This is a genomic window from Reyranella sp., from assembly GCF_052439685.1.
In the GTDB taxonomy this organism is placed as follows: Bacteria; Pseudomonadota; Alphaproteobacteria; order Reyranellales; family Reyranellaceae; genus Reyranella.
Window position 1 is genome coordinate 281,255 of the sequence record NZ_JBQVQG010000001.1, and the last position, 111,271, is coordinate 392,525.

106 protein-coding genes, 1 tRNA gene and 1 pseudogene (2 of these 108 cut by a window edge) are annotated in these 111,271 nt (G+C 65.8%); 55 read left to right on the forward strand and 53 right to left on the reverse strand.

The window, feature by feature from the left end:
* From ACT6UX_RS01330 to ACT6UX_RS01350, 5 genes are all read right to left on the reverse strand, one after another.
* Positions 1-329 carry the 5' portion of a hypothetical protein gene (locus ACT6UX_RS01330; protein ID WP_444773335.1) on the reverse strand. The gene continues 268 nt to the left of window position 1, outside the view, so only the first 329 of its 597 coding nucleotides appear in the window; it begins with the start codon at positions 327-329; its stop codon lies beyond the left edge, outside the window.
* A 636-nt stretch (positions 330-965) separates the two neighbouring features.
* Complete coding sequence (locus ACT6UX_RS01335; RefSeq protein WP_444773336.1) at positions 966-1,364, reverse strand: hypothetical protein; 399 nt, start codon at positions 1,362-1,364, stop codon at positions 966-968.
* Positions 1,365-1,558: 194 nt separating this feature from the next.
* On the reverse strand, positions 1,559-1,918 hold the full coding sequence (locus tag ACT6UX_RS01340) for a hypothetical protein (RefSeq protein WP_444773337.1): 360 nt from the start codon (positions 1,916-1,918) through the stop codon (positions 1,559-1,561).
* Between the two features lie 563 nt (positions 1,919-2,481).
* Complete coding sequence (locus ACT6UX_RS01345; protein WP_444773338.1) at positions 2,482-3,474, reverse strand: glycosyltransferase family 2 protein; 993 nt, start codon at positions 3,472-3,474, stop codon at positions 2,482-2,484.
* A 1,392-nt stretch (positions 3,475-4,866) separates the two neighbouring features.
* Positions 4,867-5,361 carry a recombinase family protein gene (locus ACT6UX_RS01350; protein ID WP_444773339.1) on the reverse strand — a complete coding sequence of 165 codons (495 nt, stop codon included), beginning with the start codon at positions 5,359-5,361 and terminating at the stop codon, positions 4,867-4,869.
* Positions 5,362-5,610: 249 nt separating this feature from the next.
* Between ACT6UX_RS01350 and ACT6UX_RS01355 the strand changes: the two genes are divergently transcribed.
* A complete protein-coding gene (locus ACT6UX_RS01355) occupies positions 5,611-7,263 on the forward strand; it encodes an alginate export family protein (protein WP_444773340.1) in 1,653 nt (550 codons plus the stop codon).
* 234 nt (positions 7,264-7,497) lie between these two features.
* Here the strand turns inward: ACT6UX_RS01355 and ACT6UX_RS01360 are convergent, their stop codons facing one another.
* The 5 genes from ACT6UX_RS01360 to ACT6UX_RS01380 all read right to left on the reverse strand — a co-directional run bounded on the left by ACT6UX_RS01360 (position 7,498) and on the right by ACT6UX_RS01380 (position 12,609).
* Positions 7,498-7,923, reverse strand: a complete 426-nt coding sequence (locus ACT6UX_RS01360; RefSeq protein WP_444773341.1) for a DoxX family protein — start codon at positions 7,921-7,923, stop codon at positions 7,498-7,500.
* A complete protein-coding gene (locus ACT6UX_RS01365) occupies positions 7,920-8,093 on the reverse strand; it encodes a DUF1427 family protein (RefSeq protein WP_444773342.1) in 174 nt (57 codons plus the stop codon). The genes ACT6UX_RS01360 and ACT6UX_RS01365 overlap by 4 nt, the downstream gene beginning before the upstream one ends.
* Positions 8,090-9,757, reverse strand: a complete 1,668-nt coding sequence (locus ACT6UX_RS01370) for an MFS transporter (protein ID WP_444773343.1) — start codon at positions 9,755-9,757, stop codon at positions 8,090-8,092. Before ACT6UX_RS01370 ends, ACT6UX_RS01365 begins: the two co-directional genes overlap by 4 nt.
* Before the next feature lie 7 nt (positions 9,758-9,764).
* A complete protein-coding gene (locus tag ACT6UX_RS01375) occupies positions 9,765-11,765 on the reverse strand; it encodes an amidohydrolase (protein WP_444773344.1) in 2,001 nt (666 codons plus the stop codon).
* Between the two features lie 142 nt (positions 11,766-11,907).
* A complete protein-coding gene (locus ACT6UX_RS01380; RefSeq protein WP_444773345.1) occupies positions 11,908-12,609 on the reverse strand; it encodes a hydrolase in 702 nt (233 codons plus the stop codon).
* 535 nt (positions 12,610-13,144) lie between these two features.
* Between ACT6UX_RS01380 and ACT6UX_RS01385 the strand changes: the two genes are divergently transcribed.
* The gene (locus ACT6UX_RS01385) at positions 13,145-14,188 is read left to right on the forward strand and encodes a helix-turn-helix domain-containing protein (protein WP_444773346.1); all 1,044 of its coding nucleotides are present in this window, start codon (positions 13,145-13,147) and stop codon (positions 14,186-14,188) included.
* Here the strand turns inward: ACT6UX_RS01385 and ACT6UX_RS01390 are convergent.
* The 3 genes from ACT6UX_RS01390 to ACT6UX_RS01400 all read right to left on the reverse strand — a co-directional run bounded on the left by ACT6UX_RS01390 (position 14,157) and on the right by ACT6UX_RS01400 (position 16,560).
* A complete protein-coding gene (locus ACT6UX_RS01390; RefSeq protein ID WP_444773347.1) occupies positions 14,157-14,552 on the reverse strand; it encodes a RidA family protein in 396 nt (131 codons plus the stop codon). The two genes, ACT6UX_RS01385 and ACT6UX_RS01390, sit on opposite strands and share 32 nt — an antisense overlap.
* Before the next feature lie 207 nt (positions 14,553-14,759).
* Positions 14,760-15,536, reverse strand: a complete 777-nt coding sequence (locus tag ACT6UX_RS01395) for a nuclear transport factor 2 family protein (protein ID WP_444773348.1) — start codon at positions 15,534-15,536, stop codon at positions 14,760-14,762.
* A 370-nt stretch (positions 15,537-15,906) separates the two neighbouring features.
* Positions 15,907-16,560, reverse strand: a complete 654-nt coding sequence (locus ACT6UX_RS01400; protein WP_444773349.1) for a hydrolase — start codon at positions 16,558-16,560, stop codon at positions 15,907-15,909.
* A gap of 366 nt (positions 16,561-16,926) precedes the next feature.
* Here ACT6UX_RS01400 and ACT6UX_RS01405 point away from each other — a divergent pair, with 366 nt between their 5' ends.
* The 4 genes from ACT6UX_RS01405 to ACT6UX_RS01420 all read left to right on the forward strand — a co-directional run bounded on the left by ACT6UX_RS01405 (position 16,927) and on the right by ACT6UX_RS01420 (position 21,317).
* On the forward strand, positions 16,927-17,943 hold the full coding sequence (locus ACT6UX_RS01405; protein ID WP_444773350.1) for a zinc-dependent alcohol dehydrogenase family protein: 1,017 nt from the start codon (positions 16,927-16,929) through the stop codon (positions 17,941-17,943).
* A gap of 347 nt (positions 17,944-18,290) precedes the next feature.
* The gene (locus tag ACT6UX_RS01410; RefSeq protein ID WP_444773678.1) at positions 18,291-19,286 is read left to right on the forward strand and encodes a zinc-dependent alcohol dehydrogenase family protein; all 996 of its coding nucleotides are present in this window, start codon (positions 18,291-18,293) and stop codon (positions 19,284-19,286) included.
* Between the two features lie 163 nt (positions 19,287-19,449).
* Positions 19,450-20,298 (forward strand): alpha/beta fold hydrolase, encoded by an 849-nt coding sequence (locus ACT6UX_RS01415; RefSeq protein ID WP_444773351.1) that lies wholly within the window; start codon positions 19,450-19,452, stop codon positions 20,296-20,298.
* Positions 20,299-20,312: 14 nt separating this feature from the next.
* On the forward strand, positions 20,313-21,317 hold the full coding sequence (locus tag ACT6UX_RS01420; protein ID WP_444773352.1) for a zinc-dependent alcohol dehydrogenase family protein: 1,005 nt from the start codon (positions 20,313-20,315) through the stop codon (positions 21,315-21,317).
* Positions 21,318-21,342: 25 nt separating this feature from the next.
* Here the strand turns inward: ACT6UX_RS01420 and ACT6UX_RS01425 are convergent, their stop codons facing one another.
* Complete coding sequence (locus tag ACT6UX_RS01425) at positions 21,343-22,254, reverse strand: helix-turn-helix domain-containing protein (RefSeq protein ID WP_444773353.1); 912 nt, start codon at positions 22,252-22,254, stop codon at positions 21,343-21,345.
* A 436-nt stretch (positions 22,255-22,690) separates the two neighbouring features.
* On the opposite strand from ACT6UX_RS01425, the gene ACT6UX_RS01430 reads away from it, so the two are divergent.
* Positions 22,691-26,011 (forward strand): AAA family ATPase, encoded by a 3,321-nt coding sequence (locus ACT6UX_RS01430; protein WP_444773354.1) that lies wholly within the window; start codon positions 22,691-22,693, stop codon positions 26,009-26,011.
* A 167-nt stretch (positions 26,012-26,178) separates the two neighbouring features.
* On the opposite strand, the gene ACT6UX_RS01435 is transcribed toward ACT6UX_RS01430, so the two are convergent.
* Positions 26,179-26,255 (reverse strand) — tRNA-Arg (locus ACT6UX_RS01435).
* Positions 26,256-26,701: 446 nt separating this feature from the next.
* Here ACT6UX_RS01435 and ACT6UX_RS01440 point away from each other — a divergent pair.
* The 4 genes from ACT6UX_RS01440 (at position 26,702) to ACT6UX_RS01455 (ending at position 33,407) form a co-directional block, all read left to right on the forward strand.
* Positions 26,702-27,136, forward strand: a complete 435-nt coding sequence (locus ACT6UX_RS01440; protein WP_444773355.1) for a hypothetical protein — start codon at positions 26,702-26,704, stop codon at positions 27,134-27,136.
* A gap of 519 nt (positions 27,137-27,655) precedes the next feature.
* The gene (locus ACT6UX_RS01445) at positions 27,656-28,822 is read left to right on the forward strand and encodes an NHLP bacteriocin system secretion protein (protein ID WP_444773356.1); all 1,167 of its coding nucleotides are present in this window, start codon (positions 27,656-27,658) and stop codon (positions 28,820-28,822) included.
* A complete protein-coding gene (locus tag ACT6UX_RS01450) occupies positions 28,819-30,600 on the forward strand; it encodes an ATP-binding cassette domain-containing protein (RefSeq protein ID WP_444773357.1) in 1,782 nt (593 codons plus the stop codon). The genes ACT6UX_RS01445 and ACT6UX_RS01450 overlap by 4 nt, the downstream gene beginning before the upstream one ends.
* A 2-nt stretch (positions 30,601-30,602) precedes the next feature.
* Positions 30,603-33,407, forward strand: coding sequence for an NHLP bacteriocin export ABC transporter permease/ATPase subunit (locus tag ACT6UX_RS01455; RefSeq protein ID WP_444773358.1), 2,805 nt, complete (start codon positions 30,603-30,605; stop codon positions 33,405-33,407).
* Between the two features lie 13 nt (positions 33,408-33,420).
* Here ACT6UX_RS01455 and ACT6UX_RS01460 read toward each other — a convergent pair whose 3' ends face one another.
* Together ACT6UX_RS01460 and ACT6UX_RS01465 are read right to left on the reverse strand one after the other, a co-directional pair.
* A complete protein-coding gene (locus ACT6UX_RS01460; RefSeq protein ID WP_444773359.1) occupies positions 33,421-35,328 on the reverse strand; it encodes an ABC transporter substrate-binding protein in 1,908 nt (635 codons plus the stop codon).
* An 8-nt stretch (positions 35,329-35,336) separates the two neighbouring features.
* Positions 35,337-36,605 (reverse strand): glycosyltransferase, encoded by a 1,269-nt coding sequence (locus ACT6UX_RS01465; protein ID WP_444773360.1) that lies wholly within the window; start codon positions 36,603-36,605, stop codon positions 35,337-35,339.
* A 78-nt stretch (positions 36,606-36,683) separates the two neighbouring features.
* Between ACT6UX_RS01465 and ACT6UX_RS01470 the strand changes: the two genes are divergently transcribed.
* Genes ACT6UX_RS01470 through ACT6UX_RS01480 form a run of 3 tightly spaced genes read left to right on the forward strand, consistent with a single transcriptional unit; the run spans position 36,684 to position 40,734 of the window.
* Positions 36,684-38,654 (forward strand): SPASM domain-containing protein, encoded by a 1,971-nt coding sequence (locus ACT6UX_RS01470; RefSeq protein ID WP_444773361.1) that lies wholly within the window; start codon positions 36,684-36,686, stop codon positions 38,652-38,654.
* The gene (locus tag ACT6UX_RS01475; protein ID WP_444773362.1) at positions 38,651-39,529 is read left to right on the forward strand and encodes a phytanoyl-CoA dioxygenase family protein; all 879 of its coding nucleotides are present in this window, start codon (positions 38,651-38,653) and stop codon (positions 39,527-39,529) included. Before ACT6UX_RS01470 ends, ACT6UX_RS01475 begins: the two co-directional genes overlap by 4 nt.
* Positions 39,530-39,561: 32 nt before the next feature.
* Positions 39,562-40,734 (forward strand): glycosyltransferase family A protein, encoded by a 1,173-nt coding sequence (locus ACT6UX_RS01480; RefSeq protein WP_444773363.1) that lies wholly within the window; start codon positions 39,562-39,564, stop codon positions 40,732-40,734.
* 10 nt (positions 40,735-40,744) lie between these two features.
* Here the strand turns inward: ACT6UX_RS01480 and ACT6UX_RS01485 are convergent, their stop codons facing one another.
* Positions 40,745-42,715 carry a carbamoyltransferase family protein gene (locus ACT6UX_RS01485; RefSeq protein WP_444773364.1) on the reverse strand — a complete coding sequence of 657 codons (1,971 nt, stop codon included), beginning with the start codon at positions 42,713-42,715 and terminating at the stop codon, positions 40,745-40,747.
* 138 nt (positions 42,716-42,853) lie between these two features.
* On the opposite strand from ACT6UX_RS01485, the gene ACT6UX_RS01490 reads away from it, so the two are divergent.
* Both ACT6UX_RS01490 and ACT6UX_RS01495 read left to right on the forward strand, forming a co-directional pair.
* Complete coding sequence (locus ACT6UX_RS01490; RefSeq protein ID WP_444773365.1) at positions 42,854-44,140, forward strand: hypothetical protein; 1,287 nt, start codon at positions 42,854-42,856, stop codon at positions 44,138-44,140.
* A gap of 40 nt (positions 44,141-44,180) precedes the next feature.
* The gene (locus tag ACT6UX_RS01495; RefSeq protein WP_444773366.1) at positions 44,181-45,143 is read left to right on the forward strand and encodes an aldo/keto reductase; all 963 of its coding nucleotides are present in this window, start codon (positions 44,181-44,183) and stop codon (positions 45,141-45,143) included.
* Here the strand turns inward: ACT6UX_RS01495 and ACT6UX_RS01500 are convergent.
* Genes ACT6UX_RS01500 through ACT6UX_RS01515 form a run of 4 tightly spaced genes read right to left on the reverse strand, consistent with a single transcriptional unit; the run spans position 45,129 to position 51,800 of the window.
* Positions 45,129-45,479 (reverse strand): hypothetical protein, encoded by a 351-nt coding sequence (locus ACT6UX_RS01500; RefSeq protein WP_444773367.1) that lies wholly within the window; start codon positions 45,477-45,479, stop codon positions 45,129-45,131. The two genes, ACT6UX_RS01495 and ACT6UX_RS01500, sit on opposite strands and share 15 nt — an antisense overlap.
* 44 nt (positions 45,480-45,523) lie before the next feature.
* The gene (locus tag ACT6UX_RS01505; protein ID WP_444773368.1) at positions 45,524-48,334 is read right to left on the reverse strand and encodes an NHLP bacteriocin export ABC transporter permease/ATPase subunit; all 2,811 of its coding nucleotides are present in this window, start codon (positions 48,332-48,334) and stop codon (positions 45,524-45,526) included.
* Entirely contained in the window at positions 48,331-50,502 is a 2,172-nt protein-coding gene (locus ACT6UX_RS01510; protein ID WP_444773369.1) for an NHLP family bacteriocin export ABC transporter peptidase/permease/ATPase subunit, read from the reverse strand. Before ACT6UX_RS01510 ends, ACT6UX_RS01505 begins: the two co-directional genes overlap by 4 nt.
* The gene (locus ACT6UX_RS01515) at positions 50,499-51,800 is read right to left on the reverse strand and encodes an NHLP bacteriocin system secretion protein (protein ID WP_444773370.1); all 1,302 of its coding nucleotides are present in this window, start codon (positions 51,798-51,800) and stop codon (positions 50,499-50,501) included. The genes ACT6UX_RS01510 and ACT6UX_RS01515 overlap by 4 nt, the downstream gene beginning before the upstream one ends.
* A 223-nt stretch (positions 51,801-52,023) precedes the next feature.
* Here ACT6UX_RS01515 and ACT6UX_RS01520 point away from each other — a divergent pair, with 223 nt between their 5' ends.
* Together ACT6UX_RS01520 and ACT6UX_RS01525 are read left to right on the forward strand one after the other, a co-directional pair.
* Positions 52,024-52,998: a substrate-binding domain-containing protein gene (locus ACT6UX_RS01520; RefSeq protein WP_444773371.1), complete on the forward strand. Its 975-nt coding sequence runs from the start codon at positions 52,024-52,026 to the stop codon at positions 52,996-52,998.
* 86 nt (positions 52,999-53,084) lie between these two features.
* On the forward strand, positions 53,085-53,936 hold the full coding sequence (locus tag ACT6UX_RS01525; RefSeq protein ID WP_444773372.1) for a class I SAM-dependent methyltransferase: 852 nt from the start codon (positions 53,085-53,087) through the stop codon (positions 53,934-53,936).
* Positions 53,937-54,264: 328 nt separating this feature from the next.
* Here ACT6UX_RS01525 and ACT6UX_RS01530 read toward each other — a convergent pair whose 3' ends face one another.
* Positions 54,265-54,459, reverse strand: coding sequence for a hypothetical protein (locus ACT6UX_RS01530; RefSeq protein ID WP_444773373.1), 195 nt, complete (start codon positions 54,457-54,459; stop codon positions 54,265-54,267).
* A gap of 167 nt (positions 54,460-54,626) precedes the next feature.
* Positions 54,627-54,947: an alkylphosphonate utilization protein gene (locus tag ACT6UX_RS01535; RefSeq protein WP_444773374.1), complete on the reverse strand. Its 321-nt coding sequence runs from the start codon at positions 54,945-54,947 to the stop codon at positions 54,627-54,629.
* 210 nt (positions 54,948-55,157) lie between these two features.
* Between ACT6UX_RS01535 and glgX the strand changes: the two genes are divergently transcribed.
* The 3 genes from glgX (at position 55,158) to ACT6UX_RS01550 (ending at position 58,290) form a co-directional block, all read left to right on the forward strand.
* A complete protein-coding gene (glgX, locus tag ACT6UX_RS01540; RefSeq protein WP_444773375.1) occupies positions 55,158-57,374 on the forward strand; it encodes a glycogen debranching protein GlgX in 2,217 nt (738 codons plus the stop codon).
* Between the two features lie 67 nt (positions 57,375-57,441).
* Positions 57,442-57,651, forward strand: coding sequence for a hypothetical protein (locus ACT6UX_RS01545; RefSeq protein ID WP_444773376.1), 210 nt, complete (start codon positions 57,442-57,444; stop codon positions 57,649-57,651).
* An 87-nt stretch (positions 57,652-57,738) separates the two neighbouring features.
* On the forward strand, positions 57,739-58,290 hold the full coding sequence (locus tag ACT6UX_RS01550; RefSeq protein ID WP_444773377.1) for a DUF4142 domain-containing protein: 552 nt from the start codon (positions 57,739-57,741) through the stop codon (positions 58,288-58,290).
* 47 nt (positions 58,291-58,337) lie between these two features.
* Here ACT6UX_RS01550 and ACT6UX_RS01555 read toward each other — a convergent pair whose 3' ends face one another.
* The 3 genes from ACT6UX_RS01555 to ACT6UX_RS01565 form a co-directional block, all read right to left on the reverse strand.
* Positions 58,338-59,174 (reverse strand): SDR family NAD(P)-dependent oxidoreductase, encoded by an 837-nt coding sequence (locus tag ACT6UX_RS01555; protein ID WP_444773378.1) that lies wholly within the window; start codon positions 59,172-59,174, stop codon positions 58,338-58,340.
* A complete protein-coding gene (locus ACT6UX_RS01560; protein ID WP_444773379.1) occupies positions 59,171-60,340 on the reverse strand; it encodes a zinc-dependent alcohol dehydrogenase in 1,170 nt (389 codons plus the stop codon). The genes ACT6UX_RS01555 and ACT6UX_RS01560 overlap by 4 nt, the downstream gene beginning before the upstream one ends.
* A gap of 77 nt (positions 60,341-60,417) precedes the next feature.
* Positions 60,418-61,443 (reverse strand): patatin-like phospholipase family protein, encoded by a 1,026-nt coding sequence (locus tag ACT6UX_RS01565; RefSeq protein ID WP_444773380.1) that lies wholly within the window; start codon positions 61,441-61,443, stop codon positions 60,418-60,420.
* Between the two features lie 265 nt (positions 61,444-61,708).
* On the opposite strand from ACT6UX_RS01565, the gene ACT6UX_RS01570 reads away from it, so the two are divergent.
* From ACT6UX_RS01570 to ACT6UX_RS01580, 3 genes are read left to right on the forward strand one after another with little or no spacing between them, the layout of a single operon-like run.
* Positions 61,709-62,098: a hypothetical protein gene (locus tag ACT6UX_RS01570; protein WP_444773381.1), complete on the forward strand. Its 390-nt coding sequence runs from the start codon at positions 61,709-61,711 to the stop codon at positions 62,096-62,098.
* A 9-nt stretch (positions 62,099-62,107) separates the two neighbouring features.
* Complete coding sequence (gene mqo, locus ACT6UX_RS01575) at positions 62,108-63,601, forward strand: malate dehydrogenase (quinone) (RefSeq protein ID WP_444773382.1); 1,494 nt, start codon at positions 62,108-62,110, stop codon at positions 63,599-63,601.
* Entirely contained in the window at positions 63,601-64,848 is a 1,248-nt protein-coding gene (locus ACT6UX_RS01580; RefSeq protein ID WP_444773383.1) for a threonine/serine ThrE exporter family protein, read from the forward strand. Before mqo ends, ACT6UX_RS01580 begins: the two co-directional genes overlap by 1 nt.
* A gap of 12 nt (positions 64,849-64,860) precedes the next feature.
* Here ACT6UX_RS01580 and fumC read toward each other — a convergent pair whose 3' ends face one another.
* Genes fumC through rsmI form a run of 7 tightly spaced genes read right to left on the reverse strand, consistent with a single transcriptional unit; the run spans position 64,861 to position 70,412 of the window.
* On the reverse strand, positions 64,861-66,264 hold the full coding sequence (fumC, locus tag ACT6UX_RS01585) for a class II fumarate hydratase (protein ID WP_444773384.1): 1,404 nt from the start codon (positions 66,262-66,264) through the stop codon (positions 64,861-64,863).
* A gap of 54 nt (positions 66,265-66,318) precedes the next feature.
* Entirely contained in the window at positions 66,319-66,762 is a 444-nt protein-coding gene (arfB, locus tag ACT6UX_RS01590) for an alternative ribosome rescue aminoacyl-tRNA hydrolase ArfB (protein WP_444773385.1), read from the reverse strand.
* A complete protein-coding gene (locus ACT6UX_RS01595; RefSeq protein ID WP_444773386.1) occupies positions 66,759-67,322 on the reverse strand; it encodes an ankyrin repeat domain-containing protein in 564 nt (187 codons plus the stop codon). Before ACT6UX_RS01595 ends, arfB begins: the two co-directional genes overlap by 4 nt.
* Positions 67,319-68,281 carry a glutathione synthase gene (gene gshB / locus ACT6UX_RS01600; RefSeq protein ID WP_444773387.1) on the reverse strand — a complete coding sequence of 321 codons (963 nt, stop codon included), beginning with the start codon at positions 68,279-68,281 and terminating at the stop codon, positions 67,319-67,321. The genes ACT6UX_RS01595 and gshB overlap by 4 nt, the downstream gene beginning before the upstream one ends.
* Before the next feature lie 44 nt (positions 68,282-68,325).
* A complete protein-coding gene (locus ACT6UX_RS01605) occupies positions 68,326-69,153 on the reverse strand; it encodes a SirB1 family protein (protein WP_444773388.1) in 828 nt (275 codons plus the stop codon).
* Between the two features lie 3 nt (positions 69,154-69,156).
* Positions 69,157-69,522: a YraN family protein gene (locus ACT6UX_RS01610; protein ID WP_444773389.1), complete on the reverse strand. Its 366-nt coding sequence runs from the start codon at positions 69,520-69,522 to the stop codon at positions 69,157-69,159.
* Positions 69,519-70,412, reverse strand: coding sequence for a 16S rRNA (cytidine(1402)-2'-O)-methyltransferase (gene rsmI / locus ACT6UX_RS01615; RefSeq protein WP_444773390.1), 894 nt, complete (start codon positions 70,410-70,412; stop codon positions 69,519-69,521). Before rsmI ends, ACT6UX_RS01610 begins: the two co-directional genes overlap by 4 nt.
* Positions 70,413-70,441: 29 nt before the next feature.
* Between rsmI and ACT6UX_RS01620 the strand changes: the two genes are divergently transcribed.
* Positions 70,442-71,623 (forward strand): penicillin-binding protein activator, encoded by a 1,182-nt coding sequence (locus ACT6UX_RS01620; protein WP_444773391.1) that lies wholly within the window; start codon positions 70,442-70,444, stop codon positions 71,621-71,623.
* 1 nt (position 71,624) lies between these two features.
* The gene (locus ACT6UX_RS01625) at positions 71,625-72,362 is read left to right on the forward strand and encodes an HAD family hydrolase (protein ID WP_444773392.1); all 738 of its coding nucleotides are present in this window, start codon (positions 71,625-71,627) and stop codon (positions 72,360-72,362) included.
* 16 nt (positions 72,363-72,378) lie between these two features.
* On the opposite strand, the gene ACT6UX_RS01630 is transcribed toward ACT6UX_RS01625, so the two are convergent.
* Positions 72,379-73,158: an aspartyl/asparaginyl beta-hydroxylase domain-containing protein gene (locus ACT6UX_RS01630; protein WP_444773393.1), complete on the reverse strand. Its 780-nt coding sequence runs from the start codon at positions 73,156-73,158 to the stop codon at positions 72,379-72,381.
* A gap of 199 nt (positions 73,159-73,357) precedes the next feature.
* Here ACT6UX_RS01630 and ACT6UX_RS01635 point away from each other — a divergent pair, with 199 nt between their 5' ends.
* Together ACT6UX_RS01635 and ACT6UX_RS01640 are read left to right on the forward strand one after the other, a co-directional pair.
* Positions 73,358-74,248: a class I SAM-dependent methyltransferase gene (locus tag ACT6UX_RS01635; protein ID WP_444773394.1), complete on the forward strand. Its 891-nt coding sequence runs from the start codon at positions 73,358-73,360 to the stop codon at positions 74,246-74,248.
* An 8-nt stretch (positions 74,249-74,256) separates the two neighbouring features.
* Positions 74,257-74,556 carry a hypothetical protein gene (locus tag ACT6UX_RS01640; RefSeq protein ID WP_444773395.1) on the forward strand — a complete coding sequence of 100 codons (300 nt, stop codon included), beginning with the start codon at positions 74,257-74,259 and terminating at the stop codon, positions 74,554-74,556.
* Between the two features lie 348 nt (positions 74,557-74,904).
* Here the strand turns inward: ACT6UX_RS01640 and ACT6UX_RS01645 are convergent, their stop codons facing one another.
* Together ACT6UX_RS01645 and ACT6UX_RS01650 are read right to left on the reverse strand one after the other, a co-directional pair.
* Positions 74,905-75,255, reverse strand: coding sequence for a (2Fe-2S) ferredoxin domain-containing protein (locus tag ACT6UX_RS01645; RefSeq protein ID WP_428677452.1), 351 nt, complete (start codon positions 75,253-75,255; stop codon positions 74,905-74,907).
* Between the two features lie 7 nt (positions 75,256-75,262).
* A complete protein-coding gene (locus ACT6UX_RS01650; protein ID WP_444773396.1) occupies positions 75,263-75,529 on the reverse strand; it encodes a DUF6489 family protein in 267 nt (88 codons plus the stop codon).
* A 43-nt stretch (positions 75,530-75,572) separates the two neighbouring features.
* On the opposite strand from ACT6UX_RS01650, the gene ACT6UX_RS01655 reads away from it, so the two are divergent.
* The 3 genes from ACT6UX_RS01655 to ACT6UX_RS01665 all read left to right on the forward strand — a co-directional run bounded on the left by ACT6UX_RS01655 (position 75,573) and on the right by ACT6UX_RS01665 (position 78,001).
* The gene (locus tag ACT6UX_RS01655) at positions 75,573-76,748 is read left to right on the forward strand and encodes a diaminopropionate ammonia-lyase (RefSeq protein ID WP_444773397.1); all 1,176 of its coding nucleotides are present in this window, start codon (positions 75,573-75,575) and stop codon (positions 76,746-76,748) included.
* 13 nt (positions 76,749-76,761) lie between these two features.
* Positions 76,762-77,184, forward strand: coding sequence for a DUF2267 domain-containing protein (locus tag ACT6UX_RS01660; protein ID WP_444773398.1), 423 nt, complete (start codon positions 76,762-76,764; stop codon positions 77,182-77,184).
* Between the two features lie 73 nt (positions 77,185-77,257).
* Positions 77,258-78,001: a creatininase family protein gene (locus ACT6UX_RS01665; protein WP_444773399.1), complete on the forward strand. Its 744-nt coding sequence runs from the start codon at positions 77,258-77,260 to the stop codon at positions 77,999-78,001.
* A 169-nt stretch (positions 78,002-78,170) separates the two neighbouring features.
* Here the strand turns inward: ACT6UX_RS01665 and ACT6UX_RS01670 are convergent, their stop codons facing one another.
* From ACT6UX_RS01670 to ACT6UX_RS01695, 6 genes are all read right to left on the reverse strand, one after another.
* Entirely contained in the window at positions 78,171-79,031 is an 861-nt protein-coding gene (locus ACT6UX_RS01670; protein WP_444773400.1) for a DMT family transporter, read from the reverse strand.
* 22 nt (positions 79,032-79,053) lie between these two features.
* Positions 79,054-79,458, reverse strand: a complete 405-nt coding sequence (locus ACT6UX_RS01675) for an EVE domain-containing protein (protein ID WP_444773401.1) — start codon at positions 79,456-79,458, stop codon at positions 79,054-79,056.
* Positions 79,459-79,474: 16 nt separating this feature from the next.
* Positions 79,475-80,464 carry an NAD(P)H-dependent glycerol-3-phosphate dehydrogenase gene (locus ACT6UX_RS01680; protein WP_444773402.1) on the reverse strand — a complete coding sequence of 330 codons (990 nt, stop codon included), beginning with the start codon at positions 80,462-80,464 and terminating at the stop codon, positions 79,475-79,477.
* 10 nt (positions 80,465-80,474) lie between these two features.
* Positions 80,475-81,110: a TIGR02466 family protein gene (locus ACT6UX_RS01685; protein ID WP_444773403.1), complete on the reverse strand. Its 636-nt coding sequence runs from the start codon at positions 81,108-81,110 to the stop codon at positions 80,475-80,477.
* Between the two features lie 9 nt (positions 81,111-81,119).
* Positions 81,120-82,157, reverse strand: a complete 1,038-nt coding sequence (gene tsaD / locus ACT6UX_RS01690) for a tRNA (adenosine(37)-N6)-threonylcarbamoyltransferase complex transferase subunit TsaD (protein WP_444773404.1) — start codon at positions 82,155-82,157, stop codon at positions 81,120-81,122.
* Positions 82,158-82,266: 109 nt separating this feature from the next.
* On the reverse strand, positions 82,267-82,914 hold the full coding sequence (locus ACT6UX_RS01695; RefSeq protein ID WP_444773405.1) for a 2OG-Fe(II) oxygenase family protein: 648 nt from the start codon (positions 82,912-82,914) through the stop codon (positions 82,267-82,269).
* A 137-nt stretch (positions 82,915-83,051) separates the two neighbouring features.
* On the opposite strand from ACT6UX_RS01695, the gene hemC reads away from it, so the two are divergent.
* From hemC to ACT6UX_RS01725, 6 genes are read left to right on the forward strand one after another with little or no spacing between them, the layout of a single operon-like run.
* Positions 83,052-83,978: a hydroxymethylbilane synthase gene (gene hemC, locus ACT6UX_RS01700; protein WP_444773406.1), complete on the forward strand. Its 927-nt coding sequence runs from the start codon at positions 83,052-83,054 to the stop codon at positions 83,976-83,978.
* 43 nt (positions 83,979-84,021) lie between these two features.
* Positions 84,022-84,834: a M48 family metallopeptidase gene (locus ACT6UX_RS01705; RefSeq protein ID WP_444773407.1), complete on the forward strand. Its 813-nt coding sequence runs from the start codon at positions 84,022-84,024 to the stop codon at positions 84,832-84,834.
* On the forward strand, positions 84,831-85,058 hold the full coding sequence (locus ACT6UX_RS01710; RefSeq protein ID WP_428677426.1) for a sulfurtransferase TusA family protein: 228 nt from the start codon (positions 84,831-84,833) through the stop codon (positions 85,056-85,058). Before ACT6UX_RS01705 ends, ACT6UX_RS01710 begins: the two co-directional genes overlap by 4 nt.
* A gap of 45 nt (positions 85,059-85,103) precedes the next feature.
* Positions 85,104-86,309: a phosphoglycerate kinase gene (locus ACT6UX_RS01715; RefSeq protein WP_444773408.1), complete on the forward strand. Its 1,206-nt coding sequence runs from the start codon at positions 85,104-85,106 to the stop codon at positions 86,307-86,309.
* 10 nt (positions 86,310-86,319) lie between these two features.
* Complete coding sequence (locus ACT6UX_RS01720) at positions 86,320-86,934, forward strand: NUDIX hydrolase (RefSeq protein ID WP_444773409.1); 615 nt, start codon at positions 86,320-86,322, stop codon at positions 86,932-86,934.
* A 13-nt stretch (positions 86,935-86,947) separates the two neighbouring features.
* Positions 86,948-87,784 (forward strand): hypothetical protein, encoded by an 837-nt coding sequence (locus ACT6UX_RS01725; RefSeq protein ID WP_444773410.1) that lies wholly within the window; start codon positions 86,948-86,950, stop codon positions 87,782-87,784.
* Positions 87,785-87,796: 12 nt separating this feature from the next.
* Here the strand turns inward: ACT6UX_RS01725 and ACT6UX_RS01730 are convergent, their stop codons facing one another.
* Genes ACT6UX_RS01730 through ACT6UX_RS01745 form a run of 4 tightly spaced genes read right to left on the reverse strand, consistent with a single transcriptional unit; the run spans position 87,797 to position 91,392 of the window.
* Positions 87,797-88,393, reverse strand: a complete 597-nt coding sequence (locus ACT6UX_RS01730; protein WP_444773411.1) for a septation protein A — start codon at positions 88,391-88,393, stop codon at positions 87,797-87,799.
* Positions 88,390-89,628, reverse strand: coding sequence for a signal recognition particle-docking protein FtsY (ftsY, locus tag ACT6UX_RS01735; protein ID WP_444773412.1), 1,239 nt, complete (start codon positions 89,626-89,628; stop codon positions 88,390-88,392). The genes ACT6UX_RS01730 and ftsY overlap by 4 nt, the downstream gene beginning before the upstream one ends.
* Positions 89,629-89,637: 9 nt before the next feature.
* On the reverse strand, positions 89,638-90,486 hold the full coding sequence (gene dapF / locus ACT6UX_RS01740; RefSeq protein WP_444773413.1) for a diaminopimelate epimerase: 849 nt from the start codon (positions 90,484-90,486) through the stop codon (positions 89,638-89,640).
* Between the two features lie 6 nt (positions 90,487-90,492).
* The gene (locus ACT6UX_RS01745; RefSeq protein ID WP_444773414.1) at positions 90,493-91,392 is read right to left on the reverse strand and encodes a hypothetical protein; all 900 of its coding nucleotides are present in this window, start codon (positions 91,390-91,392) and stop codon (positions 90,493-90,495) included.
* 71 nt (positions 91,393-91,463) lie between these two features.
* Here ACT6UX_RS01745 and ACT6UX_RS01750 point away from each other — a divergent pair, with 71 nt between their 5' ends.
* Positions 91,464-92,066: a 2-hydroxychromene-2-carboxylate isomerase gene (locus tag ACT6UX_RS01750; RefSeq protein ID WP_444773415.1), complete on the forward strand. Its 603-nt coding sequence runs from the start codon at positions 91,464-91,466 to the stop codon at positions 92,064-92,066.
* Between the two features lie 13 nt (positions 92,067-92,079).
* Here the strand turns inward: ACT6UX_RS01750 and ACT6UX_RS01755 are convergent, their stop codons facing one another.
* Entirely contained in the window at positions 92,080-92,736 is a 657-nt protein-coding gene (locus tag ACT6UX_RS01755; protein WP_444773416.1) for a lysostaphin resistance A-like protein, read from the reverse strand.
* A gap of 146 nt (positions 92,737-92,882) precedes the next feature.
* On the opposite strand from ACT6UX_RS01755, the gene ffh reads away from it, so the two are divergent.
* From ffh to ACT6UX_RS01810, 11 genes and pseudogenes are all read left to right on the forward strand, one after another.
* Complete coding sequence (gene ffh, locus ACT6UX_RS01760) at positions 92,883-94,286, forward strand: signal recognition particle protein (protein ID WP_444773417.1); 1,404 nt, start codon at positions 92,883-92,885, stop codon at positions 94,284-94,286.
* Positions 94,287-94,358: 72 nt separating this feature from the next.
* The gene (gene rpsP, locus ACT6UX_RS01765; RefSeq protein ID WP_428677411.1) at positions 94,359-94,730 is read left to right on the forward strand and encodes a 30S ribosomal protein S16; all 372 of its coding nucleotides are present in this window, start codon (positions 94,359-94,361) and stop codon (positions 94,728-94,730) included.
* A gap of 16 nt (positions 94,731-94,746) precedes the next feature.
* Complete coding sequence (gene rimM / locus ACT6UX_RS01770) at positions 94,747-95,286, forward strand: ribosome maturation factor RimM (RefSeq protein ID WP_444773418.1); 540 nt, start codon at positions 94,747-94,749, stop codon at positions 95,284-95,286.
* A 1-nt stretch (position 95,287) separates the two neighbouring features.
* Positions 95,288-96,007 carry a tRNA (guanosine(37)-N1)-methyltransferase TrmD gene (gene trmD / locus ACT6UX_RS01775; RefSeq protein ID WP_444773419.1) on the forward strand — a complete coding sequence of 240 codons (720 nt, stop codon included), beginning with the start codon at positions 95,288-95,290 and terminating at the stop codon, positions 96,005-96,007.
* A 16-nt stretch (positions 96,008-96,023) separates the two neighbouring features.
* Positions 96,024-96,509, forward strand: a complete 486-nt coding sequence (gene rplS / locus ACT6UX_RS01780) for a 50S ribosomal protein L19 (protein ID WP_444773420.1) — start codon at positions 96,024-96,026, stop codon at positions 96,507-96,509.
* A 7-nt stretch (positions 96,510-96,516) separates the two neighbouring features.
* Positions 96,517-97,962, forward strand: a complete 1,446-nt coding sequence (gene leuC, locus ACT6UX_RS01785; RefSeq protein WP_444773421.1) for a 3-isopropylmalate dehydratase large subunit — start codon at positions 96,517-96,519, stop codon at positions 97,960-97,962.
* Between the two features lie 124 nt (positions 97,963-98,086).
* Positions 98,087-98,578, forward strand: coding sequence for an RDD family protein (locus ACT6UX_RS01790; RefSeq protein WP_444773422.1), 492 nt, complete (start codon positions 98,087-98,089; stop codon positions 98,576-98,578).
* A gap of 61 nt (positions 98,579-98,639) precedes the next feature.
* A complete protein-coding gene (gene leuD, locus ACT6UX_RS01795; protein ID WP_444773423.1) occupies positions 98,640-99,254 on the forward strand; it encodes a 3-isopropylmalate dehydratase small subunit in 615 nt (204 codons plus the stop codon).
* A 103-nt stretch (positions 99,255-99,357) separates the two neighbouring features.
* On the forward strand, positions 99,358-100,476 hold the full coding sequence (gene leuB / locus ACT6UX_RS01800) for a 3-isopropylmalate dehydrogenase (protein WP_444773424.1): 1,119 nt from the start codon (positions 99,358-99,360) through the stop codon (positions 100,474-100,476).
* A 413-nt stretch (positions 100,477-100,889) separates the two neighbouring features.
* Positions 100,890-101,159 (forward strand): annotated as a pseudogene (locus ACT6UX_RS01805) (metallophosphoesterase family protein); the annotation flags it as partial.
* 82 nt (positions 101,160-101,241) lie between these two features.
* Complete coding sequence (locus ACT6UX_RS01810; RefSeq protein WP_444773425.1) at positions 101,242-101,556, forward strand: cupredoxin domain-containing protein; 315 nt, start codon at positions 101,242-101,244, stop codon at positions 101,554-101,556.
* Positions 101,557-101,680: 124 nt separating this feature from the next.
* On the opposite strand, the gene ACT6UX_RS01815 is transcribed toward ACT6UX_RS01810, so the two are convergent.
* Entirely contained in the window at positions 101,681-103,378 is a 1,698-nt protein-coding gene (locus ACT6UX_RS01815; RefSeq protein WP_444773426.1) for a helicase HerA-like domain-containing protein, read from the reverse strand.
* A 63-nt stretch (positions 103,379-103,441) separates the two neighbouring features.
* Between ACT6UX_RS01815 and ACT6UX_RS01820 the strand changes: the two genes are divergently transcribed.
* The gene (locus ACT6UX_RS01820; protein ID WP_444773427.1) at positions 103,442-104,335 is read left to right on the forward strand and encodes a sugar phosphate isomerase/epimerase family protein; all 894 of its coding nucleotides are present in this window, start codon (positions 103,442-103,444) and stop codon (positions 104,333-104,335) included.
* On the opposite strand, the gene ACT6UX_RS01825 is transcribed toward ACT6UX_RS01820, so the two are convergent.
* From ACT6UX_RS01825 to ACT6UX_RS01835, 3 genes are read right to left on the reverse strand one after another with little or no spacing between them, the layout of a single operon-like run.
* Positions 104,332-105,255, reverse strand: coding sequence for a glutathione S-transferase family protein (locus ACT6UX_RS01825; RefSeq protein ID WP_444773428.1), 924 nt, complete (start codon positions 105,253-105,255; stop codon positions 104,332-104,334). The two genes, ACT6UX_RS01820 and ACT6UX_RS01825, sit on opposite strands and share 4 nt — an antisense overlap.
* Positions 105,252-105,914 carry a ribulose-phosphate 3-epimerase gene (rpe, locus tag ACT6UX_RS01830; protein WP_444773429.1) on the reverse strand — a complete coding sequence of 221 codons (663 nt, stop codon included), beginning with the start codon at positions 105,912-105,914 and terminating at the stop codon, positions 105,252-105,254. The genes ACT6UX_RS01825 and rpe overlap by 4 nt, the downstream gene beginning before the upstream one ends.
* 20 nt (positions 105,915-105,934) lie before the next feature.
* Positions 105,935-106,843 (reverse strand): prephenate dehydratase, encoded by a 909-nt coding sequence (locus ACT6UX_RS01835; RefSeq protein WP_444773430.1) that lies wholly within the window; start codon positions 106,841-106,843, stop codon positions 105,935-105,937.
* Between the two features lie 174 nt (positions 106,844-107,017).
* Here ACT6UX_RS01835 and ACT6UX_RS01840 point away from each other — a divergent pair, with 174 nt between their 5' ends.
* Together ACT6UX_RS01840 and hisN are read left to right on the forward strand one after the other, a co-directional pair.
* Positions 107,018-107,548, forward strand: a complete 531-nt coding sequence (locus ACT6UX_RS01840; protein ID WP_444773431.1) for a c-type cytochrome — start codon at positions 107,018-107,020, stop codon at positions 107,546-107,548.
* Positions 107,549-108,319, forward strand: a complete 771-nt coding sequence (hisN, locus tag ACT6UX_RS01845) for a histidinol-phosphatase (protein ID WP_444773432.1) — start codon at positions 107,549-107,551, stop codon at positions 108,317-108,319.
* Here the strand turns inward: hisN and ACT6UX_RS01850 are convergent.
* Positions 108,286-108,834: a GNAT family N-acetyltransferase gene (locus tag ACT6UX_RS01850; protein WP_444773433.1), complete on the reverse strand. Its 549-nt coding sequence runs from the start codon at positions 108,832-108,834 to the stop codon at positions 108,286-108,288. The two genes, hisN and ACT6UX_RS01850, sit on opposite strands and share 34 nt — an antisense overlap.
* 104 nt (positions 108,835-108,938) lie before the next feature.
* Here ACT6UX_RS01850 and ACT6UX_RS01855 point away from each other — a divergent pair, with 104 nt between their 5' ends.
* From ACT6UX_RS01855 to ACT6UX_RS01865, 3 genes are all read left to right on the forward strand, one after another.
* Positions 108,939-109,406, forward strand: coding sequence for a Spy/CpxP family protein refolding chaperone (locus ACT6UX_RS01855; RefSeq protein WP_444773434.1), 468 nt, complete (start codon positions 108,939-108,941; stop codon positions 109,404-109,406).
* 69 nt (positions 109,407-109,475) lie between these two features.
* Positions 109,476-110,168: a response regulator gene (locus tag ACT6UX_RS01860; protein WP_444773435.1), complete on the forward strand. Its 693-nt coding sequence runs from the start codon at positions 109,476-109,478 to the stop codon at positions 110,166-110,168.
* A 3-nt stretch (positions 110,169-110,171) separates the two neighbouring features.
* Positions 110,172-111,271, forward strand: partial view of a sensor histidine kinase gene (locus ACT6UX_RS01865; RefSeq protein ID WP_444773436.1) — the 5' portion only. Its footprint extends 154 nt past the window's final position; the window shows 1,100 of its 1,254 coding nt (coding positions 1-1,100); it begins with the start codon at positions 110,172-110,174; its stop codon lies off the right edge, out of view.

Genomic DNA, 111,271 nt, shown 5'->3' on the forward strand with positions numbered 1-111,271 from the left:
GTGACCGGGATCGGACTTTCTTCTTTGGCTATTCGGAGTTGCTTTGGGTAGACGTGCCGGAGCTTAGCGAGCTCGAATGGGTACCACCGATGCCGATTCCAGATGGCATGCCAAACGTCATAGGGGCACCAACTCGGATGCCGCAATGCCCAGACATCATAGTATTGAGGAATGGCATTGGCGAATACACCCGCCCGCCGATCGTCGGCATCGAGCCAGTCACTCGCCTCGGCAAATGCGAGATCACACACGGGGTCGACTAGAACGTTGTCGAAATCCAACACGACCAGGTGATCGAAGTCGGGATACGCCGAGCGCAAGTGCGACATGCACGCGTTTCGCGCCATGGCAATCCGAACCGTTCGCCGTGGTTCATCCTTCTCAAGGCATGTCATGTCGATGACGTGTCCTGATCGGCCGTCTGCTACCCAGCTGCTAAGAGTTTCAAGAGTGCCGTCATTGCTCTCGCCGACGGCCAGGACATAACGTATCGCTTCATAGGCGTGCTCAAGGCGAAGCAGGTTAGGCAGAACGTCAAATAAGTACGGGGCACAATTCCGGGCGACCCCCGTGAAGACCGCATTTCTTCCACCCCTACTTGCAACGCGACTAAACATTCAGCGGTACTCGGCAAGCTTGAAAATGAGGGAGGGTCACTCTTCCCGAAAGTGAACTGCGGTCCGGCTCGATTTCCTGCATGCTGCGGTAGTTATGATATTCGCCTCACAGCGGCAGGCTCGTTACAGTTCGTTGATCCACCGAACACGACCGGCCAACGTCTAGTCGGCGCCAGCACGCGAGACCAGCCATTGCGAAATGATGTTTGGATATTTGTGCGCATGCGAACCGCAAGACGACGGCACGCCCCGCGAGAGGTGCACGGTCAAGGGAGATTGCGTCGATGTAGAATTGCAGGTTCCGGCTCTGCTCGCGACTCGGCACCCCCTACCGCTGATGAGGCGCCTCTAAAGACGCGCACTATCTCCGAGAGACGTATCAGGGCCAATGTCTCCTTGGTAGTCCGTATTGCCTTCGCTCGGGGCTGAAGCCCCTCTGCCTTCGCGAAGCCACTCCCAGGACGCCTGAGCACCAACCCCAGACCAATCTTCGTCAACTCCCATCACGAATATGAAGGTTTGGTCGCCGATCATGTAGTCATTCGCCAGCGAATAGATGATCTGTGCCGAGACCATTTCCGACCTTACCAGCACACCGACCGTATCGCCTTGCTCAGACGAGAATGCCAAGAGGGGCTCCTCCACGGAAACCCCTGCCGCACTTTCCATCAGGCTGGCTCGTGCCGGAATGATATCCGTCTGACTAAATCGCGCCAGAATCAAATAGCGTCGAGTTTGCTTACTCAATCTCACCCTCCATATCTGCACGACAATCGCGCTCAATGTCCTGTCTGGCATGAACACGCCGCCAGCCTGGGCTCCAACCAGCCCAATGTGCACTGGACAGCACTCTCACGCTCACCACGAAAGTGCGTCGCCGGTTCTCGGTGAACCGCCCCTCACAAGCGTTGAACACTGTTGTCGGCGGCACTAATCATCAGTCAGTCCTCCCTCGGATCGAGGACCTCCTGATCGTCATGCCAGCCGCGGGCCTTCAGAACGTAACCCCTTGCCCTGAAATCGGAATCCTGCCGGATCGCTGTGGTCACGGTCGCATCATTATGTGGATTGCTGCTTGCAATGAGCGCACTTGTTTCCGCCTCGCAATTTGAGCTGACTGCACGCTCAACGCTTCGCACATCCATACCGCTCTCGACATGAAGCGCGGCCTGCTTAGCTAGGCAGGCATCTCGTGCCTCATAGGCCTTCTCCACAGCTCTCACCGTCCATGGCGCCGAGTATTGCGGATTCATTGAGCAGGCCGTCGTCGACAGCATGGTTGCTACAATCAAAGCGCGCATCGACAGCCCTTCCCAGTCCCCGATGCATGACGCGTTCGTCGACACACCGTATCACGTGACGGTCCATTCGGGCTCCGATCGCCCCCTCCTGCCGCACTTGGCCGCTCGCTTATGGCGGCTTTGTCAGGAACGAAATGCCCATGGCGATCGACACCAAGACCATCGTCCACAAACCTCAATTTCCTCGGGCGAGCGATACGGGAAAGCTAAAACTACTTTCGGAATCAGTCTGCCGCTGCCCCAGCGAACTTGGCCAAGCAACAGGGCAGTGCCGTAACATCGGGCTGAGCAGAGCGGCCTGCACGCTTTGGGAGCCTTACCTACAGATGCAGCCGCGTTAACGTGCGCTTGATGTTTGGCGCGAGAAGCCCGCCGGCAGCGCCGCGCCGGTCTTGTTTGGCACACGGACGACATCTGTAATGCTCTGAAACAAATAGCGATCCGCTCTCCCAACCCGAGCCGGCTCCCCGATCTTGTCCTTCCATCTATATAAGGCAGGCAACAGACAGCTTGAAAGCTATGTGCCCCCGAATGGTCTCCTGTCGTAACCTTCCTGAAGGCCCTTAAGCACTCAGCAAAAGCCTCTGAAGTCTGGAGCGCCATCCCGAGGCGTCTGTCCGCAGCGCGAGGCGAACCAGCGTTGTTGCCTGTTCAACTTTGTGGACGCCGAACGATTGCTCCACACGGCCTCGGCCATCCTCAAGCGCACGGAGCACCAAGCGCCACACCGAATTTCGAATTGGCTCCCATTGCCTTCGAGAGGAGTTATATTGCCCGCCCAGTACGGCTTCGCTTGAGTGACTATTGGCGCCGTGCATTCTGTAGGCATATAGCGCGTCAGCCAGAGAAACCGTCCCAGTGAGCAAAGCAGCAAAAGTGGACAAATAATAGTCCACATAAAGCTTCAGCTCTTCATCGGAAGGGGTGAGGACGAGATCAACAAAGGCGCGCCGCAGCATCATACTGGTCATGCTGTTGGACGCTTGATGAGGCGTCCACGTGGTGTTCAGCCGTACGGCTCCCGACCTTGCAAAATTCATCTCGCCGGATTGGCAATCGAGCTGCGGCACCCGCAGCGGATCAATTCGACGACACGAATCTGGTCCTTGCTGCGAATCGAACCACCAGGCCGTACCAGCCAAGAGCCCACCTGCTCCATCCACGATATGAGAGTCGCAGTAGGACAGCGCCACCGGAAAGTCTGTGTTTAGATGGGCTTCAACATGGCGTGCGATGAAGTCCGCATACAGGTAGTCGTCCGAATCGAGGAGGCAAACAAACGGAGCCCCGTCCAGGCGGACAAGGCCTGTGCGCATGGCTCCCGCCTGGCCTCGGTTGCAGTCATTCCTCACATACTTGAATCGCTCATCCCCCAACCGACTGAGCGTTTCCCTTATCAAGACATCCGAGGCATCCGTGGAGCAATTATCTACGACAACAACACTGAGATTCCTGAAGGTCTGGGTCGCCACCGACCGGATCGCCTGCCCGACATAAGATCCATTGTTGTAATTTGCGATGATTACACCAACCTGAGGCACGGCAGCCTTGATCATTCTCACTTCCTGGTCGAGCGCCAGATCCCCTCGCGGTCCGGTAAGTTCTCTCCGTCTAGTTGGCTGGAACATTCAGGGCCAGCCATTGCAAAATCTTGTTTGGGTAATTTTGAAATTCTCATCACGCCTGTTCCGGCGCCCTGCAGAAGCCTTCAGCAAGTCCGGGTGATTTTCAGCATCATCGGCTTCGGCACTTCGCGACGACCCGTGTCTTCGACAGTCCAATCAACGGCAGGAGCCCTCTGGCCCACGGCCGCCAGTTCCTGGTGCCTACCTTCGGACCGGGCGACGTCCTCGTCATGGACGATCTCGGCCACCACAAAAGCGGATCGTCCGCGTCGCCTCCGCCCAGTCGGCGCCAAGCTCTTCTTCCTTCTGCCCCAGCCCCCCGCCCTCAATCCGATCAAGCAGGCTTTAGCCAAGCTGAAGGCTTTCTCGTGCAAAGCCGAGAACGCATTGGCTCGCTCTCAATCGGACGTCATCGTCAAGCCCAGCCACAAGAACCAGACAGCCCAGCCGAACTCGAAAATCGTGGCAAAGCCCGCAGAAACCATTCTCCATCGCGAGGAAGCCTTGGAATGTCCACGCGCCGCTTGAACATGCCGAGCGCCGAAGATTTCTGCGCTGGTTCCCGCCACTGCTTGAGCACAGCCCGCCACTGCTTGAGCACAGATCGTACCATATGGCGCATTGCGGCCATCGGTAGCAGCCGACGCTGCCGTGTCCGGCCCCGATCGGAAGGCCCGCGACATTTCGCCTTCTGCTCCTCGGAATAACCAATATGCAAGGTGAGTGGCTACGCCATTTCGGGCTTGCCCACCGCACCGCAAGCTATATGCACCCCAATGCAAAAATCCTGTTTGCTTAACGCAAGTGAGTGATAGAGCCCGTCGCAATGAAGAATTCGAGAATTTTGATCGACCGACTGCGGACGCGCATGGCCCAAGGCGGGATAAACGAAAAAGAGTTCGCCATTGCCATAGCGGAAATCGTTGCAGCAACTCCAGAGAAGATCGGAGACGGCGACAGCCTGCTTCTATCCCACGAAATCCGCTCCCTCAAGGAGGGGTGGTTGGGGAGCATGCAACACAACCCTTGCTAGACGCATTCCAGGACATAAGCGGCAACTCGATAGCAAAGGACACCAAAGGTCGGTTGGTTTGAAAGAGGGAATGAATTTCTTTGTCGCTGACCGGATCCGGAGTTGATTAAAGGGCGCAGCGTGCGTGCCTTCAGACCTTCTTCGTGAATGCGGCCTGGCTTCGGCGGCGTGCGTTCACGTCTCCGATCTTCGCTCCGCCAGAGATCTTTCCCGCCATCGCCACGACGCGGAGAGGGCCGAGATGGCCTGGGATGGCCTGATTGCCTCTCCAAATGCGGTGTGTGCCGGGACTAGGTCGCGGCTTGCCCACCATGTTTGCAAAATGTGTTGAGCACCCTCGTATTTCCCCCGCTCGCGTCATGAGCCGGCGATCGCGCGTAAGATCTTCTGGTGTCGGATTGCGCTCGCCGATCGCGGGCGAGGCGATGCGCCTCGGTCCGCACGACATCAAACACACCACGTTGCGCATCCTGCAACAACGCCCGAATGCCAGGTCGGAGGATCATGTTGGCGCCCGAGATGGCGGCATCGTGATAGGTGCCCGTGATCTCCCATTGCTCACTTCTGGCGCGCCCGCGGCAGAGGCGAACTGGTCCTCGCTCGAGCTTTCGCTCTGGTTGTCGGACGAGTAGCGAGCGTAGAGCGTGACACACGGATGATTGCCGTTCGGTCTGATCCTTGCCAGCTCCATCCTCCTGAACGGCTTGGGGCCCATTGTCGTTTGAGACGCTGACCGTCGCGAATTGCTCGCGGGCGATCCGCCGTCCGAGTCCTGGCGTCGTCATCGCCCCCCTACCCGCGAGATAGCAGGACACTAGACGCTAATCGGAAACCACGCCTATCCATCTTGACCAACCCATCAGGGTTCGACGGTCAGGAATTGACTCGGAGTTGACAGCAAGATCGGTACCTCCGCGGCAGCTTCTGCGCCGCCGCTGGTTGGGCCGCCTGCTAATGCCACGTGACGCCGCTTGACCGTAAGAGGCGGCGCGCCTTGCGATGGACCCACCCTCAACTCCGCAACGGATATGCCCATGACCTTTCGTCACGGTCACATGCTCAATCGCGGGGGGACTCTGAAAATCGTGCGCTCGATGCGTCGGCGGCAAGTCTCCCGTCCCACCGCGGTCGCCACCGCCGGCCTAGTTACGCATGAGCGGCCTCACCCTGGGGTTTCCGACGACATGCTCAACCACGCGAGGCAGCGGAAGCCGCGGCAGGCCAATCTCGGCGGGTCTTTCAAAGGCGCCTCCGTAGGAGGTCTCCTTCTCGCAGTGTTCGCCGCAACGGCCGCCCTCATTGTCGTCACCATCTCTGCCGACGCGAGCGCCCAACCGCCCGGCGCCTCAGGGAAAGCGGCGTCCCCTCCTCCAAGATTTACGCCCCTCCGTTATGACGAGAATTACTCCTATCTACGCGACGACCTGAACCGGACCGGAGCATGGTGGGAGCGCTTCAAGCACATTCCGCTCGATCCGGCCGGAGACAGTTACCTGTCGTTCGGCATGGAGTTGCGGTTCAGGACGGAAATGTACTGGAACTTCAATTGGGGCGAAGTAGCGTTCGACAGTTACGAATGGTATCGAGCACTGCCGTATGCTGACCTCCATCTGGGGCCCAACGTGCGGCTGTTCGGGCAGTTGATCGGTGCCTGGGCAACAGGCGGGGAAACGCCCGCTTCCGGTGTCGAGAATACCGGCTTCGAACTCCTCCAAGGCTTCGCCGAATTCAGAGTGCCCTTGGACAGCGGCGCCGACATCATGCTGCGCGGAGGTCGACAGATCCTGTCATATGGCAGCGAACGGCTGATCGGTGCCCGGTGGGGCCCGAATGTGCCTCGCTCTTTCGACGCCGGACTGTCCTCACTGCTGGCGCCCCCTTGGAGAGTCGACGCCTTCTACGCTCGACCCGTCCAGAACAGAATTGAAAGCTTCAATGACTCCTTCGACCGGAACAAGGCCCTGTGGTCGCTATATGCTACCCGCAGACTCCCCGAAATCAGTCCCGTTTCAGGAATCGATCTCTACTATATCGGGTACTCGAACGCCGAAGCGGAGTTCGAGCAGGGCATTGGAAACGAGTTGCGACACACGCTGGGCAGCCGCCTGTTCGGCGGAAAGGACGGATGGGATTGGAACTTCGAGGCCGCTTTCCAGTTCGGGCGTTTCAACGCCGAAAACATCAGCGCATGGTCCGTCGCGTCCGACACGGGCTATACGTTCCTGCAGACGCCGTTCACGCCGCGCATCGGACTGAAAGCCAACATCATCAGCGGCGACAGCAGCCCGGACAGCCCCCTTCTAGAGACGTTCAACCCCATGTTTCCAAAGGGAAACTACTTCGGGACGATCGGGCTGATCGGCCCCTACAATCTGATAGACATACACCCAACCCTGTCGCTTCGCCTGAGCGAGCAATGGACACTCCAGGGCGCAGCCGTTCTGTACTGGCGAGAGAGCCTCGGCGACGGCGTGTACAACGCTGCCGGCAATCTCGTCCGACCAGCGGGCGGCAGTTCCGCCCGCTACATCGGTACCCAAGCTGACGTGGCGCTTGGCTGGGAGCCGCTTCGCTGGCTCTCCCTCGGAGCGACCTACTCGCTGTTCCTGCCGGGGCCGTTCATCGCCGAGACGGGCCCCTCTCAGACGGTCCACTTTCTCGCTCTCGAGGCCCTGATACGATTCTGAATGGATTGGCGACGCGGGCACCGTCAGCAGGGAGCCAGTGCTCGCACGATAGGGCTGCGACGAGGCCCCGATCCGTCACACATGGTGACCGATCCGCTAACCGAGACCGTCCATGTTCTGGAGCGCGCCCTCGAGAAGCATGGGAGATGGATCTCCTTGTCGGAATGGCTGGGCACTCCGAAGTCCGCGCCGAGTGCGACGCAATCATCGCTGATGACGCGCAAGTAACCAAGTTCAAGGACGGAATGGACCGGATCCCGTAGCTGCGATGGCGACCAGGCCGCCGACGATGGCGAGATGCTCCAGCGCGGTCGTGAGTTGGCGATGGAAGTCGGCGCCCTGGAAGGTCCAGAAAGGATGGCCGACGAGCGTCGCTGCAACCGTGAAAGCCGCCAGCGCCAGCGCCGCTGGACCACTGCACCAGCCGATCGCCAGCGCTGTACCGGCACCGAGCTGAAGGACGATCGTCGCGGTCAGAGCCAGCACCGGCACAGGCAGGCCGAGTGCAGCAAATTCCTCGAGCCCGCCCGACCAGAAGATGAGCTTCGCCGCGCCGCTGTAGAGGAATACCGCCGCGAGGCAGAGACGCGCAATCAAGAGCCCGAGGGCAGACGCTCTGCTTATCCGCTGGTCGCCGGCGACCGGTGTGAGGCGTGTCATCCGCCGCTCTCCATTTGCGCGAGGGCACGGTCGGCCACGAGGAAGCCGAGCGTCATGAAAACAGCGAGCAGCGCGCCGACGATCAGGGGCAGCGCGGGGAGCGGCAGGTCGAACCAGCGGCATCCGACGCCAATAGCCAGGGCGAGCAACAACCCGACCGCGACATTCATGGGGCGCCTCTCTTTGTCTTCGCGACGATCTGTACGGAATGGAGCGGCGCCAGGAAGTGGCTCACCGCTGGCTGTTCGGCGCCGCGGTGGAACTCACGCGCCCGGGCGTGGATATCCTGATCGTGCTTCGTCGCCCGCTCGTGCTGCCTCAAGTGCTCGGCCCAGCTCGGCAGGAAGAACCATTCGACCCATGCTCCAGGCTCGGCCGCGTCCTGATAGATGCCCCAGTCGTGCGCGCCGTCGCGGTAACGCTCGCCCGAGACCTCATGCATTGCGGCGAGGAAGCCTTCCGTATCGCCTTCGTCGACCCGGTAGCGGATCGTCACCAGCACCGGCCCCCGGTCGGGAGTGGTGTGGAGGCTCTCCGCTATCACCGGCTCGGGCCAGCTCATCGCGGGGGTGAGATCGAGCAACTCCCCCTGGCCAAGCTTTGCACGCCAGGTCAGCGGGATGGCGAGGACGGCGCCCGCGGCGGCGATCAGGAGAGCGGTCGGGATCGACGTCGCCGTCGCCACCTGGCCCCAGGCGGCGGAGCCCACGGACATGCACCCAAAGAACACCATCAAGGTGATGGCGAGACCGCGGGCGCGCACCCAGTTGGGGAGCGCGGTCTGTGCCGAGACGTTGAGGCTGGTGAGTACCGTAATCCAGCCCAACCCGCCGAGCACTGAGGCGGGCAAGGCCATGGTGGCACTGGTTGCCAGGCCGAGGAGCACCATCGCAGCGGCGGTGATGAGCGTGCCGGCGGCAACGAGGCGATTGGCGTCGATCCGGTTGCGAATGGAAGGCAGCGCCAATGCGCCCGCCACCGCCCCGCCGCCGATCGCGGCGAGGAGCACGCCGTAGAGTTCGGCCCCACCGCCCTCGAGCCCACGCGCGACGAGCGGCAACAGGGCCCAATAGGCGCTCCCGAAAGTGAAGAAGCCGAACGAACGAACCAGCGTCCCCTTGAGCGCGCCGTTGCGGCTGGCGTGCCGCAGCCCGGTCGCCATCGCGCCGACCAGCGGCTCGGGCGGCAGGGTCGTCGCCGGGCCGGCCTGCGGCTTCCAAAGCAAGAGCGCGGCGATGATGACGAGATAGCTCGTGGCGTTGACGACGAACGGCGCCGACAGCGCCACCGCGGAGATCAGGAAGCCGGCGAGCGCTGGACCGATGGCGCGCGCTATGTTGATGCCCATCGAGTTCAACGCGATCGCGGGCTGCAGGCTCGCGCGCGGCACGAGGCTCGGCACCACCGCTTGCCAGGCCGGCGCCATCAGCGCGGCTCCGGTGCCGATCGCGAAAGTGAAGGCGAGGAGCAGCGCCGGCGTCATCGCTCCGGCCGCAGTCAGCACCGCCATGACGCTGGTGATGCCGGCGAGGATGAGATTGACGAGGAGCAGGAACCGCCGCCGGTCGACCCGGTCGGCCAGCGCACCGGCAAACAGCGCGAAGAGAAAGATCGGCGCAGTCGTCGCCGCCTGCACCAGCACGACGATCGCCGGCGATGGGTTCAGTGTCGTCATCAGCCAGCCCGCGCCGACATCGTGCATCCAGGTGCCGATGTTGGAGATCAGCGTCGCCACCCACAGCAGCGCGAAGGCGCGGTGACGAAACGGCGCCCAAGCCGATCCCGCAGATGATGCGGACGGGTCGCTGGTCGGGGTAGGCGAAGCGACTGTCATGAGCGCCTCACCCCGCAAAGCAGGAGCAGCCGAGCGTGCCCCAGAAGGACTTGAGGTCGCGCACGGGAATCGGGTTGGTCCACGCGATCCGGTGGTCGTGGCCGTGGATGCCGCAGGCGCTGGCGCACCCATCATGGCAGCTGCGTGTGTGCCGGACAGACGGTTGCAGGGACGCGAACCGCATGCCGGGGCTCGCGAACGCCCCACCCGGCGCCCATGACGGGCTCGCCGGCGGCAGCGGCGGTGCGAGATCCGCGAAATCCTTCTCGCCATGGACCACCTCGCCGCCGACCATAGTCATCACCGCGTTGATGCGCCGGATCTCTTCCGGAGGGACGGACATCACGTCCGCCGAAAGGATCGCAAGATCTGCATACTGTCCGGGCGCGAGCGTGCCCTTGACGTTCTGCTCGCCCGAGAACCAGGCGGACCCTTGCGTCCAGAGCCTGAGCGCGGTTTCGCGATCGAGCACGTTCTCTTCGCCATACAGCGGCGTGCCGCCGAGCGTCTTGCCAGTCGTCAGCCAGTAGAGGCTGACCCAGGGATCGTAGGAGGCGACACGCGTCGCATCGGTCCCGGCGCCGACGGGGACATCCATCTCCAGCATCTTCGCGATCGGCGGCGTCAGCCGCGCGGCTTCGGCACCGTAGCGCTCGACGAAATATTCGCCCTGGAAGGCCATGCGGTGCTGAGTGGCGATGCCACCGCCGAGCGCCTTAACCCGCTCGATGTTGCGGTCCGAGATCGTCTCGGCATGGTCAATGATGAAGGGGGTCTTGAAGGGTTGCTTCTGGTTGACCCGTTCGAAGACGGTGAGGAAGCGGTCGATCGACTCGTCATAGGTCGCGTGAATGCGGAACGGCCACTCATTCGTCGCGAGCAACTCGACGATCTTCTCGAGGTCGCGCTCCATTGTCGGCGCTAGGTCAGGGCGCGGTTCGAGGAAGTTCTCGAAATCCGCCGCAGACCAGGCCAGGTTCTCGCCCGCGCCGTTCATCCGGAAGAAAGCCGAGCCCGCGTCGGGCTTGGTCATCTCCACCCAGCGCTCGTAGTCCGACAGCTCCTCGCCCGCCTTCTGCACGAAGAGGTTGTAGGCGATCCGCACGGTCAGTTCGCCGGCGTCATGCAGGCGCTGGATGACCTGGTAGTCCTCTGGATAGTTCTGCCCGCCGCCGCCCGCGTCGATCACGCTGGTGATGCCAAGCCGGTTGAGCTCGCGCGCGAAGTGGCGCGTCGAGTTGATCTGATCCTCAAGCGGCAGCTTCGGACCCTGGGCCAGCGTCGAGTAGAGGATCAGCGCCGAGGGCTTGGCGATCAGCATGCCGGTCGGGTTTCCGCGCGCGTCCTTCTCGATCATGCCGCCGGGTGGGTTGGCCGTGTCCCTGGTGATCCCGAGCGCATTGAGCGCAGCGCGATTGAGGAGCGCACGGGCGTAGAGGTGCAGGATGAAGACCGGCGTGTCGGGCGCGGCAGCGTTGATCTCGTCAAGCGTCGGCATGCGTCGCTCGGCGAACTGGTACTCGGACCAGCCGCCGACCACGCGGACCCACTGCGGCGCCGGGGTGCGTTCGGCCTGCTCCTTCAGCATGCGGAGCGCGTCCGCGACCGAAGGGACGCCCTCCCACCGCAGCTCCATATTGTAGTTTAGCCCGCCACGGATGAGGTGCGTGTGGCTGTCGTTGAGCCCCGGGATCACCCGCCGTCCGCCGGCGTCGATCACGCGGGTCTTGCGATCGGCGAGCCGCATGATCTCGTCGCGCGGCCCCACCGCCTGGACCAGCCCGTCCCTGACTGCGAGGGCCTGGCCTTCTGGATTGGCGCGGTCGAGCGTCGTCACGCGCGCGTTGGCGATGATCGTGTTGGCCATGCCGTCCTTCTCGTTGGATTGCGCGCGCGCCCAGCGAGGCGCGAGAAGGGCAAGCGCGCCGAGCGTGGCGCCAGACTGCGTCACCTGCCGGCGGGTGACGCTCGCGGCGCCTGCCAAGGAGTTCCATCGGGTCTCGCGCATGTTCCGCGTCCTCGCTGTGTTCGTCTCTCCGGTTTCAAGAAAGGGGGCGGGCCTGCTGGGTGGTGCAGGCCCGCCAGATGCACCGACCGGGGGCTAGACGGCTGGGGGTAGATCGGGCCGTCGGGGTCGGTGCATTCGCTTGCTACTCGGCGGCCGCCGCCGCTGGTCCCGCCGCCACGGGATCGAGGCGGGCGCCGTGCTTCACGCGCTCCTTCGCCTTGTGGACCATGGTGTATGCGTAATCGACGCCCATGCCGTAGGCTCCGGAATGCGCGCGCACGATGTCCATGACCTCGTCATAGGTGTCACGGCGCGCCCAGTCGCGCTGCCATTCGAGGAGAACCTGCTGCCAGGTGACCGGCACGACTCCGGCCTGGATCATCCGCTGCATCGAGTAGTCGTGCGCTTCCTTGGTGGTCCCGCCCGAGGCGTCGGCGACCATATAGATCTCGTAGCCGCCTTCGCTCATCGCGGAGAAGGCGAAGGTGTTGTTGCAGACCTCGGTCCAGAGCCCGGAGACGATCACCTTCTTCCGTCCGTTGGTCTTGAGTGCATCCCGCACCTTCTGGTCATCCCAGGAGTTCATCGAGGTGCGCTCGAGCAATGGACGATCGGGGAAGACAGCCAGCAGCTCCGGATAGGTGTGGCCGGAGAAACTCTCTGTCTCGACGGTGGTGATTGTCACCGGGATGCCGAACACCTTCGCGGCCTTGGCGAGACCTACGACGTTGTTCTTCAGCACCTGGCGGTCGATCGACTGGACGCCGAACGCCATCTGCGGCTGGTGATCGATGAAGATGATCTGGCTGTTCTGTGGGGTCAGCACTTCGAGTTTGACGGACACCTCTGCTCTCCTTTTGAGTTGGGATACTTCTCGAGCACCGAACCCTGTCTTCTCCTGCAGGGATGCCTCGGGTCCGAGTGGTGCGATGATCGGCGGCGCGGCGAACGGGCTGACACAGGCTATGGATGGCGCCGATCCAGAGGCCGACGAACGGCAGATGACATACGGTTAAAGGGCTTCATGATCTGGCGTCTCGCGAAGAGTCCGGATGAATGAACCTTAGTGAGCGTCGCTGCGCCTTGCGGCGCTGAAGCTGCCGCGCTGGTGCCGATCTTGCGGTGACAGTACGTGTGCACTGGCGCGAGAGCCGAGCGCTCACCATGTTGTCCCTGCAATCACGGAGCGAACTGCGCCGATCGTATTGATGGGTTGCGGGAATGGGCCGAATCTATGTGCGTCCTTCGCGCATATTTAATCGACGGCAGGCCATAGGAGTTACGGCAATTGCGGTACCGGCCTATCCATCTTGATCTAACTGTTGCCCCCAGTGAGGTGGACGTCCCTTTCGCGCGCGTCCGGCGCTGAAAGAGCGGCCATGACAGCTCGCGCCCTTTCTTCATTTGCCCAGTGGCACAGCGAGGGCCGACATGCGTCGTACCTGCGCATGATGAAATCCCGGGGGAAGGTTCTCGACCTTCTGGAGGTGCAGCGACCAGCCGGAGACATGTCGCGGCCGGCCCTGCCGGACATCGTGCTGATCGAGGACATGCTTGGCAGCAATCGTGTCCGGGGAGACCTGGGAGGCGGTCGCTTTGATGTGACCAGCGGAAAAGGAACGCTCGCCGTCGCTGCGCCGAACTTCGCGACCACGGTGATCAATGACGGTAGCCATCGGCTTCGCAGCCTGGTGTTTCCGATGGTGCAGTGGCAGAAATTGCTCGGCGAGGCCGCCAGTAGAGATTTCTCTGTCGACCTTCCCCGAATCTACGGCCGATTGTTCGACTCTCCGCCCATCCGATCGGCGCTCCGCAATCTGTGGACTCTGAGTGACGTAGAGGGTCCGCCATCGCGGCTGCTGGCGCAAGCGGCCGGCTGCGAGATCCTTGCCGAGTTGTGCCGCCTGGGCGGCGCACCGCTCGCGCCGGCAAAAGGCGGTCTTGCCGCCTGGGCGGAGCGGCGCTGTCTGGAGTTGATGCAGGCGCGGCTTTCGGAGGACATAAGCCTCGACGAGCTGGCGGCCGAGGCACAGCTGTCGCCGTTCCATTTCGCCCGCATGTTCAAGCAAAGCCTGGGGGTGCCGCCACGCGTCTACCTCACGCGACTGAGGGTCGAGAAAGCCTGCGAACTCCTCGAGATGACGGATCTTCCGATCACGGAGATTGCCCTGGAGGTCGGCTACTCGTCGAACCAGGTCCTCGCCCGGGTTTTCCTCAAGCACATGCGCCTGACTCCGTCCGACTATCGTCGGGCCGTTCGCGACCCGGCGCGCTCTATTGCACTGCAGCGACACCCAATAGGCCGCTTGCCCGCGGCCCCCCCTGCTCGGCATGTCCAAGCCGCCAAGCGTCTCGCTGGCACGATGCGTTTCGGCGGCACTCGGCTCCGGATCACCAATCGGGCGTCTGGGCGATCACCTTGATTTCGAAGTCGAATCCGGCGAGCCAGTTAACGCCGACCGCCGTCCAGTTAGGATAGGGTGGCTTCGAGAAGATTCGACTCTTTGCGGCCATAACCGTTTCAATCTGGTTTTCCGGATCGGTATGGAAGGTCATGACATCAACGATGTCGTCGAACGAGCAGCCGGCCGCAACCAGCGTCGTCTCGAGATTGGAGAAAGCCAAACGAACCTGCTCGGCGAAGTCCGGTTCCGGTGAACCATCGGAACGACTCCCCACGTGCCCCGAGACGAACAACAGGCCGCTCGACGCAATAGCGGCCGAGTAACCGTGCGCCTCGTAAAGTGCACGTCGGTTGGCAGGAAATACGGCATTGCGCCTTTTCATGTTTGCACTCTCACTTTTCCGCTGTCCGATAGCACGTGGCTCTCTGCTGCCATCACGTTCGTTGCCGCGTAATTCGCCAGAACGTTTCTTCTAGTGGCCTTTTTCACGAACCCGTCACCCTGACGATGGGCGCGACTTCGCTGCCCAGAAGTTCGATGGAAGGCTTCATTGCGACCCTATCGAGCGAAGCGGCGCCCATCTGGAAGGTTAGGTGCGACGGGCCGCCGGCCGCCCGGACTCTAGTGCGACTTCCGATCTAGGCTGGTGCGCGCTTTCGTCGGGATCGAACATCGAGAGGCCGGCAGTGCCGGACGCTGCGGGGGCCTCGGTCTGCAAGACGTCCCAGTGTTCGGCCAGTTTGCCACCCTGGACCCGGAAGATGTCGATGACGACCTGGGGCTCCTCAGACCAGCCGCGAATCCGGCCGTGGATGGCGACGAGGTCTCCTTCGGCGATGATCAGACCCGGCTCGTAATGCACGGATGGCGACAGGGTCTCGACAACACTCCGCAAGGCGTCCCGACCTTGGGGAATCTGCGGATTATGCTGGATGTAGTCCTGGACGTAGAGTCGGTCGACCGACGAGGTGTCGTGGCGCTGGAAGAGCGATGTCATTGCATCCAGCACGAGCGCTCTGTTGCGATGAGGGCGATCATCGGAAGTGCGATCAGCGGGTCGCGTGACGACAATCGAACCGGTCATTCGCAGGAACTGGCCATCGGGCAGTGTGGCGAACGAATGGACCACGCCCCGATCATAGTCCTGAACATTCGTGACGGTCGCACCGTCCTTTTCCTGCCAGCTAACCGCGAAGATGCTATTGCCGAGCGGATTGACCTCGATATCGACGGTCTCGATCCGCGCGAACGGCCCTTCTTTGATTTCGAACTTCAATTGTTCGGCCGACAAGAGCGTCAGGAACACCTTGAAGCTCGGATAGGACACGTCCAATTCCAACCCGACCGGGAAAACATCGATAGCCATTCCGGGTTACTCCTTCGAGGTGGCCGAGAGCCCGGTTGAGTTGGCTGCCGGCGCCGACATGTCCGGCAACAGGCGCGCAGCGGCCGAGAACGACCAACTTCACGACCACGCAGGTTGAAACGAGAAGAACGAAAACCGCCGGCCCACGGTCCACCCGGTAGAATTGCGAGAACCGAGCGGCAAGGAACAGCACGGCCTTCGGATTGCTGATGCCCACGCCGAATGACTGGAGCCAGAGCGCTCGCCCACTCTGCGCGAGTGCAGTCATCGCAGCCATCGCACCAGCATGATCTGGGGCAGAGCAAGGGGGATGGCGAAGGTCGATCCACACTTTGCGTTCGGTGCGGATCGCCTGCCATCCCTACCGGGATCAGGCCGCGCTGCTCGGAACCGGCGTGTTGAGCAGCTGCTGCTCCCATAGATACGCGATGGCGCTGCCGCCGTTGTGGTACTTGAGGGCATCGTTCAGGGGCATCGCCGTCTCGGCGCGGGCCCAGTCGCGCTGCCATTCGGCCGCCAGCGCCAGCCAGGTCATCATGTTGATGCCGGCGGCGATCATGCGCTGGATCGCGACCTCGTGGGCCTCGACCGACGTGCCGCCCGACGCATCGGTGATGACGGTCACGTCCCAGCCTTCACCGGCGGCCTGGATCGCCGGCATCGCAACGCAGATTTCCGTCCAGAGACCAGCGATGATCAGCTGCTTGCGGCCCGTCGCCTTGACGGCGTCGACGACCTTTGAATCCTCCCAGGTGTTGATGAACGTGCGGTCGATCACCTCCTGGTCGGGGAACACTTCGGTGATATGCGGAAAGAGGTTGCCGCCCCGGGCGGCGACGACGGTGGTCAGGATCGTGGGCACGCCGAACACCTTGGCCACCTTGGCGAGCGCGGTCGTGTTGTTCACCACCGCCTGCGGGTCATGGCTGTTCAGGTTCGCAAGCTGATAGGGCTGATGGTCGATCAGAACGAGGACCGAGTCTTCGGGACGAAGAAGCGAGTCGAGACCGTTGCGGTAAGCCATCATGTCATCCTTTACATCCGAGGAGGAGCCGAACTCTGGGGGTTGAACGTAGAGGAGATACCCGAGCAGCGCGGCGCAGAACCTGCCGCAAACGTGCCGATCTTGCTGCGATGTCGACTTTGCCAAGTGCACCGCCTTGCCGAGCGCGGACTTGCAAGGGCCGCACCCCGAGAGCTCGCAGTTGGTCGGGGCCCCGACTGGAACGGTCCCGATCCCGCGGTCCTGCGCTCTCAACGCTGATCGGAAAGGCCGCAAGATCGGCACTTTCGCGGCAGTCTTCGCGCCGCAGCCCGCAAGAACGCTCTCTAGAATTCACTCATCCGGACTTTCCGCGATGACGTGTTTCGACAACGAAAGGAGGACAGCATGTCCGACACAATGAAGGCCGCCGTCCTGACCCGCTTCGGCGGTCCCGACGCGTTCGAAATTCAAACCCTTCCCGTCCCTTCAGTCCGCTCGCGGCAGGTTCGCGTCCGCGTCCACGCCAGGGCGATCAACCCGCTCGACTATCAGATCCGTCGCGGCGACTACCCCGATTACGTGCCACTGCCGGCGGTGATCGGTCACGACGTCTCCGGCGTCGTCGAGGCCATCGGCGCGGATGTAACCGAGTTCGCCCCCGGCGACGAGGTGTACTACACGCCGAAGATCTTCGGCGGCGCCGGGTCCTACGCCGAGGTCCATATCGCCGACGTCGATCTCGTCAGCCGCAAGCCCCGCAACCTGTCGCACGTCGAAGCGGCGAGCCTGACGCTCGTGGGCGGGACCGTCTGGGAGGCCTTCGTCAGCCGCGCTGGCCTGCGCGTCGGCGAGACGATTCTCATCCATGGCGGTGCGGGTGGCGTCGGGACAATTGCAGTTCAGGTCGCCAAGGCCATCGGCGCACGGGTCATTACGACGACACTCGCCAAGGACCGTGATTTCGTCCGTGCGCTCGGCGCGGACGATGCGGTCGACTACACCTCCACCGATTACGTCGACGCCGTGGACTCGCTCACCGGCGGGCGCGGCGTCGACGTGGTCTTCGACACGATCGGCGGCGACACGCTGACGAGGAGCCCGCTCGTGCTTGCGCCACTCGGGCGCGTCGTCTCGCTCGTCGATATCGCGACGCCGCAGAACCTCATCGAGGCCTGGGGGCGGAACGCGTCCTATCACTTCGTCTTCACTCGCCAGAACCGCGGCAAGCTAAACGAGTTGACGAACCTCGTTGAACGAGGACTCGTGCGGCCGGTGATCGGCGCCGTCCTCCCCCTCGAACGCCTCGCGGAGGGGCACGAAGTTCTGGAAACGGGCTCGCGCCGCGGGTTACGAGGGAAGGTCGCGATCGATATTTCGGGCGACGCGGAGACGATTGAGCCGCCGCTCGTCGCCGCAGCCTGATCTTTTCGGACGGCCCGAGGCTGGCCCAGGCCCCTTCCCCTCCCGGGGGCCAGTATGGTCATGGAACTCGCGATACGGCACGCCCGGCCGGGCAACGGGCCCGGCCTCGCGAGCGCTTTCAACAAGGCCCGTCCCCTTCTTGACGCCGCGACCGACCATCGCCGCCACAGTCTCGTCCCGGCAATGGACGAACGGGGAGCCACCTCGATCTCCTGCTGAGAGCCGGGCTCGTCACCACCACGTGGAGAGGCGTGTGCACCTACGGCAAACCTGACGAGGCCGGCATTCGCCGGTTTGCCGAGGCGGTGCGGCATACCTCGATAGACAAATATCCTGGAGGACAGCAGATGACTCAAACGATGAAGGCCGCGGTGCTCCCACAGTTCGGCGGTGCCGACATGTTCGAGGTTAGGGACGTACCTGTGCCAGCGGTCGGGCCGCGAGAAGCCCGCGTTCGCGTCCACGCGACGTCCATCAATCCGCTCGACTACAAGATCAGACGCGGTGACTATTTCGACCATGTGCCGCTGCCCGCCATCATCGGGCACGACGTCTCGGGCGTGATCGAAGAGATCGGCGGCGACGTGATGGAGTTCGCAGTCGGAGACGAGGTCTACTACACCCCGCAAATCTTTGGCACTCAGGGATCGTATGCGGAGAAGCATGTCGCCAATGTGGACCTCATCGCGCGCAAACCGAAAAACCTGAGTCACGAGGAAGCGGCGAGCCTGACGCTTGTCGGGGGAACGGTTTGGGAAGCGTTAGTGACTCGGGCGCAGATCCAGGTCGGTGAGACCGTTCTCATCCATGGCGGTGCGGGCGGCGTCGGCAGCATAGCGATCCAGATCGCGAAGGCGATGGGCGCGCGGGTCTTCACGACAGCGTCGCGTCGCGACCACGATTTCGTTTCCGGGCTCGGTGCCGATCTCGCGATCGACTACCGGGCTGAGGACCACGTCGAGGTCGTCAATCGGGCGACTGACGATGTGGGCGTCGACGTCGTCTTCGACACGGTAGGAGGCGATATATTGACGAGAAGTCCACACGTCCTTGCCCAGATGGGGCGCATCGTGACGCTGGTAGACATTCCTCAGCCGCAGAATCTCATCGAAGCTTGGGGACGCAACGCCTCCTACCACTTCGTCTTCACGCGGCAGAACCGCGGCAAGCTCGATGCACTGACCAACCTTCTGGAACGGAATCAGGTGAAGCCGATCATCGGCGCGACGTTCCCCCTCGAGCGGGTCGGCGAGGCACATGCCTATCTGGAAGCGGGGTCGGCCAACGGACTGCGCGGCAAGGTCGTCATCACAGTGAAGGGCCGCGGGAACCAAGCATCATGACGATGACTCACCGGGTTGGGTACGCGATGCCGAGGGCGCTGCGGGCCTCAGCGCTCGAGCCGCACATCGGCGCAGAACGCCTCCAAGTACATCGTCGCGGAGGCGACCTCGCCATCGGCGTTTCCAGGAACGGGCACCACGGCTCGACCGGAGGGAATCTGTCATGGCCATGATCACCACATCCGATGGCACCAATCTCTTCTACAAGGACTGGGGCCCGAAGGACGCGCAGCCATTGATGTTTCACCATGGCTGGCCGCTGAGCGCCGACGACTGGGACAGTCAGATGCTGTTCTTCCTGTCCGAGGGCTTTCGCGTGATCGCCCATGACAGGCGCGGCCATGGCCGGTCGGATCAGACCGACACGGGCAACGACATGGACACCTACGCCGCCGACGTTGCGGCATTGGTGAAGGTGCTGGACCTCCGTGATGTCATCCATATCGGCCATTCGACCGGCGGAGGCGAGGTGGCTCGCTATGCCTCCCAGGCCGAGCCCGGCCGGGTCGCCAGGGCGGCGCTGATCGGCGCGGTCCCCCCAGTGATGGTCAGGTCCGACAAGAACCCGGACGGTATTCCCATGGAAGTATTCGACGGCTTCCGCGAGGCGCTATCCCGGAACCGCGCGGAGTTCTACAAGGGTATCCCAAGCGGCCCGTTCTATGGCTTTAATCGCCCGGGCACTGAAATGAGTCAGGGCTTGATCGACAATTGGTGGCGCCAGGGCATGGCCGGCGGCGCGAAGGCACACTACGACGGTATCAAGGCATTTTCCGAGACCGACTTCACCGAGGACCTGGAAGCGATCACCGTTCCAATCCTCTTCCTGCACGGCGGGGACGACCAGATCGTCCCGATCGGGAACTCGGCACACAAGGCAATCATGCTGGTGCGGGACGGAACGTTGAAAACCTATCCGGGTCTTTCGCACGGCCTGTTCACCACGCACCCCGACGTGGTCAACCCTGACCTGCTGGCTTTCGCCCGCTCCTGTTTCCCCGAGCCGCCTTGAGAAGAGGTAAAATCATGACCGATACCATGAAGGCAATTGTCCTCGGAAAATTCGGTGGCTACGACGCGTTCGAGCTGCGCGATGTTTCCATTCCGACACTCCGGCCGCGACAGGTACGGGTGCGCGTCCACGCCACCGCCGTCAATCCCCTGGACTATCAGATCCGCCGTGGCGACTATGTCGACTATGTGCCGCTCCCCGCGGTCATCGGTCACGACGTTTCCGGCGTCGTGGAAGAGAGGGGAGTTGACGTGAGCGAGTTCGAGATCGGCGACGAGGTTTACTACACGCCCAGAATCTTCGGCGGACCCGGCTCCTATGCGGAGCAGCACGTTGCCGATGTCGATCTCGTCGCCCGCAAGCCGCACAACATCAACCATCTGGAAGCTGCCAGCCTGACGCTTGTCGGAGGAACGGTCTGGGAAGCTTTGGTGACCCGTGCCCACCTTGCCGTCCACGAAACGATCTTGATCCACGGCGGCGCCGGCGGTGTGGGCACTGTGGCGATCCAGCTTGCCAAGGCGATGGGCGCGCGCGTCATCACGACCGCGCGCTCCAGAAACCATGAATTCGTACGTTCGCTCGGAGCGGACGAGGCGATCGACCACACCTCCGACGACTATGTTGCAGCCGTGGCGGACCTGACGCATGGGCAGGGGGTCAATGTCGTGTTCGATACCATCGGCGGCGACACCCTGACGAAAAGCCCGCTCGCCCTTGCGGATGCTGGACGAGTGATCAGCATCGTCGACATCGCACAGCCGCAAAACCTGATCGAGGCGTGGGGCAAGAATGCCGCCTATCATTTCGTGTTCACTCGGCAGAACCGCGGCAAGCTCGACGCGATCACAACCCTTGTCGAACGCGGCCTGATCAAGCCGGTGATTGGCGCGATACTGCCTCTGGCTCGGATCGGCGAAGCGCATGAACTGCTCGAAAACGGCGGATCGCGTGGACTTCGGGGTAAGGTAGCGGTCGATGTTGCGGGTCAGACCGTGGCACTTCCCACGCCGCATTAGACGCTTCGGCAGGGCGGCGGCAGATTTACGGCAGCGCGATGGAGCACACCGGATCGCGAACGGCCCGACGATAGTCGGACGGGCTCAGGCGCATGTGCTTGAGGAAAACCCGGGCGAGGACCTGGTTCGACGAGTAGCCGACCTCCAGGGCAATTTCCGTGATCGGAAGGTCCGTCATCTCGAGGAGCTCGCAGGCTTTCTCGACCCTCAGTCGCGTGAGGTAGACGCGTGGCGGCACCCCCAGGCTCTGCTTGAACATGCGGGCGAAATGGAAGGGCGACAGCTGTGCCTCGGCCGCCAGCTCGTCGAGGCTTATGTCTTCCGAAAGCCGCACCCGCATCAATTCCAGGCAACGACGCTCCGCCCACGGCGCGAGCCCTCCGCGCCCCGAAACAAGCGGCGAGCCGGCCAATCGGCAAAGTTCGGCCAGTATCTCGCACCCGGCTGCTTGCGCCAGCAGCCGCGATGGCGCCCCCTCTACGTCACTCAGAGCCCACAGATCCCGGAGCGCTGATCGAATGACTGGGGAGTCGAACATTCGGCCGTAGATTTGGGAAAGGTCTAGAGAGAAGTCGCCATTGGCGGCTTCGTCGAGCATTTTCTGCCACTGCGCCAAGGGAAACATCAAGCTGCAAAGGTGACGACTGGCTTCCACAACGGCAAAAGTGGCGAAGTTCGGCGCAGCCAGAGTCAAATCCCCCTTTCTGCTCGTGACATCGAAGCGCCCGCCTCCCAGGTCGCCACTGACACGGCTTCCGCCGATCAGGTCGTGATGCAAGACGATGCCGGGCAGAGCTGGGCGCGAGACGTCCCCGGCCGGGCATGCCATCTCAAGAAGATCGAGAATCCCGCCCGGTGATTTCCTTCTACGGACAACGGATGCCGGTCGGCCCTTGCTGTACCACTGGATGGCAGGCGAGCAGGCAGGCACGGTCATTGCTGTGTTTCCTATAGAATGGCAAACGCCTCGATCTGAGCGCACGAATTCATCTGTCCCATCGTCGTTCCCACAGTACTTTTGGGGGCTACCAGACGAATGAGCAGGTTCTCAGGTCAGCGCTCACGTGACAACCGCCCGACAATTTTTGCCGCAAGATTGGCACCTATGGTGCGGCTTCCAGTCCACTCCTCACACAATCGCGAGGCCTGGGTACCTCGGCCGGTTTCGTCTACATCGCCTTCATCACCGACGCGTGCGCACGGCGGATCGTCGACGGGCGCGCGTCACGACCCGCGAAAGGCGCAGGTCCAGATACATCTGGCCCGCGTGAGACTGCTGCCTCGGCTGCCTTGAACAGCATGATTGCGCTATACTTCAGGACTGAAGGCAAGACAGGCGGCGCCACCTATGCAGTCGTGGAAGTAAGCGGGGCATGTCCGGCATCGCCGACTGGCTGACGGGACTTGGCCTGGCCAAGCACGTGGAATTGTTCCACGCCAACGATATCGACCTCGACGTGCTACCTTCACTCAGCGAGGAGGAGTTCAAGGAACTCGGCCTGTCGCTTGGCGACCGCAAGCGACTGATGAGGGGTATCGCTCAGCTCGCCGCGACCGCCCAGGCGGCTGCTGAAGCGAAGCCAAGCGTGGAGGAAGCACCGGCCGCGGAACGGCGTCAGCTCACAATTGTCTTCGTCGACCTTGTCGATTCGACGGTGCTGTCCCGAGCGCTCGATCCGGAAGACCTGCGCGACGCGATCCAGGGCTACCACCACGCCGTCGCCGCCGCGATCCGTGAGGCCGGCGGGTTCGTGGCCAAGTTCATGGGCGATGGCGTGCTGGCCTACTTCGGTTATCCGCATGCCACCGAGGACGCCGCTGAGCGCGCCGTCCGCGCCGGCCTCCACGTGCTTGCCGCCGTGAGGGCACTGCCGGCGGCCAACGGCCACAGGCTCGCGGCACGCGCCGGCATTGCGACAGGCCCGGTGGTCGTAGGCGACGTGATCGGCGAGAACATCGCGCGCGAGGTCAATGTCGTGGGCGAGACGCCCAATCTCGCGGCACGCTTGCAGGCCGTCGGACCGGTCGACAGCATCGTCATCGCCGGCTCCACGCGTCAGCTGATCGGCGATCTGTTCATACTCGAAGTTCTGGAGCCGCAGCGCCTCAAGGGCTTCGCCGAGCCCGTGCTGGCTTTCCGGGTGCGGCATGAGCGGTCGGGGCTCAGCCGCTTCGAAGCAACGCGCAGCCTGTCGCAAGCGACACCCTTCGTCGGCCGAGCGCTGGAAGTCGGCCTGCTGCTGGACCGCTGGCGACAAGCCGAGGCCGGCGATGGGCAGCTGGTTCTGCTTTCCGGCGAGCAGGGAATCGGCAAATCCCGAATCACCGACGCTCTTTGGCGCTCCGTTGCCGAGGGCGACAATCATCGGATCCGCTTTCAATGCACGCCCCAGCACAGCAACTCGCCGCTCTATCCGGCAATCACCTACCTCACGGCGACGAAGAAGCTCAATGCGACCGACGACAATGAAGCGCGTCGTGAGGCCGTGCGACAGGCCATGCCAGGCCTCAGCGGCGACCAGCAGACGGTGATCGCCGGCCTGCTCGGCGTGCCGCTGCCCACAGGCTCGGAACTGCGCAACGTGACGCCGGCGCGCAAGAGGTCGCTCCTTCTCGACGGGCTGGCCGACCATCTCATGGCGCTGAGCCGCGCGAAGCCTCTTCTCTGGGTGATCGAGGACGCGCACTGGATCGATCCGACGACGGAGGAGCTGATCAGTCGCGTGGTCGACAGAATACCGTCGCATCGATTGCTGGCGGTCGTCACCCATCGGCCGGACTATGCGGCGCCGTGGACCGGCAGCGTTGCGGCGACCCAGCTTCCCCTCAACCGCCTGTCGCGCGGCAATGCCACCGCCCTGCTGGAAGGTCTGGCCGGACGGTTGACGATTCCCCCCGAGGCGGTGGACTACGTCATGACCCGGGCCGACGGCGTGCCGCTGTTCATGGAGGAGCTGTTCCAGGCGCTGCGCGAGTCTGGGGCGCTTCGCGAGGCCGGGACGACATACGAGTTCGCACGGCCCCTCGACGCGACCGCGATACCCGCGACCTTGCAGGATTCGCTGATGGCGCGACTGGATCGCCTCGCGCCCGCCAAAGCTGTGGCCCAGTTCGGCGCCGCGATAGGCCGCGAGTTCGAGCACTCGCTGCTGCAGACCATCTCGGGCATGCGGCCTGATGCGCTCGCCGAAGGGCTTGGCCAATTGCTGTCCGCCGGCCTGGTCCTGTCGCGCGGCGTCCCACCCGACGCGACATACATCTTCAAGCACGCGTTGATCCAGGATGCCGCCTATGCCTCGCTGCTGCGGCGGCCGCGGCAGGAGGTGCATGGCCGTATCGCGGCTGCCCTGATCGGACGCGCGCGGGACAAGGCTCCCGAGCTGATCGCCCACCACCTGGAATCAGCAGCCCGCCCCGACGAAGCCGGCGAGTGGCTGGAAACGGCGGGCGACCACGCCGCCGCGGCGTCAGCCGGTCGTGAGGCGATCGACTTCTGGCGTCGTGCATTGATGTCCCTGACTCAAGAAGCTCCGCCCGACAGGCAGCGGATCCGCATTCGGCTGATGCAGAAGCTTTCGTCGGCCCTTACTCACGTCGAGGGCTACCGATCTGCCGCCGCTTTCGAACTGGGAGAAGCCGCACTGGCGGCCGCGCTCGAGCTGGGCGACACCGAACTGTATATCCGCGTCTGCACGGCGAAGGCTTCGACACTGCTCTCCCGGCAGGATTTCGCGCGCGTGAAAGGCGAGCTCGATCAAGTTCCCCCGGATGCCCTGGCGCGGGTCGACACCACGGCTCGCATGGACTTCCTGGGCATTCGCGGCGTCGTCCATGTCCATCTTGGGGAGTTCATTCCGGGCATCGCCGACCTCGGTACGACATTGGACATCGCAGGAGATGACGTCGAACCCGACACGTCGTTCGGCGGGGGCGACGTCAGGGCGATAGCGCCGAGCTACCTGTGTCGAGCTCAGTATTGTGTCGGCGCACTGGACACTGCCCTGCGGCGCGCAGAGGAGGCACTGTCAAAAGCCCGACAGATTGGCCATCCTTACTCAATCGCCTGGACCATGACCACGCTGGGATGGATCCAAAGTGCCTGGGGAAGGTTCGAAGCGGCCATGGAGCTATTCAACGAAGCCATGGCCATCTCCGAACGCTACGGATACGTGGGGCGCCTTGGCGAGGCGCTGGCCTTGCGGGCCACGGCTCTCGCGGGTCGCGGCGCCTTCGATGAGGCAACCGACAGTCTCGAGAAAGGAATGGACTACTGGCAAAGCGGCTCAGGTGACTTCTCTCTCGATTGGATGCGCCTCGAACCCGCTAACATCCTTATCGAGAAGGGCCGGATCGATTTGGCGCGCCCGTTTGTTGTCCAGGCGGGTGACTTCTTCTCGGCCTCCCCGGAGCGAGGATACTACGCTGAGTTCTTGCGCATGGACGGCCTGCTTCGGCTGGCCGACGGCGACGCCGCGGCGGCACGTCGCCGCTTCAGTGAGGCCATCGTTTGCGCGACGGAGCAATCGGCCGGCTTGTTCCGGCTGCGTGCCAGCCGGGTGCTTGCGGATCTTCTCCTAGCGTCAGGCGACAGGGAGGAAGCTCACCGCATCCTGGCGCCAGCCTATGGCGGCATCACCGAAGCACTCACGGCGCCCGACATGGTCAAGGCCAAGACGTTGCTGGACACGTTGTGAAGCTGACGCAAGAACACTAGCGGACGGGTGCATCACAGCCTCCCCTCACCGCGGGCACCACCTAATCTTTTCAACAATGAAAATTGGTGCACCGGCGTAGACCGCCACGAAAATGGCTTGAGATCATGGCGGTGATCGTTCTCTCTTTTGACCTCGCCAGCCGGTTTTGGCGTCCCCGAGAGGATTCGAACCTCCGACCTCCGGTTTAGGAAACCGCTGCTCTATCCGGCTGAGCTACGGGGACGTAGCGTGAGGACTAGCAAAATAGGAGCGCTCTGTCAGGATTTTCCGAAGTTTACTCGATCAAGGCGGGCGATCCGTCCACAGCGCCACTGTGTTTGTCAGGGACGTTCGTCAGGGACTTTGTTCCCGTTTCTCTCTACAGAAGGCGACCCTGGCTCAGAGCGGCCAAGCCGTGCTGATGCGCCTGCCGCCACGAGCACCGCGAGGCGGCTTGTGGCGCCCTCGCTTTTGCGCTCCGTCGCCAAGACCGCCTGTCCCGGCCGGTGCATCCGTGGGGATCGCCTCGACGACATGGTCCTGGGGCACCTCTCCGAGCAACTGTTCGCAACGGACCAGCTGGCCGAGTTACTTGCTCCAGGGCCACATGGTCCATGCGAAAGAGGCCGCGCTCGTCAGCGCGAAAAGCTCCGCCAGACCCGCGATCCTGCCGGTCCCGCTGATGCCCCCGTGTCCAGATTGCTGTCGCTCGTCGAGAGCGGCGTCATGGAACCCGACGCACCGGAGCTGCGGGAACGCCTGGTTGCCCTCCGCTCGCATAAGTTGAAGCTGGGCCGCGACATCTCCCGCCTGCAAAAAATTTTGCAGATCGGCGAACTGGAGCTGTCGTCCGAGAAGCTGAAGACCTTGTCGATGGAAATGCGCAAGCGCCTCGTCGAGAGGCCGCCCGAGCTGCGGCAGGCCTGCATGCGGTTGTTGCTGGAAAACGTCGCGGTCGACCACGACAGCATCCGGCTCGAAGGCTCCCCGGTCATCCTGGAGAAGCGCGCGCGCCGGGGACTGTCAAAGGCGTCTCCCGAAGTTCGCTCTTCTTGCCGAGAGCGGCGTGCCAGCGTGGGCAAAGGAGAGAACTGGAAGCATAAAATTCGCAGGCAGCGGCCGTGACTACGCCTTCCCGATCCGAAGTCATGACAGCACACCGTCCAGCGGATCAGCTCATGGTGAATTTCGATCGAGACCGAGACGGCGCGAGGATTGCGCGCGGCAGCACTGTCTCGACTTGAACTGGCTTCCCAGCGAACAAATTACGGCGCATGAAGAAGATCGCTCCATCCGTTCCAGACCACATGGGTTAATGACCAGCTTGGCCGCAGCCCGCACTTGCTGACTGGGGCGATTACGGCGTCGAGCGGTTTACCTTCAATGGGCACCGGCCAAGGAGGCCCCTACATGGTTCCTTGCTGGCGTCTTCTTCTTTGAACTCGATTCAAACTGAGACAGTGCCCCGCACGGTACTCCCTTGTGGACTACCGCGTGCATGAAGTATTCCCAACACATGTCTAGTAGTTCTCCGACTATGCAGGTTTCGGACGACTCCGCGTGAGCGCACCCGTGCCGAACCGTAGCCCTGAGACGTCCGGCTTGCTGGCGGAGAGAATCGTCCTGATCCCTCCGGCGATGCGAGTGCTTGCCGCTGCGACGACCATCGTCGTGCTGGCGGCGCTCGTCTGGGCGGTCTTCGGATCGGTGCCGACGCACGTCGAGGGAAATGGTGTCGTGCTGGCCGATCGGCAGGGCAACTTCGCCATCGCCGCGACCTCTGGCGGACCGGTCATCGAAGTCCTCGTACGGCCCGGTGACGAGGTCAAGGCTGGCGCCCCGGTGGCGGTAATCGAGCAAAGGCTCCTCTCGGTGCGCAGCCAGAATGCGACCGCTGAACTGCAACACCTCGAAGCCAACCTCGCCACCCTCAAGGCGGCGCACGCCAAGCAGATCGAGGCCAGCGAAGAAGGCGTGCGGCGCCAGATCGAGGCGATCGAGGAACATGTCACCAAGAACTCGAAGCTCCGCGACCGGCTGGAAGACCTGGTGGCAAGCTATCGCAAGCTCCGCGACAAGGGCATGATCACGGAGACCCAGGTGATCGCCAAGCAGGAGCAATACGACCAGATCGCCTTGTCGCTGGCCGAGTCGGGCGCCAGGCGCGTCGCGGTGCAACTGGCGGCCGAGACCAAGCGCGACGACTTGCTCGAGAGGCAACGCCTGCACCAATTCGAGATCGACCTAAAGAAGGCGGAAATTGATCGCCTTAAGGCCGAGATGGCGGTCGGGACGACTGTCACGGCGCCAACCAGCGGCATCGTCCGCGAGGTACGGATCGGCATCGGTGATGTCGTGACCCCCGGCGAGGTCGTGGCGACGGTGGGACAGGGCCGCGACGGATACTTCCAACTCGTTGCCCTGCTCAAGGGCGACGCCCGCAAACGAGTCGTCGCCGGCATGGAGGCGCAAGTCGTGCCCACCAGCGTCAAGCGGCAGGAGTATGGTTCGATGAAGGGGCGCGTGGTCCGCGTCTCGGATGAGGACGTGTCGGATAGGGACGTCGACCGCATCCTGCACAATCGCCAGCTCACCCGCAGTCTGTTCGGCGGGCAGGAGGCGCTGCTCGCCCACATCGAGCTGATGCCAACCGCGGAAAACGCCAGCGGCTTCCAGTGGTGGAGCGGCAACGGCCCGCCCTACAAGATCCCGTCCGGGACCGTCGCCGGCGTCGACATCATCGTCGAGCGCGTGCGGCCGATCACGCTCGTGATCCCGGCGCTGCGCAAGCTCCTCAGCATCGACGGATGAGCCAGACATCCTTACCGAAGCTGCCGGTGAAGCAATTGGACCGGCGCGCGGCGGGCCGAGGGTTGGTGGCACGGCTGCGGGCTCGGCTCGGCAACCTTTACGGTGTCGTCGCTTTCATCGCCTGGATCAGCGTCATGCTGGTCGTCCCGGGCATCATCCTGCCGGGCATGACGGCGGTGTTCGTCGACAAAATCCTGGTCAATCACTACAGCGACTGGTTGGGGCCCATCCTGCTCGGCCTCGCGGCGGCATTCGCCCTGAACATGACATTGCGATGGCTGCAGGGCATGGCGCTGCTACGGCTTGAGATGCGTCTGGCGCTGGAGCAGTCGGCGGCGTTCCTGCAGAGCATCCTGCGCCTACCTGTCTCATTCTTCGGGCGGCGCACCGGCGGCGACCTCGTCAGCCGCATCGAATCCAACGACCGGGTCGCCACGCTGATCGCCGGCGACCTGGGCAACACGGCCGCGAGCTGCATGACCGCCGCCTTTCTCGGCATCGTCATGCTTTCCTACGACGTGGTGCTGGCCGCGATCGTGCTGGCGAGCAGCAGCCTCAACCTGGTGCTGGTGGCGTTCCTGCGCAGATCTCTGGCGGACACCGCGCTGGGCTTGCAGACCGAGCAGGGCCGGCTGTTCGGTATGTCGATCATCGGCCTCCAGGCGATCGAGGCCCTGAAGTCGAGCGCCGGAGAGAACGCCTTCTTCGTCCGCTGGACCGGACTGCATGCCCGCGTCGTCAACGCCGAGCAGCGGATGGCAGTCTACCAGCTGGTGATGAGCCAAGTGCCCATCGTAATCCTCAGCCTTACCTCAGCGGCGGTGCTGGGCGTCGGCGCCCTGCGGATCATGGACGGCCACCTGAGCGTCGGCGGGTTGGTGGCTTTCCAGGGATTGCTGCTGAGCTTCGCTTCGCCGCTGCAGCAACTGGTCGACGTCGCCGGCAAGGTGCAGCAAGCGTCGGCCGACCTGACGCGACTGGACGAGGTCCTTGAAAACGGTCCGGACTGGCGATTCGCCGCCACGGCAGCCGCACCGGCCGACGCGCGCGCCTCCGGCTCCGTGTCGATGCAGGACGTCAGCTTCGGCTACGACGAAGCCCTCCCGCCGTTGATCGAAGGCTTCTCGCTCGAGGTCGCGCCGGGCCAGTGGGTCGCTCTGGTCGGCGGATCAGGTAGTGGTAAGTCGACGCTTGGGCGCCTGATCACCGGCCTCTATCAGCCCCGGTCGGGTCGCATCCTGATCGACGGCTACTCACTGCAGGACTGGGGCCGCGAGCGGCTGGCCGACATCGTCGCATCGGTCGACCAGGATATCCGCCTGTTCGGTGGAACGGTGCGCGACAACATCACCCTTTGGGACGAGACCGTCGACAACGATCGTCTGCTGGCGGCAGCCGACGATGCGGGCCTGACGCCAATCGTGCAGGCCATTACCGGAAATTTCGAGGCAGTCATCGAGGAAGACGGGCGCAATCTCAACGGCGGCCAGCGGCAACGCATCGAGATTGCGCGGGGTCTTGTCAGGGAGTCGGCGATCCTCGTGCTCGACGAAGCGACGGCCGCGCTCGACGCCGACAGCGAGCATCACATCCTGCAGGCGATACGCCGCCGTGGCATGACCTGCATCCTGGTCGCCCACCGGCTGAGCACCATTCGCGAATGCGACGAGATCGTCGTTCTCGATCGTGGCAAGGTGGTGGAGCGGGGAACGCACGCGTCGCTGATGTCGAAAGCGGGCGCCTACGCACGCCTGGTTCTGGCAGAGCAAGCGGCCTGAACATGACGGCCTCCAACCCAATCGACCGGCGATCTCTCGACCTGACGACCCTTGCCACGCCGGGAACGATCGGTCGGCCGGGACGGCTGTACGGCTCGGTGCGCGATTCACGGGGGCTATTCGGACGACGCTACTTCATTGCCTCGCTGCCGGCGGGCGCCGCCGTCTTCCCGCTCGCGGCCCCGGGCGTGGCCTTCGTACTGATCGAGGAGGATGGCTCGCCAGACGGCCCCTGGTTTGTCGCCGGCATCCCCCCGTCGCCAACGATCGAAGCCTGGTATGGCGCGCTCCTGGCCTCGCCGGGCGCAGTCTCGGCCGACTCCTCCGCTATCCCGCTGGCGGCGGGCGAGAGCCGCGCGCTGTCGAAGGGTGCCACGGTGACTGCGCGGCAGGTGCTATGGCTAAAGGCTGACCGGCCGGCGCTACGATACGCGAGCCCAATCGATAGCGAGACCGCGCCGCCCCTGCCACTGCTGGTATTGGCCGATCAGGTGACCGCGACGACAATGGACGAGGTCACGGTACAGGCTGTCGCGACCGAGGCCATCTCGGGGTCCGCTCCGGAACTCCTTACCGCGCCGTTGGTCGCCATTGCGGCGCAACTCGGCCGGCACCTGCTAGCTCACGATGCCATGCTGGAATCGCGGCCCATCGAACGGCGCGCCCGGGACGAAGCCGGCGTCCGAACGGCCCTGCGGCGGCTGGGCGCGGCGGCGTCCCTGCGTCCGGTCGCTGCGCTCGTCACCGACCGGGCGGACGACCCGCTGTCCCAGGCACTGGCCGCGATTGCGCGGCACGAGGGGATCAAACTCCGGGATGCCGGCCGGGCGACGCCCACGGCAACCCTGCTCGAACGCCTCGAGGCGGTGGGCGACGCCAGCGGCTTCCGGGTTTGCGAGGTCGCCCTCGAGCCCGGTTGGTGGAAGAAGGAAAGCGCGCCCTTGATCGCGCGAACGAAGACCGACGACCAGCCGCGCGCCGTACTGTGGCGACGCGGCCGATGGCGGCTGGTCGAGGCGGTTGGCGGCCGGGAGACAGTGGTCGATGCCGCGGTCGCCGCCCGCCTCGCGCCAGTGGCTCTGACGATCCACCCGACCCTGCCCGAACAGGCGACACCAATGGGGGTCGGCCGATTCGCCTTCTTCGGCACGCGCCGGGACATTCGTCACATCTTCTTCGGAGCGGTCGGCTCGACCCTGTCGGCCTTCCTGATCCCCATAGCAACCGGCGCCGTGGTCGGCGTCGCAGTGCCCGACGCGCGAACCTCGCTGCTGATCGACATGATGATCCTGCTGGTCGCGGCGGCGATCGGCAATTCAGGCTTCCATGTCGTGCGCGCCATTTCGATGATCCGGCTGAGCTCAACCGTGGATCGCCGTCTGCAACCGGCGGTGTGGGATCGCGTGCTGCGGCTGAACACGTCTTTCTTCCGCCGCTACACGGCGGGCGACCTGGCTGCCCGCATCATGGGCATCGACACCGTCAGGCGCATGTTGTCGGGCCACAACCTCAATCTGCTGATCGGCAGCACGTTCGCGCTGACGAGCCTCGGAATCATGCTGATCTACGACGCTGCCATGACCGCTTTCGCGGTCGGCTACGCGCTGGTCGCGGCGGTCATCCTGTTCTTACAGGGACGCCGGAAGATGCGGTTGGACGCCGTCGTGCTCGCCAACAAAGGCCTCGTCACCGGCCTGCTGATGCAGATCCTCGGCGGCATCGCCAAGCTGCGGGTCGCTGCCGCGGAGGAGCGCACCTTCGCGCGCTGGTCGAACGCCTTCACCGAGCAGCGGGCAGCCAACGGCAGGTCGGGTGCCGTCCGCGCCTGGGACGTCGTGATTTCCACCAGCCTGCCGATCCTCGGGACGCTGGGCGTACTCGCCATCGCCGGTGGCGGCTCCCATCCGATCGATGTCGCCGCCTTCGCCGCCTTCAACGGCGCCTTTGCCCAGTTCACCGCGGCGATCGTCAACCTCGCCACGGTAATGAACGCCGCAATCGGCGTCGGACCGTTGCTGGCCCGGGTGCGCCCGATCTTCGATGCGCCGCTCGAGGTCGACGGGCGGCGTAGCGATCCAGGCCGCCTGAGCGGCCAGTTCGCCGTGCGCAACCTTTGGTTCCGCTACGCCGACGACGCACCGTGGACGTTGCAGGACATCGACTTCGAGGTCCGTCCCGGCGCCAGCATTGCCTTCGTGGGCACGTCCGGCTCCGGCAAGTCGACGCTGCTGCGGCTGCTGCTGGGCTTCGAGAAGCCGCAGCGCGGCGGCATCTTCTATGACGGCAAGGATCTCGGCACACTCGAATTGCGCGGCGTGCGGCGCCAGGTCGGCACCGTTCTCGAATCGTCCGGCCTGATCCCCGGGACCCTCTACGAGAACATCTCAATGGGCGGCTGGGCCACGCGCGAGCAGGCGATGGAGGCGGTCCGGCTGGCCGGTCTCGAGGACGACATCGCCAACCTGCCGCACGGACTCGACACCATGGTCACCGAGGGCGGTGGCCAACTGTCGGGTGGTCAACGCCAGCGCGTGATGATCGCCCGGGCACTGGTCGACCGGCCGCGGCTGATCATGTTCGACGAGGCAACCAGCGCCCTCGACAACCGCACACAGGCGATTGTCGGGCGCAGCCTAGAGGGGATGAACGCGACCCGCCTCATCATCGCCCACCGGCTGAGCACGATCCGTTCGGCCGACCACATCATCGTGCTGGAAGCCGGGCGGATCGTGCAGCAGGGCAGCTTCGACGCGCTGGTCGGTGAGGAAGGACCTTTCCTGCGTCTCGTTCGCCGGCAGATCCTGTGAACCGGAACTCGGTTCAGGAATCCAGCCAGAACGTGTCGGGCCGGTAGACGCCGAAGTAGCTTCCGGGGTCCCAGGCGAAGAGTCCGTCTTGCGGCACATTGCGTACTTTCGCGCCGACCACGATGGGCTGCGGGAGGCTGTTCACGGTTCCGATCGTGAAGACCTGCCCGGCGGTGGCTTCGAGAATCCGGTGCCAGGCCCGTCGCCGACCGGCCTCGTCGGACGCCTGCTCCCATGCCCGCACCTCGTCGAGCAGGCCGCTCGCCTCCGGGACATCGCACGGTTCGCCGAGCTTCCCCCGGGACGCGAAGAACAGCCCCCATTTGGGCCACTGCAGGCCGCCCTGCATGGTCGGCGCGTACTCTCTAGGACTCGACGCACCCCCGGGCACGGCGTTGAACAGCCCGCCATAGGCCGTCATGACCGCCTCGCCCGACGTAACGCGCAGCCAGAAGTTCTCGAATGTCTGAGGCTTGACCAGCATGCCTACGCCGACCCGGCGCCAGTGCTCGCCGATCAACTTGAGAGCGTCTGCCTCCTCCGTCTGCTCGCTCTGGCTCTCGACCACAACCACCAGCGGACGCCCATCGGGCAGCCGGCGAAGCCGGTCGGCGCCGCGCACGGCCAGTCCCATCTCGTCGAGCAGCGCCGCCGCGGCCGACGGATCATGGCCGGCCCATCGAGTCGCGTACTCGGGCCTAAACAGGGTCGAGCGCGGCAAGACGGTGTTGTTGGAGGGCTTTCCGAGTCCCAGCCAGACGGCCTCGTTCAGCTCCGCCCGGTCGATCGCCATCGAGAGGGCGCGGCGAAAGCGGACGTCGCGCAGGACCTTGCGCCACTCGGGATCGTTGGCGTTGAAGTTGGGATACAGCGCGAGCTGCGAACCGGTGCCGGATTCCCAGAGCCGCACCGTGAATCTTGACGTCTTCGCCCCGTTCTGCAGGAAGGTATAGTCACGCAGTTTGAGCCAGCGAGCCTGCAGATCGGATTCACCGAGGCCGGAGCGCGCCGCAATCAGGGTTGGCGTCGTAACGACAAAGACGAACCGATCGACATAGGGAAGCTGCTGCCCACGTTCGTCGACGCGGTGATAATAGGGGTTGCGCTCGAAGACGTAGCGCTGAGCCGGCGGTGGCGTCGCCAGCACCCAGGGATTGAGCGACGGCATACCCGAGACGTCGTTGGCGAACATCGCGTCGAGCCGACGCCGGAATGGTCGCACCCAGCCGCGCCCGCCCTCTTCGGCCGGCGCCCCACCGCCGTACTTCGGATGGAACGGCCTGAAGTAGTGCGCCGGCACAAAGAGGAAGAGCGGGGCGGCCCGCGCCTGGCTCTCGACGAAGTAGGGATTGGGCGAGTCCCAGCTGAATCGGACGGTGAGGTCGTCGACGAAGGTCACGCGCGGCGGCCGGCCATCGCTCAGCAATTCGTTAGGTGGACCGGAAGGCGACAGCTCGGGATTGTTGGCGACGTCTTCCCAGTAGAACCGGAAATCCTCGGTGGTGAACGGATGGCCATCCGACCACCGGTGGCCGGGTCGCAGCCTGAAGGTGAAGTCGCGGCCGTCGTTCACCTCCCATCCCTCGAGGATGTCGGGCACGAGCGCGCGGGCCGAATCGTAGACGATCAGCCGGGCGTAGCTGTAGATCGTCATCAGCACGTTGTCGCGAGTGCCCGTCACCAGCATGGTGAGTTGGCCGCCCGGACGGCCCGGCCCGTCGTTGCCGGTGAAGGTCCTGACGATCAGCGGCGCGGCCGGAATCCGCTGACCAACCGGTGGCAACATCCCGGCCGCCACGCGATCGGCAAACAGCGGGGTCTCTCGCAGCACGGCGAGCGGGTCGGCAGCGTGCGCGACCCCGGTCAGAGGGCCGCTCCAGGAACCGAGCAAGAGCCTCCCGAGGAAGGCACGCCGATCCATGCGAACCCTCAGGCCGCCCGCGCGGACAGGGGCGAGAGGATGATCTTCTCCTCACCGAAGTTGCGCACGACTTCGCCGCAGCCGATACGGCCCTCGTTGAGGACAAGGCGGCCGTTCGCGATGTTGTCGTCGCTGCGCCGCTTGTTCACCCAGACGCTGCCCTCGCCCCCCACGTGCTCGCGGCCGAGCTCCCGGTAGTGCAGTTCCCTGCTGCGCTCGACGTCGTCGTGCGGGATGCAGCGCGCGTACCGCGGTTCGATCGACTGGCAGCGATATCCTCTGCCGCGCAGGCGACGGAAAAGGTCCATGTCGTCGTAACCCCAGCCGACGTGCGCCTCGTCCATGCCGCCGACATCGAGGAAGGTCGATTTGTATAGGGCGTATCGCCCGACGCACCCTTCGTCGAAGGCCACCATGAACTCGTCGCCTTCCAACCGGCAGCCGATCAGGACGTTGTCGGGCTCCACCTGTTCGGCGAGGTAGGAGGCAAAACCGCGGCCGGTAAAATTGTCGGCATCGACGACGCAGACGATGTCGCCGCTGGCGAGACGAAGCGACATGTTTCGGGAATGGGTGGCGTGGAAGTGCGTCGGCTTGTCAGTAAAGTAGTAGCGCAGCCGGCCGCTGGCGATCTCGTCGCCGAGTTCCCGCTGGACCCAGTCGCCAAGGCCATCGCTCGAATTGTAGTCGAGCAGCACGAACTCGAGGTCGGGATAGTCGCTATTGTCGGAAATGTTTTGCGGCAAGGTCTCGCGCACGTGGTGCAGCCGGTTCCGGCTGGTGGTGCACAGCGAGATCCGGCGCGAGGGCCGCGCCCCGATTCGCAGGCAATGCTCCAGCCAGTGCGGGCCGACCTTCACCGCACCCCAGAAGAGGCGGCGACCGCGGCCGTCGAGGCCCTGCGACACGAAGCGAGCGACGGTCGCCCCGGCGGCATCGACGATGAGCAGCGCCAGGCCGTCGCGTTTCCAGGAGCCGGCCAAGCCATACGGGTCGGGCTCGACCGCGACCGTCCCATCCGGCTGGCCGACGACACGCGCGACTAGGCTACCGCCAGCATCCAGCAACTCGAATGCCTGTTGCAAGTGGACGCCATCGTTTTGAAGAAGAAGCATCATGGCCGTTTCAGTCCCACCCAATTCCCTTCGCGTCACCAGGAACTCCAGTTCCCCGTGCCGCGGAACATTGACCGCAGCTAGTGTCGCCGTCGAGTATAGCTGCCTCTGTTGACTGAACTTTTTCCTGCGCCGACAATGAGAGATGACCGGAGAATACATGCTTAGCATCGGCGATTTTCAGCGCGCTTGTGTTTCCCTGAAAAGTTGTCGCACCGGCGATCCGGCCTCGTGAACGGCATGTCCAGTCCTCGGGAGGAGGCCGCCGCGCCGCGCTTGTCTTTTTTCACCGTCTGCATGGGACGGCGTCATCATCTGCAACAGACCCTCGCCCGGAATCTCGCCTGGAATGCCGACCATCCCAGCCTCGAGTTCGTGATCCTGGACTACGGCTCGCCCGACGACGTCGCCTCCTGGCTCCAGGCCGAGTTCTCCAGCGAGCTCGCGTCGGGAAGACTCGTCTACTACCGCTACGACCACGCCCAGTTCTTCAGTTTCAGCCATTCGCGCAACATGGCCGCGCGGCTGTGCGGCGGCGAGGTGATCGGCAACATCGATGCTGACAACTTCACTGGTCCCGGATACGCCCGCTACATCGACGAACGGATGCAGGACAACGACCTGTTGGTCGGCTGCGATTTCGCCGATGGCGTGTTCTCGCCGATCGTTGGCGACCATGGCTGGACAGGCCGCATGGCCACCCGGCGCCAGGCCTTCCTCGACTCCGGCGGTTACGACGAAGACATGGTGGCCTGGGGCTACGAGGACCTCGACCTCTACAATCGCATGTGGCAGCGCAAGTACAGGTGCGCGCCGATCGACCGACGCTTCCTCGATTGCATCCAGCACGAGAATGGCGAGCGAATCGCGTTCACCCGGGTGAAGGACATCGGCCGCGACTGGGGCTCGACCAAGGGAACGCTGCTGGAGCATTTCCAGCTCAGCGTCGAGAAGATCGCGCGCGGTGAACTGGTCGCCAACCGGGGACGGGTGGGCATCGGCCGCGTCCGCCAATTGAATGTGGAGGAGGCCGTGCACCTGAAACCGTGGATATCGGCGGAGCCGGCACGCAACGACCTGCGCGAAGAGAACAGCAAAATTATCGAGCGCGAGATCGCCAATGGCATCGCGACCATGCGCGGCGTTCCCAACATCCTGTTCCTCGAACTGACGCGGCGCTGCAACCTCGCCTGCAGCATGTGCCGGTCCGGCATGATGACCGAGCGCAGCCTGGACATGAGCGAGACCGTGCTGCGCCGAATCGAGGAAGACCTCCTGCCCACGGCGCGTGTCGTGGACCTGCGTGGCTGGGGCGAAAGCCTGCTGCGGCGTGATTTCCTACCCATCGTCGAGCGCTTCGCACAACCCGGGGTCCAGCTCCGCGTACTGTCCAACGGCACAGTTCGCAGCAAGTCCGACGTCTGGCAGCACCTGATGCGCCACGGCACGTGGGTCGGCATTTCGGTGGACGCCATCGAGAACGGGCTGCTGCAGGAACTACGCGGTTGCGACATCGAGCCGATCGAACAGGCGCTGAAGACGCTCGTGCATTGGCGCGACGTCTATGGCAACGATCCGGGCAACGTTTATCTGACGGTCACAGTCAGTTCGCGCAACCTTGGCAACCTCGAACAGCTTCTGCGCTGGGCGCACGACCTCGGCGTCGGCCGCGTCCACATGATCCCGATCGCCTGCTGGCCCAGCGATCCCAAACACCTCGAGCACGTCGAACCGGCGATCCCACCGCTGCTCGAACGGCTACGGGAACAGGCGAACGGCTATGGCATAACGCTGCAGCTTGGCTCAGCGATGACCACCAACCTCGTGCTGAAGGATCGCCTTCTTGATCGCTGCATCCACCCCTGGATGTATACCTATATCACCTATGCTGGCGATGTCGGCTTCTGCGATCACCTGATCGGCCGGGACGACCTGACATCCGGAAACATCCTCGAAAAGCCCTTCGAAGAGATCTGGAACAGCGCGCCGCTGGTGTCGCTGCGCGCGACCCACCTCGCCAAGCGCGAGGACCATCCCTACCATGAGCACTGCAGCTGGTGCTTCAAGAACAGGTACGCCGACTTCGAGCATGAGATCCGGCCAGAGCTGTCGTCCATCCTCGTGACGAACTCGACAGTGTCCTCGTTCCGGCCCGATGCGCCGAGCGAGACGACCCGCGAGGCGCAGGTCACGGCAAAGGCGCAGGCATGACCGGACTGGACGAAGACGTCTTCCTGCCGGAGGACCTCGAACATTTCGAGACCCACGGCTACGTCATCCTGCGCGATGCCGTGTCGCCCGAGCAGGTTGCCGCCGCAACCGCGGCGATCTGGGACTTCCTTGGCATGGACCCCGGCCAGCCAGACGACTGGTACCGCCCGCCCCACACGCCAGACGGCCTGGTCCACATGCACCAGCACCAGGCATTCTGGGACACGCGCCAGGCGCCGCGCGTCTATAATGCCTTTCGCCAGTTCTGGAAGACGCCGAAATTGTGGGTGAGCCTCGACCGCGCCTCGATGAAGCCGCCGGTTAGCCCCAACCATCCCGAGTGGGACTATCCTCCCTTCCTCCACTGGGACCTCGACCTGAGCGAAACGCCGATCAAGTTCGGGCTGCAGGCCGTGCTCTGCCTGTCCGACAGTACGGCCGATCACGGTGGCTTCCACTGCATCCCGGGCATGCACCGCGAGACCATCGAATGGTCGAAGACCCCGCTCGACCAGCGCGACATCGGCGCACCGCCGGCCTTCGACCTGTCGCGGGTGCGAACCATAGAGGCTCGACCTGGCGACCTCATCGTCTGGCATCGTGCCCTGCCGCACGGCGCGGGTGTCAACCGCAGCAACCGGCCGCGACTGGCGCAGTTCATCTTGTGCGCCCCGGCCGGCCACGAGATCTCCGACCAGCACTCGGTCGACGACCCCAAAGTCGAGATGTACGACCAGTTGCGCCGCCAGCGGATCGCCCAGTGGGAGCGCCGCGTTGGACCGTCGGGCCTCGGCCTCGATCCACGCGAACTGGGGCCACCCGCTCACCTGACGCCGCTCGGCCGCAAGCTGCTCGGGCTCGATCTTTGGGATTGACCACCACCCCGCGCCTGTAGCGGCGGATCGAGATGCGCGCTCCCTCTGTCACCGTCATTATCCCAACCTGCAACAGGGCCCACTTCATCGGTGAGACCCTGGACAGCGTGCTGGGCCAGACCGTCCCGCCCGCCCAGGTCATCGTGGTCAACGACGGTTCGACCGACACCACGCCGGAGGTCCTCGCCCGCTATGGCAGGCGCATCGAGGTCATCGACCAGACCAACAGCGGCCGGCCACGCGCCGTAAACCGGGCGATTCCCGAGGTTCGTGGCGATTATCTGTGGATCTTCGACGACGATGACCTCGCCGTGCCGCAGAGCGTGGAGCGCCACCTCGCGGTGCTGGAGGCCGAGCCGTCGGTCGACTTCACCTACGCGGGCTGCATCATCCTGCAGACGCACCCCGACGGTCGGACAGAGGAAAAAGGCCCGCTGCCGATGCCCGAGGTCTCGGCCGACGAGGCATTCTCGCGCCTGCTCGAACAGAACTTCATGCAGCTGCAGGCGATGCTGGTCCGCACCCGGTGCTACCGCGAGATCGGCCTGTTCAACGACCGCCTGAACCTGTGCGACGACTACGACATGATCCTGCGGCTCGGCCGCCGCTTCACCGGCCGGCGTCTCGACGCCCCGACCTTCCTGTTCCGCCAGCATGCCGGGTTGCGCGGCCGGCCCGGCGCCTTGTTCCCGGCCGAGCATCGCAGCCGCTACTGGGTGCTGGAGAACCGCGACATCCATCTGCGCCTCCGTGCCCAGCTCGGGCTGGGCGAGTACCTGCCGCGCAGCCTCGGAGCGGGAGAACTCGACGGCAAGAGCCGCCGCCGCGCCCTGCTGCAACGCGCCTGCGTAATGGCGCGTCTGGCATTGTGGCCCGAAGCGCTGGCTGACTTCGAGGAAGGCCTGGTCAATACATTGCCCGGCGAACCACTCACCGCCCTCGAGCGCGATCTCTGCCGCCGGGCGCTCGGCAAATTCATCCGCTTCGACCTCGCGATCGAGGGCCTTGTCGATGAGCCGGCGCCGGGCCGCCGGTTCGGCGACATCCTCGCCCGCTCAGACAATGGCGACGCGCGTCGTCTCTTCGCCGGCGAACTGTCCCGCTACGGCTGGGCGCGGCTGCGCCAGCGCGAAGTGAAGCGCGGGATGCGGGCGCTCGCGCTCGCGCAACGGGTCGGCGGAACCGGAGGCCTCTTCCCGACCTGACTCGAAACGCTCAAGCCGCCGGCGACAGGCTGACGATCCGGCTGTTCCACAATGCCAGCAGTTCATTCAGGAGCGCCGCCTTGTGCGCCTCGAGCCCCGTCGCGGCGGCGCGCTCCGCGACCGTCGCGTCGCCCAGGCTCGACAGCAGCCGGTACACCTCGGCCGAAATCGGCCGCACTGTCGGAAACGATGTCTGGCGAATCTCCCAGGCCGGCCTCGGCCCCGGTCGGTGCCAGAGCTGGAAGAGCGGCCTGAGCTTCAGCCGATAGGTCCACAGCGGCTCCACCGTGTCGGTCCGCTTGGAGACCAGGAAATCGTCGATCACGAGGTGATCGAGATCGGTGCTGACGAAGCAGGCCAGCGCATCCTCGACCGAGCTCACGATCGGCTCGGCCTGGTTGTTGAAGGAGGTGTTCAGCACCATCGGCACGCCGGTCCGGTCGCCCAGCGCGCGGATCAGCGACCAGTAGCGCTGGTTGTGCTTGCGCGAGACGGTCTGCACCCGCGCCGTGCCATCGACGTGGGTAATGGCGCCGAGCTTGTCGCGCCAGGCCGGGCGGACGTTGGCCGTGAAGACCATGAAGGGCAGCTTCGTGACCCGGCACGGCAGATCGAAAAACGTATGCAGTTCCTCCTCCAGCACCGACGGCGCGAAGGGCTGGAAGTTGTCGCGCTTCTTGATGACGCTGTTGATGCGCTTGGTCGCGGAGGCGAAACGGGAGTCGGCAATGATGCTGCGGTTACCGAGCGCTCGCGGGCCGAACTCCATCCGCCCCTGCGCCCAACCCATGATGGCGCCGCTTTCCAGCAGGCTGGCTGCCTCATCGAACAAAGGCCCGATCCTGCGGGCGGTCACGACGTCCTGCCACTTGTCCACTATGCGCTCGACCTCGTCGGTCGACGGCAGCGCCGTGCCCCAGTAACAATGTTCCATCTGCGGCGACGATGGACGGTCGGCTTGCGTGGCCGAGTACAGCGCCGCGCCCAGCGCGCAGCCCGCGTCGTTCGAGGCCGGCTGGACGAAGACCTCGTCGAACATGTCCTTGAGCAGAAGCTTGCCGGTCATGGCGCAGTTCAGCGCGACGCCGCCCGCCATCGCGAGACGCCGCTGGCCCGTCCCTTCGCGAAAGTGTGCCAGCAGGTGTCCCGCCATGTGCTCGAGCGCCTCCTGCAGCGCGGCGGCGAAATCCATGTCCTTGCGGGTGATCGGCTCGTGCCGGCGACGCGGCACGAAGTGCTCGAAGACGACGGAAGAATCCCAGCCCTGCTCGATGTTGAACCGCCCCTGCGGCAGCAGCCTGTAGAGCCCCTGGAACAGCTTCCGGTAGGGCTCGGGGTCGCCATAGGACGCCAGACTCATGACCTTGTACTCCTCGAAGGAGCCGTAGCCGATGAAGCGGATCATCCTCTCGTAGAACAGGCCCAGCGAATCGGCGATCGGCAAGTCGAGCAGGGTCGTCCAGCGGTTGTCGCGAACGTCGATCACCATGCCGGATTCCTGGTCGCCGCGACCGTCGGTCGTGACCACCAGGCAATCCGACCAGCCGGACAGGTGATGCGCGGACGCAGCGTGCGCGAGGTGATGCTTTACGAGGTCGAGTCGGCCGCGATATTCGGCGCCGACGGAACGGGCCAGCGAATCGCGCAGCACGGATGAGGGATCGGTGTCGACGAGATGGGGATTGCCCATCGACACGGCGGTGAGCGCCCCCCGCGCATGCCGCTCGCCCGTGTAGTAGGAAACGCAGTCGACGTCGCCGATCCCGATGCCGGCCTCGGCGAGGCAGGCGACGATGGCCAGTTGGGGAAAGCGGCTCGTGTGCTTGTCGCGGCTCAGCCGCTCTTCCTCGATCGCCGCGACCACCGTCCCTTCCTTCAGCAGGACCGCCGCCGCGTCGTGCCACCACGACTGGTCGAATGAAACCAGATCCTGGGCGAGAAAGGGAGAACCGCTGATGCCCAAAGTATACAAGGTACACACCGTCGTTGCCGGCTCGGCCGGGTAGCAAGGACGATCATCTTGTAACGAGTCTCAGTGGCGCAGCAAGAATTATACCCCCATGATGTTAGCGCCGCCGCGATCGCCTCGGGACCGCGCACACCACGAGGGACTTTCGCGTTGCCATCCTGCCTGCTGATCGAGTGCTGCCCCTATCATTGGGAAATCTTCCCGGCATGGGTGAGCCTGCTTGGCGAGAGCGGCTTCACGGTCGACATTGCCTGTCCCGACACACCGGGCCATCTCGAGACCGTGGCGATGCTCGGCAAGCAGCGACTGCCAATCGAACGGCTATGGGACATCCCGTTCCATCGCTACGATCTGGTGGTGCTCGGCACCCTCATGCACGAGGGGTACAACGACGTCGACAAATTCCAGCCGCTGCCCGGGCTCGACCTGATCAACAGGATCGGATGCCCGTCGATCAGCATGGTGCACGAACCCCTCCAGTGGAACCTACGGTGCCCGGAGGCAACCTACGATGGCCGCCATTCCAAGGGGTGGGGCACCCTCAACCTGTTTCGCGACCACACTTTCTATTGGCAGGGCAGGCGTCGCCGCAGGCGCCAGTGGTCGCGTGAAGGCAACCACCTGGTGCTGTGGGAGGACGGCCGGCGGCTGACCTTCTTCAGCACCGATCGCGGCACGACGTGGCGCGGGCCCAACGGCATGACCCTGCGCCGACGGACGGCCCTACGCACCGACCTGAAGCGCCACACGCGTTCCGGCCAGCATGCCATCGTCACCCTGTCGCGCCAGGCCGCCGAGCACATCCGGCCGCGATGCCCCGATGCCGCCTGGATCATGCCTTTCGCGAAACCGGATGGACCGCCCCCGGTGCCGCGCGACACGTTCGTCTTCGCAGGCTCCATCGACTATGGCCGGAAGGCCATCGGGTCCCTGCTGAGCGCGTGCGCGGCGCTGGCGCCGGACGAGAGCGTGTTCATTGTTGGCGGCAGCCGCTACGCCAACCTCGCGGACGATCCGAACGTCGGTAGGCTGATGCGCGACCTCGCCGACTGCGGCCTGGCCGACAAGGTCAGGTTCAGCGGCTACCTGCCATACGGCGAGTTCCTCGAACGCCTGCGCCAGGGCCGCTTCCTGCTTCCGCTGGTCGACGACCGCGTTTTCGGGGGGGACTACAAAGTCCGGACGCCGGCTGCAGTCCCCCTCTCGCTCGGACTCGGGATTCCAATGATCGTCAACGAGGCGATCGCCCGACGCTTCGGCCTCGACTTCATGGTGTGCTACCAGGGCGACGATCTCGCCTCTGGCTTGACTGAAGCGCGAGCGCTAGACGACGCAGCCCAGGCCAGCCTGCGGGAACGGACGCGACAGGCCGCCGATCGCCTTCAGGCGCACAATCGGGACACGATCGCCGGCATCTTGCGCCGTATCCTGGCGTGAGGTCCTCAGCAGCGCGGCGACAAGAGCGAGGATCGACGGCATGGACAAGCGCAGGCTGGGGAACAGCGACCTCGAGTTCCGGCCGATCGCCCTGGGCGGCCTCGTCTTCGGTTGGACCGCCGACGAGACCATGTCACATCGCCTGCTCGATGCCTTCGTCGATGCTGGCGGCTCCTTGGTGGAAACCGCGGAGAGCTACACTTTCTGGGCGCCGCAGAGTGCGTGGGGACGATCGGAAGAGGTGATCGGCAACTGGCTGCGCAGGAACCCGGGCAAACGGGACAAGGTGCTGATCGCCACGAAGTGCACGGAGCTGTCGCGGACACGGCTGCGGGAATCGGTCGAGGCCTCGCTCGCCCGCCTGAACGTCGACTGCATAGACCTCTTCCAGTCGCATCGCGACGACACGGCGGTACCGCTGGAAGAAACGCTGTCCGCCTATGGCGAGTTGATCCGGGAAGGTAAGATCCGCTGCATCGGCGCGTCGAACCACGACGCAGAGCGGCTGGCCGAGGCGGACAGGGTCGCCCGCACCAACGACCTGCCGCGCTACCAGAGCCTGCAACCGCACTACAACCTTCTGGAACGTTCTCTGTTCGAGGGAGCGTTGGAGGAACAGTGCCTGCGCCTTGGCCTCGGTGTCCTGCCCTACTATCCCCTCGCGGCCGGCTTCCTCACCGGCAAGTACCGATCGGAGGCGGACTACGACAAGAGCGTGCGAGGCGCCAGCCAGACCGTGCGCAAGTACATGACCCCGCGCGGTCTCGCCGTACTCGACGCCTTACACGCCGTCGCGCACAAGCACGGCACGAGCAGCACCACCGTCGCGCTCGCCTGGCTGCTTCACCGGCGGTCGGTCACCGCTCCTATTGCGAGCGCCACGACCCTCGGGCAACTGGAAGCATTGTTGGCGGCGCCCTGCCTCGACCTCGACGCCGAGTCGCTGGCTGCCCTCGACGCGGCCAGCGCCGTGCCACCTCAGCCGCCGTCAATCGTCGGCTGAGCGACGCGGTGGGCCGAGCGACCAGTAGCGCCCGTGATCGAAGTCGAACTGGCCCGTGCCCCTCACCACGAAGATCGCCCAGTGCCAGCAGGGGCCCCCGGCCGGGCCATCGAGCTCGACATCCTGCAGTTCTCTGCCGACGGCGCGCGACCGCGCGCGCGTGACCGCCTTCGCCTCTTCCACCGTGAAGCGGTAGCCCCGCGACGCCGCGAACGCCACTGCGCTCGACAGCAGCATGCCTTCGAGGTGATCGACCTGCGCCCGCTCGGCTTCCGCGCGCAATGTCATGTCCGACCTGAGGTCAGCCGCGTAGCGCTCCATCTCGGCGAGACTCATCGGCTCTTCTCCTGCCGCATACCTTACCCTTTCCGGCCCCGCGTCTACAGCAATTGCCGCTGCACCAGGCGGCGGAACGCGCCTTCATGGCCGACCAGTTCCTCGTAGGTGCCCGTCTCGACGACCCGACCGCTCTCAAGCACGACGATGCGGTCTGCGTCGCGTATCGTACTCAGCCGGTGGGCGATGATGATCCGCGTGGCATTCATGGCCGCAAGGCTGCGCCCGACAATGGCCTGTGTGCGATTGTCCAGCGCACTGGTCGCCTGGTCGAAGAAGATCAGGCGTGGCCGTCCGACCAGCGCGCGAGCGATCATCACGCGCTGCCGTTGGCCGCCCGACAGCTGCCCTCCTCCCTCGGCGATCAGCGTGTCGAGGCCGAGCGGCATGCCGGCGATGTCGGCCTCCAGGCCGGCGAGGCGGGTGGCTTCCACAACCTCATCGCGCGTGATCGCGGCGCTGCCGGCGATATTCTCAAGGATCGTACCGGGCACCAGTCCGGCCGTCTCCAGCACGGTGCCGGTCTGGCCGCGCACGCGCCGCAGGTCGAGCGTCTCGAGGTCCCTGTCGTCGTAGAAGACGCCACCGCGTTCCGGCGTCTCGAAACCCAGCAACAGGCGCAGCAAGGTGGACTTGCCCGACCCGGACGTACCGACGATCGCCACGCACTCGCCCGGCCGTGCCTCAAAGTCGACGCCATCGATCGTCCACGGGCCATCCGGTGAGTAGCGAAAGGACAGATTGCGGACGGCTATGTGCCCAGCCAGCGGACCCGGATCGATGCGCCGGCTATCGACTTCGAGCGGCGCCTCGAACACCGGCCGGATGCGCGCGAACAGCGGCACCGCCGCCAGCGCCTGGTTAAAGGCAGCGGTGAGGTTGAGGATGGCGCCGGTGAACTGGGCAAAAGCGCTGTTGAAGGCCGCGAACGCCGCGACCTCCAACAGCCGCCCGCTGCCCGCGATGGCGAAGACGCACAGCGTTCCGACGATCGGCAGAGTGGTCGACACGACGATCTGCCACGCGCCGACCTGCCCGGAGCGGCCATCCATCGCGCGTTGGTCGGCGAACGCGCTCGACCAACGCGAGAACGCGCGCATTTCGGCAGCGGCGACTCGCAGCTTGGCGATACCGCCCAGGATTTCCATCAGCATGCCGGTGACGACGCCCTTGCGCTCGAGCACCAACCGGTCCAGTTGCATCTTGCGGCGACCTAGGAAAAACAGAAAGGTCGCGGCAACCACCGTGTAGGCGACCGCGAAGGCCGCCAGCGTGGCATCGTAAACCAGCATAATGCCGAGGTTGGCGACCGAGAAGACTCCGCCGATCAGGGCATTGAGGGTCTGTCCGGCGAAGATGCGGCGGATCGTGTCGATGCCGAGGATGCGCAGCGTCAGGTCGCCCACCGAGTAGTCTCGGAAGAATGACGTCTTGAGACGCATCACCCGATCCCAGATAGCCGGTTGCAGGCGTCGGTCGACGTAAGAGCCGAGGCGCGTCATGGCAACGGCGCGCACGACCTGGAAGCCGATGTTCCCGATCGACGCGGCGACCAGCAGGATCATCATGTCGGCGAGCAGCGACGTCCGGCCGTCGGGTACAGCGAATCCCAGTACCGCGCCGGTGGTCACCGGGACCAGCAGGCTCGAGAGCACGGCCGCGCCGGCACCGACGATCAGCCGCGCAATGTCGCCGCGCGCTCCGAATACGGTGAAGCGCCAGACGTCGCGCATCGTGGTCCGCTCGGGAAGGACCGGGTAGATCATGTATCCGCGCGGCTCCAGGCCGGCTGCCGCGGCGGCATCGACAACGGTCTCCCCGCTGGCCTCTGGATCGACGATACGCCAGCGCCGCCGCCGCCACACGACGGCCCGCGGCTGCCCGCCGTTGGTGTCGAGCCCGAGGAACGACGGTCCCTCCTCCTTCCACCAGTCGCCGTCGAGCCTGATGGGGCGAAAGCGAAAGCCGCTCGCGCTGCCGAAGCGTTCGAGCCTGTCGAGCAGGAACGCGCCCGCATCGTCGTCCTGGGGACGCCGGACCTGGAAGCCTTCCTGCTCGCCGATGACCGCCAGCGCGCCGGCGAGAGCACCGGCCGCCCCTTCCGCCTCGGGAGCGATTTTGGGTCGCCGCAGGGCAGCGGCGTCGCTCAGGCGCTGGATCGCCTGCGCGACCTCGGCCTCGTCCTGCACAAGGCGGTGGCCGGCGCGCGATGTCCTCGCCGCCTCGTCCAGCACGAGGGTGGCGGCGAGCCGCGTCGCCAGCAACAGGGACGACGCGCCCAGCGATTGCGGCGCATGTCGCTCGAGCAAGGCGGCCGAGGTGAGCACCTGGACCTCCGCGTCTTCGACCACCTCGGCCAGGACCTGCGAGGAGAGAACCAGAAGTGGCACGGCGGTCGATGGCGGACTGGTCTCGGTCGCGGGGTAACGCAGCACGGCAGCGGCGGCCTGCAACCAGACGAGGCCGCGCGACGAGACCACGGCGCCAGATGCCACGATGCGACTTTCCCCGCCGGCCATCAGCACGGCGGCGCCATCGGTACATGCCAGACCCGGGCACGACAGCAAGGCCGCATACCAGGCATCGACGCCTGCGGCTTCGATGGGACCAGTCGCCAGCAACGGGCCCGCCGCCGGCGGCTCGTGCCCGATCAGCAGGAACGACACGCCCTCGGCGGCGAGCGCAAAGACGGCCACTCCCTCTGCAAGTTCGGCCACAAAGGAACGGCGGCCGGGCGAGCCGTCGCCACCCAGCACCGAAGCGTAGAGCCGCGCCGGCCGCGCGAGCCGGCATGGCCGGTCAAGCGTCGCGAGGTCGAGAACCGCGGCCCCGACGGAAAGCTGGGAAGGCTTCATGCGCCAAGCTCCGCCTGGATCAGCCGGGCATAGGCACCGTCGCGCGCCATCAGCGCGCCGTGGTTGCCGCGCTCCACGACCTTGCCCCGTTCCAGCACGATGATCTCGTCGCAGTCACGGATCGTGCTAAGGCGATGGGCGACGAGGATGCAGGTCATTCCGCGACGCCGCACCGCCGTCAGGATCTCGTGTTCGCTCGCGGAATCGAGCGCAGCGGTCGCCTCGTCGAGCACCAGGATAGCCGGCTCTCGCACGAGGGCGCGCGCGATCTCGACGCGCTGGCGCTGACCACCATTGAGGTTTCGGCCGCCCTCCTCAATGCTGCCGCGCAAATTCCCGGGCAGGTTCTGGATCGCAGGCATCAGGCCCGCGTCTTCGACCGCCGCCACCAACCGGGCGTGTTCCACCGAGTCGTCCCACAGGGTGATGTTGTCGCGCACCATGCCGCTGAACAGTCGGATGTCCTGGTCGACCGACGCGACGACATTAGAGAGGCGCTCACGGCCCCAGTCGCGCAGGCTGTAGCCGTCGATCAAGATCTCTCCCGACTGAGCCTCGAACAGGCCAGTGATCAGTTTGCCCAACGTTGACTTGCCGCTACCCGAATCGCCGACCAGCGCCACCCATTGGCCGGCCTCCGTCTCGAGTTCGAAGTTCTCGATCAGCGGCGGTCCGACGCTGCTGTAGCCGAAGCTGACCCCCTTGAGCGAGAGACGGCCGATCGCCCGCGCCTCGGCGGGTGCTGAAGGAGACTGGAGGAATCGCCAGTCGCGCGGATGCTGCAGGACATCGTCGAGTCGCGACAGGTCGGCCGACGCCTGCTGCACCTTGCCGGCCACGCCGACGAGTTCCTGGACCGGGGCAGAAAAAGTCAGCAGGAGCCCCTGGAACGCGACCAGCGCGCCGATACTCAGGTGCCCATCGATGACGCGCAGTGCGCCAACACCCAGCACGGCCGCGGAGGTCAGACTGAGCAGCATGGCAGGCAACAGCGAAATGGCCCCTTGGTAAATCGCGAGCTTCTGCTCGGAGTTGATGGCGCGGGCGTGGAAGCCGCCCCACTTCACGAAGAAGTCGTCCTCGCCCGCCGTTGCCTTCAGCGTTTCGATCGACTGCAGGCCGACCGCCGATGTCGAGAACAGCCGGCCCTGCTCGGTCTGAAGGCGCAGCGCAATGTCAGAAAGCGAGCGACGCAGGAGTTGCAGCCCGACGATGTTGATGGCCGCTCCGCCCAGCACGATGGCCGACAGAACTCCATCGTAGAAGATCATCACCCCACCAAGGAACGCCGCCGTCAGGCAGCCGGCCAACGTGCTGCCGAGGTCGCGCGCCAGCAGGGTCGCCACGCGGTCGTTGGCTTCGACCCGGCTGGCCAGATCGCCGGTGAAGCGCTGCGCAAAGAACGAGATCGGCAGGCTGAGCACATGCCAGGCGAACTTTGCCGACTGCTCGAGCGCCAGCCGCAGTTCGAGTCGCAGCAGCGCCGCTCCCAGCAGCCAACGCAGGGCCACGTTGACCACGACCGTAGCCGCCAGCCCGACCAGCATCGGGCCGAGCCAACCCTCGAACTGGCGAATCAGGATGTTGTCGACGAACACGGCGGTCATGCCGGGCAGTATCAGGCCGGGCAGCACCAGCATCAGGCTGACCCACGCAACGAAACCGATCGCGCCGTCGAGGCCCTTCAGCCGGCTTCCGAGCTTGGACGCGAGACCCGGTCCGCCGCCGCTTCGCTTGAAGCCCGCCCGCTTCTTGAATTCCAGCGACGTGCCGTTGAAGCGATCGCCGAACTCCTTGCTGCCGATCTCACGCGGCCCGGTCGCCGGATCGTTGAGGTAGATCCTGTCGCCGACCACCCCCTCGACGACGACGTACTCGTCGACGTTCATCTGCACGATCAACGGCAGCGGGCGAGCCAGCACCCGGCTGGCATCGGTGGTAGCGACCGTCGCCTCGAGGCCGTAGCCGTCGGCTGCGCGCACGAGTTCCGCTGGCCGGCTGCCTTCGCGGGACACGCCGCAAGCGACACGCAGCGCCTCGAGTGGTACGCGCCGGCCGTGGTAGCCCAGCACGATGCCGAGTGCGGCAGCGCCGGATTCCACCATCTCCATCTGGAAGACGGTCGGCGTCCGAACCCTCCGCGTCCGAAAGCTAAGACGAACGGTCATCCCTCGATGCTGAGCAATTTGCGCAGCGCCGGCACCACCAAGGTGATGGGGCGGACCCTCTCAACGATGATCTCCGCCGTCGCGACAGAACCGGCGGTGACGCGGTAGGGCGGGCCCGACCCGCTCCACCATTCGAAGCCGCTGGGATTGTCCTTGGTCGGAACCAGTTCAACATAGGCCAACAGCGCCGGCTCGCCGCCGAACAGGTTCCGCGTCAGCTCGTTGTTGTGCACGATCTGCTCGACGTGCTCGATCGACACGTCCTCGTCGGAAACGGCGGTGACCCGGCCGCGCATCGAGCCATACTCTTCCTTCTTGATGCTGTCGGGCACGATGTGCGCTTCCATCCCGGGCGCCGCCCGCTTGCGCGTCTTGCCCCGCAGCAGAACCATGACCTGGTAGTAGCTCTGCTGGTCTGGCCCGACGGTGCCGACCACCGCCCCCGCACCTGCGACGCTGCCGCGGCCGAGCCGGATTTCACGTATGATGCCGCTGATAGGCGCGCGTACGAACGAGCCGACCTCCATCTCCACCCGCAAGCGGTCGACCTCCGCCTTCTTGAGGTCGATCTCTGCCTGCTTCTGGCGTTCGATGTCCGCCAGGTTGTAGCGCTTGGTGGCTGCCGCCAGCTCGATCTCGACTTTGCGCACCCGCGCGTTGGCCAGCTCGAGGACGGTCAGGTCGTACTGTTCCTGGCGGGAAATGAACTCGCTCTGGGAGATCATGCCCCTGGCGCGCAGGCCGCGGTAGGCGTCGACCAGTTCTTGCAGGCGGCCGCGGCGAACCTCGTTCGCTGTGACCTGCTCCTCGACCGCCGCCCGCTGGCGTTCAGCAGCCTCGTCGCTGCTGGCGACCTGCGCGGCATTCGTCGCCTTCAGCAGCTCGAGATTCGCCTCGAGCCGCTCCACCTCCGCCAGGGCATTCTGGATCTGGGTCAGCACCAGCTTCTGCTCGATGATGGCAATGGCCTGCCCCGCGACCACGCGGGTGCCGGGCTTGACCAGCACCTCGACCACCGGCCCAGACCGGGTGGCGGCGATGGAAAAATTGCCCTCCTGGTCGGAAAGTACCACGCCGCGCCCGGTCACGCGGGTCGGGATCGAGCCGAACACACCCCATGTCAGCGCCGCCAGGCAAACGACGGCGGTCGAGGCGGCGAGCCAGCGCGTGGCCGGCGGAATGACCCTGATGCGCTGGTCGGACTGATCGGAAGCCCCGATGCCCTTGAGGGCCGGCTCCCGGAACCGGCCGGCTGTCCCCTTGCCGCTCGCCGGCCGCAGCACCGCCGAGTCGGTCATGGATTGCTTTCACTCATGGCTACACGCGTCATCGCGCCGGGTCTCCCGCCTCGGGTCTGCCGTCCCCGTCGGCCAGCATTCCACGAATGTCTTACTTCAGCGCAGTATGCCGCCGGGCTCCCGCCCCCACAATCGGCGATCATCGTGCGCCGGTATTGGACATACCCAAGGGTCGTTCCCGCCCCCATAATATGGCCGCGCTCACGCTCGGAGGTGATTTGCCTTGAGGAAACTGCTGCTGGTCGTAACGGCGCTGCTGGCGATCGCGCCATCTGTGCGCGCCGAGACCGCCGACAAGCCAACCTTGGCCTTCGTCACCAACAGCCGGACGAGTTTCTGGCGCCCTGCCGAAGCCGGGTTGCGCAAGGCGCAAAGCGAGCTGCCGAACTATCGCCTGCTGTTCCAGCCGCTGGACGAGCCTTCGCCCGCGGCCCAGACGCGCCTGCTCGACGAACTCGTCGCCGCGGGTGTGGTCGGCATCGTCTTCAGTCCCGTCGACACCAAGAGCATGGGCGCCACGATCGATCGCTTGAGCCGCCAGGCAACCATCTTCACCATGGACAGCGACATCATCGACAGCAAGCGCGCCGCCTACTTCGGCTCATCCAACGTCGACGCCGGGCGCCAGGCCGGCTCGCTGCTGCGCAAGGCGCTGCCCGCCGGCGCCAAGTGCATGGGTTTCGTCGGCCTGCTCCAGGCGACCAACACGCAGAACCGGGTGCTGGGCATGCGGGAGGCGCTCAAGGGCTCGATGGTGGAACTGGTCGACGTGCTGGGGGACGACTTCGACAAGGCGCGTGCACGGCGCAACGTCCTCGACACGCTGTCCAGCCGGCCGGAGATAACCTGCATGGTCGGCTTTTACGACTACAATACGCCGGTCATCCTCGAGGCATTGGCGGAAACCGGCAGGCAGGGCCAGATCAAGGTCGTGGCCTTCGACGAGGAGACGGCCACACTCAAGGGCATCAAGGATGGCACGGTGCTCGGAACGGTCGTGCAGCAGGCTTACGAGTGGGGCTACCTCAGCATGCTGTCGATGGCCCGCTTCCTGGAGGGACGGAAATCCTTCCTGCCGCCCAACGGCCGGATAATCTTGCCCACCCGTGTCATCGACAAGGACAACGTCGATCCCTACTGGACCGAGCTCAAGGCCATGCTGTGCTGCCTCCCCGCTGCGCGGGAAATGAAGCGGTAGCCGGCGGCGCCCGAGCAACCTTCCCGATGATCGGCCTGATGAACCCGGCGTCGAGGGGAGGAATCCATGCTTGAAAGGAAGGAACGATGACGGCGAGTGACCCCTTGCCGGGAGATGACAATGTCTCTCCCTGTCGCCTCTGCGGCGAGCCAGCACGCCATGCCTTCAACCGGGTCATTCTCGAGCGGCACGACACGCCCTACTGGGAATGTTCCTCCTGCGGAAGTCTACAGACGTCGCCTCCGCATTGGCTCGAGGAAGCGTACGCATTTCGCGGAGTCCACATCGACGTCGAACAGGCGAGCCGGGGCGTGCGTAACTGGATCTGCCTGGCGCATTACCTACGCGCCTATGGGGTGACACGGGAGAGATGCCTGGACTTTGGCGGATCTTCCGGCCTGCTCACCCGCCTGATGCGCGATAGCGGCTTCGACTTCTACTGCTTCGATCCATACGAAATGCCCAGGTACGCCGACTATTTCAGCGTCGGAGAACTCCAGCCCAATGAGTACTCCGTCATCACGGCGTTCGAGGTCTTCGAGCATTTCCCAGACCCACGGTCGGACCTCGGCCGCGTGCTTCAACTGGGTGCAGACCTGGTCGTCTTTACGACCTTGCCTTATGCCGGACAGGGACCCGACTGGGATTACCTGGTGCCGGCGAGCGGGCAGCATGTCTTCTTCTATACCGAGAAAGCCCTCGAGCGGTTCGGCAGGCAGTTCGGCTACACGCTACGCAAGACACGCGCCTTCCATTTGTATGTGCGAGACGATGGCGCCTTTGCCCAAGCCGGTCACTGCGTGGTCGAAATTCCGCCGGCGTCGGTGGGAGCCCTGCTCGGAGCGACGTGCTGGGACTCTGCGGCCACCAAGCAGGATACTCAGTACGTCAGGGATCGCTTCCTAGCCGAGATTCGCTCTGGTGCAGGGAAGGCGTGATATTCGCGAGCGGTCGAGACCGCTCCCAAGATTTCGCCCCACGCGAGAGCGAAAGTTATCGCTCGTGTTATTGCGATGTCTTCGAGATCGACCTCACACTCGATCATCGAAGACAAGAGCCGAATGGAATCCGCAAGCGACAGGCGGTCAACCGAATGGTTGCAGTCTAATTCTCGCTGCTTCGGGGCAATGAAGCAGCAAGATCGCGTGCCCCTGCCTGGAGAAGCTCGCGAGCCAAGGGCCGTCAAAATCAGCTCCCGAAGTTCGCTCTTCTCGCCGAGAGTGGCGTAGCCTCCCCTGACGAACTTTGTTGCAACGTATTAGCGAATTACAAGGCGGCGACCTGCTTGTCGATCTGTGTCACAAAGTCGTTGCGGCTCTTCTTAAGTTCTTCGAACTGCGCCTTCAGTTCACCCTTTGCGGCTTCCGGCCCACTCCCCACGGCAGCGGAGAGGAGGCGGATCGCGTCGTCGAACTGTTTCAGACCAGCGATTCTCCGTTCAAGCAAGTAGTCGCGGGTCAAGCCGCGCCTTGCCATACTAGGTTGTTTGGGCTTCGCTGGGCAGCAGCAGCCCAGACAGGCCCAACCAACTTAATCGAGATCGCTACATTTCAATGGGTTAGCTGACGACCATATCGTCAGGGCCCGACCGGACGGGCCGTGCCACCCGCCGGAGCGCTTCGGTCGCCTCAGCGCTTGCGGACGAACTCGGCGCGCAGGACCAGCCCCTTGATGGTGTCGTGGCGGCAGTCGATCTCCTGGGCGTCACCGGTCAGGCGGATGCTCTTGATCACCGTGCCGCGCTGCAGGGTCTGGTTGGAGCCCTTGACCTTCAGATCCTTGACCAGGAGAACGCTGTCGCCGTCGGCCAGCAGATTGCCGACCGAATCGCGCACCTCGACCGTACCCGCAGCGGCTTCGGCTGCAGCCTTCTTCGCGGCGGCTTCGGCTGCGGGGATCCATTCACCGCTGGCCTCGTCGTATACATAATCGTCGTTGTTGTCGGCCATTTCGTTCCCGCTCCTGAAAGTGAGCGAGCGCTTACAGTCCGGGGCCGCCCGTCGCAACCCGGCGCATTGTCTCGCCCCCGTTCCCGCCGCAACGAACGCGCGCCCCGGCCGTTGAGTTAAGTCGACAAGGGGAGACACGACCATTTCCGTTTCAGTTCCTGCCGTTCTCGCGCCGGGCGCCGCCTTCGTGGCGACCGCGGACACCGAAGCATGAGTCCCGCTCGCCTGAGCGAGGGTCTCCCCTATCCGTTGGGCGCCACCTGGGACGGACTCGGAGTCAATTTCGCCCTGTTCTCCGCCAACGCCACGAAGGTCGAGCTCTGCCTGTTCGACTCCAGCGGCGAGCGGGAAGTCGAGCGGATCGTGTTGCCGGAATACACGGACGAGGTCTGGCATGGGTATCTGCCCGACGCGCGGCCCGGCACCGTTTACGGCTATCGCGTCCACGGCCCCTACGAGCCGACGGCCGGCCATCGCTTCAACCCGAACAAGCTGCTGCTCGATCCGTACGCCAAGCAGGTGATCGGCAAACTGACCTGGAACCCCGCTTTGTTCGGCTACCAGATGGAGAGCGGCGACGACCTGACCTTCGACGAACGGGACTCGGCTCCTTTCACCTACCGGAGCTGCGTGATCGACCCGGCCTTCAGTTGGGGTCGGGCCCCGCGTCGACGCACGGCGTGGGAGAATACGATCGTCTACGAGGCGCATGTCCGCGGCTTCACCCAGCTTCACCCCGCCGTGCCGGAACCGCTGCGCGGCACCTATGCCGGCCTCGCCTCGGCCGAGATCACGAACTATCTCTCCTCGCTCGGGGTCAGCGCCATCGAGCTGTTGCCGGTCCACACCTTCGTCGACGACAGCAACCTGCTCGAGAAGGGGCTGAAGAACTATTGGGGCTACAACACGATTGGCTTCTTCGCGCCGGCGCGCCGCTACGCCGCCAATCCGGACTTCGCTTTCGCCGAATTCAAGGAGATGGTCGCGCATCTTCATGCCGCCGGCCTCGAGGTCATCCTCGACGTCGTCTATAACCACACCGCCGAAGGCAACCAGCTCGGGCCAACCCTCAGCTTCAAAGGCATCGACAACGCCTCCTACTACAGGCTGGCGCCGGATCGCCGCTACTACATCAACGACACGGGCACCGGAAACACCGTCAACCTCAGCAATTCGCGGGTCCTCCAGCTCGTCATGGACAGTCTGCGCTATTGGGCGACCGACATGAGGATCGACGGGTTCCGTTTCGACCTCGCCACCATCCTCGGCCGCGAGCCGCACGGCTTCGAAGAGGAAGGGCGCTTCCTCGACGCCTGTCGCCAGGATCCCGTGCTGTCGGAGGTCAAGCTGATCGCCGAACCGTGGGACATGGGGCCCGGCGGCTACCAGGTCGGTCGCTTCTCACCCGGATGGGCGGAATGGAACGATGCCTTCCGCGACACGGTGCGCGCCTACTGGCGCGGTGACGAGGGCAAGCTGCCGCCGCTGGCCGCCCGGCTGACGGCCTCGGCCGATCTCTTCGCGAAGCGCGGCCGCAAGCCGTGGGCTTCGATCAACTTCATCACCGCCCATGACGGATTCACGCTCGGCGATCTCGTCGCCTACAACGACAAGCACAACGAGGCCAACGGCGAGGACAACAAGGACGGTCACTCGCACAATCTCTCGAACAACTACGGCGCCGAGGGACCCACCGAAGACCGCGACATACTGGGCACGCGTCTGCGCCAGATGCGGAACATGCTGACGACCCTGATCCTGTCGCGTGGCACGCCGATGCTGCTGGGCGGCGACGAGTTCGGCCGCAGTCAGAAGGGCAACAACAACAGCTACTGCCAGGACAACGAAATCTCTTGGGTCGACTGGGAGGGTATTGGCCCGGCCGAGCGCGACCTCGCCGAGTTCGTGCGCAAGCTGATCATGATCCGCCACGCCCTGCCGATGCTGCGGCGCGGCCGCTTCCTCACCGGCGCCTTCGACGAGGAGCTGGGCGTCAAGGACGTGAGCTGGCTGACCCCGGCCGGCGAAGAGATGACCGACGACAACTGGAACGACGGCAACGCGCGCTGTCTCGGCGTGCTGCTCGACGGTCGCGCCCAGGAAACCGGCATCCGCCGGGTCGGCTCGGATTCGACGCTGCTGATCGTGATGAATTCCCACACCGATACGGTGCCGTTCACTTTGCCCGAAGCCGTCGGTGGCAGCCGCTGGGTAAGGCTGATCGACACCAGCGATCGCGACGGGGAACCCCTGGCGCTGCGCGATTTTCGCCACGTCTATGACGTGACCGCGAGATCGATGCTGTTGTTCGTCCTTCAGCCCACGCGAACGCCGCAGCGCAGCACCGCCGCCGAACGTTCCTTCCAGAGGGTCGTGCAGGCCATGGATGAGGCATCGACGAAAGCGGTGCAGTTCGGCTTCGACTGACCGCCCGCTGCCGTTGCCGGAGGACATGCCTCCGGCAACCGAAAGGCGCCCAGCCCGTTCGAAGGCGATGATCACCCAGCTGGACCCACCCCTCCCGCTCGAGACCCCGAAGGGTCCGGGCCTCGCCCATTTCGTCATCGACTACGGTCCCGAGTCGCACCTTCTATGGGTCGTCTTCCTCGATGAGGGCGGCGGTTGCTGGACCGTTCCCAATCCAGAGATCCGCATCCAGGCCAACTGGTCGATGAGGCGACGGGAAAAAGTGGCCGCGCGCTGACGGTCCGCGCCGGGAGAAACGCAGGGGAGGCAACCTGCAGAGAGTCGGCTCGTTCGCTGTGCGCCTCAAACAGCTTTGGAGAATTGCATGACCAGAAACATCCTTGGCGGCTTCGCCGTTGCGATCGCACTGGCCGCTACTCCGTTCATGGCGGCGGCGCAGCCCAAGCCCTCTGTTCCCGAGCGCACGGGCGTGAATTCGACATTGGGCATTGCGCCCTCGCCCCAGGATTTCGTGACCCAGGCTGCGATCAGCGACATGGCCGAGATCGAGTCGAGCAAGCTCGCGGTCACCAAGACGGATGGCAAGACCAAGGCCTTCGCGGAGAAGATGATCAAGGACCACACGGAGACGTCGACCGAACTGAAGGGCCTGGTAACCAGCGGCAAGGTGAAGGCGACCCTGCCCGCCGAGATGGACGCGGCACACAAGTCCAAGATCGACAAGCTGAAGACGCTTTCGGGGGCCAGCTTCGCCAAGGAATATGACGACATGCAGGTAGCAGCTCACAAGGATGCCGTCTCGCTGTTCGAGCGCTATGCCAACGGCGGCGAGAATGCCGAACTCAAGGCCTTCGCGTCGAAGACCCTGCCGCATCTGAAGACGCACCTGAAGATGGCGGAAGACCTCAAGAAGTAATCAAAAGGCCCCGGTGGCTTTTGCTACCGGGGCCTTGCTCTTTCCCGCTACGCCTTGTCACCGGTGCCCGGCGCCGCCTGCCTGGCGTGCTGGCCGGCCATCACCGTCTCGGGCAGGATCTTGGCCAGCGCGGCCTGCAGTTTGTTCTGCCATCCGCTCACCACGCCGCTTTCGCCCGCCATCATTGCCTTGAAGCCGTTTTCCGCCACGTCGGCCGGATCGTCCTTCTCGGCTCGGCCCACCTTCGTGTCCAACATGTCCGCGCGCTCGAAGAAGTCGGTTTCGGTCGGGCCCGGCATCAGGCAGGTCACCGTCACACCGCGGCCCTGCACCTCCGCCCTGAGCGCATAGGCAAACATGTCGATGAAGGCCTTCGTGCCGTTGTAAACGGCCTGATAGGTGCCGGGCATGAAGCCGGCGATCGAGCCGGTGATCAGGATGCGGCCATGACCGCGGCCGGCCATCTCGCGGCCGACCTGGTGCAGCAGGTAAACAGTACCCGTCACGTTGGTGTCGATCACGTGACGGATCTCGTCCCACTCCTGATCGAGGAACGCCCGCCCAAGCCCGTGGCCTGCATTGGCCAGCAAGGCATCCACGGGACGATCCTTCACCGCAGCCAGGAGCCGGTCGACGCCCTCGCACGTGGCCAGATCGACCTGCACTGCATGCACGGTGCCGCCCACCAGCGCCAGACTCCGAGCGGCTTCCTCGATGCGGGGATCGTCCGCGGCGATCACCAGATCGAACCCTTCGGCGGCGCACCTCTTCGCCAGTTCGAAACCGATTCCGGAAGAGGCTCCGGTGACGACGGCGAGCGGCCGCGCCGCGCGATTCCGATCCTTGGGCGTAACGGTCGCCTCGATGTTGTTCGTCGTGTTCATGGCTTGAGCACCACCTTGATGCAGCCATCCTTCTTGTCGCGGAACGTCTTGTAGAGGTCCGGCCCCTCCTCGAGGCTGGCGGTGTGGGTGATGACGAAGGACGGATCGATCTCGCCCCGTTCGACCCGGTCCAGGAGCTTCGGCAGATAGTGCTGCACCGGCGTCTGGGCCATGCGGAAGGTGAGGCCGCGATTGATCGCCGAGCCCATCGGGATGTTGTCGAGCAGGCCGCCATAGACGCCGACGATCGAGACGGTCCCGAAATTGCGACAGCTCTGGATCGCCTGACGCAGCACGTGCGGACGATCGGTCCCCATGAAGGTTGCGACCTTCACGCGGTCGATCACCGAGTCGAAGCTGGCGCCCGTCCTCGGCTCGGTGCCGACGGCATCGATGCAGGCATCGGCGCCGCGGCCGTGGGTCAGGTCCTGGATGCGGTCGTATACATCCTCCTTCATGAAATCGATCGTGATGGCCCCGGAGGCGGCGGCCATCGCCAGCCGTTCCGGCACCGCGTCGATGGCGATGACGCGGGCGGCGCCCAGCAGGAAGGCGCTCTTGACGGCGAACTGACCCACCGGACCGCAGCCCCAGATGGCGATCGTGTCTTCCGGCTGGATGTTGCAGAAGTCCGCTGCCATGTAGCCGGTTGGAAAGATGTCGGAGAGGAAGAGCACCTGCTCGTCCGTCAGGCCGTTGGGAACTTTGATGGGCCCCACGTCGGCATAGGGCACCCGCAGATATTCGGCCTGGCCGCCGGCATAGCCGCCCAGGAGATGGGTGTAGCCGAAGAGGCCCGCCGGCGAGTGGCCCCACAGCTTCGCGGCCTTCTCCTTGTCCGGATTGGTCCGCTCGCAGCCCGAGAAGAAGCCCTTCTTGCAGAAGAAGCACTCACCGCACGAGATGGTGAAGGGTACGACGACTCGGTCGCCTACCTTGAGGGCCTTGTTTTCCGCACCGACCTCGACGACCTCGCCCATCGTCTCGTGGCCGAGAATGTCGCCCCCTTCCATGCCGGGCATGACCCCATCGAAGATGTGAAGATCGGAGCCGCAGATCGCACAGGCGGTGACCTTGATGATCGCGTCGCGCGGATGTTCCACCTTGGGGTCGGGGACACTCTCGCAGCGTATGTCGCTCTTGCCGTGCCAGGTGAGTGCCTTCATCGGGTCTCTCCTATGTAGTTGCAGGAAGGGTGGGAGCGTGCCGGCCGCATCGCCGGAACCCCTGTCGTCGTCGCCATCTAGGCTGCGAGGGTGTTGGAGATCGCGGGCGTCTGCGCGGCCGGCTTTGCGACGCGACGAACGACCAATGTCGCCCCGGCCGCGGCCTCGCCCCGCGCCCCCTGGGCGACGGCCTGGCGTCCGTCGAGGAAGCCTTCGGCCCAGCGGTCCCGCGCCGACGCGAGCGAGAAGTCGTAGGGAGCCTCCGGTCCGGCCTCGCCACTCACCGGAAGGTAGCTCAGATACAGGATGGCCGGCGTATCGCGGCCTTCCGCGAGATCGCGTTGCCACAGCCGCCGATACGCTTCCAGGCGGTACCAGGTCTGATTTCCGAACAGGATCGCGTTCTTGCGGGCAAGCGCCGCCTGCAGCCCGTCGGGCCGAGCCCCGTCGCGGGCGAAGAGATCCACGACGATCAGCGTGCCCTCGGTGCCGGCCAGTTCGTCGAGCACGGGCTCGACCGGCGCGTTCATCGAGAGGCCCCCGTCGCCCAGCAGCCGGCCCCCGATCTCGACGGGGGCGAATTCCGGCAGGAAGCCGCAGCTCGCAAGGATGTGGTCAATCTCGATTCGGTCGCCCTTCCCCGTGTCGAAGATCACCGCGTCGCCGCTTTCGATGTCGGTGGTCGCCACGGTGAAGCGCAGATCGCCGGAATTGAGACGCCCGAAGTCGATCGTCTTCTTCAGGAAGGCGACCGTCGGCGTGAGGTCGTAGAAGCCCGTGAATTTCAGTCGGGGACCTGAGGTCTGAATATGGCCCAGGGCGCCGAACAGCCTGGACTGCACGGCACTGACCCAGTTCAGCGCATGACGAGTCGCCCAGAAGGACAGCGCATTCACGCTTTCCGGACCCCGGAGCCAATAGCTGCGCAGAACGTCGAAGCGCTTCTCGGCTGGCGTGCCGACGATCAGTGCACCATTGAGCGCGCCCACGGAACTGCCGGCGATCCAGCGGGGCGAAAGCTGCGACGTGTTGGCCAGGGCCTCGTAGACACCCGCCTGATACGAGCCCAGCGCGATGCCTCCCGAGAGCGCCAGGGCTGTCATGCGGTCCTCCTGGCTGACGGACATATCCATTCCTTTTCGTGAGGTGCGTCGTCACTCGTGGAAGCTGAAATCTTGAGGCGCCAATGGACGGCCGAACGGTCCTCTTCCGAAGACGTTGCTGCGTGCGCTGGAGCACCCACTGGCAAATGAACTGTCCATGACAATGTTGTCAGCGGTGCTGCAGAGGCTTTGTTGCCAGTGACAGGGGGCCGTATTACGGTCCGCCCGTGTGCGACAATTGCAGGGCGACGGCATGATTCGGTGTGTGCGGATTTGGACGGGCGAAGACCAGAATTCACATGTCGAGGAAGGCTGGATAGACCTCGAACCCGGTGCTCACGGCGACCTGCTCAGCGGCAAGATCGTGGTCACCAGCGCATCCCTGCAGGAGACTCAGCCCGGTGGCACCTATGCTTGGCACACCGCGCCGGTCCGCCAGCTGGTCGTCACCCTGAGCGGCACGCTCGACTTCAAGACCCGTGGCGAGCAGCACTTCACCCTCGCGCCGGGCGACATTCTGCTGGCCGAAGATACGACCGGCGGCGGCCACACCTGGCGGCTCGTCGACGATCAGCCGTGGCGGCGCCTGTACGTCGTGCTGGGCAAGGATGCGCCGGTGCCGTTCAAGCGCGCCGCCCCCCAAGACCACCGTTAGGAGAGCACGATGGCAGACAATCATTCCGGCGACTTCGACGTCGTCCTGGTCGGCGCCGGCATCATGAGCATGACACTGGCCACGTTCCTCAAGGAGCTGCAGCCTCATCTCAAGATCGAGATCATCGAGCGTCTGCCGGGCGAGGCCCAGGAAAGCTCTGCCGCGTGGAACAACGCCGGCACCGGCCATGCCGCCAACTGTGAATTGAACTATACGCCGCAGCGCCCGGACGGCAGCGTCGACATCTCCAAGGCGCTGGAGGTCAATGTCGAGTTCGACATGTCGCGGCAGTTCTGGTCGTACCTCGTGAAGAAGGGCGCGATCGAGCGGGCGGATTCCTTCATCCATCCCGTGCCGCACATGAGCTTCGTGATCGGCGCCGATCGGGCGGCCTTCCTGAAGAAGCGCCATGCCACGATGAGCGCCCATCACTGCTATCGCGGCATGGAATATTCCGAGGACCACAAGCAGATCGCCGAATGGGCGCCGCTGCTGATGGAGGGTCGCGATCCCGCCCAGGTCGTCGCCGCGACGCACATGGTGACGGGCTCCGACGTGAACTACGGCGCGCTGACCACCAACCTGCTGAACTACCTGCGGCGCCAGGAAGGCTTCTCGATCCAGTTCAACCAGGACGTGACCAACCTGCATCGCCGGACCGACGGTGGCTGGACGCTCGACGTCAAGGACGAGAAGTCCGGCGAGAAGCGGTCGGTCGGTGCCCGCCACGTGTTCCTGGGTGCGGGCGGTGCGGCGCTGACCCTGCTGCAGAAGTCCGGCATTCCCGAAGCCGACGGCTTCGCCGGCTTCCCGGTAAGCGGCATCTGGCTTCGCTCGGGCAGCCAGGAGATCGCCACCCGCCATCTGGCGAAGGTCTATGGCATGGCAGCCAGCGGATCGCCGCCGATGTCGGTGCCCCACCTCGACACGCGCTACGTCGACGGCAAGCGCTGGCTATTGTTCGGGCCCTTCGCCGGCTTCTCGACCAAGTTCCTGAAGCACGGCTCGATGTTCGACCTGCCGTTCTCGCTGCGACCGGACAATCTGCTGCAGCTGCTGGCCGTGGCGCGGGACAACCTTCCGCTCGAGGAATATCTGGTCGGCCAGGTGCTGCAGACCAAGTCGCACCGCTTCGATGCGCTGCGCGACTTCTATCCCAAGGTCGACGAGAAGGACTGGGAGTTCGACGTCGCGGGCCAGCGCGTCCAGATCATCAGGAAGGACGTGGCGCGCACCGGCAAGCTGGAGTTCGGCACCGAGATCGTGCACTCGGCAGATTCCTCGATCGTGGCCCTGCTGGGCGCCTCGCCGGGCGCTTCCACCGCCGTCTGGATCATGGTCCACATGCTGGAGACCTGCTTCAAGGAGCAGTTGGTCGGCCAATGGGTGCCCAAGCTGAAGGAGATGATCCCCTCCTACGGCCAGGACCTGAAGACCGATGCCGCGCTGGTCGAGCGTGTGCGCAAGGAAACGGCTGAAGTGCTGGGCCTGCACACGGTCTGATGACCGCCCCTCGGGCCCCCCTCACCGAGTCCCTGGAAGTCCTGCTCCGCTTCGGCGCGCTGATGCTGCGCGCCGGCGACACCGCGTTCCGGGTGCGCGAAGCCACGGCGCGGCTCGCCGGTCACATGGGAATCGGCAGCCTGTCGCTGCAGGTGACGCTCGACGCCATGTCCGCCACCGTCCGCCGCGACGGGGAGACGGCCACCCTGACCTGCGACGTCGGTGCACCGGGCATCAATGCGGCCCGCATCGGCGCGCTGGAAAGGCTCGCCGAGGCGAGCCGACCCGGTCTCACGCCACAGGCACTCGCCAACGACCTCGATGGGATCGAAAAGGTGCCCGGCCTCCACGCCCTCGCGACCGTATCGATCTCGATCGGTCTCGCGTCCGCGGCCTTTTCCTACCTGAACGGCGGCGATCAGCTGGCCACCGGCGCGGCGGCGATCGCCGGTGCCGCGGGCCAGGCCGTTCGCGCGCTCTCGTTCCGCCGACAGCTGAACCAATATGCCGTCACCGCCGTCTGCGCGGTCGTTGCCGCCGGCCTCTACTGCCTGATCGTGCTCGGTCTCGCAGGGCGCGACTTCTCCACCGAGCTGGCCGTGGGCTTCATCTCCTCGGCTCTGTTCCTCGTGCCGGGTTTCCCGCTCGTCGCGGCCCTGCTCGATCTCGTGCAGCACCAGACCGTGGCCGGCATGGCGCGGCTCTTCTATGCCACCATGATCCTGCTGGCTGCGGCCTTCGGCCTCTCGGCGGTCGCAGCGCTTGCCGGCCTGACCGACGTTTCTCCGCCCGCATCGACGGCCGGTGCCGACGCGATGACGGTATCCTTGCGCGCGCTGGCGAGCTTCGCCGGGGGCTGCGGCTTCGCGCTGCTCTACAACAGTCCGCTGCGCACGGTCCTGACCGTGGGCCTGCTCTCGCTGGCCGGTAACGAACTGCGGCTCGCGCTACACGATCTCGGGCTTAACTTGCCGGCCGCGACCTTCGCGGGCGCGTTCGCCGTCGGCCTGCTGGCGTCGCTGGCCAAGCAATGGCTCCGCGAACCGCGAATCTGCTTCACCGTGCCTGGCATCATCATCATGACGCCCGGTATCTTCGCCTTCCGCACGATCGTGCTGCTGAACGAAGGCGACGTGCTCGCCGCCGTCGAGGCCCTCGCCGGCTGCTGTTTCATCGTCGGCGGCATGGCGCTTGGCCTCGCCACCGCCCGCTTCATGAGCGAGCGGCGCTGGATATTCGAACGATAGGTCTCTGCCGCGCTACTCCGTCGCGACGTAGGGGTGAACCATCTTCGACGGATCGACCACCTTGTCGAACTCGGCCTCGCTCACATACTCCAGCTTGAGCGCCGCCTCCTTGAGCGTGAGGTCGTGGTCGATCGCGTAATGGGCGATCTTGGAGGCCTTGTCATAGCCGATCACCGGCGCCAGCGCCGTCACCAGCATCAGCGACCGGTCGACATATTCCTTGATCTTCTTGAGGTTGGGCTGGGTGCCCTCGACCAGGAACTTGCGGAAGTTGGCGCAGCCATCGGTCATCAGCGTGATCGAATGCGCGATGTTGTAGATCATCAGCGGCTTGTAGACGTTCATTTCGAGATAGCCGCTGGCGCCGCCGAAGCCGACCGCCACGTCGTTGGCCATGACCTGGACCGCGATCATGGTCAGTGCCTCGGCCTGGGTCGGGTTGACCTTGCCCGGCATGATCGATGAGCCTGGCTCGTTCTCCGGGATGTGCAGCTCGGCGAAGCCGGCGCGCGGGCCGCAGGACATCAGACGGATGTCGTTGCCGATCTTGTAGAGCGAGACCGCGAGCGTGCGGAACGCGCCCGAGAGCTGCACCAGCGCGTCGTGGGCGCCCTGAACGGTGAACTTGTTGGGCGCCGTCACGAACGGCAGGCCCGTCAGCTTGGCGATCTCCGCCGCCGCCGCCTCGGCGAAGCCGGGGGCCGCGTTGATGCCGGTACCGACCGCGGTACCGCCCAGCGCCAGGCGATAGACGCCCTTCAGCGCATCTTCGACCCGCTCGATATTGTCGGCCAGCATGCCGGCGTAGCCCGACCATTCCTGGCCGAGCGTGATCGGCGTCGCATCCTGCATGTGGGTGCGGCCGATCTTCACGATGTCCTTCCATTCCTTCGCCTTGGCGTCGATCGCGTCGTGCAGCGCCTTCAGCGACGGCAGCAACCGCTCCTTGGTGTTCACCGCGGCCGCGATGTACATGACCGACGGGAACGAATCGTTGGACGATTGCGACATGTTCACGTGATCGTTGGGATGCACCGGCTTCTTCGAGCCGAGCGGCGTGCCCGCGAGCTGGCAGCAGCGGTTCGAGATCACCTCGTTCACGTTCATGTTGAACTGCGTGCCGCTGCCGGTCATCCAGACGTGAAGCGGAAACATGTCGTGGTGCTGGCCGGCGAGGATCTCGTCGCAGGTCTCCAGGATCAGTCTGTGCGCCTGGTCGTCGAGTCGCTTGCCGTCATGGTTGGCGTTGGCGCAGGCCTTCTTCAGGGTCGCATAGGCGGTGATCATCTCGCGCGGCATCAGGTCCTTGCCGATGCTGAAATGCTCGAGCGACCGCTGTGTCTGGGCGCCCCAGAGCTTGTCAGCGGGAACGCTCACCTCACCCAGGCTGTCTGTCTCCTTGCGAACATCTGCCACGCGGCACCTCATCTGGTTTGACGGCGCGACACTACCCCAACCTTCCCCGTGTCGTCAGTCGTCCGATGTCCGGGCTCTTCGCAGGGACTTGACCGTGCCGTGACGCTTCTTGTCATCGACCCGGCGTTTCTTCGCGGCGCGGCTGACCTTCGTCTTGACCCGCGGCACCGGGCGATGTGTCGCCTCGCGGATCAGCTCGATCAGGCGGGCGAGCGCCTCCTCCCGGTTCCGCAACTGGCTGCGCTGCCCCTGGGCCACCAGCACCAGCACGCCGTCACGCGTCAGGCGCCGCCCCGCCAGGCGCTCGAGCCGCTGCCGCACATCCTCCGGCAGCGAGGGCGAGCGGCGGACGTCGAAGCGCAACTGCACCGCCGTCGACGTCGTGTTGACGTGCTGGCCACCCGGGCCGGCGGCGCGCACGAAACTCTCCTGGATCTCATCCGGGTCGATCGACAGCGAGCCGGTTACCCGGATCGGCGCCGCCCCGGTCGTCGTCATTCCTTGCCGCCAGCCTTGCGCAGCATCGCCTCGATGGACCCGCGGTTGCTCTGCTTGGCATAGGTGACGGCCGTGCGACCGGTGAAGTCACGCGAGTTGGGGTCCGCCTTCTTGGCGAGGAGCAGCCGCACGACCTCGGCGTACCCTCGGCCCGAGGCGATCATCAGGGCGGTCTGTCCCTGGCGATTCTGTCCGCGCGGATTCGCATTGCGCCGCAGCAGGATATCCACGATCTCGACGTCGCCCTTCTCGGCGGCGCGCATCAAGGCCGTGTATCCCTCGGGATCCATCGAATCGGGCAGCGCACCGCCCTTGAGGAGAGTCTCGACCACGGGGACGTGACCGGCGCGGACCGCCACGGTCAGCAGCGGCTGACCGTTGTTGGCAGTCTGGTTCGGGCTCTCACGCTTCAGCAGGGCCTGCCGCACCTTCTCCTCGTCGCCCTCGACGACCGCCTTGACGATCTGCTTCTCGCCGAACAGGTCCGAACCCGACGTCTGTGCCAGGACGGCGCCTGCCGGAACGATCATCGAGAGGGAAAGAAACGTTCGTCGAATCATGTCTTGCTCCCGCGGGTTTCCTGATAGCGGACCTCGATCCGGTCCCAGATCTGTGCCTCGAGCGAGACACCGTCGAAGCGATTGATCTGCTGCAGACCGGTCGGCGAGGTGACGTTGATCTCGGTGAGATAGTCGCCGATCACGTCGATGCCGACGAAGATGAGGCCGCGCCTCGCAAGTTCCGGCCCGATGGTCTCGCACAGTTCGATGTCGCGCCTGGTCAGCGACGCCTTCACCGCCTTGCCGCCGACATGCATGTTGGAACGCGCCTCGCCGGCCGCCGGCACGCGGTCGATCGCGCCGACCGCCTTGCCGTCGATCAGGATGATGCGCTTGTCGCCCTTCCGCACCTCGGGAAGATAGCGCTGGGCGATCACCGGCTCCCGGCTGCGCTGCGAGAACATCTCCAGCAGCGAGGCGAAATTTTCATCGTCGGGACGTACGCGGAAGACGCCGGCGCCGCCATTGCCGAACAGCGGCTTCAGGATGATGTCCTGATGCTCGTCGCGGAACTCGCGCAGAGCGCGGGCATCGGCAGTGATCAGGGTCGGCGGCATCACATTGTCGAAATGCGTGACGAACAGCTTCTCCGGCGCGTTGCGCACGCTGGCCGGGTCGTTCACCACCAGCGTCTTCGGGTGAATGTGCTCCAGAAGGTGAGTCGTCGTGATGTACGACATGTCGAACGGCGGATCCTGGCGCAGCAGCACGACGTCGACGGTCGAGAGGTCGATCATCTCGGGCGCGCCCAGGGTGAAGTGGTTGCCCTTCTCGCGGCGCAGCTTCATCGGCTGCGCACGGGCCATCACCTTGCGGTCGCGGAAGATCAGGTCCTGCGGCGTGTAGTGCCAGACGGTGTAGCCGCGCTTCTCGGCTTCCAGCCCCAGCACGAAGGTCGAATCGCCGTCGATGTCGATCGTCGAGACATGGTCCATCTGGATGGCGACGTTGAGCTTCATGACAGTATCCTGACTTGGCGGCGCGGAACGAAGGTCGACTGGTTTCAGTTAAGGCCGCGTCGCAGTTCCTGCAACAGGGCCGAGGCGCGCCGGCGAAGATCCGGATCGCCGTCGAGTTCGAGGAGGCGCTGGTAGGCCGCGATCGCGGCCCGGCGCTTGTCGAGGCGTTCGTTGAGCTGCCCCGCCTCGAACAACAGTTCCGCCCTGTCGGGCGCGATCGCCAGCATGCGGTCGAGGGAGCGTGCCACGCCGTGCCAGTCGTCGCGCCGCGCGAGGCGCAGCCGCACGTTGTTCTCGAGCCGCAGCAGCACGTCGCGATCGGGAACGGGATCGAAATGCCCCGGCGCCAGCTCGGCCTCGGGGCCCAGGACCTGCCGCAGGAGCCTGCGCAGATCGGCGGCCTCGCGCACCGCGCCTTCGTGGAAGGGGTCGACCACGTGGCGCGTGCCGTCGATACCGATGCGGATCAGGAAATGTCCGGGAAAGGCCAGCCCCTCGGCCTGCCAGCCCTGGGCGCGGGCGACATGCAGGTACAGGATCGACAGCGCGACCGGCAGGCCCATGCGGCGCTCGATCACGCGCACGAGATCGGCGTTTTGAAGATCGTCGTAGGTCTCGGCGTCGCCACGATAGGCATAGGACCGCGCGATCACTTCCGACAGCGATGCGGGCGAAGCGCCGCGCCGATGGATCAGATCGGCGAGTTCGTTCGTCATTGCCGTGACGTGCTGGCGGAACGGCGCGAGGTCGATGGTCTCGCCGCGACCGAGGACGCTCAGCCGCAATGCCGCCTCCAGCAGATCGATGCGCTCGCCGTCGCCGGCACAAAGATCCTTCAGTCGCCCCAGCTCATTCGTCAGATCGTCAGCCACGCATCACTCCGGCGCTTGCCAGACGTCGGGCAGATGGCGGGGCCACACGCCACCGACCAGCACCGCATCGAACCGCACCGAGCAGGCGGCATAACGCGGATGATGGGCGATGAACAGGCTGGCGGCGCGCGACACGCGGCCGAACTGCCGGTCGCCCAGGGCATCGGCCGCCTTCACGAAATCGCTGCGCGCCTTGACCTCGACGAAGGCCAGCACGTTGCCGCGACGCGCGACGATGTCGATCTCACCCAGCCGGGTCTTGTAGCGGCGCATCAGGATCGTGTAGCCGCCGAGCCGAAGCCGCCAGACCGCCCGCCATTCGGCCGTATGGCCCATGCGGTAGGCTTTCTGGCGGGCCTTTGTGGTCATACCGCGCTCCGCTTCAGTTCGAGGGCGCGGGCATAGACGTCGCGCCGTTTCAATCCGTACCGCGCGGCCACCTCGGCGGCCGCGTCCTTGACGGAGGCGCCCGTCATGGCTTCGCGCAGCGCCTCGTCGACCGTGTCGGCGCTGCGTTCGGTGTCGGCCGAGGGCGCCCCGATCACGATCACGATCTCCCCCTTCACGTCGGGATGGGCAGCATAGTGGGCGGCCAGCGTGGAGAGCGGCGCCCGCCGCACCTCCTCGAACAGCTTGGTGAGCTCGCGTGCCACCGCCGCGGGACGGTCGCCCAGCAGTTCCTGAAGATCGGCCAGGGACTCGGGCAGCCGGTGCGGCGCCTCGAAGAAGACGAGGGTGGAGGGAATGGCGGCCACCTCGCCGATCGCCCGCCGCCGCTCGGTCCCCTTGGCCGGCAGGAAACCCGCGAAGAAGAAGCGGTCGGTCGGCAATCCCGACAAAGCGAGCGCCATGGGAACGGCGGACGCGCCGGGTGCCGACGTGACGGAATGGCCGGCCTCGACCGCCGCGCGCACCAGCCGGTAGCCGGGATCGGAGATCAGCGGCATGCCAGCGTCAGACACCAGCGCGACGCTCTTGCCGGCCGCGAGCGCCCGCACGAGGCGCGGCTCGGATTTCTCCTGCGTGGCGTCGCTGTAGGACACGGTCGGGGCAGAGATGCCGTAGTGGGTCGCGAGTTTGGCGAACACCCGGGTATCCTCGCAGGCGATCAGGTCGGCTGCCTGAAGCACGTCCAGTGCCCGCAGCGTAATGTCGCGCATGTTGCCGATCGGTGTGGCAACAATATGCAGTCCCGCGGCGAGCGGCGGTTTACGCGGCGGCTGCCCGTCGGTAGCTTGGGGCTGTTCGTCCAGGTTCATCTGATTCCGATCGCCGGAGTTTCGCGCCGATGCGTAGGTCATTCTTCGTGCTCGCTGCCGCCGCCTTCCTGTTGGGTGCGTGCGGCGAGCCCCCCAAGACTAGCACGAGGACGGCGCAATCGGTGACCGTCACGCCGAAGGCCGGTTCCCCGCTGACGCCATCGGGCAAGGTCCGCATCGCCCTCCTCCTGCCCCTCAGTGGCCGCGCCGCGCCGATCGGGCAGGCGATGCAGCAGGCTGCCGAAATGTCGCTGTTCGACAGCGGCGCCAAGGAACTGGCGCTGTCGGCCTACGACAGCGGGGAAAGCGCGGAAACCGCCGTCGAGGCCTATCGCAAGGCCCGCCTCGAAGGTGCAGCCCTCGTGCTGGGACCGCTCTACGGCACCTCGGCCAGCGCTCTGGTGCCGCTGGTGAGCCAAGGCGGCATGAACGTGATCGCCTTCTCCAATGACGAGCAGGTCGCGCAGCGCGGCGTCTGGGTCATGGGCATCGCCGCCCCGCCGCAGGTCCGCCGCGTGGTCGATCATGCGTTCGAGTCCGGCATCCGCCGCTTCGCGACCTTCGCGCCGCAGACGAGCTATGGCGAGCAGATGTCGCGCACGCTCGAGACCTATGTCACGCGACGCGGCGGCACCGTCGTCGGGCGCGAATTCTTCGCTCCCAACGGCGCCGACATTCCGGCCCAGGCCCGACTGCTCGCCACCTCGGCGAAGACCGAAGGCGAGAGCGGCAAGGTCGCCGTCCTCGTGCCGGTGGCGCCGCCCCTCCTGTCGACCGCGCTTGCCTCGCTGGCGACCAGCGGCCTCGACGGCCGGGCGATTCAGCTGATCGGCACGGGTGTCTGGGACTTCCCCGGCGTCGGTTCGGAAACCATGCTGCGCGGCGCCTGGTATGCCGCCCCCGATCCGGCCAAGCGGGCCGACTTCGAGCGCCGCTTCGTTTCGACCTATGGGCGGCCGCCGCACCGGCTGGCGACCCTCGCCTATGACGGTGTGGGCCTGGCCGGCCAGCTCGCGCGGATGAAGCCGGGCGGCGACTTCTCGGCCGAGGCGATCACCAATCCCAACGGCTGGTCCGGCGTCGATGGCATCTTCCGTTTCCTGCCCGACGGCCGCTCCGAGCGCGCCCTCGCGGTGATCGAAATCCAGGGCGACCGCGGCGTGGTCATCAGCCCCGCCCCGACGACCTTCGCCGCCCAGCCGACGAATTGAGATGGCCGATCTTCCCAAAGCGGGCCTTCCCCGCGCGATCCTGTTCGACATGGACGACACGCTGATCCGTGCCTATGCGCAACCGGAGGAGGCGTGGACCCGTCTGCTCCATGTCTTTTCCGCCCATCTCGACGCTCACGACGAGGCGGCCATCGCGCGCGTGCGGACGGCCGTCATGGAGGAGGCGCGCGCCTTCTGGAACGACCGGGCCGAGGCCGCGAAGTGGCGGCTCGACATCCCGGGCGCCCGTCGGCTGTCGGTCCGTCGCGGGCTGGCGAAGCTCGGCCGCGAGGACGACGAACTGGCCGATCGAATCGCCGATTCCTTCACCGAGCTCAGGCGCAAGGAATACCGCCTCTATCCCGACGCCCATGCCACGGTCGACGCCCTGCGCGATGCCGGCGTTCGATTGGCGCTCGTCACCAATGGCGCCGGCGAGACGCAGCGCGCCAAGATCGAGCGGTTCGAACTCGCCCACCGCTTCCACCATATCCAGATCGAGGGTGAATTCGGCCAGGGCAAGCCCGAGCTCGCGGTCTACCGCCACGCGCTCGAGCGTCTGGGCGTCGCCGCGGAAGACGCCTGGATGGTCGGCGACAATTATGAGTGGGAAGTCGTGGCGCCGCAGGCGCTGGGCATGTGCGGCATCTGGTACGACCCGTTCGACGCCGGCGTGCCCGCGCACGCGACGGCCAAACCGACGCGCATCATCAAGCGGCTGGCCGAACTGATCGAATAGCCGGCGGGTTCGTCGATCAGGCCGCGTTACGCGGCGGCACACCGATCGCGGCGCGTTCATAGACGGCCTTCACCTCGGCGCTGCGGCGCCCGAGTTCGTAGCGCAGGCCGGTGTAGAGATTCACCGGGAACGGCATGTCGGCGTTGAAGTCGATGATCAGCACGACGCGCGTCTCGTCGGTCTGGTTCTTGACCCAATGCTCGCGCGTGTCGTCGAACACCAGCGGCACGCCTTCTTCCCAGAAGAAATGGTGGCCGCCGATCTCGATCCAGCATTTCTCCGGCTCGCTGGGCACGATCAATGGATAATGGAAGCGGACCACGCCGGCCGCGGAGCCGCGATGCGGCTCGATCTCGGCCCGGCCGGCCAGGATGCTGAACAGGGCGGTGTGCACGCCCGGCAACCGGTTGATGGCGGCCATCGTGTCGGGAACGGCCGCGGTGTTCTCCGTGATCTCGTGGCCGTAGATCTTGAGAATGAACGTGCGCCAGGCGCGGCCCGGCACGTAGAGGTCGCGCGGATGGACCTCGTGCAGGGTCGGGATTTCTTCATGGTGGCTGAGCAGGTAGTCCAGGTCGGCCTTGATCTGGGCGTGGCTCTTCCTGAGTTCGGCCAGCACGGGAAACGACTTCAATGCGTCTTCACCGGCCAGCGGCAGCTTGGGCATGTTTCGCAGGATCCAGTCCGAGAGCTTGAGATTGAGCTTCTCGAGGGGCTCCTGGGGCACCCAGATGTTCTTCGTGAGATAGAAACGGCCCTTCTGGCCCACGCCCTGCGGCACATCCGTCGTCGTCATGCGGGAGCAATCCTAGCTGCTGCAATGCCCGGTTTTCTTGCACGAAAAGCGCGATAAATCGCAGCCTCGTGCGACGCCTCATAGGTACTTCTGGGACAAACTTTACCTCAATGCAATAACTTCAAATGTCGCAAAAACCGCGTGGTCCGCTGCGGTGACGAATGGCTTATGCTGCGCCGATGAACATCAGGGCCACTCAATGACCGAAACCGCTCACGCTGCCGGCGCCTCGCCGGAAGCCATCCGTTCGCACTACGACGTCGGCAACGACTTCTATCGGCTGTGGCTCGACGAGACGATGACCTACTCCTCGGCGATGTGGCGCGACGAAAACGACGACGCTCCGCTCGCCGATGCCCAGCGCCGCAAGATCGACTGGCATCTGCACAATTCGGGCGCCGACCGGGTAACGTCCGTGCTCGACATCGGTTGCGGCTGGGGCGGCATGTTGCGTGCGGCCGTCGCGACGCGCGCGCCCGGCGCCCCCGCGTTGCAGCGGGGCGTTGGATTGACGCTGAGCGACGCGCAGGCCGAACTCGCGCGCGCGGCCCTCCGCGACGCCGGCTCGCCGCCCGTCGAGATCCGCGTCGAGAGCTGGGCCGATCACCAGCCCGCCGAGCCCTACGGCGCCATAATCTCGGTCGGCGCGTTCGAGCACTTCACCAAGCCCAAGGACGATGCGGCCACCAAGACCGCGATCTACCGCCACTTCTTCACGCGCTGCCACGACATGCTGGCGTCCGACGCCCGCATGACCCTGCAGACCATCGCCTATGGCGATCCCGACGACAAAGTCCCGATGGGTCCCCTGGTCGAGGACATTTTTCCCGAATCCGAACTGCCGCGCCTGCCGGAAATCCTCGCCGCCGCCAACGGGATCTTCGAGGTCGAGCGCTTCCGCAACGACCGCACCGACTACGGCCGGACCTGCGAGATATGGGCCGCCAACCTCAAAGCCCGGCGGGCCGAAGCGCTCGAGATGGTGGGCAAGGACCAGACCCGACGCTACGAGCGCTATCTCAAATTCTCCGCCTGGGGCTTCTTCTCGCACCGCCTCCACCTGCTGCGCTTCCGCCTGAAGCGCCGCTAGGGGCCGCCATGACCGCCTTCGACGCCTTCGCCGCCAGCGTCACGGCCGACGCGCCGCCCGCCGGGTCCCGCCCGGCGCTGCAGGCCCTGTGGTGGATGCGCCGCGGCGACTGGGCGCGGGCCCACGAATGCGTCCAGGCGCATGAGGGCGAGCCGGACTGCGACAGCGTCCACGCCCATCTCCATCGCCAGGAAGGCGATCTCGCGAACGCCGGCTACTGGTACCGGCGGGCCGGTCGGCCGGTGTCGCCGCAGTCGCTGGACGATGAATGGGCGGCCCTCGCGACGGAGCTGCTCGCGGGAAGCTGACGGCGAGATCGGCCACCCAGCACACCCCCTGCAAAATACCGGGCAAAATCGACCCTTCAACGGGACCAGGATACCTGCTTCAGGGGTGCGACTCTCGCTTCGATTGTTTCGTTTATTTCGTTTATTTCGATTAGACGCCTTGATGACGTCACCGCGCGAGGCGTTCATCCGCTAGCGCCCGGGCCATGGCAAAGTCACGCGCTCTTGAGGCAACAGCCCGGCCGGCATGGCATTAGCGCCCACGGGAGGCTACGCCATGCTCGGCGTCATCGTCGTTCTGGTCAGCCTCGCCGGATCACCGTGGTTTCAGCACCACGGTCGCCGCGGCTTCTGAAGGTGCGTCGCCGCCTACTTGTCTTCCGGCTTCAGCATCAGCCGCTCGACCCGGCCGCCCTTGACCAGGTGCGTGTCGAGCACCTCGTCGACGTCTTCCTTGGTCGGCACCCGGTACCAGATTCCTTCCGGATAGATCACGAGGGTCGGCCCCAACTCGCAGCGGTCGAGGCAGCCGGCATTGTTGATGCGGACGTTCTTGAGGCCGAGCGCCTTGGCGCGGCTCTTCATGTGGTCCCGCAGGGCCTCGCCGCCGCGCTCGGCGCAGCAGCCGCGCGGGTGGCCGGCGGGGCGGCGGTTGGTGCAGCAGAAGACGTGGGCTTCGTAGTAGGGCTTGGGATCGGCTGGCTTCTCGCGCTGGCTCATGATCCGGCTATTCCTTCTTGGTCGATCCGCCGGAGGCGATGTTGGCGAGCTGGGACCAGAAAACCTGCTGCATCTGCTGCATCTGGTCCATGCCCTGCATGGAGGCCGGCAGCCAGGTCTTGAAGATCGTCTCAGGGTTCATCGACCCGAGGCTGTTGCGCAGGCGTTCCTCGATCTCGTTCATGATGCGATCCTGCATCGGCTTGATGTCCGGCAGCCCCATGAAGGCGCGGGCCTCCTCGGGCGTGCAGGTCACTTCGACATTCACCTTCATGGGCCACTCCGTTTTGGCGACCTTAGCATGCTATGACCCGGGCATGACGACCCCCCGGTTGGCCCCCTGGTTGGCCAAAAATCCGCGCGCCACGCGCCCCCTCGAATTCGGTCGCGAGCAGCAGTTCGTGATCAATCCCAACGGGATTCCCGAACTGTGCGAGGAGCTGAAGGCCTGCCCGGCGCACAGACCGACGCCGCTCTACGAGCTGCCGGCGCTGGCCCAGCGGCTGGGCGTGGGCGAGATCCGGGTCAAGGACGAGAGCCAGCGCTTCGGGTTCGGCGCCTTCAAGGCGCTGGGTGGCGTGATCGCCGTCGCCAACGTGCTGACCGGCGCGGTCGGCGACGCCTATCATTCCTCGCCGTCGTTCGAGAGCGTGATGAAGGGCGAGTACCGGGAAGTGACCGGCCGCTTCGTGTTCACCGCCGCGAGTTCGGGCAACCACGGCCGCTCGGTTGCCGCCGGGGCCAAGCTGTTCGGCAATCGCTGCGTGATCTTCCTGCCGAAGTTCACCAGCGCCGAGAAGGAAGCCGCAATCCGGGCGCGCGGCGCCGAGGTGATCCGGGTCGACGGCGACTACGACACCGCGGTCGCCGAGTGCCGCCGCCAGGCCGAGGCCAACGGCTGGACGATCATCTCCGACACCTCGTGGGAGGGCTACGATTCGGTGCCGCGCAGCGTCATGCGCGGCTATTGCGTGCTGGTCCACGAGGCCGCGGTCCAGCAATGGGGCGCCGCGCCCACCCATGTCTTCGTGCAGGCGGGCGTCGGCGGCCTGGCGGCGGCGGTGATCGGCTATCTCTGGGCGGTCTGCGACGAGCGGCCGGTCTCGATCGTCGTCGAGCCCGAGAGCGCGGATTGCTGGTTCCAGAGCAACCTCGCGGGCAAGCCCACCCTCGCCAGCGGCAACGCCGACACGGTGATGGGCGGTCTCGCCTGCCGCGAAATCTCGCCCGTGACCTGGCCGATCATCGGCGCGGCGGCCGACTGGTTCATGACCATCCAGGAGGACGGCGTCCTGCCGGCCCGCCGCCTCTACGCCAACCCGCTGGGCCAGGATCCCGCGATCATCTCGGGCCCCTCGGGCTGCGCCGGCCTCGCCGGCCTGCTGCGCGTCTGCACCGACGAGGCCGCCTTCAAGGCGCTGGGCCTCGGCCCGACGTCACGCGTGCTGCTGATCAACAGCGAAGGCAACCTGGGCGAACCGCTGCCGTCCTGACGGCACGACGATCATGCCGGTCCCTGTCGAATACAAGCGCGCGTCGATGGCCTTCGAGCAGTTCATGCTCGACGCGCGGGACATTTCCGGCCTCGCGACCACGCATCAGACCTACACGATGGTGCAGGGTGTGTTTCAAGCCTTCCGCCGACGCCTCGACGTGAAGGAGGCGATCCGATTCGCCAACGTGCTGCCACCCGTCCTGCGCGCGCTCTTCGTCGCCGACTGGGATCTCGACGAACCGCGGCGCCCTTTCGAAGACCGTGCGATCATGACCCGTGAAGTGCAGGCGCTGCGTCCCGACCATAATTTCGCCCCCGAGTCCTCGATCGCGAGCGTCGCGGCGGCGCTGCACAGGAACATCGACCAGGCCGAGCTGGATCGCGTCCTGGCAAGCCTGCCGCCCGGCGCGCAGGCCTTCTGGGCGAGCGACTGATCGACGGACAGCGCGCCTTGTCTCGCTGCACGAAGCGACGCATCCTGCGGGCACATCACAGGAGTTTCGGTTCGTGCAGCTTCAGCTCAAGACCTGGCAGTTCGTCGAGGACTATCTCAAGACCAAGACCGGCATCATCATTCCGATCGGCTCGACCGAGCAGCACGGCCCGACCGGCCTGATCGGCACCGACGCCCTCACCGCCGAGATGGTGGGCCGCGGCGTCGGCGAGAAGGTGGGCGCGCTGGTGGCGCCGACGATCTCGGTCGGCATGGCCCAGCATCACCTCGACTTCGCGGGCTCGATCACGCTCAAGCCCACGACCCTGATCGCCGTCGTGCGCGACAACGTGCTGTCGCTGGCCAAGCATGGCTTCACGCGCTTCTTCTTCGTGAACGGCCACGGCGGCAACATCGCCACGGTGACCGCGGCCTTCTCCGAGATCTATGCCGAGCGCTCGATGGAGCGCATGAGCAACCAGCCCTCGATCAAGTGCGCCCTTCGCAACTGGTGGGACAGCCCGGGCATCAAGCGCCTCAGCTCCGAACTCTATCCGACCGGCGAGGGCAGCCACGCCACGGCCTCGGAAGTGGCGCTGACCTGGTACAAATATCCCGAGACGATGGACCGCCGCGTGCTCGAGCCGCGCATCGCGCCGAACGGCTCCTTCGCCGACTCCGAGGACTATCGCCGCGCCTTCCCGGACGGCCGCATCGGCTCCGACCCGAGCCAGGCGACGCCCGAACACGGCAAGCGCTTTTACGACCAGGCGGTCGAGGACGTGGCGCGCGACTACGAGGCCTGGGTCACGCGGTAGAGTTTTTCTACAACCACCTCACCCTGAGGAGCGCTCCGAAGGGGCGCGTCTCGAAGGGTGGGCACGAGCACCGCGTCTGTTGCCCATCCTTCGAGACGCGTCCCGATGGGACGCTCCTCACGATGAGGTCTAGTGGGTGAACCTGAAGCAGAATGATTCCGGCCGATCGCTACCGCGACACCCGCTCGCGGTGCAGGATGTAGAGGCCTGAGCCCACGATCACGACGATGCCGGCGAGCGCCAGGGTGTTGGGGACTTCGCCCCATACGACGTAGCCGATGGCGAGCGCCCACAGGATCGAGGAGTAGCGGAACGATCCCATGACCGAGATCTCGCCGCCCGAGCGCAGCCCGATCACCAGGAACTGGTAGCCGATCGCCAGCAGCAGCGAAGACGCCATGATGTAGCCGAGGGCGCGGGCATCGATCGGCTGCCAGCCCTCGACCAGCGCCCAGGCACAGCCGACGATGGCGACGGTGATCGCCGTGGTGAAGGACACGACCAGCGTCGGCACGGCGGGCGGCAGATGGCGCGCGATGATGTCGCGAAAGGCGCCCAGGCAGGTGCCGGTGAGCGCCACCCAGGTCCAGCCGTTGATGTCGCCGGGCCGCGGCTGGATGACCATCAGCACGCCCACGAAGCCCAGTCCCACGGCCGTCCATCGACGCCAGCGAACATCCTCCTTGAGCAGGACGACGGCGAGCACCGTCAGGATGAGCGGCGTCGAGAGGTTGACGGCGGTGGCGATCGCGAACGGGATCTGGAACAGCGCGATCAGGTAGATGATGGCCGCGCCCGCCTCCAGTCCGCCGCGCAGCATGACCCTGGGATGGACCGCGTAGGCCATCTTGCGCCAGGCGCCCGTCGCCAGCAGCGCCAGCGCGCACCACAGCGTGGCGAACACCCCGCGCACGCCGATCGACTGGATCGACGGCACGGTCTCGGCGGCGAGCTTGATCAGCGCATCGTTGAAGATGAAGACGACGACCGACGCCAGCATCGCCACGATGCCGCGGGTATTGTCGATCATGACCGGGCCACTGACGAAGTGACTACTTCGCCATCTTCTCGATCATCTTCCACTGCTCGGCGGAGACCGGCACCACCGAGAGGCGCGACTGGCGCACCAGGCCGAAGTCCGCAAGCTTCGGATCGGCCTTGATCGCGGCCAGCGTCACCGGCGTCTTCACCGGCGCGACCGGCTTCACGTCGACGGTGACCGCCTTGCCCGCCTGGTCGGTGGGATCGGGATAGGCGGGCTTCACGACCTCGGCGATGCCGACGATCTCCTTGCCCTCGTTGGAATGATAGAAGAAGCAGCGGTCGCCGGGCTTCATCGCCTTGAGGTTGATCGCCGCCTGGGCGTTGCGCACGCCGGTCCAGGAGGTCTGGCCGTCCTTCACGAACTGCGCCCAGGAATAGACCGAGGGCTCGGACTTGATGAGCCAGTACGCCATTTTGTTTCCCCCGCTCCTACTTGCCTTCACGCCGCAGCGGCCGCGCCAACAGGGCGCGAATCGAATCGTCGAGATCCGCGCCGCGATGCAGGATAGCATCGACGGCGGTGCATATCGGCATCTCGATGCCGAGCTTCGCGGCGCGTTCGAGCACCGCCGGCGCCGTCGCCGCGCCTTCGACCACCTGCCGCCGGCCCTGCATGTAGGTTTCGTATGACATGCCCTTGCCGAGCGCGGCGCCCAGCGAGCGATTGCGCGACAACGGCCCTTGGCAGGTGAGCACGAGATCGCCAAGCCCGCTCAGGCCCGTCAGCGTCTCGAGCCGGGCGCCCAGCGCGAGCCCCAGCCGCGCCATTTCGGCGAAGCCGCGGGTGATCAGCGCGGCGGCGGCGTTGTGGCCGAGGCCGCGGCCCTCGACGATGCCGGCCGCGATCGCCAGCACGTTCTTCACCGCGCCCCCCAGCGACACGCCCACGACATCGTCGGTCCAGTAGGGCCGGAACATGCCGGCGGCGAGCGCGGCCGCCAGGTCGCGGCCGAGGGCGGCATCGGCGGTCGCGATGCTGACCGCGGTCGGCAGGCCCTGCACGGCTTCCTCCGCGAAGCTCGGACCCGAGAGCATGGCGATGGCCCGGCCCGGCAGGGCCTCGGCCAGCACCTCGGGCATCAGCAGGCCGGTCGTGGCTTCGATGCCCTTGGCGCAGATCACGACGGGACCGCTGCCAGGCAGGCCCTGCGCCACGACGCGCAACGCCTGGGCCGGACAGACGAGGAGGATCGCATCGCAGTCGGCGAGCTCGACCAGTTCCGCTGCCGCGACGATGCCCGCGTCGAGCGATTGCCCCGGCAGATAGATCTCGTTGCGACGGTCATGCGCGATCGCGGCCGATACACTGCGATCCCGCGACCACAGGGTCACCTTGCGGCCGGCCCGGCGTCCGAGACAGGCCAGCGCCGTTCCCCAGGCGCCGCCGCCGACGACGCCGATATGCGCGATGCCCGTCACGCGATCCCCGTCACAGGCTGAGATTGAAGGCGATGGAGATACGCTGGGCGGTGCCGCGATAGGGCCGCACTTGGTGCAGCACCCAGGACGGGAACATCACCAGCCGCCCGGCCCGCGGCGAGATCGTCTGGTTGGTGCCGACCGAGAGGCCCCCCGGCAGGCTGAAGGCGAGATAGGGTGCATACATCGCCGGCGCCGGTCCGCGCGGATCCATGAATTCGAGCTCACCGCCCAGCGACGGATCGGCCGGGATGCCGCCATCGTCGACATAGTAGACGCCCGACCAGTAGCTGCCGGGATGGGAATGGAATTCGTTGCCGTGACCGCCGCGGTTGATGTTGGCCCAGATATTGGCCTTCCACGCGATCGTAACCGCATTGCCTTCGCGATCGCTCGTGCTGCGGTTGGCGATGTTGCGCGCGATCGCCAGCAGCTTGATCGCGGGAACGCCCGCCCACTTGTCGAGATCCCAGCTCGACTGCCAGCCGCCGAGCGTGCTGTGCGGCTCGTTCTCCTGTTCGGCTTCGCGCTTCGCCAGGACTGGGATCAGCGCGGCATTGAGCTGCGGCCCGTCGGGAAGATCGGCGATCAGGATCGGCGTCGCGAAGGCGGCGACGGTTTCGAAGACGGGCGGGGCCTGGCTCATGGCGGCAGTCTACATCCGGTTGGCGGCGGCGGGATCGAGCGGCCAGCGCGGCCGGGGACGGAAATCGAGCGCATCGACCTGGCCGAGCCGCAGCCGTTCGACACCGGCCCAGGCGATCATGGCGCCATTGTCGGTGCACAGCCTGACCGGCGGCGCGACCAGCTTCGCGCCATGCGCCGCCGCGACCTCTTCCAACCGTCCGCGCAGATAGACGTTAGCGGCGACGCCGCCGGCCACCACGAGCGTCGACGAGGGGGCCCGTGCCAGCGCGTTGGCGCAGCGGTCGGCGAAGACGTCGCCCACGGTGCGCTGGAAGGAGGCGCAGAGATCGGCGACGGCCCGCGGATCGTCGGCGGGCAACTTCTCGACCGTCTGGCGCACGGCGGTCTTCAGGCCGGAGAAGGAGAAGTCGCAGCCGGGCTTGCGCCACATCGGCCGCGGCAGCGCGAAGCGGCGCGGGTCACCGCCCACGGCCGCCCGCTCGACGGCGGGTCCGCCGGGAAAGCCCAACCCCAGCAGCTTGGCGGTCTTGTCGAAACATTCGCCCGCCGCGTCGTCGATGGTCGTGCCCAGCCGCGTGAAGTCGCCGGGACCGCGAACCGTGAGCAGCTGACAGTGGCCGCCCGACACGAGCAGCAGCAGATAGGGAAATTCGACGGGCTCGGTCAGCCGTACCGACAGCGCGTGGCCTTCGAGATGGTTGACTGCGATGAACGGCTTGTCGTGCGCGAAGGCCAGCGCCTTGCCCGTCATGACCCCGACCATCACGCCGCCGATCAGCCCCGGCCCACCGGTCGCGGCGATGGCGTCGAGATCGGCGAGCCCCACGCCCGCTTCGTCGAGCGCCTGGGCGACCAGCCCGTCGATGCGCTCGAGATGCGCCCGCGCGGCAATCTCCGGCACCACGCCGCCGAAACGGCGATGCTCGGTGAGCTGGCTGTAGACCGTATTCGACAGGATGCGGCCGACCGGCTCGGCCCCGGCCGCGCCCTCGACCACGGCGACGGCGGTCTCGTCGCAACTCGTTTCGATGCCCAGAACGCGCATGCGGGACTTCTAGCGGCCTAGGCGTCGGGGCGCCAGACGACTCCTCGCCAACGCACCACCTCATCCTGCGGAGCGCTCCTCAGGGTGAGGTAGGTGTGCTGGGACGACTCTACAGATTCAGATTGAACGCGATCGAGATGCGTTCGGCCGTGCCGCGATAGTGCCGGACCTGATGCAGCAGCCACGAGGGAAACAGGACCATCCGGCCGGCCTTCGGCTGCAGGACCTCGTTGGCGCCGCCCGACAGGCCGCCCTTCATCGCAAAGCCGAGATGCGGCGCATACATCACCGGCCCGGCCCCGCGCGGATCGAGGAATTCGAGCGCCCCGCCCAGCGACGGATCGGCGGAGATGCCGCCGTCGTCGACGTAATAGACGCCGGACCAGAAGGCACCGGGATGCGTGTGCGGCAGGTTGCCATGGCCGCTGCGGTTGACGTTGGCCCACATGTTGGCCCGCCAGGTCACGGCGAACACGCCGGGATGGGGGCCGCCGGCATTGCCCGACCGGTCGATCGTCACGCGATTGGCGGTGTTCCGGGCGATGGCCAGCAGCTTCAGCGCCGGCACGCCGCCCCAGCGCTCCATGTCCCAGGTCGACTGCCAGCCGCCTTCGTTGGAAGCCTGTGTGCCGGGATGGGACTTCTCGCGCTCCTCGATGACCCGTCGCAGGTCGGCATTCAGGGCGGCCGCGTCCGGCACGTCGTGGACGACGAGCGGCGTGGCAAACAACGGTACGATCTCGAGATCCTGGCTCATATTCGGCCTCTGTTCGCCGCCTTCTTGCCTGCGGGCCCCGGACCCCGCAACTGCCGCCGGCCGCGACCTGTCGGCACCACGCCTTCTGGCGTGGGAGTTTCTGGCGTGTCGGGGCGCCCTGCGCTAGAGCAGCGGCCATGATGGCCCCCCTCCTCCGGCTCGGCACCCGCGGCAGCCCTCTCGCCCTCACCCAGACCGGCCTGGTGCGCGACGCCCTGGCCACTTCCGTGCCGGCGCTCGCGGCGCCCGGCGCCATCGAGATCGTGGCCATCAAGACCACGGGTGACGTGATCCAGGACCGGCCGCTCTCCGAAGCCGGCGGCAAGGGACTGTTCGTCAAGGAGATCGAGGAAGCCCTGCTGCGGGGCCGTATCGACGCCGCGGTCCACAGCATGAAGGACATGCCGACGGCGCAGCCGCCCGGCCTGGCGATTTCGGCCTTCCTGCCGCGCGAGGATGCGCGCGACGTACTGATCGCCGGTGATCTCGCACGCATCGACGACTTGCCGCAGGGCGCCGTCGTCGGCACGTCGGCGCTGCGTCGCAAGGCGCTGCTGCTGCACCGCCGGCCGGACCTGCGCATCGTCACGCTGCGCGGCAATGTCGACACGCGGCTGGCGAGGCGCGCCGACGGCACCGTGCAGGCGACGATCCTGGCGCTCGCCGGCCTGAAGAGGCTGGGCAGGAGCGGTGTCGGCGCCGCCATTCCGGAAGCCGAGATGCTGCCGGCGGTCGGCCAGGGCGCGGTGTGCATCGAAGCCCGCGAGGGCGACGCGCAGACGCGCGGCTGGCTCGCCGCGATCGATCACGAACCCACCGCCGTCTGCGTGCGGGCCGAGCATGCGATGCTGGTCGTGCTCGACGGGTCCTGCCGAACACCCATTGCAGGACACGCGATCCTGACGGGCGGAGAACTGCATCTGCGCGGCCTGATCGCCCGGCCCGACGGATCGGAAGTGATCGCAACGGAGCGTCGTGGTTCGATCGCCGAAGCCGCCGCCCTCGGTCGCGATGCCGGCGAGGAACTGAAGCGTCGCGGCGGACCGGGCTTCTTCGCCGACTGACGCACTCTCGACCGCGTGCGAACGGGCCCCTAGACTTCGGCCCATGCACCCCATCCTGCGCTCCCTGCTGATCGTGTGCGGCATCGCGTCCCTGCTCGCTGCGTGCGAAACGGCGCCGGTCTCCGGCCGGTCGCAGATGATGCTCGTCAGCGAGAACGAGGAGCGCGAGATGGGCCTGCAGGCCTATCGCGAAGTGCTGAACAAGGAGCCTCTGTCACGGGACTCCCAGGTCAACGCGATGGTCGAGAAGATCGGCCGTCGGATCGCCAACGCCGCCGAGCATCCGCCGCAGGAACTGTGGCGCGCGCCGCGCTTCCGCTGGGAATTCAAGACGGTCGACAAGAACGAGCCCAATGCCTTCTGCCTGCCCGGCGGCAAGATCGTCGTCTATACCGGCCTGCTGCCGATCACGAAGACCGAGGCCGGCTTGGCGGTCGTGATCGCCCACGAGGTGGCCCATGCCCTGGCCCGTCACGGCGCGGAGCGCATGAGCGACCAGATGGTGGCGTCGGTCGGCACCGCCGCCGCCGCAGTGGCCTTGTCGGCGACGGTGAGCGGCCGCAGCCGCACCTATCTGCCGGCCATGATGGCTGCGGTCGGCGCCGGCGCCACGGTGGGCTACATCCTGCCGATGTCACGCGCCCAGGAATCGGAAGCCGACCGGATCGGCCTCGTGCTGATGGCGATGGCCGGCTACGACCCGCGCGAGGCGATCGGCCTGTGGGAACGCATGCGCGCCGCCAGTTCCGGCAAGCGGCAGGCGGAATGGCTCAGCACGCATCCTGCCGACACCACGCGCATTGCCGACATCAGGCGCTGGCTGCCCGAAGCCATGCAATATTACAAACCGCGATGACCGATACGCTCGAATACGACGCCACCGGGCTGCTCTGCCCCCTCCCCGTCCTGCGTGCCAACCGCAAGCTGCGCGAACTGGCGCCCGGCGGCCTGCTCACGGTGCGCGCCACCGATCCCGCCGCCGAGGCCGACTTCCCCGCCTTCTGCCGGCAGACCGGACACGAGCTGGTCTCCGCCACGCGCGAGGGCGAGGTGCTGGTATTCGTGATTCGGAAACGCTAGACGGCGGAAACGCCAGACGCCCGTCGGACAGACAAGAGAGAGATCATGCCGCAGACGACCTTCAAGACGATCGATTCCGCCGACCTGTCCGGCAAGCGGGTGCTGGTGCGCGTCGACCTGAACGTGCCGATGAAGAACGGCAAGGTGACCGATGCGACGCGCATCGAGCGTGCGGCGCCGACGATCAAGGAGCTGGCCTCCAAGGGCGCGAAGGTGATCGTGCTCAGCCATTTCGGCCGTCCTGACGGCAAGCGGGTGCCGGAGATGACGCTGCGCCCGCTCATCGAGCCGCTGGAGACGGCGCTCGGCAAACCCGTTGCCTTCGCCGAGGATTGCATCGGCCCGCTGGCCGAGGCTGCCGTGCGCAACATGAAGCCGGGCGATGTGCTGCTGCTCGAGAATCTACGCTTCCACAAGGAAGAGGAGAAGAACGACGCCGGCTTCATCGACAAGCTCTCGCTGCTGGGCGACGTCTACGTGAACGACGCCTTCTCGACCGCGCATCGCGCGCACGCTTCGACCGAAGGCCTCGCCAATCGCCTGCCGGCGGTCGCGGGCCGCCTGATGCAGGAAGAACTCGAAGCGCTCGACAAGGCGCTGGGCAATCCGAAGCGCCCGGTCTGCGCCATTGTCGGCGGCGCCAAGGTCTCGACCAAGCTCGAGCTGCTCGGCCATCTGGTGGGCAAGGTCGACAAGCTGATCATCGGCGGCGGCATGGCCAACACCTTCATGCATGCCCAGGGGATCGGGGTCGGCAAGTCGCTGTGCGAGAAGGACCTGGCCTCGACCGCACTCGAAATCCTGGAAAAGGCCAAGGCCGCCAAGTGCAAGGTGCTGTTGCCGGTCGACGTCATGGCGGCCGACGAATTCAAGGCCGGCGCGCCGCATGTCGTGGTCGATGCCAACGCCTGCCCCGACGACAAGATGATCCTCGACGTCGGCCCGAAGACGATCGCGCTGTACCAGCAGGAGCTGGCCGACTGCTCGACCGTCGTGTGGAACGGCCCGCTCGGCGCCTTCGAGATCAAGCCGTTCGACACCGGCACGGTGGCGATCGCCCAGGAAGTCGCCCGGCTGACCGGCATGGGCAAGCTGCTGTCGGTGGCCGGCGGCGGCGACACGGTGGCGGCGCTGGCCGCGGCCGGCGTCGAGGAGAAGTTCTCGTACGTTTCGACCGCAGGCGGCGCCTTCCTCGAATGGATGGAAGGCAAGACCCTGCCCGGCGTTGCAGCGCTGATACGGGCAGCGTAGCGTCGGCGCCATGAGCGCCCCCTCCACGCCGCCCGACCGCCCGCGCCTGCCGTGGGATCCGCCCGAGCATTTCGAGAAGCGGGTCCCCGACGGCGACAATCGCGAGCGGCTGGTCTGCGGACGCTGCGAGTTCATCCACTACCAGAACCCCAAGGTCGTCGCCGGCGCGGTCTGTACGTGGCGCGATGACAGGGGGCAAGACAAGATCCTGCTGGCCAAGCGCGCCATCGAGCCGCGCAAGGGCTTCTGGACCCTGCCCGCCGGCTACATGGAACTCGGCGAGACGACCGAGCAGGCCGCCCAGCGCGAAGCGCTGGAAGAGGCTTGCGCCACCATCGAGATCGACCGGCTGCTCGCCATGTACAGCGTGGCGCGCATCGGCCAGGTGCAGATCATGTATCGTGCCCGGCTGGTCACGGCCGACATCGCCTGCGGTATCGAGAGCGAGGAAGTGGCGCTGGTCGACTGGGCCGATATCCCGTGGGACCAGCTCGCCTTCCCCACGGTGGTCTGGGCGCTCGCGCACTTCCACGAATCACGCGACAAGACCGACTTCTCGACCTACTCCAACCCCACCGGCGACCTCGCCCGCATGTGGCCGCCACGCAAGCCGGCGGGGGTTTAGAGCCACCCCGCGCATGCCGACGCCTCTCTTTCGTGCGGGCCTCGTGGTAGCGATCATGCTCCTGCAGGCATGTGCCCCTTCGCCGTCGGAGCTGTCGATCCAGGCGATCGCGAAAGTGTCCGACCGGATCGCCGTCGAGATGTCGCCCTCGCTCTATACGAAGCTCGAGTCCCTGGGCGTATCCACGGCGCGCAACCGCACCATCGCGCTGGTCTTTCCGCCGGGAGGCGAGCCACCGCCGAACGCGACGTGCGTCGCCGATCTGAAAGCCGGCCTGGAGCGACAGCTCCACCAGCTCGCTTCCCGCACACGCATCGACTTCCGGCTGATCACCGACGTCGAGAAAGCCGCCGTCGTCTTCGTAGTGGGAGACACGGCGGACATGCTGGAAAAGAGAAACCCACCACTCAGAAGATGGATCGACGCCGCGGAGCAACGAACGTCCGCCTCGACGATGAATTTTCAGCACAACCGCGCGACGCCGCATTCGATCTCCGACTTCGTCGAAGGCGTGTACACCAACGGCGACGGAAGGCTGATCTTCGCCGCCTCGCTCATCCACTGGTTCGAGATGCACAATCGCCGCGAACGAAAGGACTGCACCCTCAACTTCGTTGAGCGGTTAGCACAGATCTATTCGGCCGGGCTGGATCTGGATTTCGAGGATCAGTACGCGAACGCCGGACGGCAGGCGCGCACGCAGGTTGGTCCAAGCGCTTACGAAGTCGACAGCCGCGATGCCGAGAGCTTTAGGGACGGCATCTTTTTCTGCGCCCAGTTTGTCGACCGGACGAAACTGGCGGCCTGCGCCATGGAGATCGTCAAACTGACTTCACAAGGGAAGCCCTAGAACCTCTCCGGGTCAGCTTCCCCGCGCGAAGGGATTGTCGTCGCCGTCCCAGTACTTCCTGAGCAGCGGGATCTGGAGGAAGGCGAAGACGAGGGTTAGCGGGAAGCTGAGGAACATCTTGCTGGCGATCCAGGTGTCGGTCGGGAAGTTCCGCCACATCACTTCGTTGACGATGGCCAGCACGAAGAAGAACACAGTCCAGCGCATCGTGAGCTGGTACCAGCCCTCGTCGGTCAGCTTGAAGGCCGCGCCGAACAAGGGCTTCAGCAGCGGTTTCTTGAACAGCACGAGACCGCCGCCCAAGATGACGGCGAACAGGCAGTTCACGATGGTGGGCTTCAGCTTGATGAAGGTGTCGTCCTGCAGCCAGATGGTGAGGCCGCCGAACACCAGCACGAAGAATCCGCCGACCAGCGGCATGATCGGCCAGCGCTTCTCCAGCCAGCGGTAGCAGGGCAGCGCGATCGCGGTCGCGACGATGAAGATGCCGGTGCCCCAGTAGATGCCCCAGCGCCCGTTGGCGACGAAGAACAGGACAAGCGGCCCGAGTTCCAGCGCCGTGGCGTAGAGCCGGCGCATGCCGTTATCGTCACTGCTCTTCTCGCTCATGCCGGCAATCCCATCAATCCGCGCGCGAAGGCGCGAGCCTCGAACGGCCGCAGGTCGTCGATGCCCTCGCCGACACCGATGGCCACGACCGGCAGCTTGAACTTTTCGGCCAGCGCCACCAGCACGCCGCCCTTGGCGCTGCCGTCGAGCTTGGTGAGAACCAGCGCGTCGACCGGCGACATGGTCTTGAAGGTCTCGACCTGGGCGTGGGCGTTCTGGCCCGTCGTGGCGTCGAGCACCAGCAGGCAGGAATGCGGCGCCTCGGGATCGAGCTTGCGGATGACGCGCACGATCTTGGCGAGTTCTTCCATGAGATTGGTCTTGTTGTGCAGGCGACCGGCGGTGTCGATCAGCAGAACGTCCGTCTTCTCGGCGCGCGCCTGCTCCAGCGCCTCGTAGGCGAGGCCTGCGGCGTCGGCGCCGGTCTGCTTCGACACGACCGGCACGCCGGCGCGGTCGCCCCAGACCTTGAGCTGTTCCACGGCGGCGGCGCGGAACGTGTCGCCCGCGGCCAGCATCACCGAGCGGCCCTCGCCCTTGTAGCGGCCGGCCAGCTTGGCGATGGTCGTGGTCTTGCCGCTGCCGTTCACGCCGACCACCAGCACGACATGCGGCTTGCGTGCGGCATCGATGGTGAGCGGCACGGCGACGGGCTGCAGGATTTCGGCGATGTCGTCGGCGAAGGCCGCGCGCACTTCCTCTTCGGTGACTTCCTTGCCGAAGCGCTCCTTGCTCAGCTTGCCGACCAACCGGGCGGCCACGGCGACACCGAGATCAGCCTGGATCAGCGCATCCTCGAGATCGTCGAGCGTCTGCTGGTCGAGCTTCTTTTTGGTGAAGAGGCCGGTGATGCTCTCGGCGACCTTCTTGGTCGACTTCGAGAGGCCCTCGCGCAGACGCGACAGCCAGCCTTTCTTCTCGACCTCGGGCTTCTCGGGCTCGGGCTTCTCGGGCTCGGGCTTCTCGACCTCGGGTTCCTTCTCGACCACCGCTTCGACAGGGGCGGTGACGGCGACCGGCTCGGGCTCGGGCTCCGGCGCCATCGGCACCGGCTCGCTCACCGGCTCGATGGAGGGCAGAGCGGGCGGTGTCTCGGACTCGACCGTGACGGCCGGCTCGACCGGTTCGGGCTTCTCGACCTCGGGCTCGGGCGGTTTAGGCGGCTCGACGGTCGGCGCCACCCGGGAGCGCAACCGCGCGAACCAGCCCTTCTTCTCGGGTTCCGTCTCGCTCACCGCGGCACCTCAGGAAAGCAGGGAGCGGTCGAGTTCGCCCCTGTAGGCGAGCGCGATGCCGCCGGTCATCGAAACATGGTCGTCGCGCAGCCATTCGATGGTGAGCGTGCCGTGCTCGACCACGACGTCGACCTTGCGGCCCGTGAGGCCGCGCCGTGCCGCGGCAACGCCGGCGGCACAGGCGCCCGAGCCACAGGCGAGCGTGAGGCCCGCGCCACGTTCCCAGACGCTGAGCTTCAGCCTGTTCTCTCCGATGATCTGCGCCACGCCGACATTCACGCGCTCCGGAAAGAACGGATCGTGCTCGAGTTTCGGGCCCAGTTCCGTCATCGGGATCGCGGCGAGATCGTCGACGAAGAAGGTCGCGTGCGGATTGCCGACGTTGGTGCCGACCGGATCCTGCAGCGGGCCGATGCCGACCGGCATGTGCCTGGTGTCGCAGGCCGTCGCGACCGGAATCTCGCGCCAGTCCATGCGCACCAGCCCCATGTCGACGGAGATCACCGGCAGGCCGTTGGCCCCGCGTCCGACCTTCTGCGATTCGAGCAGGCCGGCGACCGTCTGGATCGTCACATCGTCCGACTTGTGTTCGTCCATCACCACCGAGGCGACGCAGCGCGTGGCGTTGCCGCACGCCTGCGCCTCGCTGCCGTCGGGATTGTAGATGCGCATGAAGACGTCGGCGTCGGGCTCGGTCGGCGGTTCCAGCACGATGAGCTGGTCGCAACCCACGCCCAGGCGGCGGTCGGCGATGGCGCGCCGGCGCGGCACCGTCAGATCGAGCGCATGCAAGCGCGCATCGAGCACGACGAAGTCGTTGCCCAGCCCGTGCATCTTGAGGAAAGGCGTCCCGGCCATGCGGCGCTATATGGCGGTTCGGCCCGGCCAGCGCAACGAGCGCGCCCGGACCCGGCCCGCCTGCGGCCCGCCGATCTCGCGCACGTCGAGGGTCGGCAGCCGCTTGGTGTAGATCGTGAGATGCAGGATGCCGAGCGCCTCGTAGGGCATGGCCGGCTCGACGAACAGGCCGCGGGCGGCATCCCAGGCCGGCGTGGCGTGATGAACCGGCCAGTTGCAGCGGCTGGGCAGCGGCTCGCACGAGAAGCCGCGATCGTAGACCAGCACGTTGAGCGCCACCTGGTCCGTCATGTTGGTCGAGCGCTGCAGCGCCTCGCCCAGCAGGCCTGCCCAGCCCTGCCAGTGCGGCGCATCGGCCGCGAGGGCGAAGACACCGGCATTGATCAGCGGATAGCGGATCAGCCGGTCGGCCGTTTCCTTGTCGAAGCAGGCTTCGAACGCCGCCCCGTTGATCGACGAGAATTCCTGCCAGGCATGGCGATAGTGCCGCATCGAGCGGTGGATCTCGGGGGCCACCGCCAGCGCACCCGTGCGGGCTGCGGCGAGGAACAGTGCGACGGCGTCGCCCTGCTGCACCCAGCAATCGCCATCGATCCAGAGATAAAGATCGAAGCCCGGGAAATAGCGCGGCAGGAAGGGCCGGGCCGTCAGCGCCTTGTAGCCATCCTTCAAGGTTTCGCGGCCGGGAAAGTCGAAGTCCCATTGCGGGACCACGAGGATCGCGCCGTGTTCGCGGCACCAGTTGCGCTGCTCTTCGGTCAACCCGCAATCGAGGACGCCCAGCGCGAGCGCCCGGCCTTCCTCCGTCGCCTGCAGCGACTCGATGCAGTCGCGCATCAGGTCGAAATAGGCGGCATCGCCGCCGGTAATGGCGATGCCTCGCTGAGAATCGGGTTTTCCGCTCACCTCGCGAAGATGGCGTATCGACGGGCTTTACGCCACAGTCCGCGCCAACGAACGCCTCTCTGGGGGACCCTATGGGCAAGCATGTCGACTACTACGTCTCGCTGAACTCACCGTGGACCTATCTCGGGACCGCCCGCTTCGATGCCATGGTGAAGAAGCACGGCGCGACGGTCACGATCTGGCCGGTCGATTTCGGCTCGGTCTTCGCAGTTTCGGGCGGCCTGCCCCTGCCCAAGCGTGCGCCGCAGCGCCAAGCCTATCGCATGATGGAACTGAAGCGCTGGCGCGACCATCTCGGCATGAAGACGACGCTGGAGCCCAAGTTCTTTCCCGCCAACGAAGTGCCCGCCGCGAAATGCGTGATCGCCCTTCGCGAAGAGGGCCGCATGGCGGACGCGATCAAGGTCGCGCACGCGGTGCTGACCGGCCTGTGGGCCGAGGAGAAGAACACCGGCGACCTGCCGACCCTCCAGGCGATCATCGACGGATGCGGCCTCGACGGTGCCGCGGTCCTGAAGGCCAGCGAAGCGCCGGGCATCGCCGAGAAGCGCGAGGCCTATACCAGGCACGCCATTTCGCAGGGCGTGTTCGGCGCGCCCTCCTTCGTCATCGACGGCGAGATCTTCTGGGGCCAGGACCGGCTCGACTTCGTCGAGCGCAAGCTCGCGTCCTGATCGGAGGCCGAGCTCAAGGGCTCAGGAACGCTGCCGCCGACACCGCGATCGTGTTGTTGATGATGTGCGCCACGATCGTCGGGACCAACGAGCCGGTGCGCCAGCGCAGCCAGCCGAACCAGAAACCCAGCGGCAGCACGAGAAGAATGTGCAGGGGCTCAGTATGGGCGGCGGCGAAGGCCAGGGAGCTCAGCACGAAGGCAACGAGGTTGCTCCAGCGCCCCGCCAGCCAGCCATAGAACAGGCCGCGGAAGACCAGTTCTTCCACGATCGGGGCAAGCAGACCGAGGACGGCCAGGGTCTGGAGGACGCGCGCCGTGCCCTCGATGCCCTCCGTCACCTGCTTCACCCCCTCGGGCTGCGGCCCGAGCTGGCTGACGGCGAAGGACAGTACGGTGGTGCCCAGGACGGCGAGGACCACGGCCCGCCCGCCGACCGGCCGCAGACCCAGCGCCGCCGGCGCGTTCCGGCCGAGCGGCAGGACCGAGATCCCGAGGGCCAGAAGGCAGGTCCCGAAGAAGGCGCTGAGCACCAGCAGGTTGCTTCGTTCGGGCAAAAGCCAGAAAACCAGCAGCCCGATCAGCGGCGCCACGACCACGAAGGTCAGCATCGACCAGCCGGGAAGGCGCGGCGAATCGTTGTTCTTCAATAGGTTAGCCGGCTCGTCCAAGCGTTTTGACTCCTGACGCGGCAGGCTTTATACCCCGCCGGCTCAATCGGTCGTGCCGATTTACTAGGTTCCCCCTTCGGGGAGCTCCGCTGATCCGCGAAGGTTCGCGCATCGGCGCGATACGTCTTTGAGCGAACGGGAGCACGATGTTCGAGGGTCTTAGCAAGCGTCTGGGCGATGTTTTCGACAAGCTCCGGGGGCGTGGTGCGCTTTCCGAGGCCGATGTCGACGCGGCCCTGCGCGAGGTGCGGACCGCCCTGCTCGAGGCCGACGTCGCCCTGCCCGTCGTCCGCCAGTTCATCGACGAGGTCCGGCCGAAGGCGATCGGCGCCGACGTCATCCGCTCGGTCACGCCGGGACAGATGGTCGTCAAGATCGTCAACGACCACCTGGTCGAGATGCTGGGCGGCACCGTCTCGGACCTCGACCTCGGCGCCATCCCGCCGGTCGTCATCCTGATGGTCGGCCTGCAGGGCTCGGGCAAGACCACTTCCTCGGCCAAGATCGCCTATCGCCTCAGCCAGGGCCCGCAGGGCATGGCGGCCGAGATGTTCGGCGGCAGCTTCTCGACCCGGCGCAAGGTCCTGATGGCCTCGCTCGATACGCGCCGCCCGGCCGCGCAGCACCAGCTCAAGGTGCTGGGCGAGCAGACCGGCGTTCCGACCCTGCCGATCGTCCCGCTCGAGATGCCGCTCGCCATCACCCGGCGCGCCCTCGAGACAGCCAAGCGCGAGGGCTTCGACGTCCTCATCCTCGACACGGCGGGCCGGCTCTCGATCGACGAAGAGCTGATGAAGGAGGTCGCCGACATCAGCGACCTCGCCAAGCCGAAGGAGACGCTGCTCGTCGCCGACGCCATGACCGGCCAGGACGCCGTGAACGTGGCCAAGGCGTTCAACGAGCGGCTGGCCGTCACCGGCATCGTGCTGACCCGCGTCGATGGCGATGCGCGCGGCGGTGCGGCGCTGTCGATGCGCGCCGTCACCGGCCGGCCGGTCAAGCTGATCGGCGTCGGCGAGAAGTTCGACGCGCTGGAGCCGTTCCATCCCGACCGTATCGCCTCGCGCATCCTCGGCATGGGCGACATCGTCTCGCTGGTCGAGCGCGCCGCCGAGACGATCGACAAGGAAGATGCCGAGAAGCTGGCGGCCAAGGTCCGCAAGGGCCAGTTCGACATGGACGACCTGCTCAACCAGCTGCGCCAGCTGCGCAAGATGGGCGGCCTGTCCGGACTGATGGGCATGCTGCCGGGCGCCATGCAGGCCAAGGCCGCCATGTCCAAGGCCAAGATCGACGAGGGCCAGCTCAAGCGCCAGGAGGCCGTCATCCTGTCGATGACGCCGAAGGAACGCCGCAACCCCGACCTGATCCACGCCTCGCGCAAGAAGCGCATCGCCAAGGGCTCGGGCGTGCAGGTGCAGGACGTCAACAAGCTGCTCAAGCAGCATGCCGACATGCTCAAGATGATGAAGCGGGTGAACAAGCTCGGCGAGAAGGGATTCATGCGCAGCCTCGGCGGCATGGGTGGCCCGCCGGGCTTTCCGCGCTGAGGTTTCAAGAAGTCAGCAAGATCGACATCAGACAAATCACGCGAATCGATATCGAAGAGAGGACTAGAGAGAATGATCGCAATCCGCATGACCCGGCACGGTGCCAAGAAGCGCCCGTTCTTCCACATCGTCGTGGCCGATTCGCGCAGCCCGCGCGATGGCCGCTTCATCGAGAAGCTCGGCACCTACAACCCGCTTCTGCCGCGCGATCATGCCCAGCGCCTGACGCTCGACAAGGAGCGCATCGCCCACTGGCTGAAGGTCGGCGCGCAGCCGTCCGATCGCGTCGCGAAGTTCCTGTCGCAGGCCGAGCTGATGAAGCCGCGCGAGCGCCGCGACCAGACCAAGAAGCCGCTGCCGCGCGCCAAGGCGCAGGAGCGCATGAAGGCCGAGGCTGCGGCGGCGGCCGCCGCCGCGCCCGCGCCGGAGGCTGCGGCCACCTGATCGGCAAGGTGCTCCGATGAGCAAGGGCCGCGTCCTGCTGGGCGTCGTTTCGGCACCTCACGGGGTCCGCGGCCTGGTGCGCATCAGGAGCTACACCGAGGACCCGATGGCGATCGCCTCCTACGGCGCGCTGTCGGACGAGAAGGGAACGAAGGAGTACCGGGTCGAGGCGCTGAGCTCCGTAAAGGGCGCAGTCCTGGCCCGGATCGAGGGCGTAGCCGATCGCACGGCGGCCGAGGCAGTACGCGGTTTGCGGCTCTATGTGGAGCGCGAGCTCTTGCCGGCGACGGGCGAGCGGGAATGGTACGAGGCGGACCTGCTGGGGCTCGCCGCGTTCGACCGGGAGGGCCGGGATTGGGGAAAGGTCATGGCCTTCCACGATTTCGGCGCCGGCCGGACGATGGAAGTGTCGGGAGGCAGCGCATCGAGGCACTCGGTGATGCTGCCCTTCACCGACGAGGCGGTGCCCGAGATCGACGTCGAGGGCGGCAAGGTCACGGTCAATCCGCCGGCAGGTTTGCTGACGGGTGGGCCGGCGAAGGAGGCGGAGGACTAACGTGTGGCGCGCGACTGCGCTGACGCTGTTCCCGGAGATGTTTCCGGGCCCGCTGGGCGAGAGCCTGGCCGGCCGGGCGCTGAAGGAAGGCGTGTGGTCGCTGGAAGCCGTCGACATCAGGCGGTTCGCCGGAGACAGGCATCGGACGGTGGACGATGCTCCCTTCGGGGGCGGCGCCGGCATGGTGTTGAAGCCCGACGTGCTGTCGGCGGCGATCGAGGCGGTCGCCGTACCGGGAGTGCCGAAGGTCCTGCTCTCGCCGCGCGGCGCGCCGTTCAGTCAGGCGCGCGGGCGGGAGCTGGCGGCGGGGCCGGGCGTGCTGCTGGTGTGCGGACGGTTCGAGGGCGTCGACGAGAGGGTCATCGAGGCCCAGGCGCTGGAGGAGATTTCGGTCGGGGATTTCGTGCTTTCGGGCGGCGAGATCGCGGCCATGACGGTGATGGATTGTTGCGTGCGGCTGCTGCCCGGAGTGATGGGCGCGGCCGATTCGGCAAGCGAGGAGAGTTTCGAGGACGGATTGTTGGAGTACCCGCACTACACCCGGCCCGCGACCTGGGCAGGGCCCGACGGAATCGAACGGCGCGTGCCGGAGGTTCTGGTCTCGGGTCATCACGGCAAGGTCGCCGAGTGGCGGATGAAGCAGCGGGAAGAGATCACGCGGAGGCGGCGGCCCGATCTTTGGGCTCGTCGCCGGACCGCGGCGGGAAACGATGAGAAGTGACGAAAGGATGGATGCGATGAACATTCTCGACGCGATCGGCCAGACGACGATCGACAAGGTGCAGGAAGAGCGGCCCGTTCCCTATTTCGAGTCGGGCGACACGCTCAAGGTGCACGTGAAGGTGCAGGAAGGTAACCGCGAGCGCCTTCAGGTCTACGAAGGCCTGTGCATCGGCCGCAAGAACGCGGGCGTGAACTCGTCGTTCACGGTGCGCAAGATCAGCTTCGGCGAAGGCGTGGAGCGCGTGTTCCCGCTCTACAGCCCGAACATCTGGGAAATCGAGGTCATCCGTAAGGGTGTCGTGCGCCGCGCCAAGCTCTACTATCTGCGCGAACTGCGCGGCAAGGCGAGCCGTATCGCCGAGGACACCGAGGCCCAGCGCGCGCTGCTCGCCACGCAGGCGGAGGAGGCTCTCAAGCGTCCGCGCCGCGAGAAGCTCAAGAAGGAAAAGCCCAAGGAAGAGAAGTCCGTCCGCAACGCCAAGGGCGGCGGAAAGAAGTAGGTCCAACATGGCGTTCCGCAAAAAGTCGGCCACCCCGCCGGCCCCGCCGCCGCCTCCGCGGACCCTGTTCGAGAAGATCTGGGACAGTCACGTCGTCCATCGCCAGGACGACGGGACTTGCGTCATCTACATCGACCGTCATCTCGTCCACGAGGTGACCAGCCCGCAGGCCTTCGAAGGCCTGCGCATGGCGGGGCGGCCGGTGCGCCGTCCCGACGCCACCATTGCGGTCGCCGACCACAACACGCCGACGACGGATTTCAGCCAGGGCATCGAGGACGAGGAGTCGCGCGTCCAGGTCGAGACTCTGGAGAAGAACGTCGCCGACTTCCATGTGCCGTACTTCGACCTGAACGACCCGCGGCGCGGCATCGTGCACGTGATCGGCCCCGAGCAGGGCCTCACCCTGCCCGGCATGACGATCGTGTGCGGCGACAGCCACACCTCGACGCACGGCGCGTTCGGCGCGCTGGCCTTCGGCATCGGCACCTCCGAGGTCGAGCACGTGCTCGCCACGCAGACGCTGATCCAGAAGCCGGCCAAGAACATGCGCGTGTCGGTCGAGGGCAGCCTGCCGCTCGGCGTCACGGCCAAGGACGTCATCCTGGCCATCATCGGCAAACTCGGCACCGCCGGCGGCACCGGCTACGTGATCGAGTATGCCGGCCGCGCCATCCGTGAGCTTACGATGGAAGGCCGCATGACGGTCTGCAACATGTCTATCGAGGCGGGCGCCCGCGCCGGCCTGATCGCGCCCGACGAGACGACGTTCGAGTATCTCCAGGGCCGCCCCTACTCGCCGAAGGGCGGGGCCTGGGACCTCGCGCTCAGCCAGTGGCGCCGCCTGCCGTCTGACAAGGGCGCACACTTCGACGTCCAGCTCGACCTCAACGCCGCGGACATTCCGCCGATGGTGACCTGGGGAACGAGCCCGCAGGACGCGCTGCCGATCACCGACGTCGTTCCCGACCCGGCCAATGCGCCGGACGAGAACCGCCGCGAGGCCTGGACCCGCTCGCTGGCCTATATGGGCCTGACGCCGGGCACGCGCCTCGTCGACGTGCCGATCGACCGCGTGTTCATCGGCTCCTGCACCAACGGCCGCATCGAAGATCTGCGCGCCGCCGCCGAGATCGCGCGCGGCCGCAAGGTCGCCTCGACCGTGTCGGCGATGGTCGTGCCGGGCTCCGGCCTGGTGAAGGCCCAGGCCGAGAAGGAAGGTCTCGACAAGATCTTCCTCGAGGCCGGCTTCGAATGGCGCCTGCAGGGCTGCTCGATGTGCCTGGCGATGAACGCCGACCGCATCGAGCCCGGCCAGCGCTGCGCCTCGACCTCGAATCGCAACTTCGAGGGCCGTCAGGGCCGCGGCGGGCGCACCCATCTGGTGAGCCCGGCCATGGCCGCCGCCGCCGCCATCCGGGGCACCCTGGCCGACGTTCGCGACTTCCAGTAGACGCCGTTCCGAGACGGGACAAAGGACGGGCGGCCCCTCGCAGGGCCGCCCGTTTCCATTTGCGGTCAGGAACGCTCATGGCCAATGTAGCGTTCGCTTTCACCAACGAAGAGGGGAGAGACACATGGCCAGCGTCCCGAATTCAGGCTCCGCGCCGCCGCCACCCCCGGTCTGGGATGCGACGCCGCCGGGCAATACGCCTGTCGGCTATGGCGGTTTCTGGATCCGCGTCGTGGCCTACATCATCGATGTCATCCTGGTCGGCCTCGTGCTGAGCATCGTGATGGGGGTCTTCGGCCTCAGGCAGGTGAACCCCGACAATCTGAGCGATATCGATCCAACGGTGAATCTTCTCACGATCCTCGTTTTCTGGCTCTATTTTGCACTGCTGGAGAGTTCCGAGCGGGGCGCCACGGTCGGCAAGATGGCAATGGGGCTGCGCGTCGTGACCGGCGAGGGCAAGCGGCTGACCTTCCTCAATGCCACGGGACGGTTCTTCGCCCGGATCCTGTCGGGAGCCATCTTCTGCATCGGCTACATCATGGTGGCCTTCACCGATCGCAAGCGCGGGCTGCACGACATGATCGCCAACACACTGGTGATCAAGACCCGCTAGAATCGGACAGCTTGACCGCGGCCCGGAAAGCCCGTTTATTCCGGCCTTTCCGGGAGGTCTCATGGAGAAATTCACGACGCTGAGCGGCGTCGCTGCGCCGCTGCCCATGGTCAATGTCGACACCGACATGATCATTCCGAAGCAGTTCCTCAAGACCATCAAGCGCACCGGTCTCAAGGAAGGCCTGTTCTACGAGATGCGCTGGACGGCGGACGGCCAGAAGAAGGACTTCGTCCTCGACCAGCCGGCCTACCAGAATGCCAAGATCATCGTGGCCGGCCCCAACTTCGGCTGCGGCTCGAGCCGCGAGCACGCGCCGTGGGCGCTGCTCGATTTCGGCATCCGCTGCATCATCTCCGAAGACTTCGCCGACATCTTCTACAACAACTGCTTCAAGAACGGCATCCTGCCGATCCGGATGCCGAAGGAGATCATCGCCAAGCTGATGGACGATGCCAGCCGCGGCTCGAACGCCATCATCGAGATCGATCTCGAGAAGCAGGAGATCAAGGGTCCCGACGGCGGCACCGTCCATTTCGAGATCGATCCCTTCCGCAAGAAGTGCCTGATGGAAGGGCTCGACGATATCGGTCTCACCATGGAGAAGAAGTCGGCAATCGACGACTTCGAGCGCCAGCAGAGCGAGTCGCAGCCCTGGCTGCACGGCGCCTCCTGAACCCTTCACGGTAACGCCCGCACAGTGTCATCCCTCGCTACGCTCGGGATGACACCGGGGTTCTGAACTGCAAGCCATCAATCAAACGGAAGACCTGACCATCATGGCGTCCAATCGCAATCTGCTCGTGCTGCCCGGCGACGGCATCGGCCCCGAGGTGATGAACGAAGTCCGCAAGATCATTGCCTGGATGGGCAAGAAGCGTGCGATCGGCTTCGACATCAAGGAAGACCTCGTCGGCGGCGCCGCCCTCGACAAGCACGGCGTGCCGCTGAGCGATGACGCCATGAAGACCGCGCTGGAAGCCGATGCCGTACTGTTCGGCTCGGTCGGCGGCCCGAAGTGGGACACCGCCGACTTCAGCAAGAAGCCCGAGCGCGGCCTGCTGCGCCTGCGCAAGGAGATGGACCTCTTCGCCAACCTGCGCCCGGCCAAGGTGTTCGACGCGCTGGTCGACGCCTCGTCGCTGAAGCCCGAGATCGTCAAGGGTCTCGACATCATGATCATCCGCGAGCTGACCAGCGGCGTCTATTTCGGCGAGCCGCGCGGCCGCCACGTCAACGCCGCCGGCGAGGTCGAGGCCTTCGACACGCAGCGCTACACGGTCCCGGAAATCCGCCGCGTCTGCGCCGTCGCCTTCGAGCTGGCGCGCAAGCGCAAGAACAAGGTCCTCTCCTCTGAGAAGGCCAACGTGATGCACACCGGCGTGCTGTGGCGCGAGGAAGCGACCAAGCTGCACAAGGAAAGCTACAGCGACGTCCAGCTCAGCCACATGTATGCCGACGCGCTCGCCATGCAGCTGCTGCGCACGCCGACCGAGTTCGACGTGATCGTCACCGACAACCTGTTCGGCGACATCCTGTCCGATGAAGCCTCGATGCTGACCGGATCGCTCGGCCTGCTGCCGTCGGCCTCGCTCGGCGCGCCCGACGCCACCGGCCGCCGCAAGGCGCTCTACGAGCCGATCCATGGCAGCGCGCCCGACATCGCCGGCAAGGGCCTCGCCAATCCGATCGCCCAGACGCTGAGCTACGCGATGATGCTTCGCTACTCCTTCGACCTCGGCAAGGATGCCGACATGGTCGAGCTTGCCGTCGAGAACGTGCTGAAGGCAGGCTACCGCACGGGCGACCTGATGGTCGGCAAGACCGACGGCGTGAAGAAGGTCGGCACCCAGGAAATGGGCGACGCCATCGTCAAGGAACTGGAGCGCCTCGCCTAATCGGCGATCTGCATCGACGGCGCGATCCACCGCCGTCGCGAACGAGGACATCTCCTTGGCGAGATGTCCGATACGGCACGCATGTCGAAGCCGGCCTGGCGCCATTCGGCCAGGGCAAATCCGTCTCGTTGCGTGACCGTCGGCGCAATGTTCCCGCCGGCACCGGCAAGCCACAGGCTCAGCACCACGCGATGCTGGTTGCGCACCTGCGGCCGAGGCTCGCTCACGGTCGCGCTCGAGGCGCGCGCGCAGCAGGTCGGGCGGTCGACCGTGAACGGCCTCGCCAACCCGCCGGACTTCATCGTCTTCACCGGCGATCTTACCCACACGACCGATGACCCGAAGGAGCGCCGCGCCCGTATGCAGCGCTTCCGCGAGATCGTTTCGGCGTTGCGCGTAAAAGACGGCGCTTCATGCCGGGCGAGCACGATGCCTCGCTCGACGCCGGCGAGGCCTACGGGGAATTCTTCGGCGCGCCGCATTACACGTTCGACCACAAGGGCGTGCATTTCATCGTGCTCGACAATGTTTCCGATCCGGGCGCCAGGCTGGGCGACGCACAGCTCGCCTGGCTGGCGGCCGATCTCAAGCAGCGCAAACCCGACGATCGCATCGTCGTGCTGACGCATCGCCCGCTGTTCGACCTGCAGCCCGCCTGGGACTGGACCACCGCTGACGGCGCCAGAGCGATCGAACTCTTGATGCCCTACGGCAACGTCGTGGTGTTCTACGGGCACATCCACTTCCGGTCATCCGGGGTTGACCATGAAGCGCAGGTTCGTGGTGATGCTGGGCGTGCCACTGGCCTTCGCGGCATCGCGCCTGACCGCCGAGACGACGCCGCACGTGCGGATCGCCGCGAAGAGGTTCGAGTTCCATCCGAACAAGGTGACGGTGAAGCTCGGCCAGCCCGTGCTCCTCGTCCTCACCTCGGAAGACCGCATTCACGGCTTCAAGATTCCGGAACTCGGCCTCCGCCACGAGATCGTACCGGGACAGGAAACGCGCGTGGCCCTGACGCCGCGGAAGGCCGGCCGCTTCACCTTCTTCTGCGACGTGTTTTTGCGGCGACGGCCATGAAGACATGGACGGCACCCTGACCGTCGAGGTCTGAACTCGGCGCTCATCCCGATTTGCCCGTCGTCTCGACCGGAGCGGAGATGACAGGCTGTTTCTCTGCTTCTGCGCTCAAATCCGTCTTGCTCTAACGCAGGATGGAGCCCAGCACACCGCGCAGCACGGCGCCGCCGATGCTGGCACCGATGTTCGCCGCCTTGCCCTTGCCGAACATCGCCTTAGCCGCCTCGCGCGCGGCGACGGTCGCCATGCTGCGGCCTGCCGCCTTGGCGACGGCAACACCCACCGAATCGCGCTGACGGCCGGCAGGCGTCCTCTTCGGCTCCGGCGTGGGTGCTTGCGGTGGGGGTTGCGCCGTCTTGAGGCGCGGCTGCGGGCGCGGCTCGGGCGGGATCGGCTGTTCGACCTGCGGCGCCGGCTCGGACCGACGCGGTCCCCAGGGGCCCGTCGTCGCCGGCACGGTGGGCGGCACCGATCCGTACTGACCACGCCGGCGCGGCGCGCCATCGGCGGGGGCGGGGTTGGCCGGGACTGTCGTTGCCGCGGCGACGCGGCCGGTCAGCACTTCATAGGCCGACTGGCGATCGATGACCTTGTCGTATCTGGCGCCCAGCGGGCTCGCGGCCATCACCGCGGCGCGCTCATCCGCTGTCGCCGGCCCGATGCGGCCCTGCGGCGGGGCGATCAGGCAGCGCTCGACGGGGAACGGCACACCTTTGTCGTCGAGGAACGACAGCAAGGCCTCGCCAACACCGAGTTCCGTGATGACCTGCGCGGCATCGAAGGCCTTGTTCGGGCGGAACGTCTCGGCCGCCACCTTCACCGCCTTCTGGTCGCGTGGCGTGAAGGCCCGCAGCGCATGCTGTACGCGGTTGCCGAGCTGCCCCAGCACCGTCTCCGGCACGTCGAGCGGATTCTGGGTGATGAAGTAGACGCCGACACCCTTGGAGCGGATCAACCGCACGACCTGCTCGATCCGCGACAGCAGCGCCTTCGGCGCGTCGTCGAACAGCAGATGAGCCTCGTCGAAGAAGAACACGAACTTCGGTTTGTCGAGATCTCCCACCTCGGGCAACGACTCGAACAGCTCCGACAGCAGCCACAGCAGGAAGGTCGCGTAGAGGCGTGGGCTCTGCATCAGCCGATCGGCGGCCAGGATGTTGATCCTGCCGTAGCCCGAGGGATCGGGGAGCATCATGTCGTCGAGGTCGAGCGCCGGCTCGCCAAAGAATTTCTCGCCGCCCTGCTGACTGAGCGTCAGGAGCTGGCGCTGGATCGTGCCGACCGATGTCTTGCTGACGTTGCCGAACTCTGTCGTCAGCGTGCCGGCATTCTCGGCGACCCATTGAAGGAGCGCCTGCAGGTCCTTGAAGTCGAGCAGCAGCAGGCCCTGCTGGTCGGCCATCCTGAAGACGATGTTGAGCACGCCTTCCTGGGTTTCGTTGAGCTGCAGCAGGCGGGCCATCAGCACCGGACCCACCTCGCTCACCGTCGTGCGGATCGGATGGCCCTTCTCGCCGAACAGATCCCAGAAGATCGTCGGGAAGGCGCGCCCACCATAGCCCTCGATGCCGAGTTGCCGGGCACGCTCCAGCACCCGCGGACTGTTGCCGCCCGCCTGACTCACCCCGGACAGGTCGCCCTTCACGTCGGCCATGAACACCGGCACACCGGAATAGGAAAACCCCTCGGCGATGGTCTGCAGGCTGACGGTCTTGCCGGTGCCGGTCGCGCCGGCGATCAGGCCATGCCGGTTGGCGTATTTCAGAAGGAGGTACTGATCGGCAGTGCTGGCCCCCACGAAGATCGCCGCGTCGTCGCTCATGCCGTCTCCCTTGCGCTCGCCCCGACTTTAGCCAAACAGGTCCGTCCATAGTAGGTTAGACGCATGTCCCTTCCCCGTCTCGCGCTCGCCGTCATCGGTGACGAAATCGGCCCCTCCCTCGACGAAATGATCTCGTTCTGCACCGAGCACCAGGTGCGACGTCTCGACATGCGCACGGTCGAGGGCAGGAATCTGCTCGGCATGTCGCTCGAGGAAGGCGGCAGCATCGCCCGCAGGATCGAGGCTGCAGGACTGAGCGTGCCGACCTTGGTCTCGCCGCTCCTCAAATGGCCCGCACCCGGCAAGGAAGCCGCAACCGCCAAGGTCGACTTCGCCTTCGATCCTGCAGACTGCCCGGCCGACGACCCGTTGGTGCATGCCTTCGACATGGCCACCGTGCTGGGCGCCGAACGGATTCGCGTGTTCAGCCATCTGCGCTATCCCGGCTACAAGCCAGCCGATCTGATCGGGCGGTTCGAGCGCCTGGCCGATCTCAGCCTCACCTACTCTGTGACAGTCGAAATCGAGAACGAGCCGGTCTGCAACATCGGCTCGCTTGCCGAGCTCGCCGAGCTCTTCGCTGCCCTGCAGGAAATCCTGGCGTCCAATCCAATGTCCGGCCAATTGCGGCCGCTGGTCGATATCGCCAATGCCTGGGCGATGGGCACGCCGCCGACAGATGCCGAGATCGGCGGCTTGGCCCCGCTCGTCGATCTCATCCATCTCAAGGACCGCGACCTGTCGGCCAAGCGTACCGTGCCCTTGGGCGACGGCGACGTTCCGTGGGCCAGGGAGCTCACACGGCTTCTGACCGAGGCGGCCAAGGCGCCCAAGCCGATCAGGCAGATACACGCCAGCATCGAGACGCATTGCCCGCAGGATGGACGCAATGCGACGGCGCGCTCCGTCGCCGCCCTCCGCCGGATCGCCGCCGAGATCGGCGTCGAGGTCGTCTAGGCCGGCGCGATGATGAAGCCGGCGCGGGGGAAGTGAACCACCACGTCGCCGACCTGCTCGTCATGGCGCCTGATCGAGACGCGGTCGTTCGTCAGTCCGACCAGCGTGCCGCTCACCGGCACCTTGCCGGTGTCGTCGGGCGTGACGCTGATCGTCTGGCCGGCCTTCAAGCCGGTGGGATCGTTGCCAGCGACGTTCGTCGCCTCGGGCGTTGCGGCTTTCGCGATGGCGATCGCATCGGTGGCGGCGATTTCCGTCGGCTTTCCGCTGCCGACGGCTTTCATGCGCTCCGACCAGGCCGTGACCAAAGGCAGCCGGTCGAGCGGCGCGACGGGCTTGCCGCCGCCCAGCCGCTCCTTGATGAACCACACGGGATTATAGAGGGCGCAGTCGGCCAGGCATGGCGCATCGCCCAGCAGATAAGGCCGTCCATCGGCCAGCATCTGTTCGGCGATCGCGAGCTGGGCGTAGGTCTGCTGCAGGGCCACCGGCGCGGCGGCCTTCAGGGCGGCCGCGTCGAAAGAGCGGCCGGAGAAAGCGCTGCGATCCTTGAGGAAGGCCTCCGGCAGCTTGTCGCCGAGCGCGCCCATGACGACGCCGACCGCCGCCCAGAAGATGTTGCGGTCGATCCACATGGCGAGCGCCCGCGCCTCACCTTCCTTGCCGTTGGGCAGAAGCGGCGGTGTCGGCGCGCGCTTCTCGATTTCGAGCATGATCAGCTGCGTGTCGCAGTAGATGTCGGCGCCGACCTGCATCACCGGCGTCTTGCGATAGCCGCCGGTCAGCGGCATCAGGTCGGGCTTCGGCAGCATGTTGGGGATCACGACCGACTTCCACGCCGCCTTCTTGAGGCCGAAGGCGACACGTACCTTTTCCGAGAAGGGCGAGTTCGGATAGTGGTGCAGGATCATGTCGCTCATGAGCGCAGCGCCTCGATGTTGGCCGCGTAGCGGTCGGGACCGCCGGAGAACACGGCGGTGCCGGCGACGAGCACGTCCGCACCGGCCTTGATGCAGCGCTTCGCCGTCTCGACATTCACCCCGCCATCGACCTCGAGGTCGATCGGCTTGCCCAGCGCATCGATCGCCTTGCGCAGGGCGGCGATCTTGGCGAGCTGACTCTCGATGAAGGCCTGTCCGCCGAATCCCGGATTGACGCTCATCACCAGCACCAGATCGAGATCGCCCAGCACGTGCTCGATGGCGCTGAGCGGCGTCGCCGGATTGAGGACGACGCCCGCCTTGCGGCCGAGACCCTTGATGAGCTGAATGGTGCGATGGACGTGCGGGCCGGCCTCGGGGTGGAAGGAGATCACGTCGGCCCCGGCCTCGACATAGGCCGGCACCAGCGGATCGACCGGCGAGATCATGAGGTGGACGTCGAAAGGCTGCTGGCTGTGCTTGCGCAACGCCTTCACCACCATCGGGCCGATCGTGAGGTTGGGCACGAAATGCCCGTCCATCACGTCGACATGGATCCAGTCGGCACCGGCTTCGGTGATCGCCTCGATCTCGCGGCCGAGCGCGGCGAAATCCGCCGACAGGATGGAGGGGGCGATGCGGACGGGTTGTTGCGGCATGACTTACCTTTGAAGGGGCCTCAGGTGCCGGGACGGGTCGGGGCTTCCCAGCCCTTGCGGCGGAAGGGATTGGCCGGGAAGGAGCCCAGCATCTTCAGCTCGTCGGAGAAGAACCCCAGTTCCTCGAGCGCCAGCAGGACGTTGCGCTGCTCGGGGTGCCCCTCGACCTCGGCATAGAACAGCGCCTGCTCGAAGCGCGCGCCGGAAAGATAGCTTTCCAGCTTCACCATGTTGACCCCGTTGGTCGCGAACCCGCCCAGTGCCTTGTAGAGCGCCGCCGGGCGGCTCTTCACCCGGAACAGGAAGGCGGTCATGCATTGCACGGTGCGCCAGTCGGGATGGGCCTCCTCGCGCGAGAAGACCAGCATGCGCGTCGTATTGTGGTCGGCATCCTCGATGTTCTTGGCCAGAACCTTGAGATCGTAGATCCGGGCGGCAAGCGACGAGGCGATGGCGCCGACGCTGGCATCGCCGATCTCGGCGATCTCGCGGGCAGCCCCGGCGGTATCGGCATGGACCACCGGTTGCAGCTTGTTCTTCTTCAGGAAGTTGCGGCACTGGGCCAGCGCCTGGACGTGGCTCTTGACCGTCCGGATCGACTTCAGAGACGCGCCCGGCAGGGCCACGAGGCAGTGCTCGACCCGCTGGAAGTGCTCGCCCACGATCTTGAGCTTCGTATGCGGCAGCAGGCTGTGCAGGTCGGCAACGCGGCCGGCGATCGAATTCTCGACCGGGATGATGGCCAGTTCCGCCTTGCCGGCCTGGACGGCGCCCATCGCGGCGTCGAAGGTCGGGCATGGCAGGGTCGTCATGTCGGGAAAGGCCGCGCGGCAGGCCATGTCGGAATTGGCACCGGGCTCGCCCTGGAAGGCGATGATATTGCTGGCGGCGACCTTGCCCTGCCGCTTCTCGCCCCGACCTTTTGCCATTTGCCGAACTCTCCCGTGCCGCGTTCCGAGGCCCACCGATAGGCGAAAAACCTCGTAATATCCGGCACTTGCGACGTTCCGCCGCGCGATCCTCCGGACGTGATGGAATACTACTGGCGGCGGTGCGGGCATGCTACAGCAGCGTCCGTAGAATTTGCCGCTTCGGGATTTGACATGGCCAGTTTCAACACGATCGCAGGCTGCGTTTTGGCTTCCGCCCTCTTCGCGATGGTGGTCGGCAAAGTCTCCAATGCCGTCGTGCATCCGCACAAGCTGGACAAGCCGGCGCTCGCGGTAACCGACGAGGCGCCGGCGGCGACTGCCGCCGCTCCGGCCGCCGTCGAGATTCCGCCGATCGGTCCGAAGCTCGCCAGCGCCAATGTCGACGCCGGCAAGGCCCTCTTTCAGAAGCAGTGCTTCTCCTGCCATACGGTCGACAAGGGCGGCGCCAACAAGGTCGGCCCGAACCTGTGGGGCGTGGTGGGACGTCCCAAGGCCAGCCATGCCGGCTTCTCCTACTCTTCGGCGCTCAGCGCCAAGGGCGGGGACTGGACCTACGAAGACATCGACCACATGGTCTTCAAGCCGAACGCCTATGTGCGCGGCACGAAGATGGCCTTCGCCGGCCTCCCGAAGGAACAGGATCGCGCCGACATCATCGCGTACCTGCGCACGATGGCCGACACACCCGTTCCGCTTCCCTAAGTGGTTCCGTTCGATCTCGTCGCGCTGGCCCATCGGCTGGCTGACGCTGCCCGGCCGATCGCGACGCGCTACTTCCGTACCGGCGTCACGGTCGACGACAAGTCCGACCTCAGTCCCGTCACCATCGCCGACCGCGAAGCGGAGACGGCGATGCGCGAGCTGCTCAGTCGCGAAGTCCCCGACCATGGCGTGTTCGGCGAGGAGCACGGCGCGGTCCGTACCGACGCCGAGTATGTCTGGGTGCTCGACCCGATCGACGGCACCAAGGCCTTCATCACCGGCCTGCCGCTGTTCGGCACGCTGATCGGCCTGTTTCATCGCGGCAAGCCCGTACTCGGCATCATCGACCAGCCGATCCTGCAGGAACGCTGGCTGGGCGTCGCAGGCGCGCGCTCGACCCTGAACGGCAAGCCGATCTCGGTGCGGGCCTGCGCGAGCCTCGCCAGCGCCTACATGTATTCGACGGCGCCCGGCATGTTCGCCGACGGCTACGCCCAGCCGCACCAGAGCCTCACCGAGAAGGTGAAGCTCTTCCGCTGGGGCGGTGACTGCTATGCCTACGGGCTGCTGGCGGCAGGCCATGTCGACCTCGTCGTCGAGGCCGACCTCAAGCTTTACGATTATGCCGCTCTCATTCCGGTCATCACGGGAGCCGGCGGCACGATCACGGACTGGAAGGGCAACGCCCTCGACATGCATTCCGACGGTGCCGTCGTCGCTGCCGGCGACCCTGCGGTTCACCGCGCCGCGCTGGACATCCTCTCCGCATAGGTCGCGCGGTCGACGTCGTACCAGACGATGTCGGTGAAGCCCTTGTAGTCGACGCGTTTCCGGTAGGTGAGCCCGATCCGCTGCATCACCGAGCGCGAGGCGCGGTTCTCCTCCAGCGTGATCGCGAAGATCGAGTCGAGTTCCAGCGTGTCGAACCCGTAAGAGAGCGCCGCACGCGCCGCTTCGGTCGCGTAGCCGCGGCCCCAGGCGTCGGGATGCAGCGACCACAGCACCTCGACCCCGTCGAACTGGTCGATGAAATTCAGGCCGGCATGACCGATCAGCCTGCCCTCGCAGAACACGCCCCAGGGAGCGAGGCGGCGCTGCTCCCACGATACGGCGAAGCGCTCGATCGCGGCATGGGCTGCCGCCACGAGATCGCCTTCCTGCACTTTGCCCGGCGCCGGCGGCAGCCACCGGGCGACCTCGGGATGGAAACGCATGGCGGCATAGTCTTCGGCATCGGCGGGCAGCAGGGGCCTGAGCGAGAGGCGCGCGGTCGTCACGATCGTCATGGTGGGGGCACTTTACACAACTTTACCGGCGCGAGATGGGCGCGAAACCGGGCCCCTCCATCTTAGGCGTACGGGGACAGCACCCGAACCAGATGGAGACAGACATGACGAACCTCAGCATCAAGACGGTAATGGCCGCCCTCCTCGCGGGCAGCCTCGCGGCGACCGCCGGCATGCCGGCCTTTGCCCGGGCGGACGGCGGGTCGGTCGACCCGGCCAAGTTCCAGGAGCGCATCGAGAAGCGCGTGGACAAGGCGCTGAACGGCACCGACGCGACGCAGGACCAGAAGAAGCAGATCGTCGGCATCCTGCAGGCCGCCTTCGCCGACATGAAGCCGCTGCATGCCCAGCGCGTCGAGAACCGCAAGGCGATGCGCGCCGCACTCGAGGCCCCGACCATCGACCCGGCGAAGATCGAGCAGATCCGCGTCGAGCAGATGAAGATCGCCGACACGAGCTCCAAGCGCTTCACCAAGGCGCTGACGGATGCCGGCAACGTGCTGAACGCCAACCAGCGCCAGGCCTTCTTCAAGACCTGGAGCGACCACAAGCACGGCCCCCGGAAAGGCTGAGCCCAAGGGCCAAGCGGCGAGGGTTGACGAAAGATGACATCGGGGTCGCGCCGGTCCGATACTGAGCCAATGGCCGAGCGCATCCTGATGATCGACGATGACGACCGCCTCGCCGGGATGGTTTCGGACTATCTCGGCGGGGCGGGCTTTCGCGTGACGATCGCCAATACCGGCCGCGACGGCGAGGCGCAGCTGAAGCGCGAGACCTTCGACGCGGTCATCCTCGACCTCATGCTGCCCGACGCCGACGGGCTCGACCTGTGCCGGCGCCTGCGCGGCACCAGCGACGTGCCGATCCTGATGCTGACGGCCCGCGGCGAACCGATGGATCGCGTCGTCGGACTGGAACTCGGCGCCGACGACTATCTCGCCAAGCCCTTCGAACCGCGTGAACTGCAGGCCCGCCTGCGCGCCATCCTGCGCCGCAAGGGCAGCGCCGCGCCGAAGTCGGACGTGCTGCGCTTCGGCCGGCTCGAGATCGACAAGGGCGCCCGCGTCGTGAGGATCGACGGCGAGGAGCGCACCATCACCTCCTACCAGTTCGCGCTGCTGCTGGCGTTGGCCGAACGGGCCGGGCGCGTGCTGTCGCGCGACGCGCTGATGGACGTGCTGAAGGGCGAAAAGCTCGAAGCCTTCGACCGATCGGTCGATGTCCATGTCAGCCGCATCCGCGCCGCCATCGAGGACGACCCCAAGAAGCCGCGCCGCATCCTCACCCTGCGCGGCACCGGCTACGTCTTCGCCAAGGACCAGGATCGCTAGGCCGTGCAGCGCCTCTACCTGCAGTTCTACGTCACCATCCTCGTCGTGCTGGCGGTGTTCGTCGGCGCGGCAGTGCTGCTGTGGCGGGTGGCCGACGACGACAATCGCACACCGCAGTATCTCGACGTCGCGGCCGAATTGACCGGCGCGCTGCTGCCGGATGCGACGGCGCCGCAAGCCGACCAGCAACGCGCGATCGAGGGGCTGCAGCGCAAGCTGCGCTTCGACATCGCGCTCTACGAGCCCGACGGCGACATGATCGCCATGGCCGGCAAGCCACCGCCGCGCTTCGAGCCCAAACGGGCGCGCACCGGCTGGCGGCGCGGTCCGGGCGGGCCGAACTTCGTCCTGCAACTGCCGGACGGCCGCTGGCTGGTCGCGCGCCAGGTGCGCGAGCGGCCCAACCCGATTTTCTGGATCGCCGCGGCACTTGGGATGGTGGCCATTGCTGTTGCCATCGGTTCGTTCCCCGTGGTGCGCGGCCTCGGCCGGCGGCTGGAGCGGCTCAGGGCCGGCGTCGACCGGCTGGGCGGCGGTGACCTCAGCGCCCGCGTGAAGGTCGAGGGCCGCGACGAGCTGGCCGCCCTGGCCGCCAGCTTCAACCGTTCGGCCGAGCGCATCGAGGGCTTGGTGGCCGCCCACCGGCTGCTGCTGGCCAATGCCAGCCACGAGCTGCGCACGCCGCTCACCCGCATCGCCGTCGCGGCCTCGCTGCTGGGCGACGCCGCCGATCCCAAGACGCGGGAGTCACTGAAGCGCGACGTGGCCGAGCTCGACCAGCTCATCGAGCAGATCCTGCTGGCGAGCCGGCTGGAAGCCGTCCCCGAGCTGGAGCAGCACGAGCCGGTCGACCTGCTGGCACTCGCCGCGGAGGAAGCCTCACACTACGACGTCGAGGTGGACGGCGAACCGGTCACCGTCTCCGGAGACCGCACTCTGCTGCGCCGCCTCGTGCGCAACCTGGTCGAGAACGCGCAGCGCTACGGCGGCGGCACGCCGATCGACGTTTCAGTGACGCGAGAGGACGACCGCGCCGTGCTTGACGTCATCGACCACGGCCCCGGCGTGCCTGAGGCCGAGAGGCAGCGCATCTTCGAGCCCTT

What these genes read in the sequence shown, in the direction of transcription:
- ACT6UX_RS01340 (WP_444773337.1), bottom strand. Translation starts at nt 1,918, where the DNA reads ATGCGCGCTTTGATTGTAGCAACCATGCTGTCGACGACGGCCTGCTCA.
- ACT6UX_RS01345 (WP_444773338.1), bottom strand. Translation starts at nt 3,474, where the DNA reads ATGATCAAGGCTGCCGTGCCTCAGGTTGGTGTAATCATCGCAAATTAC.
- ACT6UX_RS01350 (WP_444773339.1), bottom strand. Translation starts at nt 5,361, where the DNA reads ATGACGACGCCAGGACTCGGACGGCGGATCGCCCGCGAGCAATTCGCG.
- ACT6UX_RS01355 (WP_444773340.1), top strand. Translation starts at nt 5,611, where the DNA reads ATGACCTTTCGTCACGGTCACATGCTCAATCGCGGGGGGACTCTGAAA.
- ACT6UX_RS01360 (WP_444773341.1), bottom strand. Translation starts at nt 7,923, where the DNA reads ATGACACGCCTCACACCGGTCGCCGGCGACCAGCGGATAAGCAGAGCG.
- ACT6UX_RS01365 (WP_444773342.1), bottom strand. Translation starts at nt 8,093, where the DNA reads ATGAATGTCGCGGTCGGGTTGTTGCTCGCCCTGGCTATTGGCGTCGGA.
- ACT6UX_RS01370 (WP_444773343.1), bottom strand. Translation starts at nt 9,757, where the DNA reads ATGACAGTCGCTTCGCCTACCCCGACCAGCGACCCGTCCGCATCATCT.
- ACT6UX_RS01375 (WP_444773344.1), bottom strand. Translation starts at nt 11,765, where the DNA reads ATGCGCGAGACCCGATGGAACTCCTTGGCAGGCGCCGCGAGCGTCACC.
- ACT6UX_RS01385 (WP_444773346.1), top strand. Translation starts at nt 13,145, where the DNA reads ATGACAGCTCGCGCCCTTTCTTCATTTGCCCAGTGGCACAGCGAGGGC.
- ACT6UX_RS01390 (WP_444773347.1), bottom strand. Translation starts at nt 14,552, where the DNA reads ATGAAAAGGCGCAATGCCGTATTTCCTGCCAACCGACGTGCACTTTAC.
- ACT6UX_RS01395 (WP_444773348.1), bottom strand. Translation starts at nt 15,536, where the DNA reads ATGGCTATCGATGTTTTCCCGGTCGGGTTGGAATTGGACGTGTCCTAT.
- ACT6UX_RS01400 (WP_444773349.1), bottom strand. Translation starts at nt 16,560, where the DNA reads ATGGCTTACCGCAACGGTCTCGACTCGCTTCTTCGTCCCGAAGACTCG.
- ACT6UX_RS01405 (WP_444773350.1), top strand. Translation starts at nt 16,927, where the DNA reads ATGTCCGACACAATGAAGGCCGCCGTCCTGACCCGCTTCGGCGGTCCC.
- ACT6UX_RS01410 (WP_444773678.1), top strand. Translation starts at nt 18,291, where the DNA reads ATGACTCAAACGATGAAGGCCGCGGTGCTCCCACAGTTCGGCGGTGCC.
- ACT6UX_RS01415 (WP_444773351.1), top strand. Translation starts at nt 19,450, where the DNA reads ATGGCCATGATCACCACATCCGATGGCACCAATCTCTTCTACAAGGAC.
- ACT6UX_RS01420 (WP_444773352.1), top strand. Translation starts at nt 20,313, where the DNA reads ATGACCGATACCATGAAGGCAATTGTCCTCGGAAAATTCGGTGGCTAC.
- ACT6UX_RS01425 (WP_444773353.1), bottom strand. Translation starts at nt 22,254, where the DNA reads ATGACCGTGCCTGCCTGCTCGCCTGCCATCCAGTGGTACAGCAAGGGC.
- ACT6UX_RS01430 (WP_444773354.1), top strand. Translation starts at nt 22,691, where the DNA reads ATGTCCGGCATCGCCGACTGGCTGACGGGACTTGGCCTGGCCAAGCAC.
- ACT6UX_RS01450 (WP_444773357.1), top strand. Translation starts at nt 28,819, where the DNA reads ATGAGCCAGACATCCTTACCGAAGCTGCCGGTGAAGCAATTGGACCGG.
- ACT6UX_RS01455 (WP_444773358.1), top strand. Translation starts at nt 30,603, where the DNA reads ATGACGGCCTCCAACCCAATCGACCGGCGATCTCTCGACCTGACGACC.
- ACT6UX_RS01460 (WP_444773359.1), bottom strand. Translation starts at nt 35,328, where the DNA reads ATGGATCGGCGTGCCTTCCTCGGGAGGCTCTTGCTCGGTTCCTGGAGC.
- ACT6UX_RS01465 (WP_444773360.1), bottom strand. Translation starts at nt 36,605, where the DNA reads ATGTATTCTCCGGTCATCTCTCATTGTCGGCGCAGGAAAAAGTTCAGT.
- ACT6UX_RS01470 (WP_444773361.1), top strand. Translation starts at nt 36,684, where the DNA reads ATGTCCAGTCCTCGGGAGGAGGCCGCCGCGCCGCGCTTGTCTTTTTTC.
- ACT6UX_RS01475 (WP_444773362.1), top strand. Translation starts at nt 38,651, where the DNA reads ATGACCGGACTGGACGAAGACGTCTTCCTGCCGGAGGACCTCGAACAT.
- ACT6UX_RS01480 (WP_444773363.1), top strand. Translation starts at nt 39,562, where the DNA reads ATGCGCGCTCCCTCTGTCACCGTCATTATCCCAACCTGCAACAGGGCC.
- ACT6UX_RS01495 (WP_444773366.1), top strand. Translation starts at nt 44,181, where the DNA reads ATGGACAAGCGCAGGCTGGGGAACAGCGACCTCGAGTTCCGGCCGATC.
- ACT6UX_RS01500 (WP_444773367.1), bottom strand. Translation starts at nt 45,479, where the DNA reads ATGAGTCTCGCCGAGATGGAGCGCTACGCGGCTGACCTCAGGTCGGAC.
- ACT6UX_RS01505 (WP_444773368.1), bottom strand. Translation starts at nt 48,334, where the DNA reads ATGAAGCCTTCCCAGCTTTCCGTCGGGGCCGCGGTTCTCGACCTCGCG.
- ACT6UX_RS01510 (WP_444773369.1), bottom strand. Translation starts at nt 50,502, where the DNA reads ATGACCGTTCGTCTTAGCTTTCGGACGCGGAGGGTTCGGACGCCGACC.
- ACT6UX_RS01515 (WP_444773370.1), bottom strand. Translation starts at nt 51,800, where the DNA reads ATGACCGACTCGGCGGTGCTGCGGCCGGCGAGCGGCAAGGGGACAGCC.
- ACT6UX_RS01525 (WP_444773372.1), top strand. Translation starts at nt 53,085, where the DNA reads ATGACGGCGAGTGACCCCTTGCCGGGAGATGACAATGTCTCTCCCTGT.
- ACT6UX_RS01535 (WP_444773374.1), bottom strand. Translation starts at nt 54,947, where the DNA reads ATGGCCGACAACAACGACGATTATGTATACGACGAGGCCAGCGGTGAA.
- glgX (WP_444773375.1), top strand. Translation starts at nt 55,158, where the DNA reads ATGAGTCCCGCTCGCCTGAGCGAGGGTCTCCCCTATCCGTTGGGCGCC.
- ACT6UX_RS01545 (WP_444773376.1), top strand. Translation starts at nt 57,442, where the DNA reads ATGATCACCCAGCTGGACCCACCCCTCCCGCTCGAGACCCCGAAGGGT.
- ACT6UX_RS01550 (WP_444773377.1), top strand. Translation starts at nt 57,739, where the DNA reads ATGACCAGAAACATCCTTGGCGGCTTCGCCGTTGCGATCGCACTGGCC.
- ACT6UX_RS01555 (WP_444773378.1), bottom strand. Translation starts at nt 59,174, where the DNA reads ATGAACACGACGAACAACATCGAGGCGACCGTTACGCCCAAGGATCGG.
- ACT6UX_RS01560 (WP_444773379.1), bottom strand. Translation starts at nt 60,340, where the DNA reads ATGAAGGCACTCACCTGGCACGGCAAGAGCGACATACGCTGCGAGAGT.
- ACT6UX_RS01565 (WP_444773380.1), bottom strand. Translation starts at nt 61,443, where the DNA reads ATGACAGCCCTGGCGCTCTCGGGAGGCATCGCGCTGGGCTCGTATCAG.
- mqo (WP_444773382.1), top strand. Translation starts at nt 62,108, where the DNA reads ATGGCAGACAATCATTCCGGCGACTTCGACGTCGTCCTGGTCGGCGCC.
- ACT6UX_RS01580 (WP_444773383.1), top strand. Translation starts at nt 63,601, where the DNA reads ATGACCGCCCCTCGGGCCCCCCTCACCGAGTCCCTGGAAGTCCTGCTC.
- arfB (WP_444773385.1), bottom strand. Translation starts at nt 66,762, where the DNA reads ATGACGACGACCGGGGCGGCGCCGATCCGGGTAACCGGCTCGCTGTCG.
- ACT6UX_RS01595 (WP_444773386.1), bottom strand. Translation starts at nt 67,322, where the DNA reads ATGATTCGACGAACGTTTCTTTCCCTCTCGATGATCGTTCCGGCAGGC.
- gshB (WP_444773387.1), bottom strand. Translation starts at nt 68,281, where the DNA reads ATGAAGCTCAACGTCGCCATCCAGATGGACCATGTCTCGACGATCGAC.
- ACT6UX_RS01610 (WP_444773389.1), bottom strand. Translation starts at nt 69,522, where the DNA reads ATGACCACAAAGGCCCGCCAGAAAGCCTACCGCATGGGCCATACGGCC.
- rsmI (WP_444773390.1), bottom strand. Translation starts at nt 70,412, where the DNA reads ATGAACCTGGACGAACAGCCCCAAGCTACCGACGGGCAGCCGCCGCGT.
- ACT6UX_RS01620 (WP_444773391.1), top strand. Translation starts at nt 70,442, where the DNA reads ATGCGTAGGTCATTCTTCGTGCTCGCTGCCGCCGCCTTCCTGTTGGGT.
- ACT6UX_RS01625 (WP_444773392.1), top strand. Translation starts at nt 71,625, where the DNA reads ATGGCCGATCTTCCCAAAGCGGGCCTTCCCCGCGCGATCCTGTTCGAC.
- ACT6UX_RS01630 (WP_444773393.1), bottom strand. Translation starts at nt 73,158, where the DNA reads ATGACGACGACGGATGTGCCGCAGGGCGTGGGCCAGAAGGGCCGTTTC.
- ACT6UX_RS01635 (WP_444773394.1), top strand. Translation starts at nt 73,358, where the DNA reads ATGACCGAAACCGCTCACGCTGCCGGCGCCTCGCCGGAAGCCATCCGT.
- ACT6UX_RS01640 (WP_444773395.1), top strand. Translation starts at nt 74,257, where the DNA reads ATGACCGCCTTCGACGCCTTCGCCGCCAGCGTCACGGCCGACGCGCCG.
- ACT6UX_RS01645 (WP_428677452.1), bottom strand. Translation starts at nt 75,255, where the DNA reads ATGAGCCAGCGCGAGAAGCCAGCCGATCCCAAGCCCTACTACGAAGCC.
- ACT6UX_RS01650 (WP_444773396.1), bottom strand. Translation starts at nt 75,529, where the DNA reads ATGAAGGTGAATGTCGAAGTGACCTGCACGCCCGAGGAGGCCCGCGCC.
- ACT6UX_RS01655 (WP_444773397.1), top strand. Translation starts at nt 75,573, where the DNA reads ATGACGACCCCCCGGTTGGCCCCCTGGTTGGCCAAAAATCCGCGCGCC.
- ACT6UX_RS01660 (WP_444773398.1), top strand. Translation starts at nt 76,762, where the DNA reads ATGCCGGTCCCTGTCGAATACAAGCGCGCGTCGATGGCCTTCGAGCAG.
- ACT6UX_RS01670 (WP_444773400.1), bottom strand. Translation starts at nt 79,031, where the DNA reads ATGATCGACAATACCCGCGGCATCGTGGCGATGCTGGCGTCGGTCGTC.
- ACT6UX_RS01675 (WP_444773401.1), bottom strand. Translation starts at nt 79,458, where the DNA reads ATGGCGTACTGGCTCATCAAGTCCGAGCCCTCGGTCTATTCCTGGGCG.
- ACT6UX_RS01685 (WP_444773403.1), bottom strand. Translation starts at nt 81,110, where the DNA reads ATGAGCCAGGCCCCGCCCGTCTTCGAAACCGTCGCCGCCTTCGCGACG.
- tsaD (WP_444773404.1), bottom strand. Translation starts at nt 82,157, where the DNA reads ATGCGCGTTCTGGGCATCGAAACGAGTTGCGACGAGACCGCCGTCGCC.
- ACT6UX_RS01695 (WP_444773405.1), bottom strand. Translation starts at nt 82,914, where the DNA reads ATGAGCCAGGATCTCGAGATCGTACCGTTGTTTGCCACGCCGCTCGTC.
- hemC (WP_444773406.1), top strand. Translation starts at nt 83,052, where the DNA reads ATGATGGCCCCCCTCCTCCGGCTCGGCACCCGCGGCAGCCCTCTCGCC.
- ACT6UX_RS01705 (WP_444773407.1), top strand. Translation starts at nt 84,022, where the DNA reads ATGCACCCCATCCTGCGCTCCCTGCTGATCGTGTGCGGCATCGCGTCC.
- ACT6UX_RS01710 (WP_428677426.1), top strand. Translation starts at nt 84,831, where the DNA reads ATGACCGATACGCTCGAATACGACGCCACCGGGCTGCTCTGCCCCCTC.
- ACT6UX_RS01715 (WP_444773408.1), top strand. Translation starts at nt 85,104, where the DNA reads ATGCCGCAGACGACCTTCAAGACGATCGATTCCGCCGACCTGTCCGGC.
- ACT6UX_RS01720 (WP_444773409.1), top strand. Translation starts at nt 86,320, where the DNA reads ATGAGCGCCCCCTCCACGCCGCCCGACCGCCCGCGCCTGCCGTGGGAT.
- ACT6UX_RS01725 (WP_444773410.1), top strand. Translation starts at nt 86,948, where the DNA reads ATGCCGACGCCTCTCTTTCGTGCGGGCCTCGTGGTAGCGATCATGCTC.
- ACT6UX_RS01730 (WP_444773411.1), bottom strand. Translation starts at nt 88,393, where the DNA reads ATGAGCGAGAAGAGCAGTGACGATAACGGCATGCGCCGGCTCTACGCC.
- dapF (WP_444773413.1), bottom strand. Translation starts at nt 90,486, where the DNA reads ATGGCCGGGACGCCTTTCCTCAAGATGCACGGGCTGGGCAACGACTTC.
- ACT6UX_RS01750 (WP_444773415.1), top strand. Translation starts at nt 91,464, where the DNA reads ATGGGCAAGCATGTCGACTACTACGTCTCGCTGAACTCACCGTGGACC.
- ffh (WP_444773417.1), top strand. Translation starts at nt 92,883, where the DNA reads ATGTTCGAGGGTCTTAGCAAGCGTCTGGGCGATGTTTTCGACAAGCTC.
- rpsP (WP_428677411.1), top strand. Translation starts at nt 94,359, where the DNA reads ATGATCGCAATCCGCATGACCCGGCACGGTGCCAAGAAGCGCCCGTTC.
- rimM (WP_444773418.1), top strand. Translation starts at nt 94,747, where the DNA reads ATGAGCAAGGGCCGCGTCCTGCTGGGCGTCGTTTCGGCACCTCACGGG.
- rplS (WP_444773420.1), top strand. Translation starts at nt 96,024, where the DNA reads ATGAACATTCTCGACGCGATCGGCCAGACGACGATCGACAAGGTGCAG.
- leuC (WP_444773421.1), top strand. Translation starts at nt 96,517, where the DNA reads ATGGCGTTCCGCAAAAAGTCGGCCACCCCGCCGGCCCCGCCGCCGCCT.
- ACT6UX_RS01790 (WP_444773422.1), top strand. Translation starts at nt 98,087, where the DNA reads ATGGCCAGCGTCCCGAATTCAGGCTCCGCGCCGCCGCCACCCCCGGTC.
- leuD (WP_444773423.1), top strand. Translation starts at nt 98,640, where the DNA reads ATGGAGAAATTCACGACGCTGAGCGGCGTCGCTGCGCCGCTGCCCATG.
- leuB (WP_444773424.1), top strand. Translation starts at nt 99,358, where the DNA reads ATGGCGTCCAATCGCAATCTGCTCGTGCTGCCCGGCGACGGCATCGGC.
- ACT6UX_RS01810 (WP_444773425.1), top strand. Translation starts at nt 101,242, where the DNA reads ATGAAGCGCAGGTTCGTGGTGATGCTGGGCGTGCCACTGGCCTTCGCG.
- ACT6UX_RS01815 (WP_444773426.1), bottom strand. Translation starts at nt 103,378, where the DNA reads ATGAGCGACGACGCGGCGATCTTCGTGGGGGCCAGCACTGCCGATCAG.
- ACT6UX_RS01820 (WP_444773427.1), top strand. Translation starts at nt 103,442, where the DNA reads ATGTCCCTTCCCCGTCTCGCGCTCGCCGTCATCGGTGACGAAATCGGC.
- ACT6UX_RS01825 (WP_444773428.1), bottom strand. Translation starts at nt 105,255, where the DNA reads ATGAGCGACATGATCCTGCACCACTATCCGAACTCGCCCTTCTCGGAA.
- rpe (WP_444773429.1), bottom strand. Translation starts at nt 105,914, where the DNA reads ATGCCGCAACAACCCGTCCGCATCGCCCCCTCCATCCTGTCGGCGGAT.
- ACT6UX_RS01835 (WP_444773430.1), bottom strand. Translation starts at nt 106,843, where the DNA reads ATGGCAAAAGGTCGGGGCGAGAAGCGGCAGGGCAAGGTCGCCGCCAGC.
- ACT6UX_RS01840 (WP_444773431.1), top strand. Translation starts at nt 107,018, where the DNA reads ATGGCCAGTTTCAACACGATCGCAGGCTGCGTTTTGGCTTCCGCCCTC.
- ACT6UX_RS01850 (WP_444773433.1), bottom strand. Translation starts at nt 108,834, where the DNA reads ATGACGATCGTGACGACCGCGCGCCTCTCGCTCAGGCCCCTGCTGCCC.
- ACT6UX_RS01855 (WP_444773434.1), top strand. Translation starts at nt 108,939, where the DNA reads ATGACGAACCTCAGCATCAAGACGGTAATGGCCGCCCTCCTCGCGGGC.
- ACT6UX_RS01860 (WP_444773435.1), top strand. Translation starts at nt 109,476, where the DNA reads ATGGCCGAGCGCATCCTGATGATCGACGATGACGACCGCCTCGCCGGG.